This is a genomic window from Halomonas sp. DP3Y7-2, assembly GCF_019800795.1.
Classification (GTDB): domain Bacteria; phylum Pseudomonadota; class Gammaproteobacteria; order Pseudomonadales; family Halomonadaceae; genus Halomonas; species Halomonas litopenaei_A.
The window spans coordinates 515,555-628,114 of sequence record NZ_JAHVKJ010000001.1 but is presented as its reverse complement, the minus strand read 5'-3'; the positions used below and the strand labels follow the sequence as shown (position 1 = coordinate 628,114).

The 112,560-nt window shown below is 62.2% G+C and carries 108 protein-coding genes and 1 pseudogene (2 of these 109 only partly in view); 62 read left to right on the top strand and 47 right to left on the bottom strand.

Translation table 11 applies throughout. From position 1 onward, the window contains the following. The 3 genes from KUV45_RS02765 to KUV45_RS02755 form a co-directional block, all read left to right on the top strand. On the top strand, positions 1 to 267 hold the 3' portion of the coding sequence (locus KUV45_RS02765) for a TRAP transporter small permease (RefSeq protein WP_206942379.1). It extends 261 nt beyond the left edge of the window; only the last 267 of its 528 coding nucleotides appear in the window; the start codon falls outside the window, past its left edge; the stop codon is at positions 265 to 267. Continuing rightward, the gene (locus KUV45_RS02760) at positions 264 to 1,541 is read left to right on the top strand and encodes a TRAP transporter large permease (RefSeq protein ID WP_206942377.1); all 1,278 of its coding nucleotides are present in this window, start codon (positions 264 to 266) and stop codon (positions 1,539 to 1,541) included. The genes KUV45_RS02765 and KUV45_RS02760 overlap by 4 nt, the downstream gene beginning before the upstream one ends. A 104-nt stretch (positions 1,542 to 1,645) precedes the next feature. Beyond that, the gene (locus KUV45_RS02755) at positions 1,646 to 2,374 is read left to right on the top strand and encodes a M15 family metallopeptidase (protein ID WP_222162498.1); all 729 of its coding nucleotides are present in this window, start codon (positions 1,646 to 1,648) and stop codon (positions 2,372 to 2,374) included. Positions 2,375 to 2,489: 115 nt separating this feature from the next. Here KUV45_RS02755 and KUV45_RS02750 read toward each other — a convergent pair whose 3' ends face one another. The 5 genes from KUV45_RS02750 to KUV45_RS02730 form a co-directional block, all read right to left on the bottom strand. Continuing rightward, positions 2,490 to 3,014 (bottom strand): RES family NAD+ phosphorylase, encoded by a 525-nt coding sequence (locus KUV45_RS02750; protein WP_222162159.1) that lies wholly within the window; start codon positions 3,012 to 3,014, stop codon positions 2,490 to 2,492. Then, entirely contained in the window at positions 3,011 to 3,370 is a 360-nt protein-coding gene (locus KUV45_RS02745; RefSeq protein ID WP_222162160.1) for an XRE family transcriptional regulator, read from the bottom strand. Before KUV45_RS02745 ends, KUV45_RS02750 begins: the two co-directional genes overlap by 4 nt. Positions 3,371 to 3,494: 124 nt before the next feature. Continuing rightward, on the bottom strand, positions 3,495 to 4,748 hold the full coding sequence (locus KUV45_RS02740; RefSeq protein ID WP_222162161.1) for a hypothetical protein: 1,254 nt from the start codon (positions 4,746 to 4,748) through the stop codon (positions 3,495 to 3,497). Then, the gene (locus KUV45_RS02735; RefSeq protein WP_222162162.1) at positions 4,745 to 5,371 is read right to left on the bottom strand and encodes a hypothetical protein; all 627 of its coding nucleotides are present in this window, start codon (positions 5,369 to 5,371) and stop codon (positions 4,745 to 4,747) included. The genes KUV45_RS02740 and KUV45_RS02735 overlap by 4 nt, the downstream gene beginning before the upstream one ends. Further along, on the bottom strand, positions 5,368 to 9,054 hold the full coding sequence (locus KUV45_RS02730) for an ATP-binding protein (protein WP_222162163.1): 3,687 nt from the start codon (positions 9,052 to 9,054) through the stop codon (positions 5,368 to 5,370). The genes KUV45_RS02735 and KUV45_RS02730 overlap by 4 nt, the downstream gene beginning before the upstream one ends. Before the next feature lie 143 nt (positions 9,055 to 9,197). On the opposite strand from KUV45_RS02730, the gene KUV45_RS02725 reads away from it, so the two are divergent. Together KUV45_RS02725 and KUV45_RS02720 are read left to right on the top strand one after the other, a co-directional pair. Then, a complete protein-coding gene (locus KUV45_RS02725; protein WP_224851893.1) occupies positions 9,198 to 9,830 on the top strand; it encodes a hypothetical protein in 633 nt (210 codons plus the stop codon). 476 nt (positions 9,831 to 10,306) lie between these two features. Then, positions 10,307 to 11,257 (top strand): SUMF1/EgtB/PvdO family nonheme iron enzyme, encoded by a 951-nt coding sequence (locus KUV45_RS02720; protein WP_222162164.1) that lies wholly within the window; start codon positions 10,307 to 10,309, stop codon positions 11,255 to 11,257. A 126-nt stretch (positions 11,258 to 11,383) separates the two neighbouring features. Here KUV45_RS02720 and KUV45_RS02715 read toward each other — a convergent pair whose 3' ends face one another. The 10 genes from KUV45_RS02715 to KUV45_RS02670 form a co-directional block, all read right to left on the bottom strand. Next, positions 11,384 to 13,621 carry a hypothetical protein gene (locus tag KUV45_RS02715; RefSeq protein ID WP_222162165.1) on the bottom strand — a complete coding sequence of 746 codons (2,238 nt, stop codon included), beginning with the start codon at positions 13,619 to 13,621 and terminating at the stop codon, positions 11,384 to 11,386. Position 13,622: 1 nt separating this feature from the next. Then, positions 13,623 to 16,472, bottom strand: coding sequence for a type VI secretion system Vgr family protein (locus tag KUV45_RS02710; RefSeq protein ID WP_222162166.1), 2,850 nt, complete (start codon positions 16,470 to 16,472; stop codon positions 13,623 to 13,625). Between the two features lie 416 nt (positions 16,473 to 16,888). Then, complete coding sequence (locus KUV45_RS02705) at positions 16,889 to 18,703, bottom strand: TRAP transporter fused permease subunit (protein WP_222162167.1); 1,815 nt, start codon at positions 18,701 to 18,703, stop codon at positions 16,889 to 16,891. 166 nt (positions 18,704 to 18,869) lie between these two features. Continuing rightward, a complete protein-coding gene (locus KUV45_RS02700; protein WP_206942338.1) occupies positions 18,870 to 19,853 on the bottom strand; it encodes a TAXI family TRAP transporter solute-binding subunit in 984 nt (327 codons plus the stop codon). A 328-nt stretch (positions 19,854 to 20,181) separates the two neighbouring features. Then, positions 20,182 to 20,985 carry a hypothetical protein gene (locus tag KUV45_RS02695; RefSeq protein WP_206942336.1) on the bottom strand — a complete coding sequence of 268 codons (804 nt, stop codon included), beginning with the start codon at positions 20,983 to 20,985 and terminating at the stop codon, positions 20,182 to 20,184. A gap of 23 nt (positions 20,986 to 21,008) precedes the next feature. Further along, positions 21,009 to 21,749 (bottom strand): SDR family NAD(P)-dependent oxidoreductase, encoded by a 741-nt coding sequence (locus KUV45_RS02690; RefSeq protein WP_206942334.1) that lies wholly within the window; start codon positions 21,747 to 21,749, stop codon positions 21,009 to 21,011. A gap of 57 nt (positions 21,750 to 21,806) precedes the next feature. Continuing rightward, entirely contained in the window at positions 21,807 to 22,595 is a 789-nt protein-coding gene (locus KUV45_RS02685) for an SDR family NAD(P)-dependent oxidoreductase (RefSeq protein WP_222162168.1), read from the bottom strand. Beyond that, a complete protein-coding gene (locus tag KUV45_RS02680) occupies positions 22,592 to 23,962 on the bottom strand; it encodes an MFS transporter (RefSeq protein WP_206942330.1) in 1,371 nt (456 codons plus the stop codon). Before KUV45_RS02680 ends, KUV45_RS02685 begins: the two co-directional genes overlap by 4 nt. Positions 23,963 to 24,076: 114 nt before the next feature. Next, a complete protein-coding gene (locus KUV45_RS02675) occupies positions 24,077 to 24,958 on the bottom strand; it encodes a polysaccharide deacetylase (protein ID WP_206942328.1) in 882 nt (293 codons plus the stop codon). 613 nt (positions 24,959 to 25,571) lie between these two features. After that, entirely contained in the window at positions 25,572 to 26,531 is a 960-nt protein-coding gene (locus tag KUV45_RS02670; RefSeq protein ID WP_222162169.1) for a GntR family transcriptional regulator, read from the bottom strand. A gap of 403 nt (positions 26,532 to 26,934) precedes the next feature. On the opposite strand from KUV45_RS02670, the gene KUV45_RS02665 reads away from it, so the two are divergent. The 5 genes from KUV45_RS02665 to KUV45_RS02645 are packed head-to-tail and all read left to right on the top strand — an operon-like array spanning position 26,935 to position 32,512. After that, on the top strand, positions 26,935 to 28,491 hold the full coding sequence (locus KUV45_RS02665; protein ID WP_224851895.1) for an NCS1 family transporter: 1,557 nt from the start codon (positions 26,935 to 26,937) through the stop codon (positions 28,489 to 28,491). Between the two features lie 55 nt (positions 28,492 to 28,546). Continuing rightward, positions 28,547 to 29,896: an amidase family protein gene (locus tag KUV45_RS02660; protein WP_222162170.1), complete on the top strand. Its 1,350-nt coding sequence runs from the start codon at positions 28,547 to 28,549 to the stop codon at positions 29,894 to 29,896. A gap of 41 nt (positions 29,897 to 29,937) precedes the next feature. Next, positions 29,938 to 30,240, top strand: a complete 303-nt coding sequence (locus KUV45_RS02655; RefSeq protein ID WP_222162171.1) for a hypothetical protein — start codon at positions 29,938 to 29,940, stop codon at positions 30,238 to 30,240. Between the two features lie 27 nt (positions 30,241 to 30,267). Next, positions 30,268 to 31,308: a GTP-binding protein gene (locus tag KUV45_RS02650; protein WP_222162172.1), complete on the top strand. Its 1,041-nt coding sequence runs from the start codon at positions 30,268 to 30,270 to the stop codon at positions 31,306 to 31,308. Beyond that, complete coding sequence (locus KUV45_RS02645; RefSeq protein ID WP_224851897.1) at positions 31,301 to 32,512, top strand: PotD/PotF family extracellular solute-binding protein; 1,212 nt, start codon at positions 31,301 to 31,303, stop codon at positions 32,510 to 32,512. Before KUV45_RS02650 ends, KUV45_RS02645 begins: the two co-directional genes overlap by 8 nt. A 161-nt stretch (positions 32,513 to 32,673) precedes the next feature. On the opposite strand, the gene KUV45_RS02640 is transcribed toward KUV45_RS02645, so the two are convergent. Both KUV45_RS02640 and gap read right to left on the bottom strand, forming a co-directional pair. Beyond that, entirely contained in the window at positions 32,674 to 33,417 is a 744-nt protein-coding gene (locus KUV45_RS02640; protein ID WP_222162173.1) for a sulfite exporter TauE/SafE family protein, read from the bottom strand. Between the two features lie 169 nt (positions 33,418 to 33,586). Beyond that, positions 33,587 to 34,588 carry a type I glyceraldehyde-3-phosphate dehydrogenase gene (gene gap / locus KUV45_RS02635; RefSeq protein ID WP_222162174.1) on the bottom strand — a complete coding sequence of 334 codons (1,002 nt, stop codon included), beginning with the start codon at positions 34,586 to 34,588 and terminating at the stop codon, positions 33,587 to 33,589. A 363-nt stretch (positions 34,589 to 34,951) separates the two neighbouring features. Here gap and KUV45_RS02630 point away from each other — a divergent pair, with 363 nt between their 5' ends. Then, on the top strand, positions 34,952 to 35,428 hold the full coding sequence (locus KUV45_RS02630; protein WP_222162175.1) for a methylglyoxal synthase: 477 nt from the start codon (positions 34,952 to 34,954) through the stop codon (positions 35,426 to 35,428). Between the two features lie 20 nt (positions 35,429 to 35,448). Continuing rightward, positions 35,449 to 37,128 (top strand): glucose-6-phosphate isomerase, encoded by a 1,680-nt coding sequence (gene pgi / locus KUV45_RS02625; RefSeq protein ID WP_222162176.1) that lies wholly within the window; start codon positions 35,449 to 35,451, stop codon positions 37,126 to 37,128. 56 nt (positions 37,129 to 37,184) lie between these two features. Here pgi and KUV45_RS02620 read toward each other — a convergent pair whose 3' ends face one another. Together KUV45_RS02620 and crcB are read right to left on the bottom strand one after the other, a co-directional pair. Continuing rightward, positions 37,185 to 37,628 carry a CrcB family protein gene (locus tag KUV45_RS02620; RefSeq protein WP_206942313.1) on the bottom strand — a complete coding sequence of 148 codons (444 nt, stop codon included), beginning with the start codon at positions 37,626 to 37,628 and terminating at the stop codon, positions 37,185 to 37,187. Beyond that, positions 37,625 to 38,053, bottom strand: a complete 429-nt coding sequence (gene crcB / locus KUV45_RS02615) for a fluoride efflux transporter CrcB (protein ID WP_224851899.1) — start codon at positions 38,051 to 38,053, stop codon at positions 37,625 to 37,627. Before crcB ends, KUV45_RS02620 begins: the two co-directional genes overlap by 4 nt. A 366-nt stretch (positions 38,054 to 38,419) precedes the next feature. Here crcB and ybiO point away from each other — a divergent pair, with 366 nt between their 5' ends. Then, positions 38,420 to 40,792 carry a mechanosensitive channel protein gene (gene ybiO / locus KUV45_RS02610; protein WP_206942311.1) on the top strand — a complete coding sequence of 791 codons (2,373 nt, stop codon included), beginning with the start codon at positions 38,420 to 38,422 and terminating at the stop codon, positions 40,790 to 40,792. 368 nt (positions 40,793 to 41,160) lie between these two features. Here the strand turns inward: ybiO and KUV45_RS02605 are convergent, their stop codons facing one another. Next, complete coding sequence (locus KUV45_RS02605; protein WP_206942309.1) at positions 41,161 to 42,387, bottom strand: heme biosynthesis HemY N-terminal domain-containing protein; 1,227 nt, start codon at positions 42,385 to 42,387, stop codon at positions 41,161 to 41,163. After that, positions 42,384 to 43,388 (bottom strand): uroporphyrinogen-III C-methyltransferase, encoded by a 1,005-nt coding sequence (locus tag KUV45_RS20260; protein ID WP_224851901.1) that lies wholly within the window; start codon positions 43,386 to 43,388, stop codon positions 42,384 to 42,386. Before KUV45_RS20260 ends, KUV45_RS02605 begins: the two co-directional genes overlap by 4 nt. Before the next feature lie 19 nt (positions 43,389 to 43,407). On the opposite strand from KUV45_RS20260, the gene KUV45_RS20255 reads away from it, so the two are divergent. Then, a complete protein-coding gene (locus KUV45_RS20255; RefSeq protein ID WP_224851902.1) occupies positions 43,408 to 43,971 on the top strand; it encodes a hypothetical protein in 564 nt (187 codons plus the stop codon). A 45-nt stretch (positions 43,972 to 44,016) separates the two neighbouring features. Here KUV45_RS20255 and KUV45_RS02595 read toward each other — a convergent pair whose 3' ends face one another. Both KUV45_RS02595 and hemC read right to left on the bottom strand, forming a co-directional pair. Next, positions 44,017 to 44,781 carry a uroporphyrinogen-III synthase gene (locus KUV45_RS02595; RefSeq protein ID WP_222162178.1) on the bottom strand — a complete coding sequence of 255 codons (765 nt, stop codon included), beginning with the start codon at positions 44,779 to 44,781 and terminating at the stop codon, positions 44,017 to 44,019. Beyond that, a complete protein-coding gene (hemC, locus tag KUV45_RS02590) occupies positions 44,781 to 45,713 on the bottom strand; it encodes a hydroxymethylbilane synthase (RefSeq protein WP_242520844.1) in 933 nt (310 codons plus the stop codon). Before hemC ends, KUV45_RS02595 begins: the two co-directional genes overlap by 1 nt. Before the next feature lie 374 nt (positions 45,714 to 46,087). Here hemC and argH point away from each other — a divergent pair, with 374 nt between their 5' ends. The 7 genes from argH (at position 46,088) to KUV45_RS02555 (ending at position 52,318) form a co-directional block, all read left to right on the top strand. After that, on the top strand, positions 46,088 to 47,503 hold the full coding sequence (gene argH, locus KUV45_RS02585; protein ID WP_222162179.1) for an argininosuccinate lyase: 1,416 nt from the start codon (positions 46,088 to 46,090) through the stop codon (positions 47,501 to 47,503). Beyond that, entirely contained in the window at positions 47,500 to 47,721 is a 222-nt protein-coding gene (locus KUV45_RS02580; protein ID WP_222162180.1) for a lipoprotein, read from the top strand. Before argH ends, KUV45_RS02580 begins: the two co-directional genes overlap by 4 nt. Before the next feature lie 2 nt (positions 47,722 to 47,723). Then, positions 47,724 to 49,001, top strand: coding sequence for a diaminopimelate decarboxylase (gene lysA / locus KUV45_RS02575; RefSeq protein ID WP_222162181.1), 1,278 nt, complete (start codon positions 47,724 to 47,726; stop codon positions 48,999 to 49,001). Then, complete coding sequence (dapF, locus tag KUV45_RS02570; protein WP_222162182.1) at positions 49,001 to 49,834, top strand: diaminopimelate epimerase; 834 nt, start codon at positions 49,001 to 49,003, stop codon at positions 49,832 to 49,834. Before lysA ends, dapF begins: the two co-directional genes overlap by 1 nt. Before the next feature lie 87 nt (positions 49,835 to 49,921). Next, positions 49,922 to 50,641: a DUF484 family protein gene (locus tag KUV45_RS02565; protein ID WP_206942293.1), complete on the top strand. Its 720-nt coding sequence runs from the start codon at positions 49,922 to 49,924 to the stop codon at positions 50,639 to 50,641. Next, positions 50,631 to 51,590 carry a tyrosine recombinase XerC gene (locus KUV45_RS02560; protein WP_222162502.1) on the top strand — a complete coding sequence of 320 codons (960 nt, stop codon included), beginning with the start codon at positions 50,631 to 50,633 and terminating at the stop codon, positions 51,588 to 51,590. Before KUV45_RS02565 ends, KUV45_RS02560 begins: the two co-directional genes overlap by 11 nt. Continuing rightward, entirely contained in the window at positions 51,584 to 52,318 is a 735-nt protein-coding gene (locus tag KUV45_RS02555; protein ID WP_224851903.1) for an HAD family hydrolase, read from the top strand. Before KUV45_RS02560 ends, KUV45_RS02555 begins: the two co-directional genes overlap by 7 nt. A 62-nt stretch (positions 52,319 to 52,380) precedes the next feature. Here the strand turns inward: KUV45_RS02555 and yihA are convergent, their stop codons facing one another. Then, positions 52,381 to 52,986: a ribosome biogenesis GTP-binding protein YihA/YsxC gene (gene yihA / locus KUV45_RS02550; RefSeq protein ID WP_222162183.1), complete on the bottom strand. Its 606-nt coding sequence runs from the start codon at positions 52,984 to 52,986 to the stop codon at positions 52,381 to 52,383. A 242-nt stretch (positions 52,987 to 53,228) separates the two neighbouring features. On the opposite strand from yihA, the gene KUV45_RS02545 reads away from it, so the two are divergent. The 6 genes from KUV45_RS02545 to KUV45_RS02520 all read left to right on the top strand — a co-directional run bounded on the left by KUV45_RS02545 (position 53,229) and on the right by KUV45_RS02520 (position 59,255). Next, on the top strand, positions 53,229 to 53,849 hold the full coding sequence (locus tag KUV45_RS02545) for a cytochrome c (RefSeq protein ID WP_222162184.1): 621 nt from the start codon (positions 53,229 to 53,231) through the stop codon (positions 53,847 to 53,849). Between the two features lie 217 nt (positions 53,850 to 54,066). Continuing rightward, complete coding sequence (locus KUV45_RS02540; protein WP_206942287.1) at positions 54,067 to 54,705, top strand: thiol:disulfide interchange protein DsbA/DsbL; 639 nt, start codon at positions 54,067 to 54,069, stop codon at positions 54,703 to 54,705. Beyond that, entirely contained in the window at positions 54,705 to 55,529 is an 825-nt protein-coding gene (locus tag KUV45_RS02535) for an endonuclease/exonuclease/phosphatase family protein (protein ID WP_206942286.1), read from the top strand. The genes KUV45_RS02540 and KUV45_RS02535 overlap by 1 nt, the downstream gene beginning before the upstream one ends. Before the next feature lie 215 nt (positions 55,530 to 55,744). Next, positions 55,745 to 56,305, top strand: a complete 561-nt coding sequence (locus tag KUV45_RS02530) for a TRAP transporter small permease subunit (protein ID WP_206942285.1) — start codon at positions 55,745 to 55,747, stop codon at positions 56,303 to 56,305. Beyond that, entirely contained in the window at positions 56,306 to 57,709 is a 1,404-nt protein-coding gene (locus KUV45_RS02525; RefSeq protein WP_222162185.1) for a TRAP transporter large permease subunit, read from the top strand. A 442-nt stretch (positions 57,710 to 58,151) separates the two neighbouring features. After that, entirely contained in the window at positions 58,152 to 59,255 is a 1,104-nt protein-coding gene (locus KUV45_RS02520; RefSeq protein ID WP_206942283.1) for a TRAP transporter substrate-binding protein, read from the top strand. 170 nt (positions 59,256 to 59,425) lie between these two features. Here the strand turns inward: KUV45_RS02520 and KUV45_RS02515 are convergent, their stop codons facing one another. After that, entirely contained in the window at positions 59,426 to 59,854 is a 429-nt protein-coding gene (locus KUV45_RS02515) for a YqaA family protein (protein WP_222162186.1), read from the bottom strand. Positions 59,855 to 59,913: 59 nt separating this feature from the next. On the opposite strand from KUV45_RS02515, the gene thiD reads away from it, so the two are divergent. From thiD to KUV45_RS02490, 5 genes are all read left to right on the top strand, one after another. After that, the gene (thiD, locus tag KUV45_RS02510) at positions 59,914 to 60,744 is read left to right on the top strand and encodes a bifunctional hydroxymethylpyrimidine kinase/phosphomethylpyrimidine kinase (protein WP_206942281.1); all 831 of its coding nucleotides are present in this window, start codon (positions 59,914 to 59,916) and stop codon (positions 60,742 to 60,744) included. Between the two features lie 138 nt (positions 60,745 to 60,882). Then, a complete protein-coding gene (locus tag KUV45_RS02505) occupies positions 60,883 to 61,728 on the top strand; it encodes a universal stress protein (RefSeq protein ID WP_206942271.1) in 846 nt (281 codons plus the stop codon). Between the two features lie 97 nt (positions 61,729 to 61,825). Beyond that, positions 61,826 to 62,446, top strand: a complete 621-nt coding sequence (locus KUV45_RS02500; protein ID WP_222162187.1) for a chalcone isomerase family protein — start codon at positions 61,826 to 61,828, stop codon at positions 62,444 to 62,446. A gap of 70 nt (positions 62,447 to 62,516) precedes the next feature. Next, positions 62,517 to 62,954: a D-aminoacyl-tRNA deacylase gene (gene dtd / locus KUV45_RS02495; protein ID WP_222162188.1), complete on the top strand. Its 438-nt coding sequence runs from the start codon at positions 62,517 to 62,519 to the stop codon at positions 62,952 to 62,954. Between the two features lie 114 nt (positions 62,955 to 63,068). Beyond that, positions 63,069 to 64,481, top strand: a complete 1,413-nt coding sequence (locus KUV45_RS02490) for a uracil-xanthine permease family protein (RefSeq protein WP_222162189.1) — start codon at positions 63,069 to 63,071, stop codon at positions 64,479 to 64,481. Here the strand turns inward: KUV45_RS02490 and KUV45_RS02485 are convergent. After that, positions 64,464 to 66,416, bottom strand: a complete 1,953-nt coding sequence (locus tag KUV45_RS02485) for an ABC-F family ATP-binding cassette domain-containing protein (RefSeq protein ID WP_222162504.1) — start codon at positions 66,414 to 66,416, stop codon at positions 64,464 to 64,466. The genes KUV45_RS02490 and KUV45_RS02485 overlap by 18 nt on opposite strands. Before the next feature lie 75 nt (positions 66,417 to 66,491). Here KUV45_RS02485 and KUV45_RS02480 point away from each other — a divergent pair, with 75 nt between their 5' ends. The 7 genes from KUV45_RS02480 to KUV45_RS02450 all read left to right on the top strand — a co-directional run bounded on the left by KUV45_RS02480 (position 66,492) and on the right by KUV45_RS02450 (position 72,687). Beyond that, complete coding sequence (locus KUV45_RS02480; protein ID WP_222162190.1) at positions 66,492 to 67,019, top strand: TIGR02444 family protein; 528 nt, start codon at positions 66,492 to 66,494, stop codon at positions 67,017 to 67,019. A gap of 133 nt (positions 67,020 to 67,152) precedes the next feature. Then, positions 67,153 to 68,175: a TRAP transporter substrate-binding protein DctP gene (dctP, locus tag KUV45_RS02475; protein WP_206942265.1), complete on the top strand. Its 1,023-nt coding sequence runs from the start codon at positions 67,153 to 67,155 to the stop codon at positions 68,173 to 68,175. Positions 68,176 to 68,372: 197 nt separating this feature from the next. After that, the gene (locus tag KUV45_RS02470) at positions 68,373 to 68,951 is read left to right on the top strand and encodes a TRAP transporter small permease (RefSeq protein ID WP_206942264.1); all 579 of its coding nucleotides are present in this window, start codon (positions 68,373 to 68,375) and stop codon (positions 68,949 to 68,951) included. A 34-nt stretch (positions 68,952 to 68,985) separates the two neighbouring features. Continuing rightward, positions 68,986 to 70,269: a TRAP transporter large permease gene (locus KUV45_RS02465; RefSeq protein WP_206942263.1), complete on the top strand. Its 1,284-nt coding sequence runs from the start codon at positions 68,986 to 68,988 to the stop codon at positions 70,267 to 70,269. 26 nt (positions 70,270 to 70,295) lie between these two features. Further along, the gene (locus KUV45_RS02460; RefSeq protein ID WP_206942262.1) at positions 70,296 to 70,739 is read left to right on the top strand and encodes a universal stress protein; all 444 of its coding nucleotides are present in this window, start codon (positions 70,296 to 70,298) and stop codon (positions 70,737 to 70,739) included. A gap of 165 nt (positions 70,740 to 70,904) precedes the next feature. Beyond that, positions 70,905 to 71,621 carry an FKBP-type peptidyl-prolyl cis-trans isomerase gene (locus KUV45_RS02455; RefSeq protein WP_206942260.1) on the top strand — a complete coding sequence of 239 codons (717 nt, stop codon included), beginning with the start codon at positions 70,905 to 70,907 and terminating at the stop codon, positions 71,619 to 71,621. A gap of 154 nt (positions 71,622 to 71,775) precedes the next feature. Next, the gene (locus tag KUV45_RS02450) at positions 71,776 to 72,687 is read left to right on the top strand and encodes a PHB depolymerase family esterase (RefSeq protein ID WP_224851904.1); all 912 of its coding nucleotides are present in this window, start codon (positions 71,776 to 71,778) and stop codon (positions 72,685 to 72,687) included. Positions 72,688 to 72,723: 36 nt separating this feature from the next. On the opposite strand, the gene KUV45_RS02445 is transcribed toward KUV45_RS02450, so the two are convergent. Both KUV45_RS02445 and KUV45_RS02440 read right to left on the bottom strand, forming a co-directional pair. After that, entirely contained in the window at positions 72,724 to 73,329 is a 606-nt protein-coding gene (locus KUV45_RS02445) for an SCO family protein (RefSeq protein ID WP_222162191.1), read from the bottom strand. Beyond that, positions 73,326 to 73,853 (bottom strand): hypothetical protein, encoded by a 528-nt coding sequence (locus KUV45_RS02440; RefSeq protein ID WP_222162192.1) that lies wholly within the window; start codon positions 73,851 to 73,853, stop codon positions 73,326 to 73,328. The genes KUV45_RS02445 and KUV45_RS02440 overlap by 4 nt, the downstream gene beginning before the upstream one ends. Positions 73,854 to 74,009: 156 nt before the next feature. On the opposite strand from KUV45_RS02440, the gene KUV45_RS02435 reads away from it, so the two are divergent. Then, positions 74,010 to 74,921, top strand: coding sequence for an AEC family transporter (locus tag KUV45_RS02435; protein ID WP_222162193.1), 912 nt, complete (start codon positions 74,010 to 74,012; stop codon positions 74,919 to 74,921). Between the two features lie 725 nt (positions 74,922 to 75,646). Here KUV45_RS02435 and KUV45_RS02430 read toward each other — a convergent pair. Next, positions 75,647 to 76,573 (bottom strand): LysR substrate-binding domain-containing protein, encoded by a 927-nt coding sequence (locus tag KUV45_RS02430; RefSeq protein WP_206942253.1) that lies wholly within the window; start codon positions 76,571 to 76,573, stop codon positions 75,647 to 75,649. Positions 76,574 to 76,695: 122 nt separating this feature from the next. On the opposite strand from KUV45_RS02430, the pseudogene KUV45_RS02425 reads away from it, so the two are divergent. Beyond that, a pseudogene (locus KUV45_RS02425) lies at positions 76,696 to 77,643 on the top strand (DMT family transporter); the annotation flags it as partial. A 58-nt stretch (positions 77,644 to 77,701) separates the two neighbouring features. On the opposite strand, the gene trmB reads toward KUV45_RS02425, so the two are convergent. The 3 genes from trmB to thiS form a co-directional block, all read right to left on the bottom strand. Then, positions 77,702 to 78,448 (bottom strand): tRNA (guanosine(46)-N7)-methyltransferase TrmB, encoded by a 747-nt coding sequence (gene trmB / locus KUV45_RS20250; RefSeq protein ID WP_224851906.1) that lies wholly within the window; start codon positions 78,446 to 78,448, stop codon positions 77,702 to 77,704. A gap of 109 nt (positions 78,449 to 78,557) precedes the next feature. Beyond that, on the bottom strand, positions 78,558 to 79,352 hold the full coding sequence (locus KUV45_RS02420) for a thiazole synthase (protein ID WP_206942249.1): 795 nt from the start codon (positions 79,350 to 79,352) through the stop codon (positions 78,558 to 78,560). A gap of 78 nt (positions 79,353 to 79,430) precedes the next feature. After that, positions 79,431 to 79,631: a sulfur carrier protein ThiS gene (gene thiS, locus KUV45_RS02415; RefSeq protein ID WP_206942247.1), complete on the bottom strand. Its 201-nt coding sequence runs from the start codon at positions 79,629 to 79,631 to the stop codon at positions 79,431 to 79,433. 140 nt (positions 79,632 to 79,771) lie between these two features. On the opposite strand from thiS, the gene KUV45_RS02410 reads away from it, so the two are divergent. After that, on the top strand, positions 79,772 to 80,164 hold the full coding sequence (locus KUV45_RS02410; RefSeq protein ID WP_206942245.1) for a DUF423 domain-containing protein: 393 nt from the start codon (positions 79,772 to 79,774) through the stop codon (positions 80,162 to 80,164). A 3-nt stretch (positions 80,165 to 80,167) separates the two neighbouring features. Here the strand turns inward: KUV45_RS02410 and KUV45_RS02405 are convergent, their stop codons facing one another. After that, positions 80,168 to 80,581: a PaaI family thioesterase gene (locus tag KUV45_RS02405; protein ID WP_206942244.1), complete on the bottom strand. Its 414-nt coding sequence runs from the start codon at positions 80,579 to 80,581 to the stop codon at positions 80,168 to 80,170. Positions 80,582 to 80,732: 151 nt separating this feature from the next. Then, a complete protein-coding gene (locus tag KUV45_RS02400; protein ID WP_222162195.1) occupies positions 80,733 to 82,919 on the bottom strand; it encodes a malate synthase G in 2,187 nt (728 codons plus the stop codon). Between the two features lie 450 nt (positions 82,920 to 83,369). On the opposite strand from KUV45_RS02400, the gene KUV45_RS02395 reads away from it, so the two are divergent. The 6 genes from KUV45_RS02395 to KUV45_RS02370 all read left to right on the top strand — a co-directional run bounded on the left by KUV45_RS02395 (position 83,370) and on the right by KUV45_RS02370 (position 89,836). Further along, positions 83,370 to 84,395, top strand: coding sequence for an alpha/beta hydrolase (locus KUV45_RS02395; protein WP_206942242.1), 1,026 nt, complete (start codon positions 83,370 to 83,372; stop codon positions 84,393 to 84,395). After that, entirely contained in the window at positions 84,380 to 84,940 is a 561-nt protein-coding gene (locus KUV45_RS02390) for a hypothetical protein (RefSeq protein WP_224851908.1), read from the top strand. The genes KUV45_RS02395 and KUV45_RS02390 overlap by 16 nt, the downstream gene beginning before the upstream one ends. A gap of 542 nt (positions 84,941 to 85,482) precedes the next feature. Beyond that, the gene (locus KUV45_RS02385; protein WP_222162196.1) at positions 85,483 to 86,139 is read left to right on the top strand and encodes a DUF2291 family protein; all 657 of its coding nucleotides are present in this window, start codon (positions 85,483 to 85,485) and stop codon (positions 86,137 to 86,139) included. Between the two features lie 26 nt (positions 86,140 to 86,165). Then, complete coding sequence (locus KUV45_RS02380; protein ID WP_222162197.1) at positions 86,166 to 87,719, top strand: sugar ABC transporter ATP-binding protein; 1,554 nt, start codon at positions 86,166 to 86,168, stop codon at positions 87,717 to 87,719. A 24-nt stretch (positions 87,720 to 87,743) separates the two neighbouring features. Then, positions 87,744 to 88,850 carry an ABC transporter permease gene (locus KUV45_RS02375; RefSeq protein WP_222162198.1) on the top strand — a complete coding sequence of 369 codons (1,107 nt, stop codon included), beginning with the start codon at positions 87,744 to 87,746 and terminating at the stop codon, positions 88,848 to 88,850. A 26-nt stretch (positions 88,851 to 88,876) separates the two neighbouring features. After that, on the top strand, positions 88,877 to 89,836 hold the full coding sequence (locus KUV45_RS02370; protein WP_224851909.1) for a D-ribose ABC transporter substrate-binding protein: 960 nt from the start codon (positions 88,877 to 88,879) through the stop codon (positions 89,834 to 89,836). Positions 89,837 to 89,902: 66 nt separating this feature from the next. Here the strand turns inward: KUV45_RS02370 and KUV45_RS02365 are convergent, their stop codons facing one another. Beyond that, positions 89,903 to 91,408, bottom strand: coding sequence for a YifB family Mg chelatase-like AAA ATPase (locus tag KUV45_RS02365; RefSeq protein ID WP_222162199.1), 1,506 nt, complete (start codon positions 91,406 to 91,408; stop codon positions 89,903 to 89,905). 141 nt (positions 91,409 to 91,549) lie between these two features. Then, on the bottom strand, positions 91,550 to 91,924 hold the full coding sequence (locus KUV45_RS20245) for an accessory factor UbiK family protein (RefSeq protein WP_224851911.1): 375 nt from the start codon (positions 91,922 to 91,924) through the stop codon (positions 91,550 to 91,552). 399 nt (positions 91,925 to 92,323) lie between these two features. On the opposite strand from KUV45_RS20245, the gene KUV45_RS02355 reads away from it, so the two are divergent. From KUV45_RS02355 to glnK, 3 genes are all read left to right on the top strand, one after another. Continuing rightward, entirely contained in the window at positions 92,324 to 92,662 is a 339-nt protein-coding gene (locus KUV45_RS02355) for a P-II family nitrogen regulator (RefSeq protein WP_206942240.1), read from the top strand. Between the two features lie 47 nt (positions 92,663 to 92,709). After that, on the top strand, positions 92,710 to 93,960 hold the full coding sequence (locus KUV45_RS02350) for an ammonium transporter (protein ID WP_206942239.1): 1,251 nt from the start codon (positions 92,710 to 92,712) through the stop codon (positions 93,958 to 93,960). Between the two features lie 190 nt (positions 93,961 to 94,150). Next, positions 94,151 to 94,489, top strand: a complete 339-nt coding sequence (gene glnK / locus KUV45_RS02345) for a P-II family nitrogen regulator (protein ID WP_206942236.1) — start codon at positions 94,151 to 94,153, stop codon at positions 94,487 to 94,489. Positions 94,490 to 94,763: 274 nt separating this feature from the next. On the opposite strand, the gene KUV45_RS02340 is transcribed toward glnK, so the two are convergent. Continuing rightward, positions 94,764 to 94,979: a DUF3820 family protein gene (locus KUV45_RS02340; protein ID WP_045993906.1), complete on the bottom strand. Its 216-nt coding sequence runs from the start codon at positions 94,977 to 94,979 to the stop codon at positions 94,764 to 94,766. 139 nt (positions 94,980 to 95,118) lie between these two features. Here KUV45_RS02340 and KUV45_RS02335 point away from each other — a divergent pair, with 139 nt between their 5' ends. Next, the gene (locus KUV45_RS02335; RefSeq protein WP_222162200.1) at positions 95,119 to 95,754 is read left to right on the top strand and encodes an SDR family oxidoreductase; all 636 of its coding nucleotides are present in this window, start codon (positions 95,119 to 95,121) and stop codon (positions 95,752 to 95,754) included. A 108-nt stretch (positions 95,755 to 95,862) separates the two neighbouring features. Here KUV45_RS02335 and KUV45_RS02330 read toward each other — a convergent pair whose 3' ends face one another. Then, positions 95,863 to 96,639 carry a ferredoxin--NADP reductase gene (locus KUV45_RS02330; RefSeq protein ID WP_045993904.1) on the bottom strand — a complete coding sequence of 259 codons (777 nt, stop codon included), beginning with the start codon at positions 96,637 to 96,639 and terminating at the stop codon, positions 95,863 to 95,865. Between the two features lie 204 nt (positions 96,640 to 96,843). On the opposite strand from KUV45_RS02330, the gene KUV45_RS02325 reads away from it, so the two are divergent. Beyond that, positions 96,844 to 97,770 (top strand): LysR family transcriptional regulator, encoded by a 927-nt coding sequence (locus KUV45_RS02325; RefSeq protein WP_206942223.1) that lies wholly within the window; start codon positions 96,844 to 96,846, stop codon positions 97,768 to 97,770. A 53-nt stretch (positions 97,771 to 97,823) separates the two neighbouring features. Here the strand turns inward: KUV45_RS02325 and KUV45_RS02320 are convergent, their stop codons facing one another. Continuing rightward, positions 97,824 to 98,252 carry a host attachment protein gene (locus tag KUV45_RS02320; protein WP_206942221.1) on the bottom strand — a complete coding sequence of 143 codons (429 nt, stop codon included), beginning with the start codon at positions 98,250 to 98,252 and terminating at the stop codon, positions 97,824 to 97,826. Positions 98,253 to 98,521: 269 nt separating this feature from the next. On the opposite strand from KUV45_RS02320, the gene KUV45_RS02315 reads away from it, so the two are divergent. Continuing rightward, on the top strand, positions 98,522 to 99,022 hold the full coding sequence (locus KUV45_RS02315; protein WP_206942219.1) for a hypothetical protein: 501 nt from the start codon (positions 98,522 to 98,524) through the stop codon (positions 99,020 to 99,022). Positions 99,023 to 99,041: 19 nt separating this feature from the next. On the opposite strand, the gene KUV45_RS02310 is transcribed toward KUV45_RS02315, so the two are convergent. Further along, positions 99,042 to 99,374, bottom strand: a complete 333-nt coding sequence (locus tag KUV45_RS02310; protein WP_224851913.1) for a VanZ family protein — start codon at positions 99,372 to 99,374, stop codon at positions 99,042 to 99,044. Positions 99,375 to 99,426: 52 nt separating this feature from the next. Further along, complete coding sequence (gene hemE / locus KUV45_RS02305) at positions 99,427 to 100,503, bottom strand: uroporphyrinogen decarboxylase (RefSeq protein WP_206942215.1); 1,077 nt, start codon at positions 100,501 to 100,503, stop codon at positions 99,427 to 99,429. A gap of 178 nt (positions 100,504 to 100,681) precedes the next feature. Here hemE and ribA point away from each other — a divergent pair, with 178 nt between their 5' ends. The 6 genes from ribA (at position 100,682) to KUV45_RS02275 (ending at position 103,706) form a co-directional block, all read left to right on the top strand. Next, positions 100,682 to 101,317 (top strand): GTP cyclohydrolase II, encoded by a 636-nt coding sequence (gene ribA / locus KUV45_RS02300; protein WP_206942213.1) that lies wholly within the window; start codon positions 100,682 to 100,684, stop codon positions 101,315 to 101,317. 85 nt (positions 101,318 to 101,402) lie between these two features. Next, the gene (locus KUV45_RS02295) at positions 101,403 to 101,681 is read left to right on the top strand and encodes a hypothetical protein (RefSeq protein WP_222162202.1); all 279 of its coding nucleotides are present in this window, start codon (positions 101,403 to 101,405) and stop codon (positions 101,679 to 101,681) included. A gap of 188 nt (positions 101,682 to 101,869) precedes the next feature. Next, positions 101,870 to 102,070 (top strand): hypothetical protein, encoded by a 201-nt coding sequence (locus KUV45_RS02290; protein WP_222162203.1) that lies wholly within the window; start codon positions 101,870 to 101,872, stop codon positions 102,068 to 102,070. A 362-nt stretch (positions 102,071 to 102,432) separates the two neighbouring features. Continuing rightward, a complete protein-coding gene (locus KUV45_RS02285) occupies positions 102,433 to 102,726 on the top strand; it encodes a hypothetical protein (RefSeq protein ID WP_206942208.1) in 294 nt (97 codons plus the stop codon). Between the two features lie 271 nt (positions 102,727 to 102,997). Next, on the top strand, positions 102,998 to 103,291 hold the full coding sequence (locus tag KUV45_RS02280) for a hypothetical protein (protein ID WP_222162204.1): 294 nt from the start codon (positions 102,998 to 103,000) through the stop codon (positions 103,289 to 103,291). Between the two features lie 121 nt (positions 103,292 to 103,412). Further along, positions 103,413 to 103,706, top strand: a complete 294-nt coding sequence (locus KUV45_RS02275) for a hypothetical protein (protein ID WP_222162205.1) — start codon at positions 103,413 to 103,415, stop codon at positions 103,704 to 103,706. A gap of 207 nt (positions 103,707 to 103,913) precedes the next feature. Here KUV45_RS02275 and KUV45_RS02270 read toward each other — a convergent pair whose 3' ends face one another. Continuing rightward, positions 103,914 to 105,473, bottom strand: coding sequence for a Na+/H+ antiporter NhaC family protein (locus KUV45_RS02270; protein ID WP_206942202.1), 1,560 nt, complete (start codon positions 105,471 to 105,473; stop codon positions 103,914 to 103,916). A gap of 163 nt (positions 105,474 to 105,636) precedes the next feature. Further along, positions 105,637 to 106,653, bottom strand: a complete 1,017-nt coding sequence (locus KUV45_RS02265) for an aldo/keto reductase (RefSeq protein WP_222162206.1) — start codon at positions 106,651 to 106,653, stop codon at positions 105,637 to 105,639. A gap of 215 nt (positions 106,654 to 106,868) precedes the next feature. On the opposite strand from KUV45_RS02265, the gene KUV45_RS02260 reads away from it, so the two are divergent. Next, positions 106,869 to 107,789, top strand: coding sequence for a LysR family transcriptional regulator (locus KUV45_RS02260; protein ID WP_222162207.1), 921 nt, complete (start codon positions 106,869 to 106,871; stop codon positions 107,787 to 107,789). Between the two features lie 80 nt (positions 107,790 to 107,869). Here KUV45_RS02260 and djlA read toward each other — a convergent pair whose 3' ends face one another. From djlA to KUV45_RS02240, 4 genes are all read right to left on the bottom strand, one after another. Next, the gene (djlA, locus tag KUV45_RS02255) at positions 107,870 to 108,649 is read right to left on the bottom strand and encodes a co-chaperone DjlA (protein WP_206942196.1); all 780 of its coding nucleotides are present in this window, start codon (positions 108,647 to 108,649) and stop codon (positions 107,870 to 107,872) included. 461 nt (positions 108,650 to 109,110) lie between these two features. Then, positions 109,111 to 111,012 carry a 1-deoxy-D-xylulose-5-phosphate synthase gene (dxs, locus tag KUV45_RS02250; protein ID WP_222162208.1) on the bottom strand — a complete coding sequence of 634 codons (1,902 nt, stop codon included), beginning with the start codon at positions 111,010 to 111,012 and terminating at the stop codon, positions 109,111 to 109,113. Between the two features lie 16 nt (positions 111,013 to 111,028). Beyond that, positions 111,029 to 111,898, bottom strand: coding sequence for a (2E,6E)-farnesyl diphosphate synthase (ispA, locus tag KUV45_RS02245; RefSeq protein WP_222162508.1), 870 nt, complete (start codon positions 111,896 to 111,898; stop codon positions 111,029 to 111,031). A 4-nt stretch (positions 111,899 to 111,902) separates the two neighbouring features. Beyond that, positions 111,903 to 112,181, bottom strand: coding sequence for an exodeoxyribonuclease VII small subunit (locus KUV45_RS02240; RefSeq protein WP_206942185.1), 279 nt, complete (start codon positions 112,179 to 112,181; stop codon positions 111,903 to 111,905). A gap of 337 nt (positions 112,182 to 112,518) precedes the next feature. Here KUV45_RS02240 and serA point away from each other — a divergent pair, with 337 nt between their 5' ends. Further along, positions 112,519 to 112,560: the beginning of a phosphoglycerate dehydrogenase gene (serA, locus tag KUV45_RS02235; protein ID WP_206942183.1), read on the top strand. 1,209 nt of this gene lie beyond the right edge of the window; the window shows 42 of its 1,251 coding nt (coding positions 1-42); it begins with the start codon at positions 112,519 to 112,521; its stop codon lies off the right edge, out of view.

Below are 112,560 nucleotides of genomic sequence, written 5' to 3'. Positions count from 1 at the left end.
ACCCTGGGGCGCATCCTCTCTGTCTACCAGTGGCTACTGACCCTGGCACTTGCCGCTGGCGGAGCCTGGTTCAGCTTTCACTACGCGCAATCAGTGGCGATGTTCCAGAGCCAAGGCCTGGGCATTAGTCGGGCCGTGCCGGTTATGTCCGTGCCGCTCGGCTTTGCGCTGCTGACGCTGATGGCGCTGTGCCATGGTCCATTCCCGCTACCGACCCAGGACGGCGACGCCGACGCCGCTCAGCACGACCGGGGGGCCACGTCATGACGCTTGCCATGCTGGCGGTCTTTGTCGTCCATGTGCTGCTGGGCCTGCCTCTGTTCATCTCGCTGCTGGCCACCGCCGTGGTGGGTTTCGCCTTCGTCGACCTGTCGATGATTCCCCGCATGATGCCCCAGCAGTTCTTTGGCGGCATCGATGCCTTCTCATTGATGGCCATCCCACTGTTTATCCTCGCCGGCAACCTGATGAACGCCTCGAAGCTGACCGACCGGCTGATGGCGCTGGCGCGTCTGTTGGTCGGCCATCTGCGCGGCGGCATGGGCCACGTCAATGTGGTGTCCAGCGTGTTCTTTGCGGGGGTCAATGGATCGGCGGTCGCCGATACCTCGGCACTGGGCTCTCTGCTGGTCCCTGCGATGCGCAAGGAAGGCTATTCGACGGCCTTCGCCGCTGGCCTGACGGCGGGCAGCTCGCTGATCGGGCCGATCATCCCGCCCAGCATCTTCATGATCCTCTATGCCTCGCTGACCAACACCTCGGTGGGCGATCTGTTCCTTGCCGGTGTGATACCCGGGCTGTTGCTGGGTGCCGCCTTCATGGCCATGAATGCTGTCTACGCGCGTCGCAAGGGGCTGCCCAAGGGTGATGGCTGGCCCGGTGCGCGCCAGCTGGGGGTGGCTGCCCTTGGCGCCTTGCCTGCCCTGATGGCCCCCTTCCTGATTGTCGCCGGCATCGTCATGGGATTGGTCACACCCACGGAATCAGGAGCGCTGACCGTGGCCTACGTGGCCCTCTATGGGGTGCTGGCTGGCAACCTGAATCTATTGGCGCTGTGGCGTGCGTTTGTCGACACGACCCGCCTTACCGCCGCCATCTTCGTCATCATGGCCGCCTCCAGCACGGTCAGCTGGCTGCTGTCCTACGCCCAGGTGCCCTACCAGTTCGTCGAGCTGTTGACCCCCTACGTCGATAGTCCGGTGATCATTCTGCTGTTGCTCAGCCTGATCACCTTCATCACCGGCATGTTCATGGAAGAGGTCTCGGCGCTGATGCTGCTGACACCGATCTTTGCGCCAGTGGCCATGATGGCAGGCATCGACCCGGTCCACCTGGGTATCATCATCACCCTCAACATCACCATCGCGCTGATCACGCCGCCGATGGGCGCCTGCGTGTTCGTCGCCGCTGCCGTCAGCCGGCTGGAGATCACCGCGCTGTTTCGTACCATCTGGCCCTTCGTGGTCATCGCCCTGCTGGTCCTGGTGGCACTGATCCTGGTGCCCTCCCTGACCCTATGGCTTCCGACCGCTCTGGGATGAGAACCTCCATGACCTCCAACGAAGGCTGCAACGAGAGCTGCAACAACGGCATCAATAACAGCGGTGACGACCGTCATCCCTGTGCACATCCCGAGACCCCAGCCATGGCGATTCCTCTATCCGCTGAGCCTTCCTGGGCCCAACTGCGCCAGATTCCCATTCAGGGGCTGGATGAGCCCCTGGTGCCCATGAGCCTGGCCCCATCACCGGTCAAGGTATTTCCCGCCTACGCCCGCCTGGGAATTCCTGGCGCCATCAACGAGTGCTATCTGCGTGAAGGCGTCTATCGCCGCGTGCTGGCGGCGGCGCGCTCGCTGCCTGACGGCGTAGGTCTGATCGTGCTGGACGGCTGGCGTCCGTGGCGAGTTCAGCAGTACCTGTTCGACACCTTGATGGAAGCCATTCGCGGCAACCATCCAGACATTGATGAGGCTGAGCTGCTAAACCGTACCCGTGAGTTTGTGGCCGAACCCAGCACCCGTGCCGATGCGCCGAGCCCGCACCTGAGCGGCGGCGCCGTCGACGTGACCCTGTGCGATGCCGATGGCCTGCCGCTGCCCATGGGCACCTTGTTCGACGAAGCGTTGCCGGCCTCCCACACCGCTTTTCTGGAACACAAGGCCACGCTGACCGATGACGAGCGCGCGGCGCGGGACAACCGTCGCCTGCTGTACCACGCCATGACCGCTCAGGGATTCACCAACCTACCGAGCGAATGGTGGCACTTCGACTTCGGCGACCAGCTGTGGGCCCATTACGGCGGCCACGATCAGGCGCTGTACGGCCCCGCCGAACTGGACACCATCGAGAATCGCTGGCGGCGGCAGTTGTAGCGAAAAGCGGTAAGGGAAAGGGAGAGTGGGCAGGAGAAAGGAAAACGTTGAGGGGCAACACAGGATAACTGGCTGCGCTGGACATCTCGAACTGTGGCGCTGACGATGCGCTACTTCAGCGGCTCAGCCGCCCCTCATCATCGATCACCCTGACCTTGGTCGGGCGAGAGCGAGACCATTTCCAGAACACCAGGTTGACGTCACGGGCACCGGCCCCCGTCGCCTGCGACGGTACTCGTATGCCGACAATGCCTTGCCGAATCAGCTCGTCGGCAATCTCCCAGGTGAGCACGCTTTGACGTGCGAGCCTCTGCGCCAGCCAGGCCTCGTGCATCCAGCTGTCCACGTCGGGATGGACGAGGGCACAGACATCCCGATCACACAGGTCAAGCAGCGGACCACAGTCGACCTCATAGGTACACAGCGTCAGCGGCTGTGTCTTGAAGGGCATTCCCTGTTGCGCTTCCAGCCAGGCGGTCTCGAACCGCGCTGAGGTGTAGAGTGCGGGTTGGCCAACACGGTTCCAGCGCCCGCCATTCAGCGCCGCCCCATCTCCGGATTCAGGTGCGTGCTGCCAAAGAGGGTTGTGCCCTCGATACACCAGCCCGTTGAAGTGAAAGCCGTGACTCCGCAGGCTCACGCATAGCCCCCCTCGGCGATATGCGACAGATACGCGCGTACATCATCGGCTCGACCTCGCCTGACCAGTTCTTCCGCCGTCATATCGCCCAGGGCCGCAATCGGGTAGCTGCGAAACCACGACCAGGCTGCGCTGATCGAGCCAGCCCAGGGCTCGATGCGTTTGAGTATTTCATAGGCCTGGCGCAACCGCTGTTGCGTCGAGACGGCCTGCAGCCGCTCCTTGCGAACGATGGCGCTCTGGCTGAGCCCGATGGCGCGAGCAAATTCGCTTTTCGTTATATGAAGCGCCTTGGGCAAGGCATCGGCGCTGATATAGCCCTCGGCATTCACCGCTTCACGAATCTCAAAGGACATACCTGGCACCCATTACGACATAGATATATGTCAATTTAGGTGACAAACAGGGAAGCGTCAAAACCCGCCTGCGTTCTCCCCGGCCACCCGCATTGAGCTCGCGTCTCGCCGACGCCATCGCCCGCTACACCGCCAGCACCAGACTGACGTCGTGAATCAGCTGGACGTCATTGAAGGGACCTGCCGGGCTTTCCTCGGGGATCAGCCGAAACGCGCGCTGCTCTTCCCGCGGCAGCCCCTGGTACTCGGCGATGACCTGAAACAGCCAGATTTCCTGATCCCATTCGAGCTCGCTATCGGCCAGGTACTCAAGGGCACTGACATCTCCCGGCCTCCCGTCTGGCGCGGCACCGCGGTCCACCACGTCCAGGTAGAAGCGCTCTACATCCTGCTTCAGCGCCTGCTGGCGGGCCTCCACCAGGCTTAGTTCCTCCACCTGGGCGGGGCCAGCGGCCTCGACGATCTCGGGGCGGTGAACCGCAACCGGCAAGGCGTGCAGCAGGCTGGCGATCGTGTCGCTGTCGTGATGGTGGTCCAGGGCCACCGAACCCGCAGCCTGCAAGGGGCTTGCCCGATTGAACAGCTCTGGCACCTCGCTTCTGCGAGTGTAGTTGCCGGGAATAAACCCCGGATGCTCGCGCAGGAAGGCGGCCATACCGGCCACCAGTCGGCTCTGCTGCTGCTGCTGGCGAAAGCGCGCCATCAGCTCGATCAGCCGCCCCTGCACCTCACGCAGGTTGGTGTAATGCAGGCTCAGCTGCTGTTGCAGCTGGCTGATCAGCAGCTTGCGCAACGACCCATCACTGCCCACCAGTTCGATCAGCTCTTCGAAGTCGATCAACGCCATGCCGTCGAGCAGACGCACGATCTGCTTCTGGGCACGGTCGTTCTCGCGGATCTTGTCGTTAAGGCGGCTGACAAAGCCAAAGTCGCTGTTGAGGCGCTGCCACAGACTATCGATGGCGTCGGCGAAGCGGCCGTTGAGATCGTCCACCTCCTGGCGCAAGCGCAGCATCAGGGGCCCCTGCTGGTAGTGCTCACCGCGATTGACCGCTTCACGATAGCTCTGTACCAGGTTGCGAATCTGCTCAAGGGTCTCACCGACGTCGGCGTTGACGTGGCGGCGGGTCTCATCGGCCAGCATCTCGGCGATCAGCTCGCGCACCTTGGGGGTCAGCTTGACCGCTCCGTGTTCGTCTGGGCGCCACAGGATGCGCGCCGCCAGCAGCTTGCGCAGGGCGCCGTCAGTCAGCGGCTCCAGCGGCACCTCGTCACGGGAGTAGCCCTGCATCAGGACGTCGGCGTAGCGTCCCAGCAAGGAGAGACGCTCGGTGCCGGTGGCCATCAACCGGCTTTCGAGCGTGTGTTCCTCGCTCATAGCAGGGACTCCTGACGGGCCGGTGCCTCATCATCCACCGGCAGGCTTTCTTCGTCGCGAATGAAGCGTACCAGCTCGACCAAATAATCGATCTTGCCGGTGACCAGATAGACCTGACGATCGGCGTGGGGCTGCAGCAGGTAGCCGTGTTCCTTGAGTCGCTTGAACACCTGCTTCATCTGGGCGTCGAGCTGCTCGCTCTGGGAACCGAAAAAAGGATCGGTGGCAAGGCGCTCCAGGCGTTCGCGCAGGCTCTGGTTGTCCTCGCAGCGAGCGCTGAACTCCGCCGGCTTGAGCACATCGCCAGGCGCCGCCAGGGCATCCTGGCCCAACGTTTCCTGTACCAGTTGCAGCCACTCCAGCAGCGGCAGCAGGCTGTTGACGGTATCGCCCAACTGGCGCGACAGCTGCTCACGGGCGTCTTCGTTTAGCTGCCGCCAGGCCAGGAAGTGGACGCTGCCGTCCTCGTTGCTGGCCAGACGACGATTGAGCGGACGCAGGTAGGTGTCGATCTGCTCGCGAACGTCGTCGTCTTCAAGTTTGCGAAAGGCGCTCTCGTCGCTGATCGCGCAGATGAATTCGCCGGCCAAGAGGCGCTCCAGCAGGGGGCCGTGTTCGATCATAGGGTGAGCTCCTCTTCACTGCGCTGCTTGAGTCGCTGGGCCAGCTTGCTGAGCCGGGGTTCGATGCGCTTGAGTCGACGACGGCGAGGGTCGCTGGCGTCACGGTCGATCAGGTAGCGGTTGTGGAACAGCAGCAGCACATCGGACTCCGGGTTGGGGAAGGCGCCGACGATGTGAATGTGATTGCTGTCACAGGCCTCGAACAGTTTTTCGACGTTGTGATAGGCCAGGGTGCCGATCTCGTCGATGGGCCAGTGCACGCTGATCTCGGCCTGGCCGCGCAGCAGGCGGGTGAAGGCCAGCAGGAACTTGCACAGGATCAGGTAGGCCATGCCGTGGCTCGACGACTCGAGCAACTGGCGGTCGTTCTTGATCACCAGGTCGGTGCCGCCTTCATTAAGGTGCAGCTCCAGGCGCAGCAGGCTCTCGAAGCTGTACTGCTGGTCGCTGCGCAGCAGGTCGACCACATCGGCCAGGGCATTGAGGTAGTCGTCTCCGGGCAGGCCACCGGCGTCCTGCCAGTCACGATAGTCCTGGGCGAAGCGCTTGAGCGGCTCCCAGAAACCCAGCTCGTCGATGGTGGACTGGATCTTGACCTCGGCCTTGGTGATGCCTTCCAGGCGCAGGTCGTCGGCCACCTCTTCGGATAGCCGTCGGCTCTGGGCGCTGATGCGTCGGTTGAGGTCGCGAAAGACGGTGAAGAACTTGTCGAGGTCCGCCCCCAGGTTGCGTCCCTGCTGCACCAGCTGCTGTTGCTGGTCTTCGAGCAGGGTAAGCATCCCGCGCAGCAGCGGCAACAGCTGCCGAGGACCGACGTCGGCGCTACCCTGGAGCTCATCGCGGAGCTTGTCGCGCTCGGCGCTCAGGGTATCGATAAAGCCAGCGCTGGCGCCCTTGATCAGCTCCCCCTCGACCTGCTCGCACCCCTTGCGCAGGGCATCCATTTCGGTGGCACGCTCGCTTAGCGCTCGGTGGGCTCGCTCGATACGCTCGTGCACATCCCCGGGTGCCTGACTCTGGGGCGCCGGAGCTGGGTCCAGCGGCAGCTGCTCGACCTGCACCAGCAGCGGCTTGAGGGCGTCGATGATGCCGCTCTCGGTGCTGCGCCGGGTGGACAACTCCGCCAGCGCCTGCTGGTGGGCGCTGCGGGCAGACTGGAACTCGGCCTTGCGCTGCTCGCGCTCGCGCTCGGCGGTCTCCTTGTCACGTATCAGACGGGTTTCCTTCTCCACCAGCTGCGGCTTGCGCTGACCCCAGTCCAGGCGCATGAAGCGGCGATAGTCCTCCAGCTGCTCCTGACGGCCGGCGGTGTCGCGGATGCGCTGATCCAAGGCGGCAAGCCGCGCCTTGGTATCCCTGAGGGAGTCCAGGTCCACGCCCTGCTCCTGCAGCTCACGATCGAAGGCGGCCTCGAGCTCCTGGCGCTGGCGCTGGTGCTCCTGCTTCTGGTCGCTCAGGTACTGCTTGTGCTGGCGGATCTGGTCGTCGATGCCATCCAGGCGGCTCTGGGCATCGGCCTTCACCTCCAACAGCTGCGCCTGATGGGTCTTGGCCAGAGTGTCGAGGGCATCACCTTTTTCCTGCTTGAGGTCATCATGACTCGCCTGCTGAGCGGCCAGTGACTCCTCCAGCGCCTGACGCCGGGTCTTCTGCTGGCGCGCATGGCGCTCCTGCAGTTGGCTGCGCGCATCCCGGGCGTAGTCCACCTCCGACTCGGCGCGCTTGACCTCCATACGCGCTCGCCGCACGGCATCCTCGGCAGACTGTACCCGCTCGTTGCAGGCCTTCATCTGACGCTCGGCGGCCTGTTCGGCGTTCTCGGCGCGCACCAGCGCGGCCTCGGCCTGCTCGATGGCGACGACCAGGCTCGCCTCATCCTGGGCGTACTCCGGCACGTCCACCGCGGCCAGGTCGAGCCCGACGCCGAACAGCTCATCGTGGTCGTGTTCGCCGACCTTGGGTGACAGGTCGCGACGCTCCAGCAGCTCAGGCGCGATCACCTTGCCCAGACGTTGTTCCCAGCCCGGTCGGTGGTAGCGCAGGAAGTGGCGCAGCGTGCCTTGCGCGGGATCACGCTGCTGGTGCAACGCGTGGCAGTGTGCCTCGGCCTTGGCCAGCTGGTGACGGGCGTCGTTGAGCTCCTGCTCCGCCTGGTCTCGACTGCGCTTGAGCGTGTCGTACTCTTCGCGCAAGGCACTCAGGGTTTCCCCGCTGGCGTCACGATCGCTCTGGGCCTGGTCGAGGCGCGCCTGGGCGAGCTCCGCTTCCTGCATCTCTTCTGCTGTGGCGGCACTGGCCGACAGCTGCGCCTTCAGTTCGGCTACCCGCTGAAGCCCTGCGTCGAGGCGTTCACGGTAGCTGTCATCGAGCTCCTGGCGCTGGGACTGGTAGCGTTGCTCCAGCTCGCTTTGCTGCTGCCACTGCTGATTGCGCAGCTCTTCCCTGGTCTCGCCCAACTCGTCGATGCGGGCCTGGGCCTCCTCCTGCTGGCGGGCCAGCTCATCGGCGAGCTCGCGCAGCCGGCCCTCAAGCCGTGACTGGTGCTCCTGAAAGGCGGACTGCATCACCGCCAGGTGCTCACGCAATTGCTGACTCTGGTCGCGCCACTGGGGCAGTGACTGAACGTCTCGCTCAAGCGCCGGCATGTCGGCTTCTTCGAAGGCCTCAAAGGTGTCCTGCAGGTCCGACAGCTCCCGCTGAGTTTGCTCGAGCTCGCTGGTCATCTCGCTAAGGCGATCATTCAAGGCGTCGCGCAGGTGACCATACTCGGCTTCACGCTCCTGAAACTCCTGCTTGCGGCGAGCGATCTCCGCCTCGGTGTCGGCCAAGGTGCGCTCGGCGCGGTGGCGATCAGCCTCGAGCTGGGGCTTCAACTGCCACAAGATGGTCTCGCGCTCGGCTACCTCATGGTCCAGCTCATCCAGCTTCGCCAACGCCCGCTCCAGCGGCTCCAGGCGTTTGGACTGACGCATCTGAGCGATCCACTCCCGCGCCTTGGTGCTGCGGATGCGCGTCACCGGCAGTTCGACGCCGTCCTCCTCGAAAATCGCCGCCAGCATGGTCTTGAGGGTGTCCATCTTGCCCTCTTTGGCGTGCACCGCACTGATCAACTTCTCCATATGGCGGATACGACGCTCAGGCTTGACCAGGCTGAACTGGGCGGCCATCTGGCGCAGTCGCAGACTGTCCTTGCGGTTGCCCTGCTGATGGGTGAAGTCGTTCTGGATGACGGCGCGGTACTCCGAGGTGGCCGTCAACTTGGCGGACATCGGCACGTTGTCCCGCCTCAACTGGCTGGCCCAATCGCTGTAGCCGAGTGCTGTCACGCCACCGTTGGCTTCCACCAGATAATGACCGGGCTGATACGGCGCGCCGACAAAACGGTACTCGATGCCGCCATCGGACTTGCGCGTCAGCACCGCCTGACAGACATTGCCGGCCTCGCGACGATACTCGTAGATCAGGTAGCTGTTGCCATGGGGCAGATAGAAGGCATCGAACTTCTTGCGGGTCTTGGGTACCACCTTGTTGGGCAGCTCACCGTAGAACACCGGCACCAGACGCTGGAGCGTGGTCTTGCCCGAGGCGTTGGTGCCGCAGATGTTGGTGTGACCGTCGACATCCAGTTCGACCACCCCTTCCAGGTGGCCGTGGATCATCACGATGCGCAGCAGGTGAGCCATGGGGTTTCCTTGTTCGCTTGTCCGTCAGGGGGAGTATTCTGCCAGAGACCGCCCGCCCTGACAGTTCGACCAGAGTTGCCCCGGGGCAAGCTTTCGCCTAAAAGAAGTATCCCCACTATCGTCTGCCCACTACCGGAGCCCCCATGAACTTCGCCACCCTCGGCCCTGAAGACAGCAACCACGCCTTGGTCTTGGCCCGCTATCTTGAGCTCCGGCGTCAGGATCCTGGGGGTAAAGACAGCCCACTCTCGCCGACCGTCCAGCTGGTAAACGACTTCCCCCAGGCCTTTCAGGACCTGGTGGACGGGCATCACGACTATGTGTTGCAGGTCAGCGCCCATTTCAGTCACGCCGACTGCGTCGGACGCTTCATGCACCGCGCCTTTCCAGTGGATAGCTTCATTGCCCCAAGCCGGCCCTTGGCACTGGTCGCGCGCAAGGACGTCGCCAGCCCCACAAGCGTCCTGCGTCAACCGGCGACCCGTCACTACACCGACCTAACGGGGCTGAAGCAACGCGACGCCCCCACCATCGTCGCCGCCCTGGAAGGCCTGCTCGACGGCCAAGCCGACGCCGCCATCGTCGCCGAACAGGCCCTGGCCCTCTACCCAGATCAACTGCGACTGTTGCGCCCTCTGGGACCAGCGCTGGACACCTGGATTCTGTACGCCAACCGACCGCTCATGGATGAGGTGCAGCAAGATCCGGCATTGGGAAACAGTGGCGCCCTACGGGAGCATTTCAGAACGACGTTGGCGCGAAAAAAACCGGCATGATGCATCAACCTCGATAACGTAAGCGGTGTGGCAGCTACTTGCTGCCGCTTTCCCGATGGAAGCGCTGACGTCACCAGCCGAGCGGTACCAGGCGCCCACAGCGCAGAACCCGGAGCCTATGCGGTATAGGTGAGGAGTTCGAGCAGCGCGTAACGCAGCAAGTCGGCGGCGCAGGCATTTATGCAGTGTTTCCCTATGGTGGAGAGTCACACAGGGGGAAGGGCCCACTTCATCACTATCATCCTCCGAACTCCCAAGCCCCGTCGTTGAGTTAAAACTCCTTCAGGCCACCGATACGTGTCGACGCTTAGTCCCCACTTATCCCTACCTGGACAGCCATGACGCCCCCTAGGAGATAGGGGAACCCACAGATCGGAATAATTTGTGGGAAATCGCTCACAAGGCACTGTCAGGCCGAATGGTAAGCTTGCTTTGCGCGCACCCTTGTCGCACGAATATCGTGATGGAGCGAAACCATGGAAAGGTTTTATCGACTCAGCATACCCATTATTGCTTGCGTCGTGATGACCGGGTGTGACGGAAGTGCTTCACAGGAAGAAGCCGGAGGCCACAGGGACGCCAGCTCACCGGTTAACCAAGAGGCCGTTGCGGCACTCATCCAGAAAACCATGGACAACATGGTCTTTGTTGAAGGCGGCAGCTTCCAGATGGGAGATTTTGGGCCGCTGATGCCCAATTCTGGCGGAAGAACCTATACAGCGGATAGCGACAATAAACCCGTGCACGAAGTGACGTTGGACAGTTTCTCCATTTCCGCCGTCCAAGTATCCTACGACGACTACGACATCTATACCGAGGCGATGGGGTTGCCAAGGATCAACACCGCCGGTTACGAATTTCAATATCGCGCCTCAAACATCCCTGCCGGAGTCGACTGGTATCAGGCACGAAACTACTGCGAATGGCTGGGCGATCAGACCGGGCTTCCCTTCTCACTTCCCACCGAGGCGCAGTGGGAATACGCCGCACGTTCACGTGGGCAGTTTCAGCTATATGGCACCTTCGATGGAAAGTATATGAACCCAGGCGTCAACTATCCGACTCGCGACGAAATCAAGTCCAGTACTCCATCGGGAAGCATGGGACCACATACCATTGGCCTTTATCCACCCAACTCAATCGGTCTCTACCAGATGGGGTTAAATGGATTCGAGTGGGTAAAGGACTGGTACGATGAGAACTTTTATAAAACATCACCTAGGAATAACCCGGTCGGTCCAAATGAGGGAGAGTATAAGGTTTTAAGAGGAGCCGGTTTCTCAGAGATGTATAGAGCGAAACTGATCGTCAACCGTCGGCATTCGCTACCAGACCTAGCGTTGGACGAACCCATATTAAGTCTCACTCACAGCCCCGCGCACCTCTACACATTTCGGTGCTCACTAGCTCACGATGATCAATCGTGATTTATATAATTTTCCGCCGAAACTCAATACTAAACTGGCTTGCTATCCGATAAATTTACAGACAATTCGTGCTAAACCAAAACCGGGACGAACCGAAGGCAAAGTACATCAGCTTACCCCCCCACTTCACTCTTCACTTAACACGTCAATTTCAAGTATACACTGTGTTTCATTTTCGCATGGTGTATTAAAATAGCGTGACACATCCTCCTGCAGCCTATATTTCAAGTCATCGTTTCTTACTATTTCAGTCCCCACAGATGACGCATCTCTTATCAAGCTCGCTCGGAGGTAGACAAACGCACGCTCGAAATGACTCGATAGCGGAGGAGGCAGCTCTCTTTCGCCTCTTGCCAAAAAGCAAGAAACCATTTCCTCACCTGTTCTACTATCAATGATTTCTCCAACCTTAGGAGTGATACGCCTCATGACATTTCTCATCTCACTCTTGGACTGAACCAAGTGAAGAACGTGCATAATCGCGGTCTTCCTTTCGTTCATAAAACCAAACAGACTGGGGTTTTCCCACCAGCCCTCAACATCCCTATTCAAGGGATGGTAAACATCGAAGATATTAGTTTGCATCAGCCAGTAGATAATCAGCCCTTTTGTATCCGGAGTCGCATATCTAAGTAAGTCAGGATTTTCATTGATTCGCTCGGCCAAATCGCTTCTCTTATAAGCGTTTTCTGCATTGCTCGATAGTTCAGAAAACACCTCACTGGCAAGTTTTTCTACAACATCTGCTGTATCAGCCAAATAATCAGCAATATCTCCTCCTTCAGCGACCATTATTGCGATAACATTTGATAACACGTAAAATGCATCTTCATTAATGAAAAACAGCCTTGAATAATCAATGTTCTTCAGTTGATAAACCACCCATTTAGCAAATTCGTAGATCAGGCCAGCATCCACCTCGAAATCGATTTTACCTTTAAGTCCAATCCCACAGCACACCCCAGCCTGAGCAGATATTCGAAACTTTCCATTATCATAGTAAACCGAGAAATTGGCAGCGGCACCGATCCCCAACATTCCCACAGCACTTGGTGCACTTTTTGCAAAAGGTTTAAACTTATTGCCTTCTTCGGGGTTCTTCCATTCAAGCTGCACGCCGAAGGTTGCGATCGCTTGGCCTCCGGCAAAGGCCGCCATCCCCCCGGCGACTTCACTATTGTCCAGCTGGGGTGCCCCTGACTGACGCACCACCGACCGCTGCTCGCCGGGTAGTCCTCGTTGGGCAAGCTGTCCTTGTACCCCACGAGTCTGCAACTGACCATCCCGCATATCGACATTCAAGCTCAGCTCGGCGGCTACGCTGGCTCCAATCCCTCCACTACAGGTGATAAACGCGTGCGACCGTATCATTCCCAGGTCGATGATCCCGGCTTCATTGGGAAGCTCACAGGCCAGCATCAGGCCACCAGCGGGAGTATAAAAATCCAATGATGCCTTGGCTTCTGCCAGGACCAATTCAGCTTTTGCGTCAGCCTTGAGAGAGGCTTTTCCTTGAAAGGGGTTGAACTCTCCGCTCATACCGCTTGCACCTGATGTCCAGCGCATCAACTGGGCTTCAGCAGATAGCTCAACACGCGAGCTATCCTTATCGCGTTCCTCACCCTCAAGAATTTCGTACTTCGCAGACAGGTTTTCGTTGATCGCCTCAGACCACTTAAACAGATCAACTGTCTCTTTTTCCTTCTTCAGCCAATCTTCAAACCACGGAAAATCTGCTTTCAACTTAGCTTCACCACTGACATTCACCATCTGGCGCACCAGCTTGTCAGTGTCGACGCGTCCGTTAGTGAGCACCGTCTGGCTAGCATTACCGCTACCACCGCTTAACGGTATCTCTTCAGATATCGCTCTGATGATATGAGACCTGGCGTACACCAGTCTGAAGTGTTCAGTTCTTGAAGCTCTTCGTTGAATAGGGATTAGCTCCATCACCTTGTTCGTTTCGCTACTCAACTCCGTCAGCGGCTCAATCACATCCTTCAGCGCACGATTTTTCTCGTCCACCTTGCGTTGCGCTGTCAGGACCTGTTGCCTCAAGGACTCTCTGTCCATAACGAACTGTTGATCACGGATGTCCGACATCATCAACGCAATATAGCTACTAGTGGCAGCGGATAGCTCATCAAGTGCATGTTGATACTCCTCCACCACGGTTTCCATTAACCGGCACTCCTCAATAAAGTGCGCAGCTCCCTCGGGTGACACGCTCACCAACTTATCTCGCCCCACCGCATAGAACAGCAGCGGCGAGCCTCCAATCGCAACATCACGTCCTTGCGGCATCAGGCGGGTTTGGGCATTACCATCTTCCGTATCAGCGGGTAGTGTCGAAGCCTCTGTCATGTCACACGCCTCCCTGCGCATCAAAAATGTCATCCAGGTCATCAAGCCGGTCTAGAACCGTGATGCTCAGGCGCTCTGGTTGACGGGTAACTACCTTCTGCGTCCGCCCCTCTTCGTCACTACGACCCTCGATAGCCCTGCCCTCTGCAGTCACGATCCGGTACTTTGCGAAACGCAGGGGCAAATTCGTCTTCTTGTCACGCAGAACGAAAAACTCGGAAAATAATCCTTGAGGCTCGGGCAATGGAGCCAGCAACTGCTGCAAGCTTGTCGGCCCCGCAAAGCTATGCTGCGCGCCCTTCAGGTCCACCAGTCCCGGCCCGTGGATCTGAATATCCCCATCCTTGAGGCGGATATAGCCTCCGCCGCTGGTCAGCAGGATTTCCTCTTCGGCAGCGATGTGTACGCTGTCCTCGGTGGAGGTGATGGTCAGCTGCTTCTCGGCGGTCAGGGCCATCTCATCTGACTGGGCCTGGATATCGACCTTGCCTTGGGCGGCGAACAGCTTGATGCCGGCGCGCTGCACGAACAGCGAGAGCGCCTCGGATATCGCACCCAGCAGGCTCCTGCCCGTGGCCAGGTTGATGTCCTCACCACTGGTGACGCTGAGCGACTTACCCTGGACAAAATGGGTGGACTGCGGGGTGCTCGCGGCGATGCCCGCAGGAGACGCCAGGTGCAACCAGGACTGCTTCAAACTCCCGGCCTGGCCGCGCCCGCCAAGACTTGCCGTGCGTGCGCTTCCGCCGTCGAACGCGTTGGCCTGGGTGGCCTCACCCGCCACGCCCTGGGTGTCGTCGGCGGCTTGCTTCAGGTTGGCGCGGGCGGCCAAGGCGTCGGCGCTGTGCTCCACCGCACTCTGACTGAGGCTATCGGCCAGTTGCCAGGCGCTGGCGAGCTCTTGATACGCCGGGGCCAGGGCCAGCTGTTCACCGTTCGCGCCCAGTTGCCCCCAGGTCGTCAGCAGCAGTCCCTGATGGGCGCGTACAGCGCCAAAGGCGTCGCTTCTCAGCTCGAAGCCGGTACCGCGAAAGTCGCCGCGGGTGTTGCCCTGCTGGTGGATCAGGTAGCCCAGGTTCAGCTGAGTCTTGGCGTGCTCGGAATTAAGACGAACCCGCTCCTGGTCGGTGGCGTCATCGAATACCAGCTCGTTGTACGTGTTACCCCGGTAGGTCTTGGACTTGAAGCCGGATAGCAGACCGTTGGAATGCCACTCGGGCTGTTCATCACCGTTATAGACGCGCCCGGTGATCAGCGGGCGGTCCGGGTCTCCTTCGAGGAAGTTGACGATCACTTCCTGGCCGATACGCGGGACAAAGACACCGCCCCAACCGGCGCTGGCGTTGGCCTCGCTGACTCGCAGCCAGCAGCTCGACTGGGAATCCCGCTGCCCCAGCCGATCCCAATGGAACTGCACTTTCACCCGGTTGAGCCGGTCGGTGTGGATTTCCTCACCCTCGGGTCCCACCACGATGGCGGTGTGGGGTCCCCCCATGACAGGTCGAGGATGATCCAGCGCCGAGCAGTAGGGCTGGGTCAGGCGCTGGGCCTCCAGGTCCATCAGGTAGTGGCCGGTACCGGCACGCTGGTAGTCGTCACGATGAAGACTGTCGTCATCAAGTCCGTGGGCCCGGCGGGCATCCAGCAGTTCCTGTTGCAGGCTGCCGGGCAAGGTGTGGAGGTGGGCCGAGACCGGCAAGGCGTTCTCGGCGAACAGGCTGAGGCCCAACACCAGGAATTCGCGCTCGGTAGTCTCGCCGCAGTCATGTTGGGCGTGCTGGGTCAGTTCGAAGAAGCGACCGACCTGTAGCTGGCGGGCGCCGCCACTGCCAAAGAAGCGCTTGGCGCGGGATTCCAGGGCCGCGAGCCGATGCTCGGTCAGCCGCTCGCCGTGATAGTGGTCGTGGTAGTAGTACTCACCGGGGGCGTCGTAGACCTCCTCGTCCGAGAGGTTACCCTGCTTGTCGCGGGACAGCAGGTCAGTGCGCTTGACCAGGCGAGGCTGCTTATAGTCGTAGGTGGCAAGGCTGACCCTTGTCGCCTGCTGCTGGCGGCGTCCGCTCCATTGGGTAAGCGCGTCTTCGGTCTCGGTGGCGGCCTGGCGATGAAAGCGAATCTGGCGCGGCGCGACCGCCTGGCAGGTGGCCACATCGTCGGTGATCACCAGACGGTGAAGAGCGGTCTCACCGCTTGGGCTACCGGCGTTCTGGCTGTTGTTGAGGCTGCTGTTGTGGCTATCGTTGTGGCCAATGTGCTGGCCATCGCCCTGAGAATGCTCGAAGTAGTAGAACAGGCCTTCCTGTTCCATCAGGCGATTGACGAAATGGTAGTCACTCTCGCGGTATTGCACGCAGTAGCTGCGCGCCAGGTAATCGCGACGCACGTCGATGCGCCAGCCGCCCCGGGCGATATCATGGCCAGAAAAGACGTCTTCGATGATCTCAAGGACGCTCTTGTCCTGAAAGATGCGGCTGTCGCGTCCCAGGTTCAGCATCGCAAGCCAAGGCACCAGGGTCAGCTGGTAGTAGAAGACGCCGCCATCTTCGCCCAATAGCGCCGCGGTCTCGACCAGACCGGACAGCGACCGGTAGCGCCAGTCGGCCTGACGAATCGCGATGGTGGCGGGCTGGGCCATCAAGGACTTGAGCTCGATATCGCCTCGCTGGGCGATCACATCGAGGCGATAGCAGAACGGGCGTGACATCTGCTCTTGCCCGACCAGACGGTGGGGGATCAGGGCTGGGCCCGCTGACGTGGCACCGTGCAGTTCAAGCTGGAGCAGCCGCTCGTTCTGTGACAGCGGAATATTGAAAGAGGCGCGTAGCGCCTTCCACCAGGAGGGATCGCTCATAAATGCCAGCCTTGCTGGCATCGGCACAGCGTTCGATGGCAGGCCATCGACAAGGGATCAATATCCAATCTAGCGCACGTAATGGGCATGAAAGATCCTCTCCTGGCAACATCCATGTAGTCACAGGAGAATCCTACCCAAGCCCTCGACGTGAGCCATCACATCGCAATGACTTTCCGAGAAAGCGACAATTTTTTCTTAAAAGAACCTACAAATTTCACAATAAAACGCACGGAATAGCCGCTCATGAAAAGCAGCTATTTATCCTTTTTTCGCTCCCGTCGCTCACTCATCATCACATCATCGATGCAGGAATTATCGTCTAACGACCACTGTTTTTTTCGATGGCCTTGTCCCCGTCGTAACAGCCAGAGAACGGCTCAGAGCACAGACCAGAGCACCGGTCAGAGCACCGGTCAGAGCACAGGCCAGGGCACGAAGATCACGCCAAGCCCCAACGCCACCAGCACCAACCTGACCCACCAGCGGAAGCGTCCGATCAGTCCGTAGGACGTCAGCCCCAGGCCAAGCAGCACGCCAAGGGTCGTGCCCAGGGCAAGGACAATCCCACCGCCAAGATCCAAAAGCGCCGGATGCGCCACCATGGCCAACGGGATCAGGTACAGACCGACCCCCAGCGCCATGGCCTTGGCCGCGACCTTGAGCCAGTTTTCATCGGCCATGCCAGCAGCGATGAACACCGCCCCGCACACCGGCGGGGTGATGGTGGAGAGCAGCGCGAACCAGAACACGAACAGGTGAGCCGTCAGCAATGGCAACCCCAGCTCGGTCAGCGCGGGGCCAGCCACCGACACACAGATGACATAGGCCGCAGTGGTCGGCACTTCCATACCCAGTACCAGGCAGGCAAGCGCGGTCAGCAGCAGCGCCGGCCATAGCTGCCCACCGGACAGCGACAGAATGGCAGAGGTCACCTTGACCCCCAGCCCGGTGAGCGCCAGCACACCAATGACCAGGGAGGCGCACAGAATTATGGCCCCGATGACGGCAATCTGGCGACCGGCCGTCAGCGCTGCCTGGGCCAGGCGCGCGCGAAACTCCGCCCCCGACACCTTGAGCTCGGCATTCATGGCCAACAGGGCAAGCCCTGCGAAGATCGCCACGCTGGCAGCATACTGGGGCGTGTTGTCGCCGTGAAAGATACGTTCCAGCAGGATCGCGAAGGGCACCGCAAAGAACAGTGCCGTCGTGACCACCTCACGCAGCGCCGGGCGATCTTCCGCAGCCACAGGTTTCAAGTCATGGCGAGTCGCGAAGGCATTGATACCGATCCACACCGTGGCGAAGTAGAGAAACGCCGGCAGCAGCGCCGCGCCCATGATCTCGGTGTAGGGAGTCCCGGTCAGCTCGACCATGACGAAGGCGCCAGCCCCCATCAACGGCGGCATGATCTGGCCACCGGACGAGGCTACCGCTTCGACCGCACCGGCCAGCGAGCGCGGGTAGCCAAGCCGGGCCATGGAAGGAATCGTGATGGCGCCGGTGGAGGCCACATTGGCCGACGCCGAGCCCGAGATCGACCCCATCAAGGCGCTCGAGATCACCGATACCTTGGCGCCACCTCCGGTCAGACGACCCGCCGCGGCACCTGCGAGATTCATGAATCCTCGACCCGCTTCACCGGCATTCAGCACCGCGCCGAAGATCACGAAGATGGCGACCACCGACACGCTGACCCCGGTCAGCTTGCCCCACAGGCCACCCTCGGCAATGGTCAGCGAGCCCACCAGGCTTGCCATGGGCAGCCCCGGATGACCGAACTCACCGGGTAGATACTGGCCCAGGGCCGCGTAGCCCAACGCGATCGCGGTCACCAGTGGCAATGGCCAGCCGATCGCACGCCGCGCGGCTTCCAGCGCGACGACGATCAACAGCACGCCCACCGCCATCTGCAGCGGGGTATCGATAAAGCCATACTGGCCGCTCAGGGCATCCTCGTTGAGGACGATAAACAGACAGGCAGCGACACCCAGCGCCGTCAGTGCCAGGCCGCTGGCATGCTGCCAGCGAGTGCGGGCGGAAAACACCAGTACCCATGGCAGCACCAGCGCCATGTGCAGAGGGCGACTGATCAGCGCCGGAGTCAGGCCATGGAAGATCAGGCCAAGGTGGAACACCACCGACAGGGTACCCAGGCCCACCCACACAGGCGTGAGGGAACGTCGGGCGTCGTTGTCGGTGGCCGAGCGGGCGGCATCGCTTGAACTCATGACATCACTATTTCAGCAGGGACGGTGCCATTACCCGAAGTGATCTTCGCGGCAGTGGCCAGGCCAGTTTTACGAAAAGACGATAAAGAGGAGCCAGGAAAACGCGTATTCGCCACGCAGCCGGGAATGGCATTCATGGCGAATACGCTGTCAGCTCAAGGAATGATCAGCGCTGAGCGTCAGGAATCTGAACGCCGGATTCCTCGTAGTAGCGAAGCGCTCCGGGATGCAGCGGTCCCTCGAGGTTAGCCAGCATCTGGGGAGAAATGGCCTGCCACCAGGGGGACGTCTTGGCCATCGCCTCTCGCCGTTCCCAGAAGGTCTTGGTGAGGGTGTAGGCGGTCTCTTCATCCATCGCGCTGGTGGTATAGGCCACCACCGGTAGTGACGTGGTCAGCACGTCTTCATCCACACCCGCATAGGTACCGGCGGGAATGATCTGAGGCGCAGCTCCGGTTGCCTCCACCTCGGCCTCGCTGAAGGACACCAGTCCGACATCGTGGCTCGCCGCTGTCTCGATCACATTGGGCGCGGGGAAAGAACTCGCGGTGGCAAAGGCGTCGATCTGGCCATTCTTGAGCGCATCGGGAGCGCTGCCCACGTCGGCGTCGTCGACCTCAACCTGGTCGGCGAGCTCGAACAGGTCCAGATAGCGCGCAGCCTCTCTGGCGCCGAAGGAGCCCTGGCCGATCAACAGGTGCTTGCCAGCCAGTTCATCCAGCGACAGGGTGTCCTGCTCGCCGGCCACCACAAAATGCATGGTCAGTGATGGAATCGGGAACAGCGCGCGAATCTCCTGGAAGCGCGGATGGTTGCGGTTCTCGAACGGGCCGCTCGATTCGCGTGCCTTGCTGACCAGGCCCGGGGGGGAGGTAAAGACATAATTACCGGGCCGCGCCATCACTTCCATGACGTTCTGCACCGATCCCTGGCTTTCTTCCAAGGTGAGGGTGACCTCACCCTCGGTACCGGCCTTGATGGCTTCGGATAGCTCGACCCCCATCTGGTAATAGGCGGTGCCGGCAGACGCCGACTTGTAGGTCAGGCGAGTCTGCGCACTGGCGGTGCCAGCCGCTAGACCGCTCAGCAGAAAGGTACCGGCCAGCACGGCCGTCAAGGCCCTGGAGCCTCGGCTACGAAGATGACGCATGGGGTGGTGTCTCCAGTCGACAATGGGCGGGGCCAGCACCTCTTCTTTCCTTTATAGTGCCGCGCCAGGTACACACCTGCCGGGCTTGGCCGGCCAACAGCATATTCGACTGACGCCCTTCTCGCCATGGCAGGGCCAAAATGCCGACCACGCCTGACTAAGAGACACCTCTGAATCACGAATGAGGGAGACACCCTACGGAAACGCGCATCAGAGCTTTTTGCAGAATCAGGCATGTCGAGTAAGCCTGCTATCGCTCACCAGACTTAAGCAGGTCTCTCTCTTGCCCCCACCTCGGTGGGGTTTTTTTTGCATGTCATCGATGAGCCTAGCCGGATTTCCTGGAAGTCCTCGCGCAGCGCCAGCCCACCACCTGCCTCGCCCATAAGGCGCCGCTGGTGGCTAACGCTGCCGCTACGGCAAGGCTGAAGGCGGTCGTGGGGGGAAGAGTATCGGCACTGAGTGCGAGGACGGCGCTGAAGGCCACCAGGCTCAACATGCCCAGCTGGGTGCTGGCCAGGGTGGCACGCGCTGCCGCTGCTCCGTAGCGCTGGTGCAGGGTCAGGGCGATGGTAAGCATACCGATCGGGAAGCTCAGGACCATGCCCGATACCGCGGGTGCCCAGGTGCCGACCAACAGCGTGGCGAGACACACGATGGCGCCCGCCAGAGAACCCCGAAGCAGTAGATCGACCCAGCGTACCGGCGCCGATACCGACACCGATGCCAGGTGAAGCGAGCGCAGCCGTCGCATGGCCATGGCCAGACAGGCAAGAAACACGATCAGTGCCAGTCCCACACCACCGGGTAGCGCATTGGCGACCGCTGCTGCCACCCACCACAGGCCCGCGGAAATACCGGCGCTGGCCCAGGCTCCAAAGCGACCCGACGCCAGCACAAAGGCCAGACAGAAGGCCAGGGTGGCCAGCATGGCGTGCAATGACCCCAGCGCGGCATCTGCGACCAGGCCACCTGGCTGCTCACGCAGCATGAAGAAGTAACCTGGTCCCAGCACGATCGGGGTGCCGGCCAGTACCCCGCCAATCCCGGGGCCCAGGCGGACGGCGGCCAACGAGACACCGATCACCACTGACGCGGTCGCCAGCCACTTGATCAGCAGAAGAGTCACCATGAAGGGGCTCCCGTGGACGATGGCTACATCACGTCGCCACTGTTGGGCCCAAGCGTCTGGCCAAGATACAGATCACCGTCCGGCGACGCCGCCAGCATCAGCGCCGAAGGCGCCACCTCCTCGGCTCTGCCGAAACGCCCGAGGGGCAATTCGGCTTCCTTGTCGGCGATCCACTCCGGGCTCAGCCCTTCCAGCATCGGGGTCAGGATAGGGCCAGGGGCAATCGCATTGGTCAGCACGTTGTAGGGAGCAAGGTCCCGGGCCATGGACTTGGTCAGCCCCAGCACCCCGGCCTTGGCCGCGCAGTAGTGGGACAGCCCCGTGCCGCCCTTGAGCGCCAGCTGTGAAGCCACATTGATGATGCGTCCGTTCCTGCGTTCCACCATGTGTGGCGCCACGGCCCGACTGACCAGAAAGACCCCGCGCAGGTTGATGCCAATCATGCGGTCAAAGGTGTCCGCACTCATCTCCAGAAACGGCGTTTCGTCGAGTATTCCGGCGCTGTTGACCAGCACGTCGATGCGTTGATGGCGGCCGATCACCTCATCGACCATGGCCGCCACCGAGGCCTCGTCGGAGACATCCACGCGGTGGACGCTGGCCCGCGCATCGAGCTCATCGGCCAGCTGAGCGCAGGCATCGGCGTTACGATCCGCCAGCGCAACGACGGCGCCCTCGGCGTGAAACAGCGAGGCAATGGCGCGACCGATACCGCTGCCACCTCCCACCACCAGAGCCACCTTGCCTTCAAGCTTGAGTGTCATGCAACGATCCTCCTCTGGGGAAAGTCGGGGGTGAGCTGGCCCACCCCCGCAAGGGTGTCAGCTGGGCCAGCGCACGGTCAGGCCGCCGTCGACAATCAGCTGCTGTCCGGTGACGTAAGAGGCGTCATCGCTGGTCAGAAAGCGCACCGTGCGGGCGACCTCATCGGCGTGCCCAACACGTCCAGCGGGAATCACCTTGCCTGCCGCCGCCAGGCCTTCCGGCCCCAGGGAGTTGACCGGGTCCAATGACTGTGGCGTCTCGATCAATCCAGGAATCAGGGTGTTGACGCGAATACCTCGTGGGGCGAGCTCCACCGCCAGAGACTTCACCAGCCCCACCAGGCCACTCTTGGCGGCGGCATAATGGGCATGGTCATCCCAGCCATACACGCCCCCGGCGATGGAGGACACCGCGACCATGGCGCCAGGCCCGGTCATCACCCTGGCGGCGGAGCGGAAGATCCGCATGACCCCGGTCAGGTCCACCGACAGCATGTCATTCCAGGCATCGTCGGTGAGGTCTTCCAGCGCGGCCTGGCGCAGGATTCCCGCGCCTGCAACCGCAATATCCAGTCGCCCAAAGTGCTCGACGGCGGCCTGGGCGAGTGCATCACACTGCTCGCCATCACGCACGTCCACCGCCACCGCCAGGCACTCGCCGCCGGCTTCTCGCACCGCGGCAACGGTGGTCTCGACATCATGGGGGTCGCCCGGATAAAAGCCAGCAACCACCTTGACCCCCGCCTTGGCATAACTGACCGCCAGGGCTTGCCCGATGCCACTGGCCGCACCAGAGATCATGGCGACCTTGCCTTCCAGTCCATCGTCACGCATCAAGCGACTCATGCTGCCACCTCCTTGAGAACATCCTCTTCGCGGTGATCGACCTGACGCGTACCGAACATCAATAGACCACTAAGCAGCAGCGGCAGTGAGCCGGCCAGAATCGCCGCCCAGGTCATGCTGACACCAGCGGTCAGCAGCAGTGACACCAGCCCGGAACCGATGATCGCCCCCACCGGCGCCATGACGTGGGCGACGTTGGCGCCGGTGCCACGCACGTGAGCCGGAAAGGACTCCCCCATGTAGAACAGGATGGCGGCGAACGGGCCGAGCAGGAAGAACAGGGTGACCGCGTACATGGCATAGACAAAGCCATCGGTCGCCGGCCCCAACAGCATCAGCATGCTGGCGATGCCCCCGAGCAGAAAGCCCAGCAACACGGTATTGCGACGCCCGATACGATCACCTACCCAGCCATGACTGAGGTAGCCGACAAAGCCCACGGCGTTCGCCAGGATCAGGACATACAGGGAACTCTCGAAGCTGACACCCTTGGCCTCGACCAGCACGGTGGTACCCAACACCGCAAACACCTGGATCGCCATCCAGCTGAACAGCCAGACCAGCGAAAGGGAGATGGTGTGGCGACGCAGCTCTGGCGAGAACACGCCCTTGAGTCCCAGGTTCTCGCCATTGTTGACCTCGATGTCGTGTTCGGCCGCAAGACTCGCCGCCCCGCTGTCGTCACCCGCCTTGCGCCGGCGCTCGACTTCCTTGATGGCGGCGAAGACAGGGGATTCCGGCAGCTTGATCGCCATCACGATGACAATGATCGAGGCACAGGCGGCCACGAAGAAGCTTCCTCTCCAGCCCACGATGGGCAGCAGCAATGAGGTCATCCCGGCGGCGAGCAGGGCACCCACCGGCCAGCCGCTCTGCACCAGGCTATACATGAAACCGCGCCCCTTGGCCTTCTTGTAGATCTCGTTGAGGTAGACGGCATTGACCACCTCTTCAGAAACCGCAAAGCCAGAGAAGGCGCGGATGATCACCATGGACGCCGCACCGATGGCGATCCCCGACAGACCCGAGCTGACCGCGCCCCCGATCACCAGAAAGATCAGGGTCTTCTTACGACCGAAGCGATCGAGCATCGTGCCGACCACCAGAGAGACCAGAAAGACCCCGATGGTGGCCCAGGTATTGACGGCAGTGGCCTTGGCGGTGGTCCAACCGAAGTCCTCGGCGATCACCGGCAGCAAGGTGCCAAACAGAGTGTAGTCGTAGACCGACGCCACCCAGGCGATAAAGCAGACCAGAGAGGCATAGCCAATCTGTTTCTTGGTTATGACCGCGTTCCAGGGGGCTTCTGCGTCGGCGGGAGCCGTGCCAGGGGCACTGGAGGACACAGTGGAGGTTGGTTCAGTCATCGACGTCACCCTTTGTTCGTTATCGTTGTGGTGTGAAGGTCAGGCGGGGCGAAACGTGAAGGCTTGGTGGCTCGCCCGGCAACGGCGCCGAGCGAGAGCATCCCTTCGGTTCGTTCAGGTTCTGGGGTGGCGCTTGGCGAAGTCGTCGGCGATTTCGTCGAAGGTGCAGAAGCGCACGCCCTCGTGGCTCTGCATGTGCTCAATCAGGCGCTCGAGCATCATCAGCACCTGGGGACGCCCGGACACATCCGGGTGAATGGTCATGGTGAATACTGCGTAGTCATTCTCGCGGTAGACCCAGTCGAACTGGTCCTGCCACATTTCGCCCAGCTGCCGCGGGCTGACAAAGCCGTGGCTGTTGGGAGACTTCTTGATGAACATCATCGGCGGCAGGTCATCGAGGTACCAATTGGCGGGAATCTCGATCAGATCCGTTTCCTCACCCCGCTCAAGGGGCTTCATCCACTCCTTGGCGGACTTGGAGTAATCGATCTTGGTCCAGGAGTCGCCTACACGCACGTAGTACGGATGAAAGTCGTTGTGCATCAGGCTGTGGTCGTACTTGATGCCCCGCTCGAGCAGCAGCTCGTTGGTCACCGGACTGAACTCCCACCATGGAGCGACATAGCCAGTGGGGCGCTTGCCGGACAGCTTGGTCACCAGCTCGATGCTGTGATCAAGGACATCGCGCTCCTGCTCGCGGGTCATGGCGATGGGGTTCTCATGGCTGTAGCCGTGCACGCCGACTTCATGACCCGCGTCGACCACTGCCTTCATCTGCTCGGGGAAGGTCTCGATGCTGTGGCCGGGAATGAACCAGGTGGTCTTGAGGTTGTAGCGTTCGAACAGTTTGAGCAGGCGGGGGGCGCCGACCTCGCCAGCGAACAGCCCGCGGGAGATATCGTCCGGTGAATCTTCGCCGCCATAGGAGCCGAGCCAGCCGGCCACGGCATCCACGTCGACACCAAACGCACAGAGAATTTCTTTCTTGGCCATCGTGTAAACCTCGTCTTGTCACTTGGAGTTATTGAGATCTGTTGGCGAAACCGGCCACGCCATGGGCATCTGGACACGGGATAGAGCGCAGCTCACCGCTCCAGAATATCGCCTTTCAATTGAAGACTGGATACAAAGGTCATTTTTGTCAAGGCAGTGGCTTTTCGCTTTCGAGGCGTAAGGGATCCATCGATAGACGCTCTCATCCACCGCAAAGAACGCACTAGCGCCTTTTTTCTCAACAAAATAGAAACAACAGGAAAGAAGCACCGGGAATCTTGGGACTCGCAATAAATACAACTAAAGTCGAAAAAAGAGAAAGCGCAGGAACGGATAAAAACGCAGAACGTCATTTTTTTGATCATCGCATTCCGATGACATTTTTCAGTGCCCCAGCATGACGCAGCCGCGGCAAGCATCAGTGGAAGCAGAAGGGGGATAGAGGGAGAGGGAGAGGGAAAAGAGAAAGCCACAGGGGCTGAGCCACAGCCCCAGAAGCGCCAGCGCCAGCGACAGCAGAACGAGAGGTCAGCGGCTGCCGGTCATGCTAGAGAGAGAGCGACGCCGGAGACCCGACGTCAGCAGCAACAGGGGAGATCGCCACCGCCAGGGATCATACGATGCGCTGCAGGTAAGGCGGCAGTTCAGGTTCAGGAAACACTGACAGCACCTTGAGGCGACGCCGGGTACGCTCAGCGGCGGCCTGGAGGTGTGATTGCAGGCTGGAGGCGGCAGCATCGAAGGCGCCATATAGCAGGTGATCGATGACAAGCTTGTGCTCTACCAGCAGCGGCTCATCGCTTGGCACCCCCAACACCTGGAAGAACATGCGATTGACGATCACCGGCAGCTGGCTCTGGGCGATCATTTCGCCGGCCTTGCGGTTGCGATAGTGTCGCAGACAGTGCTGATGCAGATCCTGCTCCAGCCGCGCAAGGGTCGCAGCGCTCTGTTGTTCAGGCGCATCGATCAGCTGCTGCACCCGTGCCTGCATGGCCTCGAGCTCGTCACGCGCCAGATGCGGCCCCGAAGCCTTCAGTGCCGCCGGCTCAAGCAGGATCCTGATCTCGTAGTCCTCGGCCACGGCCTGTGCCGTCAGCGGGCCTGCCAACCAGTGCGAGTGGCGATCCTTCTCGATCAGTCGCTGGCTACGCAGCCGCCCCAGCACCTCGCGTGCCACCGTCCTGCTGACCCCATAGTGCTCGCTGAGGGTGGTTTCCACGATGCGAAAATGGCCAAAGGCGAGGCACGTCGCCACCGCCTCTTCCACTGCAGCGTAAATCCGCTCAGCCGCGGGCCTTGTGTCTACCACCGGCGCCTGGTCGTCACACAGCCCCAAGCGCTCAGCCGTCAACGGCTCCCGGGCGGGGGACACGGCCCCAGGGTGCGGCGTTGCCACAAAGCCACGCCCTTCAAAGCGGCTGATCACCCCTTGTTCGTGCAGCAGCTCCAGCGCCTTGCGTACCGGCCCGCGACTGGTCCCGAACAACCGTGCCAGCGGTCCTTCCAACAACACCTGATTGGGCGCGACACGGCCTGAACGTATGGCGTCCCGCAGCGAATCCTGAATCATTGCATAGCGCGGCGGGCGTCCCCCACCGTGCGTGCTGGTCTTTTCTGCCGTATTCAGACGTCGCCCTCCCTGTCATTGGCGATCCACCCTGCCGCAAGGCAGCCCCATAGTCTGGCAGCTCATGCCACCCCTTTCGACCCGCTCAACATGACACCTGTCGACGAAAGCAGCCCGGCCATCCACGCCCGACCCCATCTGGAGCGCTCGCGCCGGGGCTCTACTATGCCGAAAAAACAGCCTATTGCATTTACTTTCCGTACCAAATGCGGCTTAAGGCTAGAGGCAAAGCTTGTCAAAAAATGGTTTTTGTATCCATACTGCATTTACGCGACCTTGAGAGATCTCCTCCCCTCTCCGGCGCTATCGCTCCCAACAACAACCTTTCACACCCAGGTGCGATACCATGACAAGCACTCAACACACATCGCCGCCCCCTGCCCCTTCGACGCGCTCCGGTACGTCATCCCAAGCGACGACGTCCTCCTCGGCCAACGCCAGCGATCATCTGCTGGAGGCGGCGATCCTGCCGGTATGGCTCAATCAGCGCACTATCGGCTTTCTGGGCTTCATCTGGCTCTGGATCGGCATGGCCGTCATCATCGCCACCTTCCAGCTAGGCGCTGGCGGTGTCGCTGGCCTGCCACTGGTCCAGGTGGTCGCCATCATCTTCCTGGCCAACCTGGTCCTGGGCGTGGTGATGAGCCTGACGGCCGATATCGGGACCGAGCACGGCCTGTCGTTCGCGGTCTATCTGCGCGCTCCCTTCGGCCTCAAGGGCACCCACCTGCCCGCCGTATCACGCGGCATCGTCGCGGCTATCTGGTTCGGCGTCCAAACGTACCTGGGGGCGCTGGCCCTCAACGGCATCGTCGAATACCTGTGGGGCCTCGACAACTGGGTGCTCTGGTACCTGCTGTTCGCCGTCGTGCAGATCGTCAATACCGCCCTCGGTATCCGCGCGGTAGAGCTGCTGGCGTCGATCGCCGCGCCCTGCATCGTGGCCATCTCGGTATGGATGTACTTCACTCTGGACGTACTGGCCGAGACCCAAGGCATCAACATCTGGACCTTTGCCGGCGATCAGGACGTGGCGGCGCTGGGACTGTTCTTCGCCAACATGGCTTTCTGGTCGGCGCTCGCCGTCGATATCCCCAACCTCACCCGCTTTCTGAAGACCGAGGCGGGTGCCAAAAGCTTCTTCCAGCGCAACCGCAACGTCTTCGTGGCGCAGTTCCTGGCGCTGCCCGCCACACAAGCCTGGATTGCACTGATCGGCGGAGTCTCCTTTATTGCGGCGGGCGACTGGAACCCGGTCACCGTCATCCAGGGCCAAGGCGGCGGCTTCACCCTGATTGCGCTGCTGGCCATGGTGATCCTGGCCCAATGGTCGACCAACAATGCTGCCAACCTGATTCCGGCGGCCCTGACCTTCGTCAATGCCGGGGCGCCAAGGGTCAGCTATCCGGTCGCGCTGGTCATCGCGGGGGTGGTCGGCACCGCGTCAATGCCATGGCTGATTCTCGATAACCTGTTCACCTTTCTGAGCTACTACGGCGCCGTGCTGTCTGCCGTCGGGGGCATCATGGTGGCTGACTACTATCTGCTGCGCCGGCGTCGCCTCAATGTACCCGCGCTGTTTGATCCTGCAGGGCAGTTCCGTTTCTGTGGTGGCTTCAATCCCGCAGGGCTGATTGCCTGGCTCGCCGGTGGCACTCTCGCGCTGATCTTTCTCGAGTATGCCTACGCCGTGGGTTTCGTCACCGCCCTGGTGGTCTATGTGGTACTGATGAAGGCCTGGATCCTGCGCCGGTACCCTCAGGAGGAGATCCGCTCAGGCTTTGATGACCGCTTCCTGGCCACCTCGGTGGGACGCAACTGGGTCTATACCGAGCAGGGACGCTTCGAACGCCTGGAAACCGGTGACATCCCCGACTCCGCGCTCAAGCGCGAGGATCGCTGAGTCGTCGTCTGGTGCCGCCCGCGGCGGCGCCCACCAACCGCAACAGGAGACGTGCATGCCTGCCTCCCCCTTCACCGCCCTGGCCATCGGCGAGGCCATCCGACGCGGCGAACTCGATCCGGTCGCGCTGACCCGCCAATGCCTGACCCGGGCCGCCGACAGTGACGCCGTCTTTATCTCGCTGACCGAGCAACGCGCTCTGGTGGAGGCCGAGGCCTGCGCCCAGCGTCAGCGCTCGGGCACCCTGCGCGGACCGCTCGACGGTGTGCCGCTGGCCTGGAAGGATCTGTTCGATATCGCCGGCACCGCCACCACCGCCGGCGGCAAGGTGCTGGGCAAGACGCCGGCCGCGCGCGACGCCGAGGCGGTACGCCACACAGCCGGCGCGGGCATGGTCGGCATCGGCAAGACCAACCTCACCGAGATCGCCTACTCGGGGCTGGGCCTGAACCCGCACTTTGGCACACCGCACCATACGCCAGCCGGCGCCGAGCCACGGGCGCCCGGCGGCTCGAGTTCAGGCTCTGCGGTGGCGGTCGCAGCAGGCATCGTGCCCGCCGCCATCGGCACCGACACCGCGGGCTCATTGCGTGTCCCGGCGGCCTTCAATGGGCTGGTGTCCTATCGCCCCTCCCAGGCCCGCCACTCGCGCCAGGGCGTGACACCGCTGGCCGACAGCCTGGACACCATCGGCGTCATCGCCACCACCCTCGAGGACTGCCTGGCCATCGACGACACGATGCGCGGCAGCGCGCCGCTGGCCCGCGCCGCCGCCGCGCCCGAACAGTCGGTGATCGTGCTCGATACAGGCTGCCTCGACGACCCGAGGGTATCCCGCGCCGTGGGCGACAATCTGGAGGCCTGCGCCAGCCGCCTTGAGGACGCCGGCTTCCACATCATCCGTCGCCGCGTGGCCAGCGTCGCCGACACCCTGGAGGCCATCGCCCGCCACGGCTGGCTGGGCGCGGCGGAGGCCTACACCGAGTATCGCGCCTTGCTGGAAGGCCCCGATGCCGAGGCCATGGACCCCCGGGTACGCAAGCGCCTGGCGGCCGCCCGCCAGATGCCCCCGGACAGCGTGGTCAGCCTGTACCGCCTGCGCCGGGCGCTCAAGACTCGGCTGCGCGAGGAGCTTGCCGGCGCGACCCTGCTGACGCCCACGGTGGCGCATGTGGCGCCCTTGCTCGCGCCGCTGGAAGCCGACCCCGAGCACTTCGCCGAGGTCAATCTGGCGACGCTGCGCCTGAGCATGGTGGCAAGCCTGCTCGACTCGCCAGCGGTGGCGCTGCCCAGCGGACGTGACGACGACCGCCAGCACACCAGTCTGCAGCTGAGCGGACCCTGCGGCGAGGACGAAGCACTGCTGCGGCTGGCCCTTGCCGCCAGCTCGGCGCTGACGGCCTAAATTACATTCATTCGGCGCCGACGGCGCCATCGGAGGTTGGCATGTGCGGACTGTGCGGTGCATTCGGCGGCGAAAGCCACTGGAGCACCACCATCGAGGACCCCGAGCAGGCCCACTTCGCGCGCAGGCGCGCCCGTGCCTACCGGGTCACCCTGATCAATCGGGTACTTGCGCCGAGTCGTATTACCATCGAGGACTTCCAGGCGGCCAGCTTCGTGTTGGCAAGCGCCACCGGCAAGCGCGATATCGTGCAAGACCTGGGTGGCGTCTGGCAGCAGGCCGAGCAGATGTGCGGTCGCCAGCTGGACCCGTTGGATGCCGATTTTCTGGCGTCTCTTGCCTGACACCATCGCGCGACACGAGACTCCCTTATGAGCGAGAACACTCCCCTGCTCCCCGTCCATGTGATCTCCGGATTTCTCGGTGCAGGCAAGACCACCCTGCTGAAGTCGGTCCTTGCCAGTGAGGCATTTGGCGATAGCGCAGTGCTGATCAACGAATTCGGAGACGTGGGGCTCGACGACCGGCTGATCGGTGATATTGCCGAAGACGCCGTACTGCTTTCCAGTGGCTGCGTCTGCTGCACCATTCGCGGCGAGCTGTCCGAGGCGCTCAGGCGCTTGCTGACTCGACGCCAGGACGGCGACATACCACCGTTCAAACGAATCATCCTGGAGACCACGGGCCTGGCCGATCCTGGTCCGATCGCCTCCACCATTACCGCCGATCCGGTCTTGCGACACCACCTGCGTCCCGGCACCAACCTGACGCTGGTGGATGCCGTCAATGCCGTCGACAGCCGCGCCGCTCACCCGGTCTGGGAGGCTCAGGTCGCCGTGGCCGACAAGCTGGTGATCAGCAAGACCGACCTGGTGGAGCACCATGCGCTGACACAGCTCGAATCACTGCTGGAGGCGCTCAACCCCGCTGCTCAACGGATGGGCAGGGAAGCCCTCGATCAGCCTAGTGATAGCCTGTTTGCCAGCGGCCCACACCTTCAGCGGTTCACCCCTGGGCAGGTCAAGGACTGGCTGGGGCCATGGCGCAACCCCGTCCGGCATGACCCCGACCATCTCGGCAACATCCGCTCCTTTCGACTGGGCCTGGAAGGCGACGTAGACTGGACGTGCCTGGGCATCTGGCTGTCCATGCTGCTTAATCGCCATGGCAGTGACATCCTCAGAGTCAAGGGGGTGCTTCACGTGCACGGCGATGACCGCCCGGTCGTGCTGCATGGCGTCCAGCACACGATTCATCCGCCTGAGCATGTCGAGACGTGGCCGGCGCACGACCGTCACTCGGAGCTGATCTTCATTACCCGCGACATCGATGCCGAGCGCGTGACACAATCGCTGACGACCTTCATGGAGCGCATCAGCGATCACCCCAGCCCAAGGATTCAGCATGCCTGACACCCAGCACGACGCCCCCTATGTGCAACGTGGCCCCGTGACCCTGCGTGTGCTTGGCACCTCAGTGACGCTGCTCGACAGCATTCGCGAGCGCGCCCGAGAAGATCTCGGTCTGCGCCTGGAGTTCACGGTGATGGACGGCGTAGCCGCCCAGAGAGCCGGCGTGCTGGCCCCCGACAGTTTTGATATCTACGATCAGTGGTTCCACAACGTCGACTTCGTATGGCCCGCGGGCGCCATTCAACCGATCGAGCTGAGCCGTCTGGAACACTGGGAGTCCATCAACGACCTGCCCAAGACCGGCCGCCTGACGCCCCATGCCCCAAGAGGTGCCGGTGGCAATCCGGTGGACCGCCTCTACGTCCAGCCCGACGGCAGCTGTGGCCCACGGCCGACGGCACACATCACCATGTTGCCCGTCAGTCACAACGTCGACAGCTTTGGCTACCGTCTAGACATGCTGCCGGAGGGGCTCTCCGACGCAGAAGAGAGCTGGGCCTGGCTGCTGGACCCGCGCTGGCGCGGCATGGTCAGCCTGCAGAACGATAGCGCCATCGGCGCCATTGACGCGGCTCTGGCCGCCCAGGCAGCGGGCTTGGTGACCTTCGAGGACCTGGGCAACCTGAGCGTCAATGACATCGATACGCTGATTGACTGCCTGATCACCCTCAAGGGAAAGCAGCACTTTCGCACCTTCTGGAGCAACCAGGATCAGGCCTCCTCGGATATGGTGCGCGGCCGCGTCGGCATCGAGAGCCTGTGGTCGCCAGCGATGACGGCGCTAAAACAGCGCCAGATCAAGGTGCGCATGGCAGCGCCACGGGAGGGGTACCGCGCCTGGTACGGCGGTATGTCGCTATCTCGAGGTGTCACGGGCAGAACCCTGGACGCCGCCTACGACTACATGAACTGGTGGCTCTCTGGCTGGCCCGGCGCGGTGATGGCCCGTCAGGGCTACTATATTTCCACGCCGGAGCTGACACGTCCTCACCTGACCACCGCCGAGTGGGACTTCTGGTATGCCGGCAAACCGGCGGCAGAGGAGCTCGCGGGCCCTTCAGGGCCGTGCGGCATGATTCACAAGGGCGAGGTCCGCGACGGCGGAGATTATCTGACCCGCATGAGCCGTATCGCCGTCTGGAACACGGTCATGGACGAACACAACTACCTGGTCAGACGCTGGAACGACTTTATGTCGGCGTGAGCCCACAACAGCCCGTCGCCAGGCGCTGCCCGAAAAGTCGACGAGCGAAGGTTAGACAAGGCAAAAATCGGTGAGAAAGCGCAGTTTACGGGGTGTAAATGAGCATTTCGGTCCGGTTTTTAACGCCGTATTACCGAGCGCAGGCACTTTTCAAACAAGCCCTAGCCCAGCGCCTTGACGATCAACTGAACCCCCACCACCGCCATGGCTAGCACCACCAGGCGATAGAACAGCCGCTCGTTGACCCGATGCTGCAACCACAGACCGCTCTTGATGCCGAACCAGGCCACGGGCACCAGCGCCAGCGACGCCCAGATGCTGGTGAGGTTGATCTCGCCCAGCCACAGGTAGGGTGGCAGTTTCATGGTGTTGACGGCGGCAAACACCAGAGTGGTGGTGGCGATGAAGGTGGTCTTGGGCAGGCGCCTGGGCACCAGGTAGAGGTTCATTGGCGGCGCCCCGGCATGGGCAATAAAGCTGGTGATACCGGTGGCGATACCAGCGGGCCACGCCCAGAAGGAGGCAATCGGCTTCGAGGCCGCCGGTTTCACGATCATGTAGGCGACAAACAACAGCGAGATCACCCCCAGCAGCAGCCTGACGTGGTCCTCGTCGAGGCTGCCCGCCACCAGGGTAGCCACCACCACGCCGATCGCCATGCCGGGTATCAATCGCTTCACCTCGGCCATGTCCTGGTGCCCCCACCAGGCCTTGACCGCCAGAACGTCCATCACCAGCAGCAAAGGCAATAACAGGCCAGCTGCGGCGATGGGATCAATGGCCAAGGCCATCAGCGGCACCGACAGAGTACCGAACCCTCCGGCAAAGCCGCCCTTGGAAATACCGGTCAAATAGGTGGACAGGATGATCAGGCCCCAGGCGAGCCAGGAGTAATCGGGAAGCATAGCGATCCTTGCGCACGACGACGCCGAAGCAAGCCTGCTTCGGCGTCTTTATCAGGGGTCGGGGTAACCATGCACCCCAGGCCCCAGCATGCCACACCATGCTCACCTATGGCAGCCGGCAGCGGCGTTTCGCTTGCTGGCTGAGCTGCGAGGCGCTTGCCTGCTGGCGTTACTTGGCGGCCTGCATCGCCAGGGCGGTATCCAGCATGCGGTTGGAGAAGCCCCACTCGTTGTCGTACCAAGCCATGACCTTGACCAGGCGGCCGTTGACGCGGGTGTGGTTGGCGTCGAAGGTCGAGGAGGCCGGATCGTGGTTGAAGTCGATCGACACCAGCGGCTGGGCGTTGACGTTAAGTACCGGAGAATTGGCCGCCGCCTTGGCGACGATCTCGTTGATCTCTTCCTTGGTGGTGTCACGTGAGGCAGTGAACACCAGGTCGACCAGGGACACATTGATGACCGGCACTCGCACCGCCAGGCCATCCAGCTTGCCATTCAGCTCCGGCAGCACCTTGCCCACCGCCGCCGCGGCGCCGGTCTTGGTCGGGATCATGGAGTGGGTAGCACTGCGCGCGCGGTAGGGGTCCGTGTGGTACACGTCGGACAGGTTTTGATCGTTGGTGTAGGCGTGAACGGTGGTCATCAGACCGTTCTCGATGCCCACGGCATCATTCAAAGCCTTGGCCACCGGCGCCAGGCAGTTGGTGGTGCACGAGCCATTGGAGACGATGATGTCGCTGGCCTTGAGCACGCTGTCATTCACGCCGAAGACAATGGTGGCGTCGCCATCGGGGCTAGGCGCCGACACCAGCACCTTGGCGGCACCAGCGTCAATGTGCTTGCCGGCATCGGCACGCTTGGTGAACAGCCCCGTGCACTCCATCACGATGTCCACGCCAAGGGTTAACCAGGGCAGGCTGGCGGGATCACGTTCGGACAGGATAGCGATACGATCGCCGTCGACGCTCAAGCTTTCCTCGTCATGTTCTACCTTGAAAGGAAAGTGGCCATGGGCCGTATCATGACGCAGCAAGTGGGCGTTGAGGGACGGATCGCCCAGGTCGTTGATGGCCACGACCTCGATACGATCCCGGTAGCCGTTCTCGTAGAGCGCGCGAAGCACATTGCGGCCGATGCGACCAAATCCGTTGATGGCAACCTTGAGAGTCATAGCGAAAATCCCCCTGAGCGGCGAAAAACAATCTTGCGTGAAGGCCATAGAGCTCGACGGTAGGCGGGATTGATGAAGTTGCACATCCCCCGCAAGGACGTCGTCAGTGGGCACCAATGTGGTACAGACAGCGCCGGGACTCAAGCACTATTTTGCTAAACTTACAACATTTTCAGCAAAACATTGATAGAGGACACTCCAATAGTTCCCGTAATTCGCCAACTTGCTTGCGATTCAGCTCTGGAGCCTTCGCGGTTCATACCTTAGTCGCACGGCATCTTCGTAGTAATATTACCTTCAACACTCTATGGTATCCCTGAACATGGTGACACCATTCACCCCGCCTTTCATCGGAGGCCTCGCATGTCTCAGCCCGTCAAGGAAGTCAGCCGTGTACTCCCGGCTCGTAAACGCATCGCTCTGGTCGCCCACGATGGCAAGAAGCAGGAGCTGATGGACTGGGCCTCACGCTGGAAGGACACCTTGACGGCGCACCAGCTGGTCGGCACCGGGACCACGGCCGCCCGTCTCAGCCACACCCTGGGACTGGACGTGGAAGGGTTGATGAGCGGTCCGCTGGGCGGTGACCAGCAGATTGGCGCCAGGATCACCGAACAGGCGTTAGACCTGCTGATCTTTTTCTGGGATCCGTTCTCGCCGCAGCCTCACGACCCTGACGTCAAGGCGCTGCTGCGCCTTGCTGCCCTGTGGAACGTGCCGGTGGCCTGCAATCCCTCCAGCGCCGACTTCATGATGAGCTCCCCCTGGCTCGGCCAGGACTACGAGATGAGGATACCCGACGCCCAGGCGTGGATTTCTTCTCGTAGTGACAACAACTAATTCGTATCGAGGATTCATCCGTGTTCCAACTGACCCGAAGCGTGACCTGGCAATCGCTGCTGAAGCTGCGTGAAGAAACCGCCAACGACCGCATCCGTGACTACTTTGCCGCTGATCCCAAGCGATTCGACAAGATGAGCCTGCGCGTGGGTGGGCTCTTTCTCGACTACTCCAAGCATCAGATCTCCGACAAGGTGCTCGACAAGCTGATGGAGCTGGCAGAACACTCTGCCCTGGTGCAGCGGCGCGCGCAGATGTTCTCCGGCGATATCATCAACGTCACCGAGGACCGGCCGGTCCTGCATACCGCATTACGCAACCTGGGCGACACGCCGGTCATTGCCGACGGCAAGGATGTGATGCCCGAAATCCACGCCACTCGCGAGCAGATCAAGCGCTTCTCCGAGGAAGTGCGCAGTGGCGCCTGGAAGGGCTACAGCGGCGAGCGTATCCGCGACATCGTCAACATCGGCATCGGCGGCTCGGACCTGGGGCCCAACATGGCCAGCCGCGCGCTGCTCAAGTACCGACAGGCGGACCTGAACTTCCATTTCGTCTCCAACGTCGATGGCGCTCATATTCAGAAGGTACTGAGAAGCCTCGATCCGGCGACCACCTTGTTCATCGTCTCCACCAAGACCTTCTCGACCCAGGAAACCCTGCTCAACGCGCGTACTGCCCGTCGCTGGTTCATCGAGAATGCGGGTGATGATGCCGACATCGGCGCTCACTTCATCGCTGCCTCGACCAACCGTAAAGCGGCCATGGAATTCGGCATCCGCGAAGAGAATGTCTTTGAGTTCTGGGCCTGGGTCGGCGGACGCTACTCGATGTGGTCGTCGATCGGCCTGCCTATCGCGCTGGCTATCGGTTACGAAGGCTTCATCGAGATGCTCGAAGGCGCCTACGAGATGGACCAGCATTTCCTGTCCGCGCCGCTGTCCGACAACATGCCGGTGCTGATGGCGCTGATCGGCATCTGGTACATCAACTTTGTCGGCGCCGAAACCCAGGCCATCGTGCCCTACGACCAGGCGTTGCATCAGCTGCCCGCCTTCCTGCAGCAGCTCGACATGGAATCCAACGGCAAGTCGGTGGATATCTTCGGGCGTCCCGTGGACTACAAGACCGGGCCCATCGTCTGGGGTCAGACCGGCTCCAACGGCCAGCATGCCTTCTTCCAGCTGCTGCACCAGGGCACTCGCTATGTGCCCATCGACTTTATCGCGTCGCTGAAGCCCGAGCCCGGCGTCGAGGACCACCACTTCGCCCTGCTGACCAACATGCTGGCTCAGGCCAACGCCTTCATGGAAGGCAGTAGCCAGGGCGGCGACCTGGATCCTTACAGCTGTCCAGGTAACCGACCCTCCAGTGTGCTGCTGCTCGATGAATTGACGCCGCGCAACCTGGGCGCCTTGATCGCTCTTTATGAGCACAAGGTGTTCGTCCAGGGAGTGATCTGGAACATCAATTCCTTTGACCAGTGGGGCGTCCAGCTCGGCAAGCGGATTGCCGGTGAGATCAGCGAAAAGATCGACGAGCGCAGCCAGGACTTCGACGCCTCGACCCAGGGACTGCTGGGTCTGGTAAGAGAACACTTCAGCGCGGCAGAAACACCCAGGAACAAGCACGCTGACAAAGCGACCAAGACGTCCCGCAAGGGCGCATCGTCCAAGCACGACGCAGCAACGAAACCCTGACGACAGCAGACCTTCAAGCTCGCTCCAGCCCCCCTGCGGGGCGAGCTTGACTGCGTTCAGTCTTCGCCGCGCTTCGCGCCAACCGCCGCCGTGCGTCGGGCCAATACGCTGCGTGCACGGGCATCTCCTGCCCAGGCCGCCCCAAGCCACAGAGGAACACTCACCGTCAGGTAGGCCAAGGCCAGGCCGGGGCGCCCTGCGATGACCAGTTCAGCCACTTCCAGGCTGAACAGGGAAAAGGTAGTAAAGCCACCACAGAAGCCTGCCACCGCCCAAGGGTGCAGACGCGCCAGACGCCGGCTGCCACTCAGACCCGCGTGGGTGGCAAAGCGGGCGATCAGCCAAGATCCCAGCACATTGACCAGCAGGGTCGCCCAGGGAAACGGAGAAGCGACAAGCCCTGCCACCATCATGCCGACGCTGAGGCGACACACCGCGCCCAGGGCGCTCCCCATCCCGACGGCCAGATACAGCCATGCCACTTCGCGTCGGATCCTCATGGGAGCGCCTCCCGGCCCAACAGCAGGCCATCGATGAGGCTACCCAGCATCCATCCTGCGGCCACCGCCGACAAGCCGACGATCAAGGTCACGCCCACGTTTGCGATGGCCGCCATCAAGCGCCCTTCTCGCAACAAGTCGAGGGTTTGCAGGCTGAACGAAGAGACCGTGGTGAAGCCACCCATGACCCCAGTGAGCAGCATCAGCGCCAGCGTTGAACCGGCCTCCAGCAGGCTTGCCAGCAGACCTATCATCAGGGCACCGAGCAGATTGACCAGCATGGTGCCCCAGGGAAACCGGCTGCCCCAGGCCGAGGCTGCCCAGCGGCTGACGAACAGCCGCCCCATGCCACCCAAGGCTCCTCCCAGCGCCACACTGGTCAGCGTCCACCCATCCATCGCCTTGCGCTCCGACAAAAGCGTCATGGTAAGCCAGTGGCTGCCCTTTGTCGTGGCGACACACCAGCAGATCCGGGGAGCGATTTGCTACGCAAAACCGGCACGGCACAGAACGTTTCTGTCAAAGCAGGCTCTCAATGCAGGTGCCCGCCTGGCAGGGACGCGAAAAAAAACGCCGCCCGGGAGGGCGGCGAACTTGTGCTTGCCTAGCAGGGATGAAGCGCATGGGATGCGTTCACCGTCAATATGGCACAGAATTGGCAATACGTACAAGTTTTGTACATCATTGATGACGTACAAGCGCTGATCGAACATGTTAGCCTGCGCCAGAATCGCTCGATCATGCCCTCGCCTGTCCTCAGGCTCCATCAATTACAGGAGAAGGTTTGCGTGATGCCCTCACGACTCTGCTCTCGACTCTCACGCGTGCTGCTGCTCGCCCTGATATTGTTCGCTGGCCCAGCCTTTGCTCAGCAAGCGGATGGAGATGGCACCGCAAACGCTTCTGGCGACGGCCCAGCCTATTCGACCCTGGCTGACCTGCTGGAAAACGAGCAGTCTCGTAGCCAACTGATCCAACAGCTGCGCCAGATGGCGGAGAACGCCCCGGAACAGGCTCAAGCTGCCGGCGGCGCGGCCATCGATACCGCGGCCGATGCGACCTTGCCGAAACAGCTGGCCGATATGACCAGCCGCGTCGTCACCGAATTTGGCTTTCAGTTCGAGAACCTGGTCAATATCTTCGGAGCCATGGTGAATGGCGCCTTCTCGGAAGGTGAGCTCAACTACGAGCTCTTCACCGAAGCGGCCATCAATCTCGGACTGGTGATTCTGGCCACCTTCGTCATGTTCGTGGTCATCCGACGACTGGTCAGGCCGCTGTTCACCCGCCTGAGCCAGTATTCACAGAATGGTCAGACGCTGAATCCGACCATTCGGCTGGTGCTGTGTGTGGTCCTGGCCGTGATCGTCGACGCCGCTGTGGTCGGGCTTGCCTACGTGGGCGGCAACCTGGCCGCCACCTTCGCGATTGGTGAAACCGGAAGCCTGTCGACAAGGGCATCGCTGTTCCTGAACGCCTTCCTGGTCATTGAGCTGCTGAAGGCGGCTGTCCGCATGTTGTTCGCCTCCCGCTACGAGGGGCTACGCCTGCTGCCGATTTCCGCCGATAATGCGTCCTACTGGAACCGCTGGATCGCGCGCCTGATCGGGCTGACCGGCTACGGCCTGATGGTCGTGGTGCCGCTGATCAACACCTATCTTTCCTACAGTGTCGGCGAGGGCATTGGCGCCCTGATCATGATCGGTGCCTACCTGTATGCCATCACCGTGGTACTGATCAACCGCACCAAGCTGCGGGATGCGCTGTTCGATTCTGCGGTGCGTTCCAGCCTGGCCGCCTCCGGCGTGGCACTGCGTATGCTGGGTCGTACCTGGCACCTGTGGGCCATCATCTACTTCTCGGTGGTGCTGGTACTGACCCTGACACGTCCCGAGGACGCTCTGCCATTTGTCTTGATGGCCACGCTGAAGACCCTCGGCATCGTGCTGGCGGCCATGCTGATCTCGCGGCTGCTGGTACAGGCAGTAGGACGCCGCATTACCCTGTCCAGCGAGCTCAACAAGAAGCTGCCGCTGCTGGAAACCCGGCTTAACTCTTACGTGCCCACCCTGCTGCGCATCGTCAACGTATTGATCCTGATCGTTGCCGCCATGGCGCTGCTCAATGCCTGGGGCGTGTTCGACATGGCCACCTGGTACGCGTCAGAAGCCGGGCGCCTGCTGGTCAGCCAGGTCATCAATGTGGTCATTATCCTGGTGGTGGCTGCCGGCACCTGGATCGCTCTGGCCAGCTTCATTGAGCACAAGCTCAACCCCTCCACTGGCCGTGGCGTGCCATCTGCCCGGGCCCAGACCTTGCTGTCGCTGTTCCGCAATGCCCTGGCGATTGCCATCGTCACCATGACGGCAATGATCGTGCTGTCGGAGATCGGCATCAATATCGGGCCATTGATCGCCGGTGCCGGTGTGCTGGGTCTGGCTATCGGTTTCGGTGCGCAGAAACTGGTTCAGGACATCATTACCGGTATCTTCATCCAGGTAGAGAACGCCATGAATACGGGTGACGTGGTGACCCTGGGCGGTATTACCGGTACCGCAGAAAAGCTCAGCATCCGTTCGGTGGGTATTCGTGACCTGCACGGCACCTATCACCTGGTTCCCTTCTCCAGTGTGGATGTGGTGTCCAACTACATGCGTGGCTTTGCCTACCATGTCGGCGAATACGGTGTGGCATACCGCGAAAACGTGGATGAAGCGATCGTTGCCCTGCGCAATGCCTTCGACGAGCTGTCGTCGGACGACCAGTGGAAGACGGAAATTCTCGAGCCTCTCGAGGTGGCGGGTGTCATCGCCCTGGCCGATAGCTCGGTCAACATTCGTGTCCGCATCAAGACCACACCAGGCAACCAGTGGGCCATCGGGCGCGCCTACAATCGCCTGGTCAAGATGCACCTGGACGAGGCGGGTATCGAGATTCCCTTCCCTCATACCACCGTCTATTTCGGCGAAGACAAGCAAGGCAAGGCACCTGCCGCCAACCTGCGTCTGGTCGAAAAGGACGTGGTATCCACCGGCAAGGAGAAAGATACCGCGCCACTACCTGGAGAAGAAGGCAGCGTCGACGCCCCTCGCGAGCACGAGACCCGCGAGTACGCTGAAACCAATGCCAAGTTCCGCGGTGACTATGACCCGGAAGGCAATTGACCTGATCTTCAGTAACAGCGAGGGCGGCCCATGGGCCGCCCTCTTTTTTTCGCTGCTGGTAACGCCTACCCCACACGTGGCTCCTGGCATCTCCCACCTGGCGCCAGGCGGCTCGCCTGTCCCATACGGTTCCTGGCAGCACATGGCGGCTCGCCTATCGCTGGAACCACTCCCATGCAGCTCCTGACAGCTCCTGGCAGCGCTCATCCGGCACCTGAAGATGGCAGGCCTCCTGCCACGAGCTCGGGCGCCTTGTGTGACGCTCGGCCATGTTCAGCGCGACCGCCAAGGACCCACAAACGCCAGGGGCGGGGCCTATTGGCCCCGCCCCTGGCGGTCGTTCTGCGGCGTCGGTCGCAGTCCTGGGATCAGGCCTGCTGGGCGTCGCTAGGTTGCGGTAGTGACGGCAACGACTTGTCGAGAAGCTCGACGCTCTGACGATAGTAGAGCTGGCTCTTGTTGTGTTCACCCAGGTTGGCATAGAGCCGTGCGAGTTCTGCACAGACCACGCCGCTCGGCCGCTGACGCTGGCTCGCCTCGAAGTACTCCTGGGCCTTGCCCCAGTACGCATTGCGCAGGGCCAGTCGACCAAGGGTCAACAGCAGGTCCGGATCATTGGGGCGTTCCTGCAGCCATTTCTCGGCGGTGACCAGTTGGCGCGAGGCATCCACACCCAGCAAGCCGTAGCGCAGCACCAGACGGCTGTCCCAGTTGGATTTGAGCGAATGGCGCAGCAGTTTCTCGGCAATCACCTGCTCGTTGCAACGCACCAGCGTCTCGGTGTACAGCACCAGCAAGTCGACGTTGCTGCGCAGGTACTCCGGCATGTCGGACCACAGGTTGCGCACTCGCTCGATATCTTCGGGGTTGCGCGTTTCCTGGAGAATCAGCTCACGATAGGCCTGCAGCTCCAGTGCCTCACGCTCTTCCCGAGAGATCAGCTGCTGGTCAGCCAGGCGCGGCAGCAGGCGACGCAGGCCATCCCAGTCGCTGACGCTGATGTACGCGGCTTTCAGCTGCTTGAGTACCTGCGGGTGACGCGGCAGGTGCCGGTCGAGACGCGTCAGAATCGCCAGCGCCTCTTCGTACTGCTGACGGTCCAGCATCAGCTGAGCCTGCATCATACCTACCGCAGGATCGGCCCCATCGGTCGAAATATGTGCACGCTTGAGCAGCGTATCGGCCTGGTCGTAGCGTCCCTGGTAGTGAGCCGCCAGCGCCGCGGACAAGTAGTTGACCAACGGCGTGCTGGAGTCGTCCGCCGCCTTGACCAGGGCCTTCTCGGCTCGCTTCCAGCGACCTTCCGCCAGCGCAACCAGCCCGCGCACGGTACGCTTCATGGCGGTGCGATTACGGGCCCGAGAATTCCACACCTTGAAACGGCTGACCGGGCGACTCATCCGTACCAGAACGCGCAAGGCAAAGTGCACAATGATGAACAGCGCCAACAGGATGACCAGGCCGAACCAGAAGGAGGTCTGGAAGGAGGTGTCCCCCACCCTGACCAACCAATAGCCAGGAACGGACATCATCAGCTGGCCGAACAGCGCCCCGACCGCAAGGCCAACGACGATGAGCAGGATCAGCTTTCTCATGCGTTACCTCCCTGGCCGGATGCACCCGCCTCGAAGCGCTGCTCGATAAACCTGGCCAGCGCTTGCTGGGAGGCACTGATGTCGGGAAGCTCAGGGCGAATGGCCTGGCTCTTCAGCTCACCCAGGCGTGCAATCACAGCCTGCACCGCCTCGTTGTCGCCATCGTAGTAGCCTTGAAGCAAGGTGATGGCCTTGTCGAGGCTCGCTTCGTACAGCCCGGTTTCTTCCTTCAGCAGCGCCAGCTGCGACTGCTCCAGAACCAGACGCAGGCTTTGACGCAGGTAGGATTCCTGCTCGGGGGTGATCAGCGCCTCGAGAGCCTGGTCATGATGACGGACCGTCACCAGCTCCTTGAGTTCTTCCCCGACCCGAGCGAGCTGCTCCTGCCAGGCCCCTGCCGGCGCCTCCTCGATGGTGGTGTCCGCCGTGAATTCCTCGATGTCCTGGGCCAGCGGCAATCCGGCGATCTGCTCCTGCTGGGCGTTCAGGGCCAGGTAGAGCCCTGTGCGGTCCACCTTGGGCACCGACTGCAGCGCGGCAAGCTCTTCGGCAATGGCACGACGCACCGGCACCAGCGCCGGGTTATCGGCCTCTTCCAGGCGCGCGTCTGCAGTCCGCAGCAGGGCAGCGGCACCTTCCACGTCGCGCTCCAGCTGCAGGCGCTGGTTGGCCAGCCTCAGCAGATAGGCAGCCTCGGCATGAAGCCAGTCGCGCTCATCGGCATTCTGTTCCTTGGAGAGTTCCGCCAGCACACGGTCCAGCGTCTGATTGACGTCGGACTTGTAGTCCGCGAAATCACTCTTGATCCCGTCGACCGCCTGCCCCATGGTCTCGCGGCGCTCGTTGAGCCCGCTTTCCAGCTGTGATGACAGCTCCTGGACATCGCTCAGGCTCGGCGTGTTCTGCTTGAGCTGATCGATCCGGGCCGACATGGCCTGCTGAAGCTGCCACCCTTTGAAACCGACAAAGGCCACACCAGCGATCAACAGCAGCACCAACACCAGCGCAACGACACCGGCCTTGCCTCCACCGGAACCGCCCGAAGAGGTCGATGTGGCGCTGGTCGATGCCGCGCCTCCACCGCTACCGGCGGAGCCACCCTTGGCGCGGCCGCCGGACGAGCCAGTGGACGCAGAGGAAGTCGCACCCGTCGCGGCAGCCTTCGTCTTGGCTGAGTCCGATGCGCTTGAATTCGATGCACTAGTGCTAGAAGGGGACGTCTTTGAGCGGGAGTCGCTCGACTGGGTGGAGACAGACGCGTCCGCGCTTTGCGGCTTGGCATCAGCGGCTGGCTTGGCTGCCGACGTGGTAGCACTGGAGGCCGCATCTTTCGACGCTGAGGTCGCCTTGTCGCCAGCACTCGACGCGGCCGCATTGTCAGAAGAGCCACTCTTGCTGCTGGCCGACGCGGCGGTGGAAGACGGCGAAGCGGACCCGGTCGAGCTGCTGTTGTTCTTGTCGCGACGCCTCGAGCGCCGCTGGGCGCCTCCCCTGCCGGCACCACCCTTGGCGGGCTCCGTGCCTGAGGTCGCGGCCTGTGCTCCTTGCTTGCCGGAGGCGGACGCCGTCTGCTGCTCGTCCTGATCGTGCTGTTGGTTGCTCATCTGTCGCTAGCCCTTTTCGAGATCTTCATTCGCCATCCTCTGGGTCGCAGGTCCTTGCTACCGCAGCTGCCAGCGCCGCAGGAGACGCGCCAGACGCCACGACCGGGACGCGAAACCCCAGCGTTTTCGCCAGTGTAGCCAACCGCTGGCTGGAAACGACCAGCGGTCGTTGAAAGGCGGCCTCTGAACACCATCTTGCCAGATGTTCCAGGATTTCTCCGCTACTGACCACCAACGCCCCGTAGTCCCCTGCAGCCAGCCGCTGCGCGGCATCCTCTGCCAGCGGCAACAGACGGCGCCGATACACTTCTACCCGCGTCAACCGCGCCCCTCGCTGAGCAAGCGTCTCACCCAGCAACGACCGCCCTCCTTCACCTGCCACCAGCAACACTCGCTGCTGATCAAGCCGCTTGAGCGACGGAAGTGCCAGCAAGGCCTCGCTGGTTTCTTCCCCGGCGGCCGCAGTGGGCAGACGTACCCTCACGCCCAAGGCCTGATACAGCAGCGCGGCCGTCGCCTGCCCCACGGCATACAGCTCGAGCCCTTGCGGCAGCTGCGGCCAATATCGGTCGAGCGCCTCGACCAACTGCTCGGCGGCGGCGGGGCTGATAACTATCACCTTATGAAAGTGATCGATGTCGAGCCAGGCCGACCTTGCATCCGCCGTCTCTGGCACAGTTTCCTGCCGCATCACCTCGAGCCGAAGCGTTGACAGCCCGAACGCAGCGACGGCTTCTGCCAACACCTGGCCGCGAGCGCCCGGTCGAGTCAGCAACACCGGTGCAGACATCAGCGCGGCCCGTACACCTCAGCCAGAATATCGCTGGCTCCCTGTTCGAGCAGCTGCTCGGCCACCCGAATACCCAACGCCTCCGGTTCGTCTACCGAGCCGCGACCCTCGGCCCGCAGCACTCGCGTGCCGTCCGGGGTACCCACCAAGGCACGCAGCCACAGCGTCCGGCCATCATCTTCGTAGATAGCGTGGCCGCCGATGGGGACCTGACAGCCCCCTTCAAGCCGCGTATTCATAGCACGCTCGGCACGCACTCGCGTCGCCGTCTCGATATCATCAAGCGGCGCCAGCAATGACACCAGCTCGGTATCATGCATACGGCACTCGATCCCCAGGGCGCCTTGCCCACAGGCAGGCAAACACACCTCGGGGGGCAGCTCCTGGGCGATACGGTCTTCAAGGCCCAGGCGCTTTAGTCCGGATGTCGCCAGCAGAATGGCGTCAAACTCACCGCCGTCAAGCTTGGCCAGGCGGGTCTGCACATTGCCACGCAGGCTGATCACCTCCAGATCGGGGCGCGCTTCGCGCATCTGCAGCCCGCGCCTCAGGCTGGATGTGCCCAGTCGAGCCCCCTCGGGAAGGTCCTCGAGGCAACCGTAGTCGTTGGACACAAACGCGTCGGTGGGCTCGGCCCCTTCGAGAATCACCGACAGCCCCAGGCTTTCGGGGAACTGCATCGGGACATCCTTCATGGAGTGCACGGCAATGTCCGCTCGTCCGTCGAGCATCGCCTCTTCCAGCTCCTTGACGAACAGTCCCTTGCCGCCGACCTTGGCCAGCGGGGTATCGAGGATCTTGTCCCCACGCGTCGACATGGGTACCAGCTCGACTTCAAGGTCAGGATGAATCGCCATCAGGCGATCGCGGACATGTTCGGCCTGCCACATGGCCAATTGGCTCTTACGCGTCGCGATACGCAGCCTGGACATCTGTTGCACGTTGCTACTCCCTGGTCGGGCTCGCGACCACATCGCCGCGTCCGCCATATTAAGTGAATGGCGTCATCATAAAGCACGGCCCCCGTCAGTAAAATCGACCTGAGCCAGCCTTGCCGTCCTTTTTGCCGCCATCTTCGCCTTCACCCCGGTCTCAGCCCCCTGGGTCCGAGACTTTTGTTGTCGGGCTCGATATCGCCCTCGCTCGTTGGCCGACTTTCGTTACCGGGCCCGATACCGCCCTCGCCTCGTTGGCCGACTCTGGTACACTCTGGCCCATACCTCGACAGCGGCTCCCGACACTGTCCTCGCCTGCAGGCCCGACGTCGCGCCCGTCGCCATCGCATCGTCATTCAGGAAGTCCTTCAATGAGCCAGACCACCAATCAGTCCTGGGGCGGACGCTTCAGTGAACCCACCGATGCCTTTGTCGCCCGTTTCACCGCCTCGGTCGACTTCGATCAGCGCCTGGCACGCCACGACATTCAGGGCTCCATCGCTCATGCCACCATGCTGGCCCAGGTAGGGGTGCTGAGCGAACAAGAGCGTGACGCCATCGTGACCGGCCTCAAGGAGATCGAGACCGAGATTGCCGAAGGCAGTTTCGAGTGGTCGGTGGCACTGGAAGACGTGCACATGAATATCGAGGCGCGCCTGACGCAGAAGATCGGCATCACCGGCAAGAAGCTGCATACCGGCCGTTCGCGTAACGACCAGGTGGCGACAGATATTCGCCTCTACCTGCGCGAAGAAATCGATCTGGTCGCCAGCGAACTGGCACGGCTGCGTGCCGGGCTGATCGAGCTGGCCGACGGCGAAGCAGATACCATCATGCCGGGCTTCACGCACCTGCAGACGGCCCAGCCGGTCACCTTTGGCCATCACCTGCTGGCCTGGCAGGAAATGCTGGCGAGGGATCATGAGCGCCTGCTGGATTGCCGCAAGCGGGTCAATGTGCTGCCCCTGGGCGCCGCCGCGCTGGCGGGTACCACCTACCCCATCGATCGCCACCTGACCGCTCAGCTGCTGGGCTTCGAGCGCCCCGCCGAGAACAGCCTGGACGCCGTCAGCGATCGTGACTTCGCCATTGAATTCACCGCCTTCGCCAGCTTGCTGCTGATGCACCTGTCGCGCATGAGCGAAGAGCTGGTGCTGTGGACCAGCGCCCAGTTCGACTTCATCGACCTGCCGGACCGTTTCTGCACCGGCTCATCGATCATGCCGCAGAAAAAGAACCCCGACGTGCCTGAACTGGTGCGCGGCAAGACCGGTCGTGTCTATGGTCATCTGATGGGCTTGCTGACGCTGATGAAGTCTCAGCCGCTGGCCTACAACAAGGACAATCAGGAAGACAAGGAGCCGCTGCTCGACACCCTGGACACCGTCAAGGGCTGCTTGCGCGCCTTTGCCGACATGGTGCCGGCCATCGAGTCCAAGGGCGATTCCATGCGCGAGGCTGCACGCAAGGGCTTCTCGACCGCCACCGACCTGGCCGACTACCTGGTGCGCAAGGGCGTCGCCTTCCGCGACGCCCACGAAATCGTGGGTCAATCGGTCGCCTATGGCATCGAGAGCGGCAAGGACCTGTCGGACATGAGCCTCGACGAACTGCGCCAGTTCTCCGATACCATCGGCGACGATGTCTTTGATGTGCTGACGCTGGAAGGCTCGGTAGCAGCCCGCAACCATATCGGAGGCACCGCTCCCGACCAGGTCCGCGCCGCTGCCCAGCGGGCTCGCGATGCGCTGAAGGCCATCGCCACTGACCAAGGAGCCCGCCAATGAGCCGCGCTACCTCTGCACTGCTGTTGATACTGCTGCTGGCGATGACCAGCTTGGCGGGCTGCGGACAAAAGGGCCCGCTGTACCTGCCAGGCGACGAGGAGGCCGCAGAGCGCTACGGCCCTCGCGACAGCGTGGACCAGGACGACCAGGGTGAAGATGGCAACGCCCAGGGCCAAGATCAGGATCAAGACGGCAACACTGAAGGGAGCGACGGCTGAGCATGGATCACTTCAACTATCGCGAGGGCGAGCTCCACGCGGAAGCGGTCCCCCTTGCGCGCATCGCTGACCAGGTGGGCACCCCCTGCTACGTCTATTCACGGGCCACCCTGGAGCGCCACTTCAAGGCCTACCAGGAAGCCCTTGGTGATCATCCACACCTGATCTGCTATGCCGTGAAGGCCAACAGCAACCTGGCCGTACTCAACGTTCTGGCACGCCAGGGAGCCGGTTTCGACATCGTCTCCGAGGGCGAGCTAGAGCGCGTCCTGGCGGCTGGCGGGGACCCCGCCAAGATCGTGTTTTCCGGGGTTGCCAAGCAACCTGTCGAAATGGCTCGCGCCCTTGAGGTCGGCATCAAGTGCTTCAATGTCGAGTCCCGTCCGGAACTCGAGGTCCTCAACCAGGTGGCCGGTCGTCTCGGCAAGGTCGCCCCGGTCTCGCTGCGGGTGAACCCGGACGTTGACGCCGGAACCCATCCCTACATTTCTACCGGCCTCAAGGACAACAAGTTCGGCATCGCCGTCGACGACGCCCTTGAGGTCTATCGTCTGGCGGCGACGCTGCCTAACCTGCGCATCGAAGGCCTCGACTGCCATATCGGTTCACAGTTGACCGAGATCGCTCCCTTCCTGGACGCCCTGGAACGCCTGCTGGTGCTGCTCGACCGTCTGCGCGAAGAAGGCATCGAGGTGTCCCACCTGGACCTGGGCGGTGGCCTTGGCGTGCCCTACCGTGACGAGACGCCTCCGGCGCCCTTCGACTATGCCTCGAAGTTGCTGGAGCGCCTGTCTCGCTGGGAAGGTGGTGAACGCCTGACGCTGCTGTTCGAGCCCGGTCGCTCGATCGCCGCCAATGCCGGCGTGATGCTGACCCGCCTGACCTATCTCAAGCCGGGTGAAACCAAGAACTTCGCCATTGTCGATGCGGCAATGAACGACCTCATTCGACCGTCGCTGTATCAGGCATGGCAGGCCATCATTGAGGTCGATACGCGCCAGCAGCGCGACAGCGATATCTATGATGTGGTCGGCCCGGTATGTGAAACCGGCGACTTCCTGGGCAAGGAACGCCGTCTCGCCGTGGCGCCGGGAGACCTGCTGGCGGTGCGCTCGGCCGGTGCCTACGGCTTCGTCATGGCCTCCAACTACAACAGCCGGCCGCGCCCCGCGGAAGTGCTGGTGGATGGAGACAGCTGGCAGGTCGTGCGGCAGCGAGAACGCATTGAAGACCTGTGGGCAGGTGAATCACTGCCCGACGCCGCCGGAGAGTCGCGCTGATGCTGCTGCACTTCACCAAGATGCATGGCCTGGGCAATGACTTCATGGTCATCGACCTGGTCACCCAGCGCGCGCGTATCGAGACGGAAGACATTCGCCGCCTCGCCGATCGCCGCTTCGGCATTGGCTTTGATCAACTGCTGGTGGTGGAACCGCCGCGAGATCCCGACATGGACTTTCGCTATCGGATCTACAACGCCGACGGTAGCGAAGTGGAAAACTGTGGCAACGGAGCGCGCTGTTTCGCCCGCTTTGTGCGCGACAAGCGCCTGACCCATAAACGCCAGATCCATGTCGAGACCGCCGGAGGGCCACTGGTCCTTGACGTGCACGAAGACGAACAGGTCAGCGTGGACATGGGCGCACCGCGCTTTGCTCCTGCCGCGCTGCCCTTTGACGCCGACGCTGACCAGTTGCTGCATACGCTGGAGGTGGACGGAGAGATACTGAACATCGCCGTCGCCTCCATGGGCAACCCTCATGCCGTCATCCGCGTCGATGATGTGGCCAGCGCCCCGGTGGAGCGTCTGGGCCCGCTGATCGAGCATCATCCGCGCTTTCCGCGCCGGGTGAATGTCGGCTTCATGCAGATTCTGTCGCGCCAGAGCATCCGTCTGCGGGTGTTCGAACGCGGCAGTGGCGAGACGCTGGCCTGCGGCACCGGTGCCTGCGCCGCAGTGGCCTGCGGTATTCGCCAGGGTCTGCTGGATAGCCCGGTATCGGTGGCGTTGCCTGGCGGCAACCTGAGCATACGCTGGGCCGGAGAAGACCAGCCGCTGATCATGACCGGGCCTGCCGAGCGAGTGTTTGATGGTCGCATCCCGCTACGTTGATCTCTTACGTATTGGACGCTCCCCGACTACGCTAAGCTGCCAGCATGGCTGACACTTTGACACCGACCGTTACACAGGGAGACGCGCATGCCCCAAGCCGCCCCAGAGCCTCGCAAGACGCTGGATCCGGACCGGGTCGCCGAATGGCTGGCGCGCCATCCGGACTTTTTCGTTGGCCGTGAAGGCTTGCTGCAAAGCCTGAAGGTGCCTCATCCGGAAACTCAGGGTGCGACCTCTCTGCTCGAGCGTCTGGTCTACGATCTGCGCAAACGCGCAGAGGGTGCTGAACTGCGCCTGGAACAATTGCTCGACTCGGCCCGACACAATGAAGCCCAGTACCGTCGAACCCGAGAACTGGTGCTGGCGCTGCTCGAGGCCCAGGACAACGATGCCCTGGGGCAGGCGCTGGCGACCCAGCTGAGCGAGCGTTTCCAGACTCCGGCAGTAGCAGTCTGGTGCCCCGCCAGCTTGACCGATCGCGACCCGCGCCCGCCTCAGGCGCCGCGCCACGTCCTCGACGAGCACACGGGTCAGCGCTTGACCGCTTTGCTCGATGGCCGCGCTAGTCGTTGCACACGCCTGACGCCCACCGACTGGAAGCGACTGGTGCCCCATGCCAAGGCACCGACCAAGTCCGGTTCCTGCGCGATCGCCCGCATGACCCTCGGCGAACCCCAGGGCTTCGTGGTGTTGGCCAGCGCCGACCCGGACCACTTCCGCGCCAGCATGGACACTCTGTTCACCGAGTATCTGGCCGATGTGCTGGTACGGTTGAGCGTCCGACTGAGCGAGCATGATGGCGGCTGAGCCTCCGCTTGATCGTGCGGTGGCGGACTTCTTGAGCGAGCTTGCCCGCACGGCCAGCGGCGCCACGGTCGACGCCTACCGACGAGACCTGGCTGCCTATCTGGATTGGCGGGAACAGCAGAGCCTGTCAGCGCCAGAGGATGACCTCATCACGGCCAAGGAACTGCGGCGATTCCTGGCCTCCGAGCGCAGCCGAGGGCTGGCTGCACGCAGCCTCAAGCGCCGCCGTGCCGCACTGTCGCGGTTCTGTGGTCATCTGGTGGACTGCGGACAGCTGGCGTACAACCCGGTGGGCCTGAGTCAGGGCCCCAAGGCGCCCAACGACCTTCCTCGCCCCGTCGATGTGGACCTTCTTGCCCGCTTTCTCGACACCCCCCATGACGGCTCGGTGCTGTCGGTGCGCGATCAGGCCATGCTGGAGCTGCTTTACTCCAGTGGGTTGCGCTTGGCGGAGCTATCGGCGCTGGATCTGGGGGATGTGCATGGCGCCAGCGTCAGGGTCGTCGGCAAGGGCAACAAGCCGCGCCAGGTACCCGTGGGCTCCCGCGCCAGAGCCGCCATCGAGCAATGGCTGACATTGCGAGGATCGCTGGCTGCTGATGGCGAGCTGGCCATGTTCGTCGGACAGCACGGGAGACGCCTGGGTCATCGCGCCATTCAGGCGCGCCTGGTCACTCAAGCGCGCCGTCGCGGCCTCCCCGAGCACCTCCACCCTCATCGACTGCGTCACTCCTTTGCCAGCCATCTTCTCGAGTCCAGCCAGGACCTGCGTGCGGTCCAGGAACTGCTCGGCCACGCCAACCTGTCGACCACCCAGGTCTATACCCGCCTGGACTGGCAGCACCTGTCGGAGAGCTACGATCGCGCCCACCCCAGGGCTCGGCGCAGGCCGGCCAGCACCGCACCAGCCCCTGATGACCCTGACCTTGTTGGAGAGACGCCGTGCTAGCGCCCGCGAACCTGTCTCGGCTGGAAGCCATCACCTTTGATCTGGACGATACGCTGTGGGACAACGCCGGCGTCATGCAGCGCACCGAGCACGGCCACGTCGACTGGCTGAATACCCAGCTTACGGCGTGGCAGGCCCGCCGAGGCGAGCCTGCCACCGGCCCCATCGATCTTGAGCGCTATCTCGCGGCACGCCAGGCCATGGCTCGGCAGCACTGGTCCCGACGCGGCGACTTCAGTTGGCTGCGCGAGCACAGCCTGGTTCAGCTGCTGGTCGAAAACGGCCTGGATCAGGACAGCGCCCGCGAGTGGGCGGCACGGGCCATGCAGCAGTTCCATCAGCTGCGCATCGACGTCACGCCTTTCCCCGGGGCCGACGCCATGCTGGAACGTCTCGCCTCACGCTACCGGCTCGGCAGCATCACCAATGGCAATGTGGCCTTTGAGCGCCTGGCCATTGCACGGCATTTTCATGAGCGCATCGCAGCTGGTGAAATGCTGGCCCCAAAGCCCGACCCACGCCCTTTTCTGGCCATGCTGGCGAGGTTGAACGTGCGCCCTGAACGAGCACTGCACGTGGGAGACTCATGGGAGGAGGACATCCTGCCTGCCAGACGGCTAGGCATGCAGGCCGCCTGGATCGCGCCGACACAGACTCAGCTGACGGACCTGCCTGCCGGCGTCATTCACCTGAGCTGTGTCACCGAGCTAGAGGCCCTGCTGTCCTGAGGGGGCGTGTTCTCACACCGAGAGCTCTCGAACCGTGGGTGCTGAACCACACCCCCGCAGGCTCAGCCCTGGTCGAGCCACCCATCCAGACGTCGATGGGCGTCTTCAACCCCCTGACGCTTGAGTGCCGAGAATAACTGGACGCTGACCAGGTCTTCCCACTCGCGCAGACGAGACCGCACCTGCTGCAACGCATTCTTGGCCGCGCCCTGCTTCAACTTGTCTGCCTTGGTCAGCAGGATATGGACCGGGAGATCTCGCTCGTCCGCCACATCCAGCAGCGCAAGGTCAAATTCGGTCAGCGGATGCCGCACATCCATCACCAGCACAAGGCCGCGAAGTGATTGGCGCTTCTGCAGGTACTCCGCCAGGTGACGCTGCCACTCCAACTTTACCTTTTCAGGCACCTTGGCGTAGCCGTATCCCGGCAGATCCACCAGACGCCGGTCCACGTTGTCGCCCAGCGAAAAGACATTGATCAGCTGTGTGCGTCCCGGCGTCTTGGACGTCCTGGCGAGCGCCTTCTGCTGGGTTATCGCATTGATGGCGCTAGATTTTCCCGCATTGGAACGACCCGCAAAGGCCACTTCCACACCGCTGTCTTCAGGGCAGCGGGCAAGGGTAGGGGCGCTGGTAAGAAATCGGGCCAAGGAGTAATTGAAAGCCATGAGATGGAAGAAATCCTGACGGTGGTCAAAAGTAGGGGCGAGGGCCCTGGCATTCCCGCCCTCAGGGTGTTTGGTTATAGTAAGCTTTGAGGCGGCTGCGACCCGGAGACCCATCTTACCATTGTGCTGCTGTTGCCAGCGACCGGCCTCAGCGCGGGCGCTTCCTCCTGCAACTCGGGCATGCCTCAAGGCCACGCCCCGCAGGACCGTGAAAACATCATAACGGCATAAGTGAACTAGCGATGAGACAGTTACTGGCAAGCCTGGCAATCTCCATCGGCGTCGTTGGCGCCGCCCATGCCGATCTTCAGAGTGACGCAGACGCCGCCGCTGGACGCGACAAGGCAACCGCCTGTGCCGCGTGTCACGGCCAGACCGGCGCCAGCATCGCGCCAACCTTCCCCAACCTGGCAGGACAGCAGGCCTCCTATCTGGCCAAGCAGATCCTCGATATTCGTGATGGCCATCGTCTGGTACCCCAGATGGCGGGTCAGGTGGACAACTTCAGCGACCAGGACGCCTGGGACGTGGCCGCCTTCTTCGCCGGCCAGGAGCCGGTGGTGGGCCAGTCCAAGGACGACGAGGCCTTGCTGGAACGCGGAGAAGCCCTCTATCGCGCGGGCGATCTCGCCAAGGGCATACCCGCCTGCAGTGCCTGCCATAGCCCCACCGGCAGTGGCATAGGCTCCGCGGTCTATCCGGCACTGTCCGGACAGCACGCGGGGTATGTGGTCACTACGTTGAAGGCCTTCGCCTCCGGTGATCGTGCCAACAGTCCTGGCGGCATGATGTCGGATATCGCCGCCAAGATGAGCGACGCCGACATGGAAGCCGTGGCCAACTACGTGCAAGGACTGCACTGACCGTCTTTATGGCGGATCAGCGGGGCGGCTCTTGAGCCGCCCCGCTTGCGTTTGGCGACACCCAGCGGCAACCCCATGGCCATTCGGGATATTCGGGAACCCTTCTAACGTTGTAGACTCAAAACAGCGTTCGCTTTGTGGCTTCAGCCTCAGGTGAGCAGAGCTGCTGCTCGCCGGTCGCGGAAGTACACCGTCTATTTCAAGGAGACATACTGACATGCTGAAGTCACTGATGATGGGCCTGGTAGGCCTGGGCCTATCCACCATGGCTGCTGCTGCCCCGGTCACTGAAGGCAAGGACTACACCGTTGCACCCAACACCGTTCAGCTGGGCAGCGACGATAGCAAGATCAACGTGACCGAGGTGTTCTGGTATGGCTGCCCTCACTGCTACGCGCTGGAAGATCCGCTGAACGCCTGGGTGGCAGACCTGCCCGAGGACGTGGAATTCGAACGCATGCCGGCCACCCTGGGGGAAACCTGGGTCAAGCACGCTCGCGCCTTCTATGCTGCCCAACAGCTGGAGATTCTCGACGAGGTCCACGAGGATTTCTTTGACGCCATCCACCAGGAAGGCGAGCAGCTGACCGACCCGGACGATATTGCGGCCTTCTTCAGCGACTACGGCGTCAGCGAAGATGATGCCCTCAAGGCCCTGGATGGATTCGGCGTCAAATCGCAGATCAACCGCGCCAGCGCGACCATGCGTAACCTGCAGCTGATGGGCGTTCCGGCACTGATCGTCGATGGCCGCTACATCGTATCGCCCAGCAACGCTGGCAGCCTCGACAATATGCCGCGCATCGCCGAAGCGCTAGTGGAGCAGGTTCGCGAAGAACGCGAGGCCGCGCAGTAATGAGCTCCCTGGCCGAGGAACATCACCCTACCCTCGAAGGAGGTCACCTGAGACTGGTGACCTTCAACCTTCAGGTGGGCATTCAAACCTCGGCCTACCACCATTATCTGACACGCAGCTGGCAGCACCTGTTGCCACATCCCCAGCGGCAACGTCGCCTGGACATGATGGCTGAGGTGCTGTCGCACTTTGACATGGTGGGACTGCAGGAGGTGGATGGGGGCAGCTTTCGCTCGAGCCAGGTGAATCAGCTGACCTACCTGGCACGGCAAGGAGGCTTCCCTCACCACTACCAGCAGCTGAACCGCAATCTCGGCCGTATCGCGCAACATAGCAACGGCCTGCTGTCGCGCCTGACACCTAGCCGTATCGAGGAACACCGACTACCGGGAACGCTTCCCGGCCGCGGTGCCATCCACGCTCGCTTCGGTGAGGGCCCCGAGGCGCTACACCTCTTTGTGGCACACCTGGCCCTCGGCCAGCGCACCCAGAACCTGCAGCTCGACTACTTGAGTGAATTGATCCAGCCCCTCAAGCATGTGGTGGTGATGGGCGATCTGAACTGCACACCAGAGCGCTTGCATGCCCATGATCGATTCTGCGCATCGTTGCCGCTGCATCCGGTGCATCCGCCGCTGAGCTACCCGTCCTGGCGCCCCAGTCGTGCGCTGGACCATATTCTGCTGTCGTCCTCTCTCGAGGCCGACGAGGTCGAGGTCCTCGACCGGCTGTTTTCCGACCATCTGCCCGTCGCGGTGGATATTCGCCTGCCAGATCCCTGCCTGAAGGCCATTCGCGCCTGCCATTCCCAACAACTCGCCTGAACCGAGCATCACACGACCGATACCGCGGCAAGGCTCGACTTTCGATGCCATGACAGTGCTACCTTGCCTGCCGTATAGTCAGCGTTGATGCGCGCCACCCTGTGCAACGGGTCCCGCGTGCAACACTATCCAAGACGCCAGGCCGCTCCGCGCTTCCCCGCGCGCGGATGCGCTGCCTGAAACAAGATCGCCCTGACACTATCTTGCGAGCTCACATGTCCACAACCTCCGGCTTGCCGGGGCCACTGGCGGCCCTCGACGCCTTGATCGAACGCCTGGGTAGAGGCCTCTCCTGGCTCATTCTGGCGATGATGATCATTCAGTTCCTGATCGTCATTCTGCGCTATGCCTTCAGCGTCAACAGCATTCCCATGCAGGAATCGGTGATGTACATGCATGCCACCGTCTTCATGCTGGCGGCGGCCTACACCCTGCGGCATGGCGGACATGTGCGCGTCGATATCTTTTACCGGGCCATGTCGGCACGTAAAAAAGCCCTGGTCGATCTGCTGGGCACGCTGTTCCTGTTACTTCCGGTGATGGTGTTCGTCATCGCCACCAGCCTTGGCTACGTCGGCAAATCCTGGGCCATTTTCGAGGGTTCCCCCGATGCCGGCGGCATCCCCGGCGTGTTCCTGCTGAAGACCCTGATACCGGCCTTTGCGCTACTGATGATCCTGCAGGGGATCGTTGAAATCTGCCGCAATTCTCTCATCCTTAGCGGGCGCCTGACCCCGGACGAAGCCCCCCACGATGCCAACGAGGAGCACCTGTAAATGCTGGAGTTCATGCCACTGGTGCTGTTCGCGGTCATCTGTACGGTCCTGATGTTCGGCTATCCGGTCGCGCTGTCGCTGGCCGGCACCGCGCTGGCCTTCGCCGGTCTTGGCTTCGGCCTCGAGTCCATCGGTATCGACGCCAATTTTGATGGCAGCTATCTCAACGCCTTCCCCAATCGACTCTACGGCATCATGACCAACACGACGCTGTTGGCGGTGCCGCTGTTTGTCTTGATGGGCGTGCTGCTGGAAAAGTCCCGGGTCGCCGAGACCCTGCTTGACGCCATGGCACTGCTGTTCGGCTCGCTGCGCGGGGGACTGGGCATCTCGGTGACCATCGTCGGCATGATGCTGGCGGCCTCCACCGGGATCGTCGGTGCCACCGTCGTCACCATGGGGTTGATGTCGCTTCCCACCATGCTGAAGCGTGGCTACAGCCAGTCCCTGGCCACCGGCACTATCTGCGCTACCGGCACGCTAGGACAGATCATTCCCCCTTCCATCGCCCTGGTCCTGCTGGGTGACGTGCTCTCCAGCGCCTATCAGCAGGCCCAGCTGTCCATGGGCATCTTCAGTCCCAAGACGGTGTCCGTCGGCGACCTGTTCATGGGTGCGCTGGTGCCAGGCCTGATTCTGGTGCTGGTCTACATCGTTTACGTGAGCCTGGTGGCGATGCTCAAGCCCAGCGCAGCACCCGCGGCTGATCGCCAGGAGCTGATGGCGGAAATGGGCCATACCTCGGGCCTGGGTCTACTGTTGCTCAAGGGGCTCGTACCACCCATCGTGCTGATTGTCGCGGTACTGGGTTCTATCCTGACCGGCCTGGCAACCCCCACAGAAGCGTCCGCCGTTGGTGCCTTTGGTGCTTTCGTGCTGGCCCTGGCCTATCGTCGCCTCGACATGGCCACCCTCAAGGAAGTGCTGCGCTCCACCACCCATGTCACCACCATGGTCTTCCTCATTCTGATTGGGGCGGCCCTGTTCTCGCTGGTATTTCGTGCCTACGGGGGTGAGGAACTGGTGACTCACCTGTTCGAGAACATGCCTGGCGGCGTCGTCGGTGCCACCATCATCGTGATGCTGGTCATCTTCCTGCTTGGCTTCATTCTCGACTTCATCGAGATCACCTTTGTGGTCGTGCCGATCGTCGGCCCCATTCTGCTGGCCATGGGCCTCGACCCGATCTGGCTCGGCATCATGATCGCGATCAACCTGCAGACCTCGTTCTTGACCCCACCGTTTGGTTTCGCGCTGTTCTACCTGCGCGGGGTCGCTCCGGAATCCGTTCCGACGTCTGCCATCTATCGTGGTGTGATTCCGTTCATCGTACTGCAGCTGGGAATGCTGCTGGCGCTGGCGTTCTTCCCGGGCCTTGCCACCTGGCTGCCGGAGCAGTTCTAACTCGGGATATGCTGTTCAAGGAGGCCGGGAGAGCGCGGTCACAAGCGGCTCCCGGCTCTTTCCGGCGCTTTCAGACAGGAACATGGGGCATCATCATGGCCATGGGCGTGCGCATACCGCACGCAATGGCGCCCGCGTTGGCGATGCGTGGACGGCGCCAGTCACGTGCACCACGGCGCGGCATCTATAGTAGCTGCATCGCCATAGCGACCCTTGCCTACACGCTATATCAAAGGGCTATAGCCAAGAGCTATACCCAAGGGCTATAGCCAAGAGCTATACCCAAGGGCTATATCCAAGAGCCCTATCAAAGGGCTATATCAACAAGACGCATGACCGAGCATCATGACGCTGCCGACATCCCGGCAGCGCCATTCACCCGCTGGCCCTACCCCGGCCGGCAGGTCCCGACAACGCCAACACCATATAAAAGGGGACTTACATGCAACGCAGCTCAATCGCCAAGGCCATTACCCTCGCCAGTGCCACCGGCCTTATGCTGATCGGTGCCCAGGCACAGGCTCAGGACACCTTCGAGTGGAAACTGGTAACGTCCTGGCCCAAGAACTTTCCCGGCGTTGGCCAAGGCCCGGAGCGCCTGGCCAAGCTGGTGGAAGAAATGTCGGACGGTCGACTGACCATTGAAGTGTTCGGCGCCGGCCAGCTGGTTCCCGGCTTCGAGGTCTTCGACGCAGTAGCGGAAGGCACTGCGCAGATGGGCCATTCCGCGTCGTACTACTGGAAGGGCAAGGCACCCGCTGCCCAGTTCTTCGCTGCCGTTCCGTTTGGCATGAATGCTCAGGAAATGAACGCCTGGCTGCACTATGGCGGCGGCCTGGAGCTGTGGAACGAGCTCTACGACGACTTCGGGGTAGAAGTCATGGCGGCCGGCGCCTCCGGGGTGCAGATGGGCGGGTGGTACAACAAGGAGATCAACTCGGTCGCCGACCTGGACGGTCTCAAGATGCGTATGCCTGGCCTCGGTGGCGAGGTCATGAACCGCATGGGCGTGGCCATCGTCAACATGCCAGGCGGCGAAATCTTCACCTCGCTGCAATCCGGCGCCATCGACGCCACCGAGTGGATCGGCCCCTATAACGACCTGGCCTTTGGCCTTCACCAGGCCGCCGAATACTATTACTACCCGGGCTGGCATGAGCCCACGGTCATGTTCGAAGCCATCATCAACGATGACGCTCTGGCAGAACTGCCTGCCGACCTGCAGGCGATCCTGCGTAGCGCGGTTCGCGACGTCAACCAGGACGTACTCGACGAGTACACCGCACGTAATAACGACGCCCTGGCAACGCTGATCAACGAGCACGACGTTCAGCTGCGCAAGCTGCCTGATGATGTCCTTGCTCAGGCTCAGGAGATTTCCGCCGAGGTCGTGCAGGAACTCGCCGACTCCAGCGATATCGCCGGCCGCATCTACGAGTCCTATCGCGAGTTTCAGGACAAGGTCGTGAATTATCACGCCATTTCCGAACAGGCCTACTACAACGCCCGTAACCCGGACGGCGGCACCAGTCTCGGCCAGGAGTAATCCGCGTCGACCATCGCCGTCAGCGGTGATATCGACAGCAGAAGGGCTGCCATTCGGCAGCCCTTCTGCTATCCCCGGCTAGGCCGGGGCTTCCGTCAAGCCTGGGTTTGGCTAAAGGGCCTGGCTACAGTGCCCGGCTATAGGGCTTGGTGGTAGGTCCTGGTCCAGGCTCAGGCGCCACACGAGAAGTAGCTGTCCGCTAACCACAGTACCAGCGCATAGCGCCCCCCCTTGCTCACCAGAATCCACACCAACGCGCGCCACCAAGGGAGCCGCGCGATTCCCGCCAGCACGGTCAGTGGATCTCCTATTACCGGCACCCAGGCCAGCAGCAGACTGGCTTCTCCCCCCTTGCGATACCAGCGCTGGGCCCGCGCCAGTCCCTGCGGTGATGCCGGAAACCACCGCCGATCCACGTAGTGGGTGGCATAGCGCCCCAGACCCACATTGATCAAACTCCCCAAGGTGTTGCCCAGCGTCGCCACCCACCACAGTGCCAACGGCGACTCGCCACCGCACCACAGTGCCGTCAGCCACACCTCGGAGCCGCCCGGCAGCAAGGTCGCACTGACCATCGCGACCACAAACAGACTGAACATGGCTCCCTCGACCTGGTCTCTTGTATCCTGTGGGTCCTGCTGACTTTCCGGTGCCGTTCATGTCCCAGCTCACAGCCATCCCCCACACTCTGACCATTGCCGGCTCTGACCCGTCCGGTGGCGCAGGTCTGCAAGGCGACCTCAAGACGCTGTCGGCGCTAGGCACCTATGCCACCAATGTGATTACCGCGGTGATCGCGCAGAATACCTGTGGGGTCCGCGAGGTGCACCCGGTGACGGCCGCCAGCATCCGCGTTCAGCTCGACCACTTGCTCGATGATGTCCGCGTCGACGCGGTCAAGATCGGTATGGTGGCAAGCCGCGACGTCGCCGAGGTGCTGCGCGAAGCGCTTGAGGCCCGGCGTCCGCGCTGGATCGTGCTGGACCCGGTCATGGTCGCCAAGAGTGGCGATATTCTGGTCGACGAGGCGGGGATTAGCGCCGTACGCGACATTCTGGTGCCGCTGGCTGACGTCATCACGCCCAACCTGCCCGAGGCTGCCGTATTACTTGACCGGCCCATCCCCACCAGTGCAGATGACATGGAAGCCATGCTGCCAGCACTGACCGCGCTATCGGCGCCCTATGTCCTGCTCAAGGGAGGCCACCTCGACGGTGACAGCTGCCCTGACCTGCTCGCCTCGCCCACCGGGGAGCGGTGGCTACCAGCGCCACGCATCGATACTCAAAACCTGCACGGCACAGGCTGCGCGCTGTCGTCTGCCATCACCGCCAAACTGGCACACCTGCCGCACGACGCCCAGGAAGCCCAGATTATCGACGCCATCGGCGATGCCAAGCGCTGGCTGCACCAGGCACTGGATGCCAGTCGCCGGCTGTCCGTGGGGCACGGGCGGGGCCCGGTTCACCACTTCCACGCCTGGTGGTAGCCGCTACCTTTTGTTGTCGTTCAGGCTTAGGGATCAGATCATGATGCGCTGACAGCAGTGGTACCTCGGAGCGCTTGCGCGAATCGGCATGCCCACCCATGCTGAAGGTTCCTCCACTGGCGTTCTGAGGGCAGAGCCATGACTCGCTCCCTGCTGTTTGCCTGTGACCTGTCAGCCGAAAACCGCTCCGCCTTTGGCCGTGCCATTCGCCTGGCCAACGACATGGGCGCACGCCTGGACGTACTTCACGTCCTTGACCCCTATCTGCCACGGCGGGTGCTGCGTGACCTGGAAGGTGCCGTCGTCGATGACATCCATGCCATCGCCACGGATCTACGTGAAGACTATGCGCTGAATGAGCCGCCTCTGTTGGTACAGACCGTGACCGGGGCTCCCTACGCCGAAATCATACGCGAGGCCCACGAGCGCAGCGCCGAGATGATCATTCTCGGCACTCACCGCAAGCGGGGTCACCCTGACCTGATCGGTGGCACCACCCTGGCCAGAGTGTTGCTCAGCGCACCCTGTCCGGTGCTGACCGTCAGCCAACCTCCTTCTGCGCCCTGGACTGACATCCTCGTGCCGGTCGACTTCTCGCTGACCTGCCGACGCACGCTACGCGAAACCCTGCGCCATTTCCCGGAGTCACGCCTCGAGCTTCTGCACGCCTGGGACGTGCCTGGCGAGCGCGAGCTGGGCTCCGACGCGGAGTTTGCCCAATGGCGCGACCGGGAAGTCATTCGCCTGCGACACCAGCTCGAACATGAAATTGATCAGCTGATGGCAGAGTTTGAACGAGTGCCTGAGCTGGAGCTGGTACTGGAGCAAGGTGATCCACTGGATGTACTGATCGCCCATCTCCGGCGCCAACCTCCTGACCTGCTGGCACTGGGCAACCGCAGTCAGGCTGGACGTCGCAGCCAGATTACCAAGCGCCTGCTGGCAGAGCCGCGCTGCGACATCATGCTGTGTCGAGCCTGGTAATCGCCGACGGGTAAGGCGCAGCAAGATATACAAAACCTGTACAAGCAACGCATCCTTTGCCATGATCTGTACAACATCGTGCCAGAGGACGTGTCTCATGCCCCCGCGCCAGCCCCAGCAACATCCGCTCACTCGACTGATTGCCGCCATCAGCCTCATGACGTGTCTGACACTGACCATGGCGCTGCCCCCCAAAGCCGACGCCCAATCCACCACCGCGAACGCACCGCAGGTACAGGTCAAGGACGCCAGCTTTGCGCGAACGATTGAAGGTGACCGGCGCTACGACATGCTCGGTCATGGCCTGTTCACCTATATGGTGTGGGACGCCTACGCCGGCGCCTACTACCAGGCCGCAGGCTTTCCTCGACCGGCGCCGCTATCCGATGTCCCGAGACAGTTGGTGCTGCATTACTTCCATGCCATCGACGCCGAGGACTTCGCCGAGGCGACCACTCGCACGGTGCGCGAGCAGGTCAACGAGGTGAGTTTCGCCAGCGTGCGCTCAGAGCTATCTCGGCTCACAGACAGCTATCGCGACGTTCAGCCTGGGGATCGCTACGCCTTGCGCTGGAGCGGCGAGCAGCTCACCCTCTCGCTCAATGGAACGCCGGTGTTCCAGAGCCCCAACCTGGAACTGGCCATCGCCATGTTCGCCATCTGGTTGGGCAGCGATCCGTTGGACGATGGCTTCCGTGATGCGCTTCTCGGGCGCTGACCGGCGCCTTCTGCCTACCCTTACCTCTCCGTGCTAGGCTGATGCCCTTTTCAGCCAAGGCACTCGCATCATGAAAGCTCTGATTCAGCGCGTCAGACGCGCCAGCGTCGATGTCGACGATCGCACCATTGGCGCCATCGATCACGGCCTCCTGGCCCTTGTAGGCGTCGAGAAAGGCGACGACGAGGCGGCGGCCGAACGGCTACTGCACAAGCTGCTGCACTACCGTGTGTTCGGCGACGACGATGACAAGATGAATCTCAACCTCCAGCAGGCCGGCGGCGGGCTCCTGCTGGTGTCGCAATTCACCCTTGCGGCTGACACACGCAAGGGCCTGAGACCCAGTTTTTCCAGCGCAGCCCCTCCTGCGGAAGGCGAACGCCTCTTCCACTACCTGCTTGATCTGGCGAACCAGCGCCACAGCCCCGTCGCCTGTGGACAGTTCGGAGCCAACATGCAGGTAGCGCTGGTCAACGACGGTCCGGTGACCTTCATGATGGAAAGCTAGGGGTCGTGACACGTCGCAATACGCTGACATGACCGTCGTCGAAAACGTCGCTTGATGTTCATGGAAACATTTACCACAATCATCTGTATACAATAACAACGGATGATCGTATCCATGACACACCAGCGATATGTCGCCAGCCGCTCGGTCTTCGACTTCCACGGCAGGCCCCCCTTGAGTCGTGCCCTGCCGTTATCATTGCAGCACATCCTCGCCATGGTCATGGGCACCATTACCGTACCGATCATCGTAGCGGGCACCGTGGGTGCACCGGTGGCCCAAACACTGATGCTGATTCAGGTCTCCCTGATGGCGTCAGCGGTGTCCACGTTGATCCAGCTGTTTGGTGTCTGGCGCTTCGGCGCCCGCTTGCCGACCATCTTTGGCGTGGGCTTCGCCTATGTCCCCACCTTGACGGCGGTAGGCGCACAGTTTGGCCTGGAAGGTATCCTCGGCGCCCAGCTGTGTGGCGGGATCGCCATGCTGCTGGTGGGCATCGGCATTCGACCGCTGCGGCATCTCTTCCCGCCGGTGGTCGCCGGCGTGGTGGTGCTGGTCATCGGCCTATCCTTGTATGACATCGCCATCCACTACATGGCTGGAGGACGCAACAGCCCCGACTATGGAAGCGGACAGCAATGGCTGGTTGCCCTGGTCACGCTCGCCGTCGTATTGGGGGTGTCCCAATTCGGCCGAGGCTTTATCAAGCTGGCGGCGATCATCTGCGGCATCGTGGTCGGCTACGTTCTGGCACTGGCCCTTGGCATGGTCGATTTCACTGCCGTGACGCAGGCTGCCTGGTTCAGCGCCCCACGCCTGCTACCGGTATCGCTCGACTTCGCCCCTGCCGCCATCCTGTCCATGGTGATCATCTGCGTGGTCAACTCGGTCCAGACCATTGGCGACCTGTCGGCAACCACCATCGGTGGCATGAACCGTGAGCTGGGTCATCGGGAACTCTCGGGAGGACTGCTTGGCAACGGGATCTGTACCCTGGTTGGCGCGCTGTTCGCCGCCCTGCCGACAGCGTCCTTCAGCCAAAACGTCGGCATTGTGGCCATGACCAAGGTCGTCAGCCGTTCCGTATTGGCACTGGCAGCGGTATTCATGCTGGCGGCGGGGCTGATTCCCAAGTTCGGCGCGCTGATGACCACCATTCCCTATTCCGTGCTGGGGGGCGCTACCATCACGGTATTCGGGATGATCACCATGACAGGCATCCAACTGCTGACGCGGGATGAGTTGTCAGGCCGCAACATGACCATCGCCAGCCTGTCCCTGGCGCTGGGGCTCGGCCTGGCCGCCGCGCCTGAAGCGATGCAGGCCCTGCCGAGTACCTTGCAGCTCGCTCTGGGCAGCTCACCGATTGTGGTGGCGGCCCTCAGCGCCGTCACCCTCAACCTGGTGCTGCCGCAGACCAGCCTGGCAGACGAGCAGGCAGAACGGCAGCGCATGGCGGCGCGAATGGATGCACAGGATGCGGCCTCGCCCGGACACACCGAGGTCCCCTCAGTCTCCGCTCGCTAGCGCGTCCTGCATCTCCTCGAGTGCCTCTTCGGCGGCCAGCCACTCGGCCTCAAGGTCGTCGAGGCGGGCCTTGAGCTCGCCCTGACGACCCAGGCATTCGGTCAACTCCTGCTTGCGAGCGGTATCGGTGTACAGCGACGCGTCCCCCAGCCGTTCCTCGACCTCGGCGAGCTCAGCCTGCACACCCTCCATGGCCTTTTCCGCACGATCACGCTCGCGCTTCAGGGGCCTTAGCTTCTCTCTCAGCTCGGCGGCGGCTCGGCGGGAGGCCTTGCGGTCTTCCTTGGGTGCTGCCTGCGCGGCGTCCGCCTTGTCGGCCTTCTCTTCCCGGGCGATGCGCCGGGCCGTCTCCAGGCGCGTCTTCAACCAGACGCGATAGTCCTCGAGGTCACCGTCGAAGGGCTCTACCCGATGGTCCGCCACCTTCCAGAACTCGTCCACCGTGGCCTTGAGCAGATGGCGGTCGTGGGACACCACGATAACCGTGCCATCAAAGGACGCCAGCGCTTCCGTCAGCGCTTCGCGCATCTCGAGATCGAGGTGGTTGGTGGGCTCGTCCAACAGCAGCAGGTTGGGCTTCTGCCAGGCGATCAAGGCCAGGGCCAGGCGCGCTTTCTCGCCCCCGGAGAAGGTATCGACCTTGGCAAAGACATCGTCGCCCGGAAACCCGAAGCCTCCCAGGAACTGACGGATGTCGCTGTCAGCGGCCTTGGGCGACAGACGCTGGACGTGGGTGAACGGCGACGCCTGCAGATCGAGGCCTTCCAGCTGGTGCTGGGCAAAGTAGCCTACGGCGAGGTGTTCGCCGGGTACACGCCGCCCCTCCAGCAGGGGCAGTTCGCCGGTCAACGACTTGATCAGGGTGGACTTGCCTGCGCCATTGGGCCCAAGCAGACCAATACGCTGGCCCGGCAACAGCGTCAGCTTGACGTTGGACAGCTGAACGCGCTGACCGCCGTCCGCCTGCTGATAGCCTAACGCGGCATCGTCAATCACCAGCAGCGGGTGGGAGGTCTTCTCTGCCGCCGGCAGGGTGAAATGAAACGGAGAATCGACGTGAGCAAGGGCGATATCGCCCATGCGCTCGAGCATCTTCAAGCGGCTCTGCGCCTGTCGTGCCTTGGTCGCCTTGTAGCGAAAGCGAGCAACGAACTTTTCGATTTCCTCCCGCCTGGCCTGCTGTTTCTCGGCCTGGGCCTGCTGCAGCGCCAGCTTTTCGGCGCGGGTGCGCTCGAAGGTCGTGTAATTGCCCCGATACAGCACCAGCTGGCGACGATCGAAGTGAACGATGTGGTCACAGACGGCATCGAGAAAGTCGCGATCGTGAGAAATCAGCAGCAGAGTCCCCGGGTAACGCGTCAGCCACTGCTCCAGCCACAGCAGGGCATCCAGGTCCAGGTGGTTGGTAGGCTCATCCAGCAGCAGCACGTCAGAGGGCATGAACAGGGTGCGCGCCAGGTTGGCGCGCATTCTCCAGCCGCCGGAGAATGCCGACAGCGGCTTGTCCAGATCCTGCTGAGCGAAGCCAAGGCCCACCAGCAATTGGGCGGCACGGGCCGGCGCGCTGTAGCCATCCAGCGCCTCGATGGCCCCATGCAGCTCCGCCTCGCGATGATGGTCACCCTCCGTCTGGGCGGAGGCCAGAGCCGCTTCGGTGCGGCGCAGCTCGGCATCGCCATCCAGCACGTATTCCACGATGGGCCGGGTCAGCGCCTCGACCTCCTGGGCCATATGGGCGATGCGCTGACCGCCGCTCATTTCAATCGCGCCCTTGTCGGCGCCGATCTCGCCCAGGATCAGCCCGAACAGGCTCGACTTGCCGGCGCCATTGGGCCCCACAATACCGGCCTTGTGCCCCGCATGCAGGGTCAGGTCGGCACCTTCGAACAGTGGCTCGGCGCCACGTTGCAGGGTGACTTGGCGCAGTGCAATCATCATGGCTCCATCGAACTAGGCCCGTCGGGCCTGTTACCCGCGAGCATCTGACTGAAAATAAGGAAGGATGTCATCTTGCCCACCGATTCTACCGAATTCGCCGCGCAGCTGCGTCCCCGTCTAGCCTCAGACCCGCTATGGGAGTTTGCCCTGGCTCTCTATGCCAGGCCGGGGGTAGAGCCGGCGTGCCTGATCCTGCAGGACGAGCACGGCTGGGATGTGTGTGAGCTGATCTGGCGCTGCTGGCTGTTTCGCCATGGTGCCACGACAGGCCCGGTTCCAGCGGACGTCAGCGACTGGCAGCAAACGGTGACGGTTCCATTGCGCCAGCTTCGTCGCCAACTCAAGCGTGCCGCCCAGCACGAACCGAGCATCGCGAGTGTGCGCTCAAGCATCCAGCGCGCAGAACTCGAAGCGGAGCGTCAATGCCTCGAGATGCTCATGAAAATTAGCCTTGAGGGGCTTGCTTTTACCCCCTTGCCAGAGCCAAGACCACGCCTTGAAAAAGTTCTTCTTTCTTGCAGCGAACGACAGAAAAAAACGCAATTTACGGCCCTGAGAAGCATGGAAAGCCAGCTTGACCCTCTTCCTTCAGCGCGCTAGCCTGAACTTAACTGCATGAGAATTACTGCATTTTTTGCAGAATCTAACCCGCTGAAGCCAAAGCGGTGTAGCGCGTTTTTCAGTGCGCGCTCAACCTGCCCCTAGCTCCAACACCTGCAGAGGAACCACAAGAATGAAGGCAACACAATTGTTGACCACCGCCAGTATCGGCGCACTGATGCTGGGTCTTTCCTCCACTGCCATGGCTGACAACTGGCGCTACGCCCACGAGGAGTACGAGGGCGATGTCCAGGACGTCTTTGCTCAGGCGTTCAAGCAGTACGTTGAAGACAATTCCGACCATTCCGTCCAGGTCTATCGCTTTGGCGAGCTGGGCGAATCTGACGACATTATGGAGCAGACCCAGAACGGCATCCTGCAGTTCGTCAACCAGTCCCCCGGCTTCACCGGCGCCCTGATTCCAGAAGCCCAGATCTTCTTTATCCCCTACCTGCTGCCCACCGATGAAAGCACCGTTCTCACGTTTTTCGACGAGAGCAAAGCGATCAACGAGATGTTCCCCGAGCTCTACGCAGAGCATGGGCTAGAACTTCTGCAGATGTACCCGGAAGGGGAAATGGTGGTCACCGCCGACGAGCCGATCACTTCACCGGAAGACTTCGATAACAAGAAGATCCGGACCATGACCAACCCCTTGCTGGCGGAGACCTACGACGCCTTTGGCGCCACGCCGACCCCGCTGCCCTGGGGCGAGGTGTATGGCGGTCTGCAGACCGGCATCATCGACGGCCAGGAAAACCCGATCTTCTGGATCGAGTCTGGCGGTCTGTATGAGGTGTCTCCCAACCTGACCTTCACCGGACACGGCTGGTTCACCACCGCCATGATGGCCAACCAGGACTTCTACGAGGGCCTGTCAGACGAAGACAAGCAGCTGGTCCAGGATGCGACCGATGCTGCCTACGACACCACCATCGAGCACATCAAGGGGCTTGCCGAGGAGTCGCTGGCCAAGATCCAGGACGCCTCCGACGAGGTCACCGTGACGCGTCTGGACGAAGAACAGATCCAGGCCTTCCGTGATCGCGCTCCTCAGGTTGAGGAGAAGTTCATCGAGATGACCGGTGAGGGCGGTCAGACGCTGCTTGACCAGTTCAAGGCCGACCTCGAAGCGGTGCAGGGCAGCGAGGGTTAAACCTCGTCACCACGAGACCGCTCCCAAGGGGGCAGCCGCAGTCTGGCTGCCCCCTTTTGTTTGCACGACTGCCGGTCTGCGTACACATAGCGTTGGAGGCGCTATCGGCATCAGCGCCTCGCGGCCACTACGCTGCTGGCAGGGCTACAGTGAAGACCCGTGTCTCTCACCCGGTACCCCCCGACCAAGGATTGCACATGACCGACGAAGAATCCGAAAAGAATTATCACTCGGGGCTGCCTGGTTTTCTGGGCACCATCGACAACGCGATCAGCAAGCTGGAGGCCGCCATTCTGGCCGTCGGCGTGCTGCTGATGGCAGCTAACACCATCATCAACGTGATCGGGCGTTTTGTATTTGGCGAGAGCATCTTCTTCAGCGGTGAGCTCAACCGAATCCTGATCATCATGATCACCTTTGCCGGCATCGGCTACGCCGCGCGCCATGGCCGACACATCCGCATGTCTGCCATCTACGATGCCCTGCCGGTAGGTGGGCGCCGCGTCCTGATGGTGGTCATTGCCCTGTTCACCTCACTGGTGATGTTCTTTTTGCTCTACTACTCAGTGATCTACATCCTCGACCTCTACGACAAGGGGCGCATCCTCCCCGCGCTGGGAATTCCGATTTTCTGGATCTACCTGTGGGTCCCGCTGGGCTTCTTGATCACAGGCATCCAGTACCTGCTGACGGCCATCAAGAATCTGACGTCCCACGACGTCTACCTGTCGACAGGCGTAGTGGATGGCTACAAGGACACGGAGACCGAAGTATGAGTGATGTGACGGTAGCCGCAGGAGAAATGGCCCAATGACAACGATAATGGTCACAACCATGATTGCCCTGCTATTGCTGGGCTTTCCCATGATGATTCCGCTGATTACCGCCGCGGTGATCGGCTTCTTCATGATGTTCAACGGGCTGGATCAGATGGATACACTGATTCAGCAGATGATGGCCGGTATCAGACCAGCCTCACTGATCGCGGTGCCGATGTTCATCCTTGCCGCCGATATCATGACCCGCGGTCAGTCGGCGGAGCGACTGATCAATATGGTCATGGCCTTTATCGGCCATGTGAAAGGTGGACTGGCGGTGTCCACCGCCGCCTCCTGCACGCTATTCGGTGCAGTATCGGGCTCTACCCAGGCGACCGTGGTGGCCGTCGGCTCACCGCTGCGTCCACGCATGCTCAAGGCGGGATATTCCGACTCCTTCACCCTGGCCCTGATCATCAACGCCAGTGACATTGCTTTCCTGATCCCGCCGAGCATCGGCATGATCATCTATGGCGTCATTTCCGGAACATCCATCGGCGAACTGTTCATCGCAGGCATTGGCCCCGGTCTGCTGATCCTACTGATGTTCTCTCTCTACTGCGTGGCCTACGCGGTGATTCGCGATGTACCGACAGAACCCAAGGCGTCATGGGGCGAGAGACTGGCGTCCGTCAGACAGGCGCTATGGCCCCTGGGCTTCCCGGTCATCATTGTCGGCGGCATCTACGGCGGCATTTTCAGCCCCACCGAAGCGGCGGCTGCCTGCGTGCTGTACGCGGTGTTGCTCGAGTTCGTGGTATTCCGTTCGCTGAAGATGGGCGATATCTATGCGATCGCCAAATCCACGGGGCTGATCACCGCCGTGGTGTTCATTCTGGTGGCCGTAGGCAATGGTTTCTCATGGATCATCTCCTTCGCCCAGATCCCCCAGGCCTTGCTGGAGGCAGCGGGTATCAATGAGGCGGGGCCCACCGGCGTGCTCATCGCGATCTGCGTGGCCTTCTTTGTGGCCTGCATGTTTGTGGATCCGATCGTGGTGATCCTGGTGCTCACGCCCATTTTTGCGCCAGCCATAGAGGCGACCGGCCTGGATCCCGTACTGGTCGGCATCCTGATCACCTTGCAGGTGGCCATAGGGTCGGCCACGCCACCGTTTGGCTGCGACATATTTACCGCCATCGCGATCTTCAAGCGCCCCTATCTGGACGTGATCAAAGGCACGCCACCGTTCGTGTTCCTGCTGATCCTGGCAGCAGCGCTGTTGATCATGTTCCCGCAGATTGCGCTGTTCCTGCGTGATATTGCCTTCCGATAGCACAGCTACGGCTCAAGGAGAAACCGATGTTCAATCGTATCCTGGTGGCGGTAGATGGCTCCAAAGGCGCCATGAAAGCACTGGAAAAGGGCGTGGGTCTGCAGTACCTGACCGGCGCTGAGCTTTATATTCTGTGCGTTTTCAAGCATCACAGCCTGCTCGAGGCCTCGCTGTCGATGGTCCGTCCCGACAAGCTGGACCTGCCAGACGACGCGCTCAAGGAATATGCGTCCGAAATCGCCGTTCATGCCAAGAACCATGCGGTAGAACTGGGGGTGCCGCTGGAAAAGGTGCGTGCCTTCGTCAAGGGTGGCCGCCCCTCACGCACCATCGTGCGCTTTGCTCGCAAGCGAGACTGCGATCTGATCGTCATTGGGGCCCAGGGCACCAACGGCGATGCCAGCCTGATCCTCGGTAGCGTCGCACAGCGCGTTTCCGGCTCCGCCCAGTGTCCTACCCTGGTCGTCTAGTCGGTCATCAGACGGCAAGCCAAGCACGACGAACAAGACCCGGATCCCTGATCCGGGTCTTGTTCGTATGGAGTAGACTGCGACGGATGCGGAACCCTTTGCCGCCTGATACAGTCACACCAACGACATTCACACTGCGGCCGACGCCGCCAGACAAGGATTTCCATGAAGACACTGCTGACTTCCGCTTCGCTGATCGCCCTGCTGGGTGCCGCTCCGCTGGCCTTCTCTGCACCGGAAAGCGACCAGGAGAAACTCAGCTACAGCCTGGGTGTGACCTTGGGCCAGAGCATCAAGCAGGACGTGGAAGACCTCGATACCGACGCCTTCAGTGATGCCATCAACGATGTGTTCGCCGGCGGTGACCTGGACATGACCGACGAGGAAATTGCGGCGGCGTTGACCAAGTTCCAGGAAGACGCCATGGCCAAGCGCGCAGAGGAGCAGCAGAAACGCGCCGAAGAAATGGCTGAACAGGCAGACGCCAACCAGGAAGAAGGCGCGGCCTACATGGCTGACAACGCCGAGAAAGACGGCGTGACCACCACCGATTCCGGCCTTCAGTACAAGGAACTGGAAGAAGGCGACGGTGAGTCACCTGAAGCGGGTGACACTGTCCAGGTCAACTACGAAGGCAAGCTGATCGACGGCACTGTCTTCGACAGCTCCTACGAGCGTGGCGAGCCGGTCTCCTTCCAGGTCGGCCAGGTCATTGAAGGTTGGCAGGAAGCCCTGCAGATGATGAACGTGGGCGATACCTGGGAAGTCGTCATTCCGCCGGAGCTTGGCTACGGCGCCCGTGGACAGGGACCGATTGGCCCGAACGAGACCTTGATCTTCAAGGTCGAGCTGCTGGATATCAATCCCAGTGATGAAGGCTGAGGCAGTGCGCCCAGCTCGCCGGACCAACGCCAGCCTCCTCGGGGGGCTGGCGTTTTTTTTGGCGATGCCAGCGCTGGCGCAGCCCCCAGCGCTCCCGGCGCTCGGTCTATCAGTCGAGCATACCACCACCATTGGCGTGTCTTCCGGGGGTTACATGGCGGAGCAGCTGGCAGTGGCCTGGCCCTCACGCTTCGAGGCGCTGGGCCTGGTCGCCAGCGGACCGTGGGGATGTGCCCTGGGTGAACTGGGGGTGGCCCTCGGTCAGTGCATGGGGCAACGGCACGGTACAGCGGACTTGGCAGCCATTGATCGGCGCCTGCAGGGCTATCGTGAGCAATCGCGGGTAGGTGACGCAGACGATCTTGCCGAGCTGCGAGTGTTCCTGTGGCACGGCGACGAGGACGGCACCATCGACCCCGCGGTAGGCCACGCAGCCGTTACCCAGTGGCAAGGCTGGCTGGCTGACGAACGCCAGCTTCAGGCAGTCTTTCATCCCGACGCTGGACATGGGTGGCCCACCACCGTGGAGAGCGACATCCCTCTGGCAGACTGCAGCGAAGGAGGCCCCCCTTACCTGCTGGACTGTCATACCGATCTGGCCGGAGACTTCCTCACCTGGTGGCTTGGCGCGCTCCAGCCAGCCGAGCCAGCGGAGTTTGCGAGCGACGCGCGACTTATCGCCTTCGATCAGCGCGAGTTCGACGCCAAGGGCCTGGCGGATACCGGTTTTCTGTACCTGCCCGAGGCCTGTGAACAGCAGCAGAACACGTGCAAGCTCGTGGTCGCCTTCCACGGCTGTGAGATGGCGGTGGACGACACCGACGACGAGGCGATCCAGCCGCCCGCCTTCGCCAAGGCCAGCGGTTTGAATCGCTATGCCGAGCGCCTCGGCCTGGTCGTGCTGTATCCCCAGGCAGAAGCAAGCTTGGCCAACCCGAAAGGGTGCTGGGATTGGTGGGGTTTCAGCGAGAGCACCTGGCAACAGGATCCGCTGCATGACAGCCGCGATGGCCGACAGGTCAGCGCGCTGATGAGCATGATCGATCGACTGCAGCAACGCCCTTGATGCGACGATGTTCATGGAACGATGAGGCGCGCTGGCTTACTCGGCCAGCGCTCGATCAAGGGCTGCCTGTAGCGGGCCTGGAGTCGGTGAATGCAGGACACGCTCAAGGATCGTACCGTCTGGCTTGACCAGGTACAGGGAGGCGGTGTGATCCACGGCGTATTCCATCTGCGAGTCTGGTGTCTCGACCTTGCGCCAGACAACGCCATAGCGCTCGCCAATGTCCGCTAGTTCGGCGGCACTCCCTGTGGCTCCGACCATGTCGTCACCGAAGGCGGCGAGATACTCCTCCAGTCGCTCCAGCGTATCGCGTTCGGGGTCTACCGAGATCATGACCGGCACCACTCGACGGCGTAGCTGAGGGGGAAGCGATAGGCGCGCCTGACGCACGACGGCGAGGCTGATGGGGCAGACATCAGGGCACCAGCTGTAGCCAAAGAACAGCACGGCGACCTGGTCATCCTGCAATGCTGACAGCGAAAACGTGCCGGTGGTGGCAGGAAGTTCGATGTTGCCGCCGACAGGCCCCGACGGCGGCGTCACCTGCCAGGGTCTGAAGCTCCAGAGCAAGGCTGCCGCCACCACCAGGCCCCCCGCCAGCCCCAAGGCCCAGCGACGCCGCGCAGAAATTCGGGAGGTCATGGCAGGCTACGCTCGACTTCCAGGTCGAAAAAACTGCCTACGCGCCCTCGTGGCGTATCGAAGCTGACCCGGGCACGCCAGACCATGGTCTCGCGCGTACAGATGCCCAGCTGCCCCTCACCGGTGAACTGACTCACGCCGTTCTCGTCTGGTGGCTCGGCGGACAGCGTAAAACGGTGCTCGCCCATGTCCATATCGACCCCTTCGAATGACACCCTCACGTTGTCAGCAGCTACACCGTCGATGCGAACCGCCAGAGGCAGCGCGACGAGAGGCTGAATACTGCTGTCAGGCGCGATGGCAAGAGAGACGCTTTCCCCCTCTCCGAGGCTGGCCGAACAGGGCCCCTGGTGCAGATCGCACCCTGGGGCTGCGGGGTACCAGACCGTCTCCTGATGATCGCCAAGTTCGTAGCGCAACAGGTACCATAGGGCAACCAGCAGCGTGACCACGGTAACGGTGATCAGCATGCGCAGTCGTGGACGACGTGCGCCACGCGAGGCTGAGGACTGGCGCGAATCCATGTTGGAGGACGACCTCCAGAGCAGAATGGGTGTCACCTTAGCTTATCAGCAAAATCCCGAAGCCCCCTGCGCGACAATGTCGCAGTTATCAACGCGCTGGACTGACAACAACGCATCACCACGTCGCCTCGGGCGTCATTCGAACAAGGATCGTACATGGCCTCCATCACCGCGGCCCTTGGCCCTCTCTTCCTGCTGATATTGCTGGGTGCTCTGCTCGGGCTTGCACGTTTCCCCGGTGGCGACTTCTGGGCACGCATGGAACGGCTGATCTACTTGCTGCTGTTTCCTGCCATGCTGGTCGCGACTCTGGCACGCGCAGATATCAGCCAGGTTCCGGTGGTTCGGCTGGCCGTAGTCCTGCTCGGCACCATGCTTGCCCTATCCTTGCTGCTCTGGTGGTGCAAGCCGCGCCTTGGCCTTGACGCCGCCGCCTTTACATCGGTCTTTCAGGGGGCTGTTCGCTTCAACACCTATGTCGGGGTGGCGGGGGCGGCCGCCTTGCACGGCAGCCAGGGCGCGACCGTCGCGGCGGTAGCGCTGGCGCTGATGATTCCGACCGTCAATGTCCTGTGTGTGCTGACCTTTATTGCCGCCGGAACCCTGGGACGTTCCGGGCTCTGGCGCTCGCTGTGGGCACTGGCCCAGAACCCTCTGATTCTGGCGTGCCTGATCGGCATTGGACTCAACCTGTCTGGCATCGGACTGCCTGGCTGGTCGGCCGGTACGCTGGAATTGCTGGGTCGAGCTGCGCTTCCCCTTGGTCTGGTGGCTGTCGGCGTGGCACTTCGCCCCCAGGCACTGCTTCGCCGGGACCTGGGCCTGTGGGTATCGAGTCTGGCCAAGCTCATCCTCATGCCAGCACTGGTCCTCGCACTTGGCTGGGTCTGCGGACTCGACCCGGTCAGCCTGAATGTGGCGCTGTTGTTTGCGGCGCTGCCTACTGCCACCTCTGCCTATATTCTCGCGCGCCAACTCGGTGGGGATGCTGAGTTGATGGCCGGGCTGATCACGGCGCAGACCCTGGCCGCGATGCTGACGCTGCCACTGTGGATGCAGCTGACCTGAGCCGTACAGGCCCCATATAAAAAAGATTCTCGTTTGTGTTGACGAAGCGAATGAGAATGAATTACGCTTACTTCGTCGGCGTTGATGAGTCGCCGACACCAGATACAGGCATTGCCAGTCGCTATCTGGTTTCTCCTCCTCATTGCTAGTCACGGTCCTTTCGCCGCTTCCCCTTGGAAGCGGCTTTTTCTATTGTGGCCTGTGGCCATTCAGCGATCGGCCAGGCCAACGCGATGGCATCAGCAGCGCTGGCCGCCGCCTTAAATAAAAAATATTCTTGTTTGTATTGACGCGATCAATGAGAATGATTTACGCTTACCTTGTCGGCGTTGATGAGCCGCCGACACCAGATACCAGGCGTTGTTCGTCGCTATCTGGTTTCTCCTCCTCATTGCTAGTCACGGTCCTTCGCCGCTCCCCCTTGGGAGCGGCTTTTTCATTTCCCCTTTTTGTTTCCCCCTTTCCAGACCAACGCAGACCAACGCAGCCAGCCAGAGATCAACGACGCTCAGAAGTCATGAATAAAAAGAATTCTCGTTACGCTTGACGGGGAAAATGAGAATGATTTACGCTGATGTTGTCAGTGTTGATGAGCCACTGACACCAGATACAGACTCTGCCAGTCGCTATCTGGTTTCTCCTCCTCATTGCTAGTCACGGTCCTTTCACCGCTCCCTCTGGAGCGGTTTTCTTTTGTGCTCCGCCTACCCTCGAGACGCTCTCCGTCAGCTACCCGCGTTCATCTGTCGTGACTCGCGACCATGGGCAGGCCAGGGCCCGGCACCCGACAGGCGCTGTCGCAGCAAGGTCGCCAGGGCGTCTACGGCTGGCCATGACGCCGCCGCAATCCGCCTGCTGAAGTACAGACACGCGTGTGAGTGACTCAGCTCAGGAAGCCCGTCTCGCTCATCCAGCACCCGCATTCTGGGCGTCAGCCGCTGACGGTCGAGAATGCTCACGGCCAAGCCGACTTCTACGGCCTTCTCGACGGCATGGATACTGGTACTGGTAAAGACGGCGTACCAATCACGCCCCTGGCTGTCGAGGGCCTCTACCCCGAGAGAGCGGAATGGGCAGTCCAGAGGGTGCAGAGCAAGCGGCAGCGGCGCGTCATCAGTGAGACGAAATTCACGCGACGCAGCCCACACCGGAGCGGTCTGCCACAGTGACTCTCCCGCTCCCAGCTGGTGGGGTCGGTCCAGCGCGACGGCCAGCGACAGCTCGCCGCGTTCCAGGCGACGCGCCAACTCTCCACTCGGCGCCGTCACCGCCTCCAGCAAGACATTGGGATGGCTGGCCAGGAAATCAGGCAGGATCTGCTCCACCAAATGCGGCGCATAGCCTTCAGGCATCCCGAAACGCACCCGACCACTCAGTCCCTGTCCTGTCAGCCTGGCCACCAGGCTATCGTGCTGGCGCAGCAGTTCACGCGCTTCCTGGAGCAAGGCTTCACCCGCCGGCGACGGCGATACGCCCCGTGGGCCGCGTATCAACAGCCGCGCGTCCAGGCGTTCCTCCAGGCGTTTGATCTGCATGCTCAAGGCACTGACAGTGCGATGACGCAGAGCCGCAGCACCCGCCAGACTGCCCTGCTGGGCCACCGTGACAAAGCTGCGCAATGCTTCAAGATCCAGCGATGGGCCCTCTCCCATACCTCCTCCAGGGTTAAGCAACATTGAAGTCAGCGTGCAAAAGCTTTCGCTACTCGAAAGTCTAGCATCTGGGCAGACTAAGCCAACGCTGACTCATCCACCGATGCCTAGAGGAGGTAACGATGCAAAGACCCACCCTTTCGCTAAACGTCGGGCACCGCGGCCTTCTCACCGCTCCCAGCACGACCGTCGGAGCCTGCTGTCTCGCGGCAGGTTTCGTGCTCTGCTGGAGCAGTGGCTTCGTAGGCAGTCGTCTGGCGGTGGAGCTGAACACTCCTGTGTTGGGCCTCTACAGCTACCGTTTCGCTCTGGCTGCGGCGCTGGCCTGGATCGTGGTGGCCTGTCTCAGGCGACGCCCCGGATTGCGTCCGAATCGACAACAGGTTCAGCATGAACTGCTGACCGGCAGTCTGACCGTTGGTGTCTATCTGCTGGCGATGTTGATCGCCGTGGCGGAAGGGGTGAGTGCTTCGGTGGCTGCATTGATCGGAGCCCTGCAGCCATTGGCGGCTGCCTTGCTGGCCAAGCACCTGCTCCATGAGAAAAGTGAGAAGGCTCAGTGGTGGGGCATGGGACTGGCCACCTTGGGCGCCGCTGCCATGATCACCGGCGACATGCAGAGTGCCGGTGGCGCGCCCTGGTGGGCCTATCTGCTACCGTTGCTCGCGGTGGCGGCGGTCTCTCTGGGCAGCGTGCTGACACCCCCTGACACCTCACGCCCGGGCTCCCAGCATGCGCGTCCTGAGCCACTCTCCCTGGTGCTGCGGCTAGCCCTGCAGCTGAGCGCTGCCACGCTGGTCTTTGTGGTCGCAGCACTGCTGTTGGAGCCAGGCGTGCCCACGCCGCCACCACTGACACTCGACAGCGGCGTGGCGCTGATCTGGCTGGTGCTGCTGTCGACCTTCGGAGGCTACGGCTTTTTCGTCGCCAGTCTCGGCCGCTTCGGGGTCACATCGACCTCGGCACTGATCGCGCTGACGCCCGCAGTGACACTGGCATTGAGTGTCGTCCTGCTCGGCGATCGTACCGACATGCTTGGCCTGAGTGGCCTGGTCGTGTCGTTGCTCGGTGCCCTGTGGGCGCTGGCTGCAGGGCGCCAGCGTCCAGGGCGAGGAGCCGATGCGCGGCTTACTCGGCGCGGCGGTAGATCAGGTCCCAGACACCGTGACCGAGCCGTTCGCCCCGCGCCTCAAACTTGGTCAACGGACGAAAGTCGGGACGCGGCACATAGGGTGTCGTCTCCTCGGTCGCCGTATTGACGTAGCCCGGCGCCTCATCCATGACCTCGGCCATCCACTCGGCGTAGGCCTCCCAGTCGGTCGCCATGTGCAGGGTGCCGCCCGGCTTGAGCCGCTGGCGCACCAGCTCCACAAAGGCTGGCTGAACGATACGCCGCTTGTGGTGCTTCTTCTTCGGCCAAGGGTCCGGGAAAAACAGCTGGAGTGTGGTCAGGCTGGCTTCCGGCAAACATTGCTCGAGCACCGCCAGGGCATCCTCGCGATACACCCTGAGGTTGGTCAGCCCACGCTTGTCGGCTTCATCGAGCAACTTGCCGACTCCCGGCGCATGCACTTCAATGCCGATAAAGTCAGTATCCGGATGAGTTTCAGCCTGCTCGACCAGTGATGCCCCCATGCCAAAGCCGATTTCAACGACTCTAGGGGCGCTGCGTCCAAACAACGCGTCGAGGTCCTGGCGCCCTTGATCCAGCGTCAGGCCAAGCTTCGGCCATACCTCTTCCAGCCCACGCGTCTGCGCCTGGGTCATGCGCCCGGCCCTCAGCACATAGCTCTTGATACCGCGACGATGCAGCGGTGCCTCGGGCCCTTCGGGGCCAGTATTCTTGCCCTCTTGCGGGCGGTCTTGATCGGTCATGATGGTGTCTGGCGGCGTGAAAAGTGACTGGTGAGCAGCGCTTCTGCGGAAAGCGCTGCCGCCACTGCTGCATTAGCAACATGACGACAGCGCGTTCCCAAGGCCGGCTTCACACGTTGATGCGTCCAGCGAAAGGTGAGGAGGCTTCAGCGTTGCGACGAGGCATGCGCCCGGCAAGAAACGCCTGGCGCCCGGCCTGTACCGCGTGCTTCATGGCTTCGGCCATCAATACCGGCTGGCGCGCGTGGGCAATGGCGGAATTCATCAGCACCCCGTCGCAGCCCAGCTCCATGGCTAACGCGGCTTCTGATGCGGTGCCAATGCCGGCATCCACCAGCACGGGCACCTTGGCCTGCTCGATGATCAACCGCACATTGTAGGGGTTTTGAATGCCTTGGCCGGAGCCGATCAGTGAACCCAGGGGCATCACCGCGCAGCAGCCGATCGCCTCGAGCTCTCGGGCAACGATGGGGTCATCGCTGGTGTAGACCATGACGTCGAAACCATCGGCTACCAGGGTTTCAGCCGCCTTGAGGGTCTCCACCACGTTGGGATACAAGGTGTTGTCATCGCCCAGCACTTCAAGCTTGACCAGCTTGTGACCATCCAGCAGCTCACGGGCAAGGCGACAGGTGCGTACGGCGTCCTTGGCGTTGTAGCAACCTGCCGTATTGGGCAGCAGGGTGTAACGCTCAGGTGGGACGACGTCGAGCAGGTTCGGCTCGCCGGCTTCCTGGCCCAGATTGGTGCGGCGCACCGCAAAGGTGACAACATCCGCGCCACTGGCGGCGATGGCATCGCCGGTCTCGTCAAAGTCCTTGTACTTGCCGGTCCCGACCAGCAAGCGTGAAGAAAAGCTGTAGCCGGCGACCCGTAGCGGGCTGTCCTGAAAGATATCGGTCATGCTCTGGTCCTTACTCGCAAAGCGATTCTGGGCCGCCGTCGAGCGGCGCACCATGAGAGTGAAGCGGGATGGCTCGCCTCAACCACCTCCGATAGCGTGGACGATCTCGATCCTGTCGCCATCGGCCAGCGGCGTCTGCGCGTGCTGGCTGCGCGGCACGATATCCTCGTTGAGTTCGACGGCGATACGCCGACCACCCAGGCCGAGCGCGTCAATCAACTCTGCCACGGTCTGTTCGCGGTCGAGGGCGTGGGGCTCACCATTGAGCTGGATCTGCATGGCCACCTCATTTTCAAGATGTCGCGGGGCCCACATTGTAGCGACTCACAGCGTCTCGGGGTACGGTTGGGGGCAGATTCCTTGCAACTGTCCCGGCCGCCGGCAGACGCTTCACGCCTCACCCACAGAGAGACCCCCTAATGCCTGATCGCCACTGGTGGATCACCCTGGCCCTGTCCGGGGCCTGCGTCGTCGGCCTCGGGGCCTTCGCCGCCCATGGTCTGCACGACCGCTTGCCCGAGCGCCTGTCGGCGGCCTTTGTCACCGGCGTGCGCTACCAGGCATGGCACACCCTGGCCGCCATGGCCGTGCTGGCATGGCGGTCGCAGTTCCCGATCCCTGCTCAATTACTGGCCCTGAAACTGTGGCTCGTGGGGGTGCTGCTGTTCTCGGGGTCGCTCTACGCCATGGCCATGGCGGGACTGGCAGGTGCCGGGCTGGGCCCACTCGGGGTGATCACCCCCATCGGCGGTACGCTGTTGCTGCTGGGATGGCTGGCCCTCGCCTGGGGACTTTGGCGCCAGCCCCGCTGATCATCAGTCAGCGTCCGGCAGCACGTAGGTCGCCGTCACATGGGCCACCGGCGCCTCATCTCCATCAGAGAACAGCTCTACCTCCCCCACCGCCAGACGTCGCCCAAGCTTGATCAACCGGGCATTGGCGATAAGGTCGCGATCACCCCGCGCGCGACGCAGAAAATGGCAGTTGAGGTTACTAGTGACGGCCATGGGTTCTGGGCCTATCTGTGCCAGGATGGCCACGTACAGACACACGTCGGCCAGGCCCATCATGGTGGGACCCGACACACTGGCACCGGGCCGCAAATGCTCGTCCTCGATGGCCAGACTCATGGTCGCACGCATCTCGGACACGGCCTCGATGGTGCCACAGCGCTGTGGGAAGACATCATCGAGAAAATCCTCGATGGCGGCGGCGGTCATCACGGTCATGGCTCTCTCCCTGAAAGCAGTCCAGCGACTTCACCATACCCCAAGGCGCGACACCATACCTCAACGCCCTTGCCACCAGGGCACAACGCAGCACCCCCGGAAACAGGGTTCCGGGGGTGCTGGTGATGCGCTCGACAACGTCTTGAGCGTCTTACTTCGCCTTGTGGACCTGGCGCCAGTGGTGCAGCAGCGGCTCGGTGTAGCCGGCAGGCTGCTCACGCCCCTTGAAGATCAGATCGCTGGCGGCCTGGAAAGCGCTGGAGTTGGCAAAGTCCGGGCTCATCGGCGTGTAGGCCGGGTCGCCTTCATTCTGCCCATCCACCACCTTCGCCATGCGCTTGAGCGTCTCTTCCACCCGCGCAGCATCCACTACGCCGTGATAGAGCCAGTTAGCAATATGCTGGCTGGAAATACGCAGCGTGGCACGATCTTCCATCAGGCCCACGTCATGAATGTCCGGCACCTTGGAAGCACCAACGCCTTGCTCGACCCAGCGCACCACGTAGCCAAGAATACCCTGGCAGTTGTTGTCCAGCTCCTGCTGAATCGCCTCATCGGACCAGTCCGCGGAGGTGACCACCGGTATCGTCAGCAGGGCCTTGAGCAGCTCTTCACGCTGCTCGCTTTCATCCAGTTCCTCGAGTTCGCGCTGCACCTGGGCCACGTCGACCTGGTGGTAGTGAAGCGCGTGCAGTGCCGCCGCCGTCGGAGACGGCACCCATGCGGTGTTGGCACCGGCCTTGGGATGACCAATCTTCTGCTCGATCATGGCCGCCATCAGGTCCGGCATGGCCCACATGCCCTTGCCGATCTGAGCACGACCACGCAGGCCACAGGCCAGTCCGACCAGCACATTGCTGCGCTCGTAAGCCTGGATCCAGTCGGCACCCTTCATGTCACCCTTGCGCAGCATCGGGCCCGCTTCCATGGCGGTATGCATCTCGTCGCCGGTGCGATCCAGGAAGCCGGTGTTGATGAACACCACGCGACTGGTGGCTTCATTGATGCAGGCCTTGAGGTTCACCGAGGTACGCCGCTCCTCGTCCATGATCCCCATCTTGAGGGTATGGCGAGCCATGCCCAGCAGGTCTTCGACGCGTCCAAACAGCGTGTTGGCAAACGCCACTTCCTTCGGACCGTGCATCTTCGGCTTGACGATATAGACAGAGCCGGTGCGCGAGTTGCGCGGCTGATCATCGCTCTTGTTGAGGTCATGCAGCGCAATCAATGAGGTCATGATGGCGTCGAGAATGCCCTCGGGCAATTCGTTGCCGTCAGCATCCAGCACGGCCGGGTTGGTCATCAGGTGACCGACGTTGCGCACGAACAGCAGCGAGCGGCCGGGCAGCGTCAGCTCGCCACCATCCGGCGTCAGGTACTGACGGTCCGGGTTCAGGCGACGGGTGAAGGAACTGCCGCCCTTCGACACCTCGGCCGTCAGGTCTCCTTTCATCAGGCCCAGCCAACTGGCATAGACCCCCACCTTGTCCTCGGCGTCCACCGCCGCAACCGAGTCCTCACAGTCCATGATGGAGGTCAGCGCGGCCTCGACGACCACATCTTTGACATGAGCCGGATCGGTCTTGCCGATGGGGTGACTGTCGTCCACCTGAATTTCCAGGTGCAGGCCGTGGTGGGACAGCAGCACAGCGCTGGGCGCAGCGGCATCTCCCTGATATCCCACCAGCTTGCCGGGCTCCTTCAGACCGGTCTCGCGTCCACCTTCCAGTGAGACGACCAGGTGGCCGTCGCGCAGGAAGTACTTCACCGCATCACGATGTGAGCCTGTGGCCAGCGGCGCCGCCTGGTCCAGCACATTGCGAGCGTAGGCCACCACCTTTGCCCCACGCTTGGGATTGAAGCTCGAGCCTTTCTCGCAACCGTCCTCCTCGGAGATCGCGTCTGTGCCGTACAAGGCATCATAAAGGCTGCCCCAACGCGCATTGGCCGCATTCAGGGAGTAGCGAGCATTGTTGACCGGAACCACCAGCTGCGGGCCGGCTTGAGACGCGATCTCGCGATCCACGTTCTCGGTAGTAACCTCGACCTTGGCAGGCGGGTCCACCAGATATCCGATGTCCTTCAGGAAGGCTTGATACGCCGCCATGTCACTGACCGGGCCGGGGTGCTCGCGATGCCAGGTATCAAGCTTGAGCTGCAGGGCATCACGTTCGGCCAGCAACTCACGATTCTCGGGCGCCAGGTCGTGAAAGATCGCGTCTACGCCTTTCCAGAAGTCCTCGGGATCAATACCTGTGCCGGGCAGCGCCTGATCATTGATGAACTGGTCCAGCTCGGCGGCCACCTGAAGGCGATGGCGAGTAATGCGTTGCGTCATGGGGTCTAGCTCCTCGTTGGGCCTTGGGTGCCCCCCTGGCACCATCCGGCCGGACAGGATGAAAGGTGACTGCTCCCGAAAGATTTTGTGGAAAATAATTCCACATGTAAACCCAAACGCTTCGTCTTTCCCCCAAGGCTAGACCAAAAGATAAGCCTGCGACGTAACCAATGATTAGGAAACAGTGGTGCCGAACAGGCGCAATCGCTAGCATGGAATGAGCAAGGATGCGTTAACAGGAAGGTTTTCAGGCCTGCCGATGGGCTGCCTCACGCTGTGCCGGACCAGATGGATGACGGCAACCACCGGCCCCATCTCGCTGTCTTACTCAGACAGGGACTGGGCAGGCAAGCGAGGGGCAGCGCGCTGGTGGCTCCCACCCAGCGTACCCGATGACTTTGTTGGCTTCGGGCTCCCGCCACACGGCCGCACCTTCCCGCGGAGGATGCCATGACCGATTACACCCCACTCGAAGACATCGAGACGCTGACGACCATCGTCAATCAGGGGGGCCGACTGTCCGCGGCTGGCGCCACCCCGGCCCTGGAGCAGGTGCTCGAACAGTACCTGTCGCACTATCGCCTCGATGCGATACTCGACGACCGGGTCACCCTGCATGCGGGCAATATCGAGACCCCGCGCTTTCGCCTATGGACGCAGGTCTGGCGTCCACGAAAGCCCAGGGGCACCGCTGTAGTGGTCCACGGTTATTACGACCACCTTGGCCTTTATCGGCATCTGCTCAAGCTGTTGCTGGAGCTCGAACTGACCGTGGTGCTGTGGGATCTACCTGGGCACGGCCTGTCCAGCGGTGAGCGTGCCGATATTGAAGACTTCGCGGACTATGGTGACTGCCTGCGCGCCCTTCAGCAGTACCTGGGGGACCATGGCCTCGCCTCTGGCCCCTGGATTGGGCTTGGACAGAGCACCGGAGGGGCGATCCTCGCCACCGACGCTCTGAGCCGCGGTGACGACGGCCACTGGTCTGCGCTGGTGCTGCTGGCACCGCTGGTCAGGCCCTGGGGGTGGACCCGGGCTGCATGGGTCCACCTGCTGGTCAGCCCATTCGTCGATAGTGTGCCAAGAAAGTTTCGCCCCAATACCAACGATGATGATTTCGCGACCTTCCTGCGGGAGCAGGATCCACTGCAGCCGGTCCGCTTACCTACTGGCTGGGTCACGGCCATGCGTCGCTGGATGCCGCGCCTGATGCAACTGCCGCCCTGTCAGCTGCCTACCCTGATCGTGCAGGGTAAAAAGGACATGACCGTGGATGGCCCATGGAATCTGGCCGTGCTCGGCAAGAAGTTCCCCCAGGCCACGGTGCATTGCCACGCCGAAGCGAGACACCACCTGGTGAATGAAGCCGAGGACATACGGCTGGAACTTTTCGAGGAAGTGCGTCACTTTTTGGAGCAACAGCTCAGCGCAGAGCCCCCCGTGAAAAGGATGTCACGACGATGCCCAGACGCCTGACCCAGAGTCGGTTCCTCCCCAACGTCTTTGCCCGCCCATCCAGCACCCGTCATCCTTTCAGCACTCTGCAATGGCTGACGTGGCTGGTGGCGCTCTGGCTCAGCGGCTGCGCGGGAGCGCCGGAGCGCCCCGATAGCTTGCGTCAGGCGCTGCTGGGACTTGGCCACCATGCCGCCGAGCAGGTCGCCCAGGCTCCTCCCCTGGCGGAGACGCCGCTGATCGATCAGGTGCTGCTGCTGTCGCCGCCCAATGTAGATGAACGGTTGTCATTGAGCGTCGCCCGCGTGCAGGAGAGCCTGACCCGCGGCCTGCTGGCCATCGACGATGGCCCCCAGGTACTGGACTGGCAACCCGGTGATACCCCCGCCGCGGACACCCAGCAGTGGCTGATCGATAGCCGTCTGATTGCCGATGGCCCGCGCCTGCGTCTGTCAGATCGAGAGCTGGTGCCCTATCGCTTTGAACTGCGCCTGAGGCGGCCTGGCGACGGCGCGGCACTGTGGTCGACTGTGCTGAATGGCGCCTTCGACGCCGACGCGCTGTAACCTTTCGACACGCGCAGCAGCACCCTGGCTGGTGGTTTCACCAGCGACCTCATGTTGCACCCAGGACCAGCTTGCTGGTCCTTCATCTGCTACATCCCTCCTCCTACCTCCCTCCCTGCCGCCATGCCCTCCTCATCGCTGACTGCTCTCACTTCTGCCGGCCTGCTTGGACCGCCGCGCTCTGCCGCTTCGATCATATGAACACTAAAAAGCACAGAAACAATCGTTATTTATTTCAATAGACGTTAAAAATACCAAAACATCCATGTGGCCATCTCGGAAATACTTATAAATCAACCGAATAAACACCACTGCTAAAGTCTAACCCTAAAAAGATGACACAAAAGCAGGCCGAGCTAGACTAAAGTAGCTGCATCATTTGATCTCTTGTCGATCAAATGACCAGAAAACGCATAACCATAACCACATAGCCACAATCGCATAGCCATAAGCACATCACTAAAGAGCCACACCGCCCGCCTTCCCACAGGTCTTTTAAGGCGTCTTCTCAGGCACATCGGCCACCACACTATGAGGCACCCATGAGCACATCGACCCTCACCAGGCCAACCACACGCCTGCGCAGGAAGAGAGGCAGGCTGTTCGCCGCGGGCGTCGCCACCTTGGCCATCATTGCCATGGCGCTTGATACCACCATCATTACCATCGGTTCCGAGCAGGACTCCCGTAGTGGGGAGTTTTCTGCCGAGCGCTTCGGCACCGAGCGCTTTCCCGAGATCCGCGACGCCGTACAGCGGCGTGCGGTCGATGCGGTCGAGCTGGCCTCCGCCATCGCCGAAGACAAGGCCGCAGCCAGCCAGGAATACGGTGTCATGGCCGGCATCGGGCCCGTCATGCCGGTTCGCTTCTCCGGTGTCGCCGGCGAGGCCAAGGCCGGCATCTACGAGGTCAGCGTGGCAGGGCTTCCCGCATCCCTGGTGGTGCGGGTGCAGACTGGCCCTGCGATCAATGGCACCGACCTGCGCGATGCCACCGGCGAGATCTCCTTTGGCCAGTTCACCAACCAAATCGAGTACCAGAACGCAGGAGCCGCCATCAACGGCGAGATGAAACGTCAGGTGTTGGCCGATATCGACGCCGCCAACCTTTCCGGCAAGACGGTGGACGTCGTGGGCGTGTTCAAGCTCATCAATCCCAACCACTGGCTGATCACTCCCGTTGCGCTGGAGGTGCGGTAATGGCCGCCAGCAATGAGTCCCCCGCCATGAGCTCACTCACCCCCTCTCCCGTCCACACCACTGGCAACCTCGGCGACGCCGTGCTGTCGGCGCGCAATGTCGCCAAGTCCTTCGGCAACGTGCACGCCCTCAAGGGCGTCAACTTCGATATCCATCGCGGCCAGGTGACCACGCTGTTCGGTGAGAACGGTGCCGGCAAGTCAACGCTGATGAAGATTCTCTCCGGAGTGATCCAGCCGAGTTCCGGCAGCATCCTGCTGGATGGCCAGCCCGTCACCTTTGCCTCGACCACCGATGCCCAGCAGCTCGGCATCTCGATCATCCATCAGGAGCTGTCGCTGGCGCCCAATCTCAGTGTGCGCGACAACATCTTCATGGGCCGCGAAATACGTGGGCCTGGAGGCATCGACTACGCCGAGGAAGAGCGCCAGACGCGAGCGCTGATGGACGAGCTGGACGAACCGATCGACCCCTTGACCCCGGTGGAGGACCTGCGCCTGGGCCAGCAGCAGATCGTCGAGATCGCACGCGCCCTCTCTACCCGTTCCCGCATCCTGATCATGGACGAACCCACCTCGGCACTCAGCGCCTCGGAGGTGGAGGTCCTGTTCAAGGTGATTCGTGACCTGAAGGAGCGCGGCGTCTCCATCGTCTACATCTCTCATCACCTCGAGGAAGCGCTCACCATCACCGACCATGCGGTGGTGCTGCGCGACGGTCAGATGACCGCCTACGCCGAGCGTCGCGACATCGACCTGGAGTGGATCGTTCGCCATATGGTGGGCGAGGGCTTCGACCTTGGCGCCCCTCCCGAGGGCTACGCCATGGGCAAGGTGGCCCTGTCGATCAGCGGCGTCAGCGTGGCCGATGCCAGCGTCCCCGAACGCTCGGCGGTGGATCAGCTATCGCTAGACGTGCGCGCGGGCGAGATCGTGTGCATCTACGGTCTGATGGGCGCCGGACGTACCGAGCTGATGGAAGCCGCTGCCGGACGCCTGCCACTGAGCGCGGGTCAGATCCTGCTCGATGGCCAGGACATCTCGGCGCTGGACATCGCTGCACGCATCGAGGCTGGCCTGGTGCTGGTGCCCGAAGACCGTCAACGCGATGGTCTGGTACAGACCATGTCGGTGGGCCAGAACCTGTCGCTGGCCAGCATCGGCGCCTTTACCCGGGGGCTATTTACCTCGCGACCGCGTGAACATGGCGTGATCAGCGAGTCGATCAGCAGCGTCCATATCAAGACTGACGGCGGCGACGCCGACATCGGCTCGCTGTCCGGTGGCAATCAGCAAAAGGTGGTCATCGGCAAGATGCTGGCCACCCACCCCCGCGTGGTGATGCTCGACGAGCCCAGTCGAGGCATCGATATCGGCGCCAAGGCCGAGGTGTTCAAGCTGCTCGCGGAGGGCGCCCGCCAAGGCCTGGCCGTCATCTACTCGACGTCCGAAGTCGGCGAATGCTTAAGCATCGCTCACCGCATCATCGTCATGACTCGTGGCCGCATCAGCGCGGAGTTCGACTCGAGCGTGACCAAGGAACAGATCATGGCTGCCTCAGGCGAGTCCGTGGCTGCCTGACCCGACCCCGTGGAGTTCACTCGCATGAAGCCAACCATCACCAAACCCCAGGGCGGATTCGACCTCGCCAAGATGCTGCTCGAGGGACGCGCCTTTTTCGCGCTGATCGCGATCATCATCATTTTCTCGCTGCTGTCGCCGGTCTATTTCTCCACCAACAACTTCCTGACCATGTCCTCCCACGTGGCCATCTTCGGACTGCTCTCCATCGGCATGCTGCTGGTGATTCTCACCGGTGGCATCGATTTGTCGGTGGGGTCGACCCTGGGGCTGTGCGGTGTGTTTGCAGGGTTTTTGATGCAGGGGGTGTCCTTCGAGATCTTCGGCGTGGTGGTTTACCCCCCGGTATGGGCGGTGGTGCTTCTGACCTGCGCCCTCGGCGCCCTGGTCGGAGTGATCAACGGCGTGCTGATCGCCTATTTCAAGGTGCCCGCTTTCGTCGCCACCCTGGGCCTGCTGTATGTGGCCCGCGGCGCCGCCCTGCTGATGACCGATGGCCTGACCTTCAACAACCTCGGTGGCAGCGCCGAACTCGGCAACACCGGTTTCGACTGGCTCGGCTTCAATCGCCTGTTCGGCATCCCCGTCGGGGTACTGATACTCGCAGCGGTGGCCACCGTCTGCATGCTGATGCTCAACCGTACGCCCTTTGGCCGCTGGATCTACTCCACTGGCGGCAACGCGCGCGCCGCCGAGCTGTCCGGGGTACCGGTCAAGCGCGTCCAGGTCACCGTCTATGTGCTGTCCGGCATCTGCGCTGCCATTGCCGGCCTGGTGCTGTCCTCTCAATTGACCTCTGCCGGCCCCACCGCCGGCACCACCTATGAGTTGACCGCCATTGCCGGCGTGGTGATTGGCGGCGCCGCCCTGACCGGTGGCCGCGGCAATGTCCGCGGCACCCTGCTGGGCGCCTTCGTCATCGGCTTTCTGTCCGACGGGCTGGTCATCATCGGCGTCTCCGCCTACTGGCAGACCGTGTTCACCGGCACCGTCATCGTCCTCGCGGTAATGCTCAACAGCATCCAGTACCGCGGCAAGAAGCGCGCCAACAGCGCGGATAGCGCAACTTCCATGCCCAAGAGCCCGTCGGCTCAGGGGCAATCCGCCGCCAAGCCGGCATCACACGCCTGACACACGACAATAAAGAAGGGACCAGCATGATCCTCACCAAAGGCAAGCGCCTGCTCATCGCCGCACTCGTGGCGACCGCCCCTCTACTGGCCGGGGTCACCCAGGCCCAGGACGCGGGACTGATCTCGATCATCGTCAACGACACGTCCAATCCCTACTGGTTCACCGAAGGCAAGGTGGCCCGGGAAACCGCCGAATCGCTGGGCTACCAGGCCCACGTGACCTCACACAATGGCGATACCAACACCGAAAGCAATCAGATCGATACCGCCATCACCAATCAGGCCAAGGCGATCATTCTCGACCCCGCCAACGCCGATGGCTCCATCGGCGCGGTGCGCAAGGCAGTGGATGCCGGCATTCCGGTGTTTACCATCAACGCCGAAATCAACCAGCAAGGCCTGGCCAAGGCCCAGCTGGTGTCCAACAACGCACAGGGCGCCGCCCTTGGTGCCCAGCAGTGGGCGCAACACTTCGCGGATGATGCCAAGTACGTGGAGCTGTTTGGCGCCCCCTCGGACAACAATGCCGCTACTCGCTCCAATGGCTACGAGACGGTCCTGAGTCAATACCCGAACCTGGAGAAGGTCGGCTCCGATGTGGCCAACTGGGACCGCACCCAGGGCTACAACAAGACCCAGAGCATGCTTCAGGCCAATCCGGACATCAGCGGCGTCATCAGCGGCAATGATGAAATGGCCCTCGGCGCGATTGCCGCGCTCAAGGAAGCCGGGCGTCTGGATGACATCGTGGTCGGCGGCTTCGACGGCTCTCCGGACGCCGTCGATGCGGTCAAGGCTGGCGAGATGGCCTACACCGTGCTTCAGCCTGTCGCGGTGTTCTCTGAACACGCAGTACAGCTGGCCGATGAGTACATTCGCACGGGAGACATCAGCCTCAGTGAGGAGAAGGTGCTATTCGACTGCCTGCTGATTACCCGCGAGAACGTGGCCCAGTACACCGCTCCCTTTGTGCTTGAGCAGTAGGCAGCAGCCCTGTCCGCGTGCCGTCGAAAGCCGGCGGCACGCGATCTCCCGGCGAGAAGCTCAGCACTAACCTCGCTTGAGCAAACGGTCCAGTTGGCGGTAGCCAATCGCCTCGATCAATTCATCATGCCCTGGTGCGTCCTTGGCGCCGAGATCGGCCAGGGTCAGCGCCACCCTCAGGACGCGATGATAGGCCCGGGCCGACAGTCGCAGGCGCTCCAGCGTCTGCGCCAGCCAGGCGCGCTCGGTGGCATCCAGGGCACAGGCGTTTTCCAGTGCCCTGCCCGATAAGCGCGCGTTCAACCCTCCTCGCGCCATTTGCCGCTCCCGCGCTGCCATCACCCGCGCCCGCACCATGGCGGTGCTTTCGCCAGGCTGCTGAGAGGTCAACTCTTCAACCGGCAGTCCCGGCACTTCGACCTGCAGGTCGATGCGGTCCAGCAGCGGGCCAGACAGCCGCGACTGGTAACGCTGAATCTGTGACGCCGTGCAGCTGCAGTCCTGGCGTGGATCCCCCAGGTGGCCGCAGGGGCAGGGGTTCATGGCAGCCACCAGCTGGAACCGAGCCGGAAAACGGCGCTCGTGACTGGCTCGGGTGATGTGAATCTCTCCACTCTCCAGTGGCTCCCTGAGCACTTCCAGCACCTGCCGGCTGAACTCAGGCAATTCATCGAGAAACAGCACGCCGCAGTGGGCCAGGGAAATCTCGCCGGGACGCGGCCTCGACCCGCCTCCCACCAGGGACACCGCGCTGGCAGTGTGGTGGGGAGAGCGAAAGGGACGACAGCCAAAGCCTTCTGACAATGGCAGCGCACAGACGGAGCGAATGGCCGCCACTTCCAGGGCCTCATGATCTTCAAGGGGAGGCAGGATGCCGGGCAGGCGACTGGCCAGCAATGTCTTGCCGGTACCTGGCGGACCGGCGAACAGCAGGTTGTGACCGCCAGCCGCCGCTACCTCCAGGGCGCGACGCGCTTGATACTGTCCGCGCACATCACAGAGATCCAAGGCTGCCTCAACCGGCATCGACGATGCTGCCGCAGTACACGTCTGTAGTGGCACCCGTCCACTCAAGTGGGCGATGACATCCAACAGATGGTCGGCGGGAAGCACCTCAAGGCCGCTGACCAGCGCAGCCTCCTGGGCATTGGCGGCAGGCAGGATCAATCGCCGCCCAGCCCGAAGGGTGGCCATGGCAAAGGGAAGCATGCCGGCGACAGGACGAAGCCGCCCATCCAGCGCCAGCTCTCCGGCACACTCGATGCCGTCCAGCGCCGCCGCAGGCAACTGCCCCGATGCCACCAGCAGTCCCAGCGCAATAGGCAGGTCGAAGCGCCCCCCTTCCTTGGGCAGATCGGCAGGGGCAAGATTCAGGGTGATACGACGCAGGGGATAGTCGAGACCACAGGTCGCAAAGGCACTGCGCACCCGCTCGCGACTCTCTCTGACGGCGGTTTCCGGCAGTCCCACCAAGGTCATTCCGGGTAGGCCGTTGGCCAGGTGCGCCTCGACCTGAACTTCTGGAGCATCCAGCCCCACCCCGGCACGGGTCGTGATGATGGCAAGCGTCATGGGCTCCCTGCCTGACGGCTGACGTTATGGCTGTCAGTAGACCACGATCATCGGCCCCTCGCCGCCTGCGCACGCCAGAAACAGCCGGGCCGGCATATCCCTATGCCGGCCCGCTACATTAGCCAAGTGCTCTGGTAGAGATCACGCCGATGGCGTTTCACCGCCCTTGGCCGCGCCGTCCTGTCCTTGGGTCGCAGGGGGTACGGGGATTTCGGCAGCCTCCTCGCTGACCGCGGGCGTTGCATCGGCACCTGTCTGACCCGCCGCTGCGCGCTCATCGACCAGGCTCTCTAGGGCTGCGACCTGTTTCTCGAGGGCCTCGACGCGTGAGCGGGTACGCTGCAGTACATCCATCAGGATGTCGAAATCTTCACGCGAGACCAGCTCCAGGCGGTCGAAGGCGCCACGCACTACCTGTTGCACGCCCTTCTGGATGTCTTCCGGGGCCTGAGAAGCGCCCTGCAGACGCTCTCCAATCTGCTGGGCTAAACGGCTGATGCGATCCTGACTGATCATGGGGCTCTCCTTGTGCATCAAAACGGCGACTCTATTGCCGACAGCATACGCAAGCCTGACGCCCAACGCATGTCTCTTGGCTGCCTACGTTGGCTACAACGCTGGCGGGCCAGGTTGGCTAACGACGACGGTCCTTCCCGCCGTCACGACGGAACGTCGCGCGCTCACTGATGGCGCACGCGCCTCAGCGCCAAGCACCAAAGTAGTGCATCGTCATTGATGCAGTGCCGCAATTTACCCCCGCTATGCAGCCTCCCGCATATCCAACACGCCCTCAATTAACTCCAAGTTCATGTAATAAAAGATATTAGGAATAAAGTGGCACATTTCCCGCTATGACAACGTATCCATGCACCGAGCGGAAACAAGCCGCCACCCATGCACGTAGGGAGCCATGCCATGAAACTGATCACCGCCATCATCAAGCCTTTCAAGCTGGACGACGTTCGTGAAGCGCTGGCCGACAACGGCGTCCAGGGCATCACCGTGACAGAGGTCAAGGGATTTGGCCGTCAGAAGGGCCACACAGAGCTCTACCGCGGCGCGGAATATGTCGTGGACTTTCTGCCCAAGGTCAAGGTCGAGGTGGCCGTCGACGAAGCTCGCCTGGACAGCGTGCTGGAAGCGATCTGCAACGCGGCCAACAGCGGCAAGATCGGTGACGGCAAGGTTTTCGTCACGCCGCTGGAAGATGTCATCCGCATTCGCACCGGCGAACGCGGTTCGGACGCGGTCTGATGTCCGCCCCTGCCCTGACTCCCGATAATAAATAGCGAGACACTCTCATGGTTGATATCAGTGAACTCAGCTACGCGCTGGATACCTTCTACTTCCTCATCTGCGGCGCCCTGGTCATGTGGATGGCAGCCGGTTTCGCCATGCTCGAGGCCGGGCTGGTCCGGGCCAAGAATACCGCCGAAATTCTGACCAAGAATATCGTGCTGTTCGCCGTGGCCTGCACCATGTATCTGCTGGTGGGCTACTACCTGATGTATTCGTCCGACGGTGGCGGCATCATTCCCAATCTGGGCTTTCTGATCGGCACTGAAAACAGCGTCGATGCCGTGCTGGCCGGTGGCGAAGATGCCCCCTACTACTCTGCTCGCGCCGACTTCTTCTTCCAGGTCGTGTTCGTGGCCACCGCCATGTCCATCGTCTCCGGTGCCGTTGCCGAGCGCATGAAGCTGTGGGCCTTCCTGGCCTTCGCTGTGGTCATGACGGCCTTCATCTATCCAGTGTCTGGCTACTGGACCTGGGGCGGCGGCTGGTTGTCTGAAGCAGGCTTCTCCGATTATGCAGGTTCCGGCATTGTTCACATGGCGGGTGCCGCTGCCGCCCTGGCGGGTGTGCTGGTGCTCGGCCCGCGTAAGGGCAAGTACGGCAAGAACGGCGCGATCTACGCGATTCCTGGCGCCAACATGCCGCTGGCCACACTGGGTACCTTCGTCCTCTGGCTGGGCTGGTTCGGCTTCAACGGCGGCTCCGAGCTCAAGGTTTCCGACGTCGCTTCTGCCAACAACATGGCCCAGGTACTGGTCAACACCAATGCGGCTGCCGCGGGCGGCGTCATTGCAGCACTGATCCTGGCCAAGATCTGGTTCCGCAAGGCGGACCTCACCATGGCATTGAACGGTGCCATCGCCGGCCTGGTCTCCATCACTGCCGACCCGCTGTCCTCCAGCGCCCTGGGCGCCACCCTGATCGGCGCAGTAGGCGGCATCCTGGTTGTGGTCGCCATCGTGGTGCTCGACAAGCTGCGCCTTGATGATCCGGTCGGTGCCATCTCTGCCCACGGTGTTGCAGGTATCTGGGGCGTCCTGGCGGTACCGCTGAACAACGCCGACGCCACTTTCGGTGCCCAGCTGCTCGGTATTGCCGGCATCTTCGCCTGGGTCTTCACCGCCAGCCTGGTCGTCTGGCTGATCATCAAGGCGATCATGGGTGTCCGTGTCAGCGAAGAAGAAGAATACGAAGGCGTCGACCTTGCCGAATGCGGCCTCGAAGCCTACCCCGAGTTTAACGTCGCCAAGAAGTAAGCCTGAGCTTACCCGCGACTCCAGTGAGCTGGCGTGCTCCACCTGGCCCCTTCGGGGGCCTTTTTTATTGCTGGTTGCCAGGGGTATGCTTTGTCACACTAGTCAGGTCAGGCGCAACGGCGCGCCGCCCACGGGTTAGCGACGGACATGCCGCACGCCGCCCCTACACGGACAGGATGAGGAAACCGCCATGAAACTGGTGACCGCGATTATCAAGCCTTTCAAGCTCGACGACGTGCGCGAGTCGCTCTCCGAGATCGGCGTTCAGGGCATTACGGTGACAGAGGTCAAAGGCTTTGGACGACAGAAGGGCCACACCGAACTGTATCGAGGCGCGGAGTACGTGGTGGATTTTCTGCCCAAGGTGAAGCTCGAAGTCGCGGTGGATGACAGCATGACGGAGCAGGTCATCGAAGCCATCGTGCAGGTCGCCAACACCGGCAAGATTGGCGATGGCAAGATCTTCGTTACCCCCCTCGAGCAGGTCATCCGCATTCGTACCGGAGAAACCGACAAGGACGCGGTCTGACCGGCGATGGCAGCTTTCTTTACGCCACTCCCCTGGAGCAGGTCATCCGTATTCATACGGGCGAGACCGACAAGGACGCCGTCTAAGCGAACCTTGAAGGGTGGCGGGTGGTCGCCAAAGGGCGATGGCAGCTTTCTTTACGCCACCCCCCTCGAGCAGGTCATCCGTATTCGTACAGGCGAGACCGACAAGGACGCGGTCTGACTAGACCGGCAGGGACGCCGTCATTGCGACGGCTTCCTGGGGATTCCCTCCCGATACAGCTCGCTACCGCTTACCCCCGGCGTCGCAACGGCTCCAGCAGGTCGCTCAGGCCGTTGTGGTCGATCTCGTGCATCAACGCCAGCAGACGTCCAATCTCTCCGGGGGGAAACCCGACCCGAGCAAACCACGCCAGGTAGGGCCCGGGCAGATCGGCGATCAAGGTGCCCTGATGCTTGCCGAAAGGCATCGGCAAGGTAACCAGGCGTTCCAGGTCCTGAGGATTCATCGCTGCTCCTGAGCGGGTGGGTAAGGGGAAGACGCACAGGGTACCGGCCTGCAGGCGGCGTCGCCATCGATTCGCTCCCCATTGAAAGTCTTCCCCATCGACGCCATGGTCATTCCCAGGTATCGACAAGGAGGACGACATGACCACACTCGTGATAGGTGCCAACGGCCAGATCGGCCGCCAGGTCTGCGCCATCGCTCACCGTCAGGGACATCCGATTCGCGCCATGGTCCGCCGCGCCGAGCAGCGCGACTGGTTCGAGCAACAGGGGATCGAGACGGTCGTCGCCGACCTGGAGGACGACTTCGCCGCCGCCTTCGATGGTTGCGATCAGGTGCTGTTCACCGCCGGCTCAGGTCCGAACACCGGGCCCGACAAGACACTGTTGATCGACCTCTACGCCGCTACACGGGTGGCGGACGAGGCCAGCCGCCTGGGGCTGGACCGCATGCTGATGGTCAGCGCCATGCGAGCCGAGCAGCCGCTGCAAGCGCCGGAGAAACTCAGGCCCTACATGGCCGCCAAGTTCGCCGCCGATGCTTATCTGCGCAGCAGCATGGTGGACCATGTCATCGTCAAGCCAGGCCGGCTCACCGACGACGACGCCACCGGCCGGGTGGCCACGTCACTGGACGAGACCGGGGGCAACAACCAGATATCCCGAGCCAACGTGGCCCTCGCCCTGGTCCATCTATTGGGGCAGAAAAAGATCCGTAACCACGAAACGGTGCTGCTGGACGGCGAACGCGAGATCGCCGAGGCGCTCGGCGACTGACCACCGCCACACCGGCCAGTCCAGGCAATTCAATCCGCCAGCTCCAACGACGACGCCGATGGCAAGTGGCCATCGGCGTCGTCGTTTACGGCGTCCTGTCGAGGTGCCTTACTTCTCCACGAAGGCACGCTCGATGACGTAGTCGCCGGGCTCGCCCATGCGCGGGGAAATATTGAAGCCGAGCTCGTCGAGCAGTGCGCTGGTGTCATCCAGCATGGCCGGGCTGCCGCAGATCATGGCCCGGTCCTGCTTGGGATCGATGGGCGGCAGGCCCTTGTCGTCGGTCAGCTTGCCAGTGCGGATGTGATCGGTCAGGCGGCCCATGGTGTGGAAGTCTTCACGGGTCACGGTGGGGTAGTAGACCAGCTTCTCGCTGATCTCCTCGCCCAGGTACTCGTGAGCCGGCAGCTCCTTGGTGATGAAGTCGGCGTAAGCCAGCTCATTCACGTGACGCACACCGTGCACCAGCACCACCTTCTCGAAGCGCTCGTACACTTCGGGGTCCTGAATCAGGCTCAAGAACGGCGCCAGGCCGGTGCCGGTGGAGAGCATGTAAAGGTTACGCCCAGGCAGCAGATCGTCGCATACCAGGGTACCGGTAGGCTTGCGGCTGACCATGATCTGGTCGCCCACCTGCAGGTGCTGCAGACGTGACGTCAGCGGACCATCCGGCACCTTGATGCTGAAGAATTCAAGGTGGTCTTCATAATTGGGACTTGCCACGGAGTAGGCACGCATCAGTGGCTTGCCATTGACCTCGAGCCCGATCATCACGAACTGGCCGTTCTTGAAGCGCAGGCTGCGCTCACGAGTGGTGCGGAAGGTGAACAGGGAATCGTTCCAATGGTGAACGCTCAGCACCTCTTCCAGGGCAAACTTGCTCATGCCAACTCCTTAAAAGCGTGGGCTTATACGTTTAAAGAATAAGCCTTGATATCAAATCTTGCGGATAATTCTAAGACCGGCCATATTATCTGTTAAATGAATTGTATGGATATGTCTTATCTATTTCTTTGATATAGGCAGTCTTCATCGGGAAATTTTGCTATCCGCGGCGGGTGCCTGATCCCCCCTCAAGGAGCCTCAACCATGCGCTACACCCTTCGCCAGCTGGAGGTCTTCGTGGCCGTCGCCCAGCACGAAAGCGTGTCTCAGGCAGCCCGCGCCCTGTCCCTGTCCCAGTCCGCGGCAAGTACCGCCTTGGCAGAGCTTGAGCGACAATTCGACTGCCAATTGCTGGATCGCATCGGCAAACGGTTAAAGCTCAATGCCCTGGGCTTCCAACTGCTGCCCAAGGCGGTGGCCTTGCTCGACCGCGCCGAAGAAGTGGAAGAACTGCTCCGGGGACAGCAGGGCATCGGTACTCTGGATGTGGGCGCCACCCTGACCATCGGCAACTATCTGGCGACCCTGCTGATCAGCGACTTCATGCAGCGACATCCCGGCAGCCGCGTCCGCCTGCAGGTACGTAATACCCGATCCATCATTGATGCGGTGCGCCACCACCAGCTCGACCTCGGCCTGATCGAAGGGCAATGTGAAGAAGATGACGTTATCACCCAGCCCTGGGTCGAGGATGATCTGGTGGTGTTCTGCTCACCCCGCCACCCCCTCGCCAACACGGGGCCAGTGGAACTGGACCGTCTGCTGAGAGAGCCCTGGATCATGCGAGAGGAAGGGTCAGGGACGCGCCTGACTCTGGAGCAGGCGGCACGTCATCGTCGTGGACGCTTTACCATCCTGCTGGAGCTGGAACATACCGAGGGGATCAAACGTGCGGTGGAGTCGGGCCTGGGGATCGGTTGCGTCTCACGACTGGCGCTACGCGACGCCTTTCGGCGTGGCAGCCTGACCCCGTTGCCCACACCGGAGCTGGATCTCAGTCGTCAGTTCACCTTTATCTGGCACCGGCACAAGTACCTCACGGCCGGCATGCGGGAATTCCTTAGACAGTGCCGCCACATGACAGAGGGCATCCAGCGCAGCGACCAGATCGATCTGCCCCAGATACCGTGACGGCGCCCCACGTCGCGCCGTGCCTGTTGAACGGCCGCGACGTGGGGCCTATTTCAGCGCAGATCATCCACCGCATCGCTGATACGCGCACTGTCTGCCTTGGTCAGGTCCTTGGACAGCGTGTGTATGACCAACTTGGCAGTCGGAGCATCGAGCTTATCGCGCAGATGACCAAGGAAGCGGGGGGGCGCTACCATGATCAGCTTCTCCATGCTGTTATCCACTCGGGCCTTGTACAACCGATCGGCCACTTCTCGTGCGAACAGTACTTCGTGGTGATGCGTTGCGACGTCCTCGCTACCCGCTTGGCGAGATGACGTTGCACTGGACTCATGAACATCGCCGCCCTTGTCGGTCACTAGATCCCCCTCATGCAGCCGGCCTTCGGCATGCACAAGACTCTCCAGCTCTTCAAACCGGCGCCCTTCACGGGTGAAAATCCGCGCCCGTGACGCATCGGCTACCACGATATAGGTCGTCATGATCAGTCCTCGCCTCCCTGAGCTCTGTCACTCCGGCACAATGACCGGTACAGAATCACCATGGCAACGGACCTCAGATGCGTCAACTGATGGTTTTCGGCGACACCTGCGTCGCCCATCTCGGACACTGACCACAAGGACACTATTTGGGGTAGGATGCAGCGACTTGGCCCGCCGGCGAGCCAAGTGAGCACACACTCTCCCCCGCCGAGCAAAGATTCATATCTGTGGATAGTCCAAAACGGGCTACCTGCTGGAGGACCCAGACCATGCGCCAGTTCCTGCTACCCCGCGCCCCCCTGGCCCGGCGCACCCTGCTTTGTTGCCACCTTCTGGCCCAACTCGGTGTTCTTGCTGCCGGCCTGTGGTGGCTGATACCACGCTCTCCATGGGTCACCATGTCGAGCTGGAGTGACAGCTGGCCACCTCTGGCCGTGGGCGCGGGGGTCACCCTGCTGACCATGCTGGCTTTGCGTCTGCTGGCGGAGCTGTGGTTACTGCCCCACCACCTGAGTGCCCAGCGCCCCGGCTTTGCGCCAGGCGCCGTAGTGACGCGCTCCTATGACCGGCGTCCGGCGGTACATGATGGCGACAAGGCCTGGACATCGCAGGCACGCTCCATCGAGGACGACGACGCCGTCGTCGGCAGCGCGCGGGTGACCCGCGAGGCCGAGCCCCTCGCCCAACGCAAGCAACGCGAGCCGGGGCTGGATTTCCATCGTGCCCAGCAGGAAGAGCCCGCCGGACGACGCCAGGAGCCAAGCCTCTAGCGCGCCGCCACAGCGGCTATCAGCGTCCTCGCCATAACCGTCGCCGCCATAGCCGTCGGCACTGACAGACGAGCAGTACGCCCAGCAGCGCACCTAGCGTGTTGGCCAGCATATCCCAAGGGTCTCCCCCCAGGCGGCCAGGCACCGGGATCTGCGCAAGCTCGATCAGCACCCCGTAGCCGACGGCCAGCCCCACCGATAGCCACGCCCTGTCACAGGCCAGCGCCACCAACGCCGCCAATCCGGCATACGCCAGCAGGTGGTTGGCCTTGTCCCATGGCAGGTCTTCGGGCAACTCGCTGGCCGGCATCAAACTGCCCCAGGCGATGACCGCCGCTAGCAACAACGCCATCCCCCACCACCCGCCTGAATGACGCGGGCGCTGGCGGGTGGCGCCACTAGCGTCAGCCTGTCGCGATGTTGGCATGGTAGGCCGGGCTCAATTCATGCAGCGCGTCCATAAAGGCAGTCACGTTGCTCGGGTCGGTAAACTGGTTGATCCCGTGGCCCAGGTTGAAGATGTGACCAGGCCCTTCGCCGTAGCTATCGAGAATACGGCCGACTTCGGCACGAATCGCCTGGGGAGTGCCAAACAACACGTTCGGGTCCATGTTGCCCTGCAAGGCCACCTTCCGGCCGACCCTGCCGCGCGCATTGGAAAGCTCTGTGGTCCAATCCAATCCCAGCGCATCCGCCCCGGTGTCCGCCAGGTCCTCGAGCCACTGCCCGCCATTCTTGGTAAACAGGATCACCGGCACCCGGCGGCCGTCATGCTCCCGCTCCAGTCCTGCCACGATCTGCTCCATGTACTTGAGCGAGAACTCGCGATAGGCCGGCGTCGACAGCGTCCCTCCCCAGGTATCGAAGATCTGTACCGCCTGTGCACCGGCACGAATCTGCGCATTGAGGTAGTCCGTCACGGCATCCGCCAGCGTATCCAGCAATTGATGCATGACGTCGGGGGTGGCGTAGAGCATGCTTTTGACGTGACGGAAGTCCTTGCTGGAGGCTCCCTCGACCATGTAGGTCGCCAGCGTCCAGGGACTCCCGGAGAACCCGATCAGCGGCACCCGACCATTGAGCTCACGCCGAATGGTGGAGACCGCGCGCATCACATAGTCGAGATCTCGCTCGGCATCCGGCGCCTGCAGTGCAGCCACGTCAGCGGCGGTCCTCACCGGCTTGCGGAACTTCGGACCTTCTCCAGTCTCGAAGTACAGCCCAAGGCCCATGGCGTCGGGGATCGTCAGGATGTCCGAAAACAGGATGGCGGCATCCAACGGAAAGCGTTCCAACGGCTGCAGCGTCACCTCACAGGCACGATCGGTATCGCGGCACAGGTCCATGAAGCTCCCGGCCTCGCCACGCACCCGCTTGTACTCGGGCAGGTAGCGCCCCGCCTGGCGCATCATCCATACCGGTGTCCGGTCCACTGGCTGCCGTGCCAGAGCGCGCAAAAATCGATCGTTCTTCAGTTCCATGCAGGCATCATCCAACAGGAGATTTGCCCGCATTGTACCGCAATGACTGGCTGACGAGAGGCCCCTGCGACCGTGTGTCGTGGCTTACCCGAGTGCTTCCCGTGAGCCGAGCGCGAGTTCCTGATAGACTAAACGCCCCCTTGACGGCCCGACCGTTGTCTTGACTTCGAGGTACCTCGTGACGATCCGCTTCATCGCCGCCTCCCGCCTACCCACTCCCTGGGCGACGTTCACCATGCATGGCTTCGAAGACGAAGCCACCGGCAAGGATCATATCGCTCTGACATTAGGCGATATCGACGATGGCGCCCCGGTGCTTGGTCGCGTGCATTCTGAATGCCTGACGGGAGACGCCTTGTTCTCGATGCGCTGCGACTGTGGCTATCAGCTGCAAGAGGCGCTCAAGCGTATCGCTCAAGAGGGGCGCGGGGTGATCCTCTACCTGCGCCAGGAAGGTCGCGGCATTGGTCTGCTCAACAAGATCCGCGCTTACCATCTGCAGGATCAGGGCGCCGACACGGTGGAGGCCAACGAGCGGCTGGGATTCGCCGCCGACTTGCGACGCTATGACCTGTGCGTCCCCATGCTCGACCACCTTGGCGTGCAAGGCCTCAAGCTGATGACCAACAATCCCAGAAAGGTCGATGCCCTGACCCAGGCCGGGGTGCAGGTGGTGGAGCGCGTAGCCCTGACCACCGGGTTGAATCCCCACAATGAGCACTACCTGTCGACCAAGGCTGGCAAGCTTGGACACATGATGGCCCTTGGTGATTTCACTCAAGCAGACGACGTGGACATCGAAAGAAAGTCCTGAGGTTGTAAGGAACCTGAAGGCGGCCCCGACAGAGGATCAAACGTCAACATGGCGTTCCATGGATTCCTACTGATGAGGTGTCACCATGAAATTCAAGTTCCTGCTGCCCCTTGCTGCCATCGCCGCTCTTCCCCTGACCGCCCAGGCTGATGCTCGCGCCACCGATCTCGCCAGGGCGCTTAACAGCGAACCCCTGTCAATGCGCGACGCGATGGCCAAGCCAGGAGACGACATCATCAATGCGCATATCGCCAGTGACAGCACCGAGGCCTTGAGCAAGGCTCGCCTGCGCCTGCAGTCCCGTCATGTCGATATGACCAACTTCATGCTGAACCTTGATTTAAGCCGAGCCGCTACAAAGTAAGGCTTTATTTTCAACACCCTGAAGACATACGACCGTTTTAATAGAAACCGTCAATCAGCATCATTGAAGACCTTGGCTGGCACACAGCACCGCTGCCCAGCATACTCACTTCAGCGTTCGGCGGGGCCAGCAAGCGCTCACACTGTGAGCTACCTTCAGGCTCCGCTGTAACGGCAAGGAGAGACATCATGAAACGCGCTCTACGACTCGTTACCGTCACCGCTGCTCTCGCCGTCGTCCTGCCCGCTACGGCCATCGCAGCGCCACCCAAGTACGCGCTGGCGCAGCTGGACACAGTGGACGGAGATAGCACACAGCATCAGCTACGCACCCGTATGCCGGCAATGATCGAGGCACAGCAGCCTAGTCAGGTGCAACGCTATAGCTGAGAGCCCTGATCCCTTTTCCGTAAGAGCGGGTCCGTAAGAGCGAGTCAGCAAAAACGAGCCCGGAGAAGCGAGTCCTGAAAGTCGCGCCATGGAACGAAGCGGAGTTAGACCAAGGTTGAAAAGGTATTTGACAGTTAGTTAGTCTGTTAATATTATGTCGCCAAGCAATAGCCACCCCCATCAGCGACCGACAGGTTCGACGCTACGCCTGACCAAGGTGGTGGATGGCTAAGCACTCGTGACAGCCAAGACACGGTAGGCCCAGATGGGCCAAAAAATGCCGGAAAAATTAAAACGACCGTTTTATTTTAAACAGGTCGACCAATGAGAAGGGGGCCAAGCGGCCCGCAAGGAGAGACATCATGAAAGCCAAGATTACCGCCACAGCCCTGCTGATCGCTGCTGCCCTGCCACTGACGGCAAACGCTGATCCTGCCACTGACCGCGCGCAACACATCAACGCCGAGCCGCTGGCACAGGTATCAGGCGCCGCTGTCGATGCAGCACACCAGGTCGGCAACACCCATATTGCCGACAACGGCAGCAATGCCATGGCCAATGCCCGCCTCGAGCTACTGCGTGAGCAAGACAAGCGCACCGACTTCGCCATGAGCGAGCATGACCTGGATCTGGCTCGTCAGGCCACTACCGGTTAACGTTTTCGGCGGAAATTAAAACGACCGTTTAATTAAGGCCAGATCACCGTGCCATCGAGTCGACGACATCGATGGCGACGACACACGATCACCGGTGAGATGGCCTCTTGATCCATGGTTGCGCCGATCGTTTCGGCGTGAACAACAAGCGAAAGCCGCGACTCGCTGACCATAGACATGGGATGCGTCACGGCAGCAACACCACTCACGACATCACTGACGCAGTTTGACCGATAGAAGCTCCCTGGAGAGCTTCCACAGGAGAGAGACCATGAAAGCCAAGATTGCCGCTACCGCCCTACTGATCGCCGCCGCTCTGCCGCTGACCGCCCAGGCCGATAATGCCAGTGAGCGTGCCCAGGCGCTTAACGCTGAGCCGCTGTCCCAGCTCACTGCTGACGCCGTGAACATCGCCAATCAGGTGGGCAACACCCATATCGCCGACAACGGCAGTGACGCCATGGCCCACGCCCGTCTTGAGCTGCTGCGCGAGCAAGCCAAGCGCACCGATTTCGCCATGAGCGAGCATGACCTGGACCTGGCTCGTCAGGCCACTACCGGGTAATGTTTTCGGCCTAAATTAAAACGACCGTTTTATTCGGACCAAGAAATATCACAGCCTCGGTGCCCACGGCATCGAACTGACCGACAGACGATCTGTCGAGAGCTTCCCCAGGAGAGACATCATGAACGCCAAGATTGCCGCTACCGCCCTGCTGATCGCCGCTGCCCTGCCGCTGACCGCCCAGGCAGACCGGGCCAGCGAGCGTGCCCTGGCCGTTAACGCCGAGCCGCTGTCCACGATTGATGCTGGCGCACTTGAAACAGCACACCGTGTTGGCAATGCGCATATCGCTGACGACGCCAGCAACGCCATGGCCAATGCCCGGCTGGAACTGCTGCGCAACCAGGCACGCCATACTGACTTCGCCATGAGCGAAGACGATCTGGACCTGGCTCGCCAAGCCACCACTGGCTGATCAGGAGATGTTGCCGAGCGAAGCTAACCGCTCGATACCTGACCCTCCTGCTCCGCTAAGCGCAAAGGCCCCGCCCACCTGGATGTTGCCAGGCAGACGGGGCCTTTTGCTGTACTGCTCTCGGCCATCGCCTGCCTGCAGGGCGCCAGCAGCGATGTTCGATATGTCTTCAGCGCCACGCTGCCAGCGTAGACCTGAACCAGCACGTTACTCGCGGTACGTCACTTCATCCCTCACCCCGTCACTGCGGGGCTGCCACAAGAGCTTCAACAGCAGCGCCAAGGACAGCATCACGGCAATGCCACTGACAGCGCCCATCCACACCGTGCCACTGATTCCTGCCACAAAGAACGCCACTAGCCCGGCGATGCCGGCGGTCATGGCGTAGGGCAGCTGGGTCCGCACATGGTCGATGTGGTCGCAGCTTGATCCCGCCGACGAGAGAATGGTGGTATCGGAAATGGGCGAGCAGTGGTCACCAAAGATGCCTCCACTCAGCACCGACGCGATCGCCAACGCCATCGGCAGATCCATGGCCGCGGCTACCGGCATGGCAATCGGGATCATGATGGCAAAGGTCCCGTAGGACGTGCCGGTGGTGAAGGCCACCACGGCGCCAATCAAGAACAGCAACACCGGCACCAGGCTGGGCGGAATACTGGCCTCGGTCAGACTCACCAGATAGTCAGCCGTGCCCAGCTCCGAGGTGACGCTGCCGATGGACCAGGCCAACGCCAGAATGATGTACACCAGCGTCATGCTCTTGATGCCTTCCACGACGATATCCATCGCCTCGCGGAAGTCGAACAGGCGCTGGCTCATGCCCATGGTCAAGCCGACCATCACCGCCACCAGGGTCGCGATCAGAATCGACTGACCGCCGTCGGCGCTGCCGACCGCTGTGACCAGGTCGTTGTTCGGGAAGTCACCGGTCCACAGAAACAGCGGTGGAATCATGGCCAGCAGAACACCGATAGGCACCAGCATGTTGCGCTTGCGGGCAGTATCCTGTGGCGCCTTGAGCTCCATCGCATCGGTATCAGAGGGCGGCTTGGCGGTGTCTTCCATCAGCTTTCCGGTCTCACGGGCACGGCGTTCCGCCCGCGCCATGGGGCCAAAGTCCCATTGGGTGATGACAATGAAGAAGATCATGCCCAGCGCCAGCCAAGCGTAGAAGTTCAGCGGAATCGATGACAGATAGATCAGGTATTCCGAGCCACTCAGCTCCATCTCGCCAAGCTGGGTGCCAATCAGGCCCATGACAAACACCACCCAGGTGGATACAGGGCCCAGTAGGCACATCGGCGCCGAGGTCGAATCGACGATATACGCCAGCTTTTCACGGGAGACCTGCATGCGATCGGTGATGGGACGCATCACGCTGCCCACTGTCAACGCATTGAAGTAGTCTTCAAAGAAGATCAGCATGCCAAGCCCCAGGGTGCTGCCTTGTGCGCCTCGCGCACTGGCCACCTTGCGGGAAATGGCGCGGGCAATGGCATGGGCCCCGCCGGTACGCTGCAGGACACTGATCAGCACGCCGAACAGGCCACAATAGATCAGTACGGTGGCATTCCACTCGTCACCGATACTCGGCACGATGAAGTCAGAAAAGCTGTTATAGAGGCCGGCTGCGGGATTGTAACCAGCCAGCATGGTGGCCCCGAGCCAGACACCGCAGAACAGTGCGGGTATGACATTGCGTGTCGCCAGCGCCAGCAGAATCGCCAGCAGCGGCGGCAGCAGGGATAAGAGTCCGAAGGACATCGGGAGTCTCCTGGGTTCTTGTCGGTCTTGGCCCGAGGGGGCAACACCATGGGAGGTGGCGTCGCGCGGGCAGCGGGGCATCCTAGGCGCTAACGGCACAAACGGCAACCGCGCTGTCCCATCCCCGCAACCCATCCTCTTTAGGTGCAAGTCGACACGCCGTTCAACCAGGCTGACGAGTCTCCACCTCGACCCCTTTCATGCCCTCCTCAGTGTAGCGCTCCCCTGCCACGGCCTCCCGGTGAAACCAGTCGTTGAGACTCGCCAGATCGGCGTCACTCAAGGACAGAGACAGCGCTCCTAGATTCTCGTCCAGGCGGTTCAGCTTGCGGGTGCCAGGAATGGGGATGATGGCGTCGTCCTGAGCCAGTAGCCAGGCGAGTGCCACCTGGGCGGGGGTGGCACCTCGCTGCTGTGCCAACCCTTCCAGCCGATCCAGCAGGGCGATGTTACAGGCCAGGTTCGGCGCCGAGAAACGCGGTGCGTGGCGACGAAAATCGGTCTCGCTGATGTCAGCACGACGTCGAATCTGGCCGCTGAGGAAACCGCGACCCAGCGGTGAGTACGCCACCAGTGACACCCCCAACCGCTGGCACGCAGGGAGCACGCTGTCCTCCACTCCGCGGCTCCAAAGTGAGTACTCACTCTGGACCGCAGCAATGGGATGCACCGCCGCAGCCCGCTCCAGGGTGGCAGGTGAAACCTCACACAGCCCTAGCGCACGAACCTTGCCCTGGGTGACTAGCTCGGACATGGCGCCGACGGTCTCTTCGATCGGCACCTCGGGATCGAGACGGTGGGCGTAGTAGAGGTCAATCGTGTCAATCCCAAGGCGTGCGAGAGAAGCCTCACAGGCAGCGCGAACATACTCTGGGCGCGTGTTGATCGACCGGGCGTAGTCGCCAGGCCTGCGCACGATGCCAAACTTGGTGGCAATCACAGCGCTGTCTCGCCTACCGTGCAGCGCCTTGCCCAAAAGTTGCTCGTTATGGCCCTGGCCGTAGGTGTCGGCACTGTCGAACAGGCTCACGCCTCGCTCCAGGGCCTCGTGAATCAGCCGGGTGGCGTCACGGTCATCACTGGCACCATAGAATTCGGACATGCCCATGCACCCTAGCCCCAAGGGCAGAACGTGCAGGTGGTCACCCAGTGAACGTGGGGAATGTGAGGGAGAGGTCATCGCAGGCTCCTTAACCTAAGGCGGATCACGTCAGACGCGTTGTCTGACCTGCTGCATGATCCTGGCCGTGGGCCCGCGGGAGAATTGCTGATAGATTGATACTTGCAGCGTATCAATCCCTGGCGTCCACAAGACGCCTCCCGGTCATCCACGATGGGTCGACCGCCGGGGGCAGTGGCGTCCTTGCTTCTCTTCACTATCCTGACGAGTGCCCCATGCCGCCCAGCAGACAATGGTTCAAGCGTTGCGACCGGCTCATCAGCTTTCTCGCCGTTGCCGATACTGGGCACTTTCGCCAGGCCGCCGACAGGCTGCATCTCACTCAGCCTCCGCTGACGCGCCACATCCAGGCGCTGGAACAGGAGCTGGGCGTCACGCTGTTCACCCGCACCACTCGTCAGGTGAGCCTGACCCCGGCAGGAGAGCGCCTTGCTCGCCGGCTGCGCCCCTGCTTTGAGGAAATAGAAGCCGCCTGGCACGAAGCCAGCGCACATAACGACCAGCCCTGCTCCATTGCCATCGGCATGACGCCCGCAGTGGATGATGGCCTGTTGCCCTCCCGCGCATGGCTGGAGGCGCTCCTGAACCAGACCGTGGACATCGAGCGCCAACCGTCCAGCAGGCTGCTGTCACGCTTGCTGAAGGATGACGCGAGGCCGCTATCCTTGGCCCTTGTCGGTCTGCCCATCACCCTCCCTGAGCCGTTGGAGTGCCACATCGTCGCCGACGACCCGCTATGGGTGTTGATGTCCGACGCCCTTGCCGAGCGGCTTGGAGAGGACCGGGACGTGGATCTTTGCAGGCTGAGCGACCACCCCCTGTTCTGGTTTTCCCGCAGGGACAATCCGGACTACTTCGACCACTGCGAGCGCCTGTTTCGCATTCACGGCTACCAGCCCCAGCGACTGCGTGAGCCCGACGACCATCACCAATTGCTGGCGCTGGTCGCGGCAGATGAGGGCATCGCCCTGGCTCCCCAGAGCTTCCTGGTGACTCACCGGCAGGGCGTGACCTCGCGACCATTGTCGCCTCGCTGGAGCGACCTGCGCACTCGCCTCGCCCTCGCCTGGAACCGACATGACGACGCGTCCTGCCGACTAGCACAGCGCCTTGTGGCGGCCCTGCAGAGCAACTGAAGCGTAAGCAGAGCGACTGAAGCGTAAGCAGAGCGACTGAGACGCGAGCAGAACGGCTCAGCCGAGCCGTCCCAGTACGGTCAGGCCTGGCCCCGGGCCTGCCGGATGCGCTGATAGGCATTGCCGATCTCGACGGTGCGGGCCTCGGCGACCTCGCGCATGCTGTCCGGCAGTCCCCGGCTGGCCAGCTTGTCAGGATGGTTTTCGCTCATCAGCTTGCGATAGGCGCGCTTGATTTCGGCATCGCTGGCCTCCGGGCTGATACCCAGCACCTTGTACGCGTCCTCCAGCGGGCTCTGGCTTTCCTGAGTGGCGCCTGCCCCATGGGAGGCTCCCCCACGCAGCATGGCCTCGATCTGGGCTATTTCCGCCTCACTGCAGCCAAGGCCGCGGGCCACCCGCATCAGCATGTTGTGCTCGGCTGGGTGCAGCACACCGTCTGCTGCAATGGCCGACAACTGCACCTGCAAAAAGATCTGTCGCAGCGCACCGCGACCACGGGTCAGGCGTGCCACTCTGGCGATCTCGGCATCCAGATCGAAGTCACTGGCCCGTCCGCGTTCGAATGCGGCACGAGCACTGGCCTTGGTGCTTTCGGGCAAGCGCAGGCGCACCAGCAGTTGCTCGAGCACCTGACGCTCTTCCCCGCTGACCTGACCGTCTGCCTGGCACACGGCGCCCATGACGGCGAAGGTGGAGTCCATGAACTGGCGTTGCATCTCGGCCAGACCCTTGCCGAGCATCACGCCGCCGCGCAGACGTCCGCCCAACCACCAGCCGATGCCGCCACCGATCAACATGCCCAGCGGGCCTCCGGTCAGCAGCCCAATTACCGCCCCGATAACAATGATGGTCAGCATAATTCCTCTCTGTCGGAGCCGTGTTTCAGTCCACGGCGTGCTGTCTTCTCAGGTGGCGCTGGCAGGTGCTTGAACGGTCATCGACTCGCCATCACGCCCACCCACCACCATGGGGGTACGCGAGGCAGGATACCACCGCCACCCGGACGCGGGCGAAAGCGTGCGCCGCCCACCTTTTCATCGAATAGTCATGGGCGTCACCGATACTGGCCGCCAGGTTAACGACGAATGCACTGCCCAGGACGTCTTATGCGACTTTCCTTCACTCGACTCGCCATTGTTGGCGCTATTGTTTCGGCTTGTGCCAGCGTCAGCGTGGCGTCCCACGCCGTGGCGCCGACCCACTGCGCACTGACACCATCGATCTCTATGTTGCCGGTCTCTGTGCTACCGCCCCATATGCGATCGGCCCCCATGTAGGGGGCCGATCGCGTCGTGCTCTGAAGGGGCGGTAGGCTGACTCAGCCGAGGCGCTGCCGGATCGCCGCTTCAATTCCCTCAGCGTCCAGACCGCAGTCTCGCAGCAATTCAGCCGGCTTGCCGTGCTCGGCAAAGACATCCGGCAGGCCCAGGTTGAGCACCGACACAGAGACCCCTTCGGCCAGCAACAGCTCATTGATGCCGCTTCCGGCACCGCCCGCCACGACGTTCTCCTCCAGGGTCACTACCAGCTCGTGAGTACGGGCCGCCTCGAGCACGGCGTCCCGGTCCAGCGGCTTCACACTGCGCATATTGATGTGGCTGGCATCGAGCCGCTCCGCCACTTCGGCAGCAGGACCATTCAAGCTGCCAAAGGCCATCAACACTACGCCCTGGCCCTGGCGACGCGGTTCGGCCACCCCGATCGGCAGCGGCTCAAGGTGATCGGGAATCGCCACTCCTGGCCCCGTACCGCGCGGATAGCGCACCGCCGCTGGACCCGGGTGGTGATAGGCCGCACTGAGCATGGCGCGGCATTCTGCCTCGTCAGCCGGGGCCAGCACCACCATGCCGGGCACACAGCGCAAGTAGGATAGATCCAGGGCACCGTGGTGGGTGGGACCATCCTCCCCGACCAGGCCTGCGCGGTCGATGGCAAAGGTCACGTCCAGGTCCTGCACGGCCACATCGTGAATCAATTGGTCGTAGCCACGCTGGAGGAAGGTGGAATAGATTGCGACCACGGGCTTCATGCCTTCGCAGGCCATGCCGGCAGCCAGGGTCACCGAGTGCTGCTCGGCAATGGCCACGTCGTAGTAACGATCCGCATACTCCTTCGAGAAGCGGATGAGGTCAGAGCCTTCGCGCATGGCCGGCGTGATGCCGATCAGGCGCTCGTCTGCCGCGGCCATGTCGCAGATCCAATCGCCAAAGACACTGCAGTACTTCTTCTTTGGCGGCGCGGGTGGCGTTGCCACCTCAGCTTCCCGAGCCTTGGCCGCATCGGGAGTCTCGAGCTTGGTAATGGCGTGATAGCCAATAGGATCGGACTCCGCCGGCAGGAAGCCACGGCCCTTGCGCGTCTTGACGTGCAGAAACTGCGGCCCCTCGAGATCACGCATGCTGGTCAGGGCGGCACTCAAGGCATCAAGGTCGTGACCATCGATCGGCCCGACATAATTGAACCCCATCTCCTCAAACAGCGTGGCCGGGCTGACCATGCCCTTCACATGTTCTTCCGTACGGCGTGCAAGCTCCAGAGCACCCGGCAGATGAGACAGCACCTTCTTGCCGTTCTCGCGCATGCTCAGGTACGGCTTGCTGACCAGAATGCGGGCCAGATAGCTGGCCACACCGCCGACATTCTCGGAAATCGACATTTCATTGTCGTTCAGCACCACCAGCAGATTGGCATCCACATGGCCGGCATGGGCCAACGCCTCGAAGGCCATGCCGGCGGTCAGGGCACCGTCACCGATCACCGCGCAGACGCGACGATCCTGGCCCTGGGTACGTGCCGCCAGCGCCATGCCCAGAGCCGCCGATATCGAGGTACTGGAATGGCCGACGCCAAAGGTGTCGTACTCCGATTCGGCACGCCGCGGGAAGGCCGCCAGGCCACCGTAGCGGCGTATGCCGGTCATCGCTTCGCGACGACCGGTCAGGATCTTGTGTGGATAAGCCTGATGACCCACATCCCACACCAGGCGGTCATGGGGCGTACGAAAGGCATGATGCAGGGCGACGGTCAGTTCGACCACGCCAAGGCCGGCACCAAAGTGGCCGCCGGAAACACCAACGCTGTAGAGCAGGTAGGCGCGCAGTTCATCCGCTACGCGCTTGAGCTGGTCTGCGGTCATCGCACGCAGCGCAGCCGGGGTATCCAGAGTATCGAGCAGCGGCGTTGCCGGCCGCTCGGTGGGAATCGTGTCGAACAGCTTCATGGTAGCCCTGTGGTCGTCAGTGATCGCGTTCGATCATGTAGCGGGCGAGCCCTGCCAGAGGCGCCGCCGACTCGCCCAAGGGGGCGATGGCCTCGAGCGCCTCATCGATCAGTGCCGTCGCCTTGGCCCGAGCTCCCTCAAGCCCGAGCAGGGCGGGATAGGTCGGCTTGTCACGGGCCGCATCGGCACCCGACGTCTTGCCCAGCGTATCGGTGTCACCCGTGACATCAAGCACATCGTCATGTACCTGAAAGGCCAGGCCGATAGCGGCGGCATAGACATCCAGGGCGGCCAGGCGCGCGTCGTCTGCGGGCACCGCGATCAAACCGCCAAGCCTGACGGCGGCGCGAATCAGCGCGCCGGTCTTGTGGCGATGCATGGTTTCAAGGCTGGACAGGTCCGGGCGTTCGCCCACTGCCGCCAGGTCCAGCGCCTGTCCGGCCACCATGCCATCACGCCCGGACGCTTGCGCCAGCGTGGCCACCAATGCCCCCAGGCGAGGAGACGTAGAGCTGGCGAGCAACTCGAAGGCCAGTGTCTGCAGGGCATCGCCGGCAAGAATCGCAGAAGCCTCATCGAACGCCTTGTGCACCGTGGGCTGACCGCGGCGTAGGTCGTCATCGTCCATGGCCGGCAGATCGTCATGCACCAGCGAGTAGGCATGCACCAGCTCAATGGCCGCAGCAGGAATGTCGAGATCGTCGTCGTTGGCGCCCAGCGCCCGACCGGCGGCATAGACCAGAATCGGGCGAAGCCGCTTGCCGCCGACAAGCAGACCATGGCGCATCGCCGCTTCGAGTCTCGGTTCGACAGTCTGGCGACCCACGAACAGCGTCTCCAGGCAACGATCGACTCGCGCCCTGTCGGCGGCCAGACGGGCCAGCATGGTATCAGCGTTCACCCGCGTCCTCCCCGATATCAAAGGGCGACAGCTGCATCCCCCCCTCGGCGTTCTCCGTCAGACTGCGAACCTTGAGCTCCGCATCGTCCAGGCGTTGCTGAGCATGGCGGGTTAAGGCCACGCCCTGCTCGAACGCCTTCAACGACTCCTCGAGCGACAGCTCCCCCGACTCCAGCCGTTCCACCAGGTGCTCCAGTTGCCCCATGGCCGCGGCAAAGTCCTGAGGCTCGGCATCTTGCTGTGATGGCTGGCGGTCCTGCGTTGCCATGCGCCCCTCCAGACAGTGGGCCAGGGACTGACCCGAAATGGCTTGGTCACGGCCATCGCCGACCGTGCGGGACACCGTGACGCCATCGCCAGGCACCCGGTCACCCTAAAGGGCGACAGTATACACGCTCTGCCCCTGGGGTCGTCTGCCCCGCGTTCCTTGCGCCTTGGTCGAAGACGTCACCGCGTTGGCCAGCGTACATGCACAAGACTCATGCTGCGGTGCAAGGATTTTCAACGTGGCAAAGGCTGCATGTGGTAGGCTATCGACCCTGATTTAGCGCCTTCTCCGCCAACCAGCCGCTGGCTGCCGCCACTTCCAAGAGGTTGATTCGACCATGGCCAAAACGTCCCTGGACAAAAGCAAGATCAAGATCCTG

Excerpts from the sequence above, each read along its gene's own strand:
- KUV45_RS02760 (WP_206942377.1), top strand. The coding sequence starts at position 264 with ATGACGCTTGCCATGCTGGCGGTCTTTGTCGTCCATGTGCTGCTGGGC.
- KUV45_RS02755 (WP_222162498.1), top strand. The coding sequence starts at position 1,646 with ATGGCGATTCCTCTATCCGCTGAGCCTTCCTGGGCCCAACTGCGCCAG.
- KUV45_RS02745 (WP_222162160.1), bottom strand. The coding sequence starts at position 3,370 with ATGTCCTTTGAGATTCGTGAAGCGGTGAATGCCGAGGGCTATATCAGC.
- KUV45_RS02740 (WP_222162161.1), bottom strand. The coding sequence starts at position 4,748 with ATGAGCGAGGAACACACGCTCGAAAGCCGGTTGATGGCCACCGGCACC.
- KUV45_RS02735 (WP_222162162.1), bottom strand. The coding sequence starts at position 5,371 with ATGATCGAACACGGCCCCCTGCTGGAGCGCCTCTTGGCCGGCGAATTC.
- KUV45_RS02730 (WP_222162163.1), bottom strand. The coding sequence starts at position 9,054 with ATGGCTCACCTGCTGCGCATCGTGATGATCCACGGCCACCTGGAAGGG.
- KUV45_RS02725 (WP_224851893.1), top strand. The coding sequence starts at position 9,198 with ATGAACTTCGCCACCCTCGGCCCTGAAGACAGCAACCACGCCTTGGTC.
- KUV45_RS02720 (WP_222162164.1), top strand. The coding sequence starts at position 10,307 with ATGGAAAGGTTTTATCGACTCAGCATACCCATTATTGCTTGCGTCGTG.
- KUV45_RS02715 (WP_222162165.1), bottom strand. The coding sequence starts at position 13,621 with ATGACAGAGGCTTCGACACTACCCGCTGATACGGAAGATGGTAATGCC.
- KUV45_RS02710 (WP_222162166.1), bottom strand. The coding sequence starts at position 16,472 with ATGAGCGATCCCTCCTGGTGGAAGGCGCTACGCGCCTCTTTCAATATT.
- KUV45_RS02705 (WP_222162167.1), bottom strand. The coding sequence starts at position 18,703 with ATGAGTTCAAGCGATGCCGCCCGCTCGGCCACCGACAACGACGCCCGA.
- KUV45_RS02700 (WP_206942338.1), bottom strand. The coding sequence starts at position 19,853 with ATGCGTCATCTTCGTAGCCGAGGCTCCAGGGCCTTGACGGCCGTGCTG.
- KUV45_RS02695 (WP_206942336.1), bottom strand. The coding sequence starts at position 20,985 with ATGGTGACTCTTCTGCTGATCAAGTGGCTGGCGACCGCGTCAGTGGTG.
- KUV45_RS02690 (WP_206942334.1), bottom strand. The coding sequence starts at position 21,749 with ATGACACTCAAGCTTGAAGGCAAGGTGGCTCTGGTGGTGGGAGGTGGC.
- KUV45_RS02685 (WP_222162168.1), bottom strand. The coding sequence starts at position 22,595 with ATGAGTCGCTTGATGCGTGACGATGGACTGGAAGGCAAGGTCGCCATG.
- KUV45_RS02680 (WP_206942330.1), bottom strand. The coding sequence starts at position 23,962 with ATGACTGAACCAACCTCCACTGTGTCCTCCAGTGCCCCTGGCACGGCT.
- KUV45_RS02675 (WP_206942328.1), bottom strand. The coding sequence starts at position 24,958 with ATGGCCAAGAAAGAAATTCTCTGTGCGTTTGGTGTCGACGTGGATGCC.
- KUV45_RS02670 (WP_222162169.1), bottom strand. The coding sequence starts at position 26,531 with ATGATTCAGGATTCGCTGCGGGACGCCATACGTTCAGGCCGTGTCGCG.
- KUV45_RS02665 (WP_224851895.1), top strand. The coding sequence starts at position 26,935 with ATGACAAGCACTCAACACACATCGCCGCCCCCTGCCCCTTCGACGCGC.
- KUV45_RS02660 (WP_222162170.1), top strand. The coding sequence starts at position 28,547 with ATGCCTGCCTCCCCCTTCACCGCCCTGGCCATCGGCGAGGCCATCCGA.
- KUV45_RS02655 (WP_222162171.1), top strand. The coding sequence starts at position 29,938 with ATGTGCGGACTGTGCGGTGCATTCGGCGGCGAAAGCCACTGGAGCACC.
- KUV45_RS02650 (WP_222162172.1), top strand. The coding sequence starts at position 30,268 with ATGAGCGAGAACACTCCCCTGCTCCCCGTCCATGTGATCTCCGGATTT.
- KUV45_RS02645 (WP_224851897.1), top strand. The coding sequence starts at position 31,301 with ATGCCTGACACCCAGCACGACGCCCCCTATGTGCAACGTGGCCCCGTG.
- KUV45_RS02640 (WP_222162173.1), bottom strand. The coding sequence starts at position 33,417 with ATGCTTCCCGATTACTCCTGGCTCGCCTGGGGCCTGATCATCCTGTCC.
- gap (WP_222162174.1), bottom strand. The coding sequence starts at position 34,588 with ATGACTCTCAAGGTTGCCATCAACGGATTTGGTCGCATCGGCCGCAAT.
- KUV45_RS02630 (WP_222162175.1), top strand. The coding sequence starts at position 34,952 with ATGTCTCAGCCCGTCAAGGAAGTCAGCCGTGTACTCCCGGCTCGTAAA.
- KUV45_RS02620 (WP_206942313.1), bottom strand. The coding sequence starts at position 37,628 with ATGAGGATCCGACGCGAAGTGGCATGGCTGTATCTGGCCGTCGGGATG.
- crcB (WP_224851899.1), bottom strand. The coding sequence starts at position 38,053 with ATGACGCTTTTGTCGGAGCGCAAGGCGATGGATGGGTGGACGCTGACC.
- ybiO (WP_206942311.1), top strand. The coding sequence starts at position 38,420 with ATGCCCTCACGACTCTGCTCTCGACTCTCACGCGTGCTGCTGCTCGCC.
- KUV45_RS02605 (WP_206942309.1), bottom strand. The coding sequence starts at position 42,387 with ATGAGAAAGCTGATCCTGCTCATCGTCGTTGGCCTTGCGGTCGGGGCG.
- KUV45_RS02595 (WP_222162178.1), bottom strand. The coding sequence starts at position 44,781 with ATGTCTGCACCGGTGTTGCTGACTCGACCGGGCGCTCGCGGCCAGGTG.
- hemC (WP_242520844.1), bottom strand. The coding sequence starts at position 45,713 with ATGTCCAGGCTGCGTATCGCGACGCGTAAGAGCCAATTGGCCATGTGG.
- argH (WP_222162179.1), top strand. The coding sequence starts at position 46,088 with ATGAGCCAGACCACCAATCAGTCCTGGGGCGGACGCTTCAGTGAACCC.
- KUV45_RS02580 (WP_222162180.1), top strand. The coding sequence starts at position 47,500 with ATGAGCCGCGCTACCTCTGCACTGCTGTTGATACTGCTGCTGGCGATG.
- lysA (WP_222162181.1), top strand. The coding sequence starts at position 47,724 with ATGGATCACTTCAACTATCGCGAGGGCGAGCTCCACGCGGAAGCGGTC.
- dapF (WP_222162182.1), top strand. The coding sequence starts at position 49,001 with ATGCTGCTGCACTTCACCAAGATGCATGGCCTGGGCAATGACTTCATG.
- KUV45_RS02565 (WP_206942293.1), top strand. The coding sequence starts at position 49,922 with ATGCCCCAAGCCGCCCCAGAGCCTCGCAAGACGCTGGATCCGGACCGG.
- KUV45_RS02560 (WP_222162502.1), top strand. The coding sequence starts at position 50,631 with ATGGCGGCTGAGCCTCCGCTTGATCGTGCGGTGGCGGACTTCTTGAGC.
- yihA (WP_222162183.1), bottom strand. The coding sequence starts at position 52,986 with ATGGCTTTCAATTACTCCTTGGCCCGATTTCTTACCAGCGCCCCTACC.
- KUV45_RS02545 (WP_222162184.1), top strand. The coding sequence starts at position 53,229 with ATGAGACAGTTACTGGCAAGCCTGGCAATCTCCATCGGCGTCGTTGGC.
- KUV45_RS02540 (WP_206942287.1), top strand. The coding sequence starts at position 54,067 with ATGCTGAAGTCACTGATGATGGGCCTGGTAGGCCTGGGCCTATCCACC.
- KUV45_RS02535 (WP_206942286.1), top strand. The coding sequence starts at position 54,705 with ATGAGCTCCCTGGCCGAGGAACATCACCCTACCCTCGAAGGAGGTCAC.
- KUV45_RS02530 (WP_206942285.1), top strand. The coding sequence starts at position 55,745 with ATGTCCACAACCTCCGGCTTGCCGGGGCCACTGGCGGCCCTCGACGCC.
- KUV45_RS02525 (WP_222162185.1), top strand. The coding sequence starts at position 56,306 with ATGCTGGAGTTCATGCCACTGGTGCTGTTCGCGGTCATCTGTACGGTC.
- KUV45_RS02520 (WP_206942283.1), top strand. The coding sequence starts at position 58,152 with ATGCAACGCAGCTCAATCGCCAAGGCCATTACCCTCGCCAGTGCCACC.
- KUV45_RS02515 (WP_222162186.1), bottom strand. The coding sequence starts at position 59,854 with ATGTTCAGTCTGTTTGTGGTCGCGATGGTCAGTGCGACCTTGCTGCCG.
- thiD (WP_206942281.1), top strand. The coding sequence starts at position 59,914 with ATGTCCCAGCTCACAGCCATCCCCCACACTCTGACCATTGCCGGCTCT.
- KUV45_RS02505 (WP_206942271.1), top strand. The coding sequence starts at position 60,883 with ATGACTCGCTCCCTGCTGTTTGCCTGTGACCTGTCAGCCGAAAACCGC.
- KUV45_RS02500 (WP_222162187.1), top strand. The coding sequence starts at position 61,826 with ATGCCCCCGCGCCAGCCCCAGCAACATCCGCTCACTCGACTGATTGCC.
- dtd (WP_222162188.1), top strand. The coding sequence starts at position 62,517 with ATGAAAGCTCTGATTCAGCGCGTCAGACGCGCCAGCGTCGATGTCGAC.
- KUV45_RS02490 (WP_222162189.1), top strand. The coding sequence starts at position 63,069 with ATGACACACCAGCGATATGTCGCCAGCCGCTCGGTCTTCGACTTCCAC.
- KUV45_RS02485 (WP_222162504.1), bottom strand. The coding sequence starts at position 66,416 with ATGATTGCACTGCGCCAAGTCACCCTGCAACGTGGCGCCGAGCCACTG.
- dctP (WP_206942265.1), top strand. The coding sequence starts at position 67,153 with ATGAAGGCAACACAATTGTTGACCACCGCCAGTATCGGCGCACTGATG.
- KUV45_RS02470 (WP_206942264.1), top strand. The coding sequence starts at position 68,373 with ATGACCGACGAAGAATCCGAAAAGAATTATCACTCGGGGCTGCCTGGT.
- KUV45_RS02465 (WP_206942263.1), top strand. The coding sequence starts at position 68,986 with ATGACAACGATAATGGTCACAACCATGATTGCCCTGCTATTGCTGGGC.
- KUV45_RS02460 (WP_206942262.1), top strand. The coding sequence starts at position 70,296 with ATGTTCAATCGTATCCTGGTGGCGGTAGATGGCTCCAAAGGCGCCATG.
- KUV45_RS02455 (WP_206942260.1), top strand. The coding sequence starts at position 70,905 with ATGAAGACACTGCTGACTTCCGCTTCGCTGATCGCCCTGCTGGGTGCC.
- KUV45_RS02450 (WP_224851904.1), top strand. The coding sequence starts at position 71,776 with ATGGCGGAGCAGCTGGCAGTGGCCTGGCCCTCACGCTTCGAGGCGCTG.
- KUV45_RS02445 (WP_222162191.1), bottom strand. The coding sequence starts at position 73,329 with ATGACCTCCCGAATTTCTGCGCGGCGTCGCTGGGCCTTGGGGCTGGCG.
- KUV45_RS02440 (WP_222162192.1), bottom strand. The coding sequence starts at position 73,853 with ATGGATTCGCGCCAGTCCTCAGCCTCGCGTGGCGCACGTCGTCCACGA.
- KUV45_RS02435 (WP_222162193.1), top strand. The coding sequence starts at position 74,010 with ATGGCCTCCATCACCGCGGCCCTTGGCCCTCTCTTCCTGCTGATATTG.
- KUV45_RS02430 (WP_206942253.1), bottom strand. The coding sequence starts at position 76,573 with ATGGGAGAGGGCCCATCGCTGGATCTTGAAGCATTGCGCAGCTTTGTC.
- trmB (WP_224851906.1), bottom strand. The coding sequence starts at position 78,448 with ATGACCGATCAAGACCGCCCGCAAGAGGGCAAGAATACTGGCCCCGAA.
- KUV45_RS02420 (WP_206942249.1), bottom strand. The coding sequence starts at position 79,352 with ATGACCGATATCTTTCAGGACAGCCCGCTACGGGTCGCCGGCTACAGC.
- thiS (WP_206942247.1), bottom strand. The coding sequence starts at position 79,631 with ATGCAGATCCAGCTCAATGGTGAGCCCCACGCCCTCGACCGCGAACAG.
- KUV45_RS02410 (WP_206942245.1), top strand. The coding sequence starts at position 79,772 with ATGCCTGATCGCCACTGGTGGATCACCCTGGCCCTGTCCGGGGCCTGC.
- KUV45_RS02405 (WP_206942244.1), bottom strand. The coding sequence starts at position 80,581 with ATGACCGTGATGACCGCCGCCGCCATCGAGGATTTTCTCGATGATGTC.
- KUV45_RS02400 (WP_222162195.1), bottom strand. The coding sequence starts at position 82,919 with ATGACGCAACGCATTACTCGCCATCGCCTTCAGGTGGCCGCCGAGCTG.
- KUV45_RS02395 (WP_206942242.1), top strand. The coding sequence starts at position 83,370 with ATGACCGATTACACCCCACTCGAAGACATCGAGACGCTGACGACCATC.
- KUV45_RS02390 (WP_224851908.1), top strand. The coding sequence starts at position 84,380 with ATGCCCAGACGCCTGACCCAGAGTCGGTTCCTCCCCAACGTCTTTGCC.
- KUV45_RS02385 (WP_222162196.1), top strand. The coding sequence starts at position 85,483 with ATGAGCACATCGACCCTCACCAGGCCAACCACACGCCTGCGCAGGAAG.
- KUV45_RS02380 (WP_222162197.1), top strand. The coding sequence starts at position 86,166 with ATGAGCTCACTCACCCCCTCTCCCGTCCACACCACTGGCAACCTCGGC.
- KUV45_RS02375 (WP_222162198.1), top strand. The coding sequence starts at position 87,744 with ATGAAGCCAACCATCACCAAACCCCAGGGCGGATTCGACCTCGCCAAG.
- KUV45_RS02370 (WP_224851909.1), top strand. The coding sequence starts at position 88,877 with ATGATCCTCACCAAAGGCAAGCGCCTGCTCATCGCCGCACTCGTGGCG.
- KUV45_RS02365 (WP_222162199.1), bottom strand. The coding sequence starts at position 91,408 with ATGACGCTTGCCATCATCACGACCCGTGCCGGGGTGGGGCTGGATGCT.
- KUV45_RS20245 (WP_224851911.1), bottom strand. The coding sequence starts at position 91,924 with ATGATCAGTCAGGATCGCATCAGCCGTTTAGCCCAGCAGATTGGAGAG.
- KUV45_RS02355 (WP_206942240.1), top strand. The coding sequence starts at position 92,324 with ATGAAACTGATCACCGCCATCATCAAGCCTTTCAAGCTGGACGACGTT.
- KUV45_RS02350 (WP_206942239.1), top strand. The coding sequence starts at position 92,710 with ATGGTTGATATCAGTGAACTCAGCTACGCGCTGGATACCTTCTACTTC.
- glnK (WP_206942236.1), top strand. The coding sequence starts at position 94,151 with ATGAAACTGGTGACCGCGATTATCAAGCCTTTCAAGCTCGACGACGTG.
- KUV45_RS02340 (WP_045993906.1), bottom strand. The coding sequence starts at position 94,979 with ATGAATCCTCAGGACCTGGAACGCCTGGTTACCTTGCCGATGCCTTTC.
- KUV45_RS02335 (WP_222162200.1), top strand. The coding sequence starts at position 95,119 with ATGACCACACTCGTGATAGGTGCCAACGGCCAGATCGGCCGCCAGGTC.
- KUV45_RS02330 (WP_045993904.1), bottom strand. The coding sequence starts at position 96,639 with ATGAGCAAGTTTGCCCTGGAAGAGGTGCTGAGCGTTCACCATTGGAAC.
- KUV45_RS02325 (WP_206942223.1), top strand. The coding sequence starts at position 96,844 with ATGCGCTACACCCTTCGCCAGCTGGAGGTCTTCGTGGCCGTCGCCCAG.
- KUV45_RS02320 (WP_206942221.1), bottom strand. The coding sequence starts at position 98,252 with ATGACGACCTATATCGTGGTAGCCGATGCGTCACGGGCGCGGATTTTC.
- KUV45_RS02315 (WP_206942219.1), top strand. The coding sequence starts at position 98,522 with ATGCGCCAGTTCCTGCTACCCCGCGCCCCCCTGGCCCGGCGCACCCTG.
- KUV45_RS02310 (WP_224851913.1), bottom strand. The coding sequence starts at position 99,374 with ATGGCGTTGTTGCTAGCGGCGGTCATCGCCTGGGGCAGTTTGATGCCG.
- hemE (WP_206942215.1), bottom strand. The coding sequence starts at position 100,503 with ATGGAACTGAAGAACGATCGATTTTTGCGCGCTCTGGCACGGCAGCCA.
- KUV45_RS02295 (WP_222162202.1), top strand. The coding sequence starts at position 101,403 with ATGAAATTCAAGTTCCTGCTGCCCCTTGCTGCCATCGCCGCTCTTCCC.
- KUV45_RS02290 (WP_222162203.1), top strand. The coding sequence starts at position 101,870 with ATGAAACGCGCTCTACGACTCGTTACCGTCACCGCTGCTCTCGCCGTC.
- KUV45_RS02285 (WP_206942208.1), top strand. The coding sequence starts at position 102,433 with ATGAAAGCCAAGATTACCGCCACAGCCCTGCTGATCGCTGCTGCCCTG.
- KUV45_RS02280 (WP_222162204.1), top strand. The coding sequence starts at position 102,998 with ATGAAAGCCAAGATTGCCGCTACCGCCCTACTGATCGCCGCCGCTCTG.
- KUV45_RS02275 (WP_222162205.1), top strand. The coding sequence starts at position 103,413 with ATGAACGCCAAGATTGCCGCTACCGCCCTGCTGATCGCCGCTGCCCTG.
- KUV45_RS02270 (WP_206942202.1), bottom strand. The coding sequence starts at position 105,473 with ATGTCCTTCGGACTCTTATCCCTGCTGCCGCCGCTGCTGGCGATTCTG.
- KUV45_RS02265 (WP_222162206.1), bottom strand. The coding sequence starts at position 106,653 with ATGACCTCTCCCTCACATTCCCCACGTTCACTGGGTGACCACCTGCAC.
- KUV45_RS02260 (WP_222162207.1), top strand. The coding sequence starts at position 106,869 with ATGCCGCCCAGCAGACAATGGTTCAAGCGTTGCGACCGGCTCATCAGC.
- djlA (WP_206942196.1), bottom strand. The coding sequence starts at position 108,649 with ATGCTGACCATCATTGTTATCGGGGCGGTAATTGGGCTGCTGACCGGA.
- dxs (WP_222162208.1), bottom strand. The coding sequence starts at position 111,012 with ATGAAGCTGTTCGACACGATTCCCACCGAGCGGCCGGCAACGCCGCTG.
- ispA (WP_222162508.1), bottom strand. The coding sequence starts at position 111,898 with ATGCTGGCCCGTCTGGCCGCCGACAGGGCGCGAGTCGATCGTTGCCTG.
- KUV45_RS02240 (WP_206942185.1), bottom strand. The coding sequence starts at position 112,181 with ATGGCAACGCAGGACCGCCAGCCATCACAGCAAGATGCCGAGCCTCAG.